Source organism: Pseudomonas sediminis (assembly GCF_002741105.1).
GTDB lineage: Bacteria > Pseudomonadota > Gammaproteobacteria > Pseudomonadales > Pseudomonadaceae > Aquipseudomonas > Aquipseudomonas sediminis.
Genome location: NZ_NIQU01000003.1, coordinates 451290 through 542043, shown reverse-complemented (window position 1 = coordinate 542043; position 90754 = coordinate 451290). Strand labels below are relative to the sequence as shown.

The 90754-nt window shown below is 61.4% G+C and carries 81 protein-coding genes, 3 tRNA genes and 1 pseudogene (1 of these 85 running past the window's edge); 42 read left to right on the top strand and 43 right to left on the bottom strand.

The genetic code is table 11. From position 1 onward, the window contains the following. Positions 1-588: 588 nt before the first annotated feature. The 3 genes from CDO35_RS10555 (at position 589) to CDO35_RS10545 (ending at position 3640) form a co-directional block, all read left to right on the top strand. Entirely contained in the window at positions 589-1962 is a 1374-nt protein-coding gene (locus CDO35_RS10555; protein ID WP_099524556.1) for a hemolysin family protein, read from the top strand. Then, a complete protein-coding gene (locus CDO35_RS10550) occupies positions 1959-2975 on the top strand; it encodes a CNNM domain-containing protein (protein ID WP_099524554.1) in 1017 nt (338 codons plus the stop codon). The genes CDO35_RS10555 and CDO35_RS10550 overlap by 4 nt, the downstream gene beginning before the upstream one ends. 182 nt (positions 2976-3157) lie before the next feature. After that, positions 3158-3640: a phosphatidylglycerophosphatase A family protein gene (locus tag CDO35_RS10545; RefSeq protein ID WP_099524553.1), complete on the top strand. Its 483-nt coding sequence runs from the start codon at positions 3158-3160 to the stop codon at positions 3638-3640. Between the two features lie 151 nt (positions 3641-3791). Here the strand turns inward: CDO35_RS10545 and tcyN are convergent, their stop codons facing one another. The 4 genes from tcyN to CDO35_RS10525 all read right to left on the bottom strand — a co-directional run bounded on the left by tcyN (position 3792) and on the right by CDO35_RS10525 (position 7085). After that, positions 3792-4547, bottom strand: coding sequence for an L-cystine ABC transporter ATP-binding protein TcyN (tcyN, locus tag CDO35_RS10540; RefSeq protein ID WP_099524551.1), 756 nt, complete (start codon positions 4545-4547; stop codon positions 3792-3794). Continuing rightward, positions 4547-5215 (bottom strand): cystine ABC transporter permease, encoded by a 669-nt coding sequence (tcyL, locus tag CDO35_RS10535; protein WP_045735909.1) that lies wholly within the window; start codon positions 5213-5215, stop codon positions 4547-4549. The genes tcyN and tcyL overlap by 1 nt, the downstream gene beginning before the upstream one ends. Beyond that, on the bottom strand, positions 5212-6009 hold the full coding sequence (tcyJ, locus tag CDO35_RS10530) for a cystine ABC transporter substrate-binding protein (RefSeq protein WP_099524549.1): 798 nt from the start codon (positions 6007-6009) through the stop codon (positions 5212-5214). Before tcyJ ends, tcyL begins: the two co-directional genes overlap by 4 nt. An 83-nt stretch (positions 6010-6092) precedes the next feature. Beyond that, positions 6093-7085 carry a D-cysteine desulfhydrase gene (locus CDO35_RS10525; RefSeq protein WP_099524547.1) on the bottom strand — a complete coding sequence of 331 codons (993 nt, stop codon included), beginning with the start codon at positions 7083-7085 and terminating at the stop codon, positions 6093-6095. A gap of 223 nt (positions 7086-7308) precedes the next feature. Here CDO35_RS10525 and CDO35_RS10520 point away from each other — a divergent pair, with 223 nt between their 5' ends. The 9 genes from CDO35_RS10520 to CDO35_RS10480 all read left to right on the top strand — a co-directional run bounded on the left by CDO35_RS10520 (position 7309) and on the right by CDO35_RS10480 (position 17177). Next, the gene (locus tag CDO35_RS10520; RefSeq protein ID WP_099524545.1) at positions 7309-8091 is read left to right on the top strand and encodes a MetQ/NlpA family ABC transporter substrate-binding protein; all 783 of its coding nucleotides are present in this window, start codon (positions 7309-7311) and stop codon (positions 8089-8091) included. A 313-nt stretch (positions 8092-8404) separates the two neighbouring features. After that, on the top strand, positions 8405-9562 hold the full coding sequence (locus CDO35_RS10515; protein ID WP_099524543.1) for a GGDEF domain-containing protein: 1158 nt from the start codon (positions 8405-8407) through the stop codon (positions 9560-9562). Between the two features lie 155 nt (positions 9563-9717). Next, positions 9718-10902: a restriction endonuclease gene (locus CDO35_RS10510; protein ID WP_099524542.1), complete on the top strand. Its 1185-nt coding sequence runs from the start codon at positions 9718-9720 to the stop codon at positions 10900-10902. Positions 10903-11134: 232 nt separating this feature from the next. Beyond that, positions 11135-11809 carry a DUF5710 domain-containing protein gene (locus CDO35_RS10505; RefSeq protein WP_099524540.1) on the top strand — a complete coding sequence of 225 codons (675 nt, stop codon included), beginning with the start codon at positions 11135-11137 and terminating at the stop codon, positions 11807-11809. A gap of 439 nt (positions 11810-12248) precedes the next feature. Further along, positions 12249-13139, top strand: coding sequence for a TauD/TfdA dioxygenase family protein (locus tag CDO35_RS10500; RefSeq protein ID WP_099524539.1), 891 nt, complete (start codon positions 12249-12251; stop codon positions 13137-13139). Positions 13140-13192: 53 nt separating this feature from the next. Continuing rightward, positions 13193-14236, top strand: a complete 1044-nt coding sequence (locus CDO35_RS10495) for an ABC transporter substrate-binding protein (RefSeq protein WP_099524537.1) — start codon at positions 13193-13195, stop codon at positions 14234-14236. A 5-nt stretch (positions 14237-14241) separates the two neighbouring features. After that, positions 14242-15117 carry an ABC transporter ATP-binding protein gene (locus tag CDO35_RS10490; RefSeq protein ID WP_099524535.1) on the top strand — a complete coding sequence of 292 codons (876 nt, stop codon included), beginning with the start codon at positions 14242-14244 and terminating at the stop codon, positions 15115-15117. A 12-nt stretch (positions 15118-15129) separates the two neighbouring features. After that, positions 15130-15996 carry an ABC transporter permease gene (locus CDO35_RS10485; RefSeq protein ID WP_099524534.1) on the top strand — a complete coding sequence of 289 codons (867 nt, stop codon included), beginning with the start codon at positions 15130-15132 and terminating at the stop codon, positions 15994-15996. 164 nt (positions 15997-16160) lie between these two features. Next, a complete protein-coding gene (locus CDO35_RS10480; protein WP_099524532.1) occupies positions 16161-17177 on the top strand; it encodes an ABC transporter substrate-binding protein in 1017 nt (338 codons plus the stop codon). A 59-nt stretch (positions 17178-17236) separates the two neighbouring features. Here the strand turns inward: CDO35_RS10480 and CDO35_RS10475 are convergent, their stop codons facing one another. The 5 genes from CDO35_RS10475 to CDO35_RS10455 form a co-directional block, all read right to left on the bottom strand. Next, positions 17237-19141 carry a patatin-like phospholipase family protein gene (locus CDO35_RS10475; RefSeq protein WP_099524530.1) on the bottom strand — a complete coding sequence of 635 codons (1905 nt, stop codon included), beginning with the start codon at positions 19139-19141 and terminating at the stop codon, positions 17237-17239. Between the two features lie 182 nt (positions 19142-19323). Further along, the gene (locus CDO35_RS10470; protein WP_099524529.1) at positions 19324-19590 is read right to left on the bottom strand and encodes a DUF2790 domain-containing protein; all 267 of its coding nucleotides are present in this window, start codon (positions 19588-19590) and stop codon (positions 19324-19326) included. A gap of 181 nt (positions 19591-19771) precedes the next feature. Further along, a complete protein-coding gene (locus tag CDO35_RS10465; RefSeq protein WP_099524527.1) occupies positions 19772-20110 on the bottom strand; it encodes an antibiotic biosynthesis monooxygenase family protein in 339 nt (112 codons plus the stop codon). 44 nt (positions 20111-20154) lie between these two features. Then, a complete protein-coding gene (locus CDO35_RS10460) occupies positions 20155-21129 on the bottom strand; it encodes a zinc-dependent alcohol dehydrogenase family protein (RefSeq protein WP_099524525.1) in 975 nt (324 codons plus the stop codon). Positions 21130-21284: 155 nt separating this feature from the next. Further along, a complete protein-coding gene (locus CDO35_RS10455; protein ID WP_017676662.1) occupies positions 21285-21587 on the bottom strand; it encodes an ArsR/SmtB family transcription factor in 303 nt (100 codons plus the stop codon). A 261-nt stretch (positions 21588-21848) separates the two neighbouring features. On the opposite strand from CDO35_RS10455, the gene pdxY reads away from it, so the two are divergent. After that, complete coding sequence (pdxY, locus tag CDO35_RS10450) at positions 21849-22721, top strand: pyridoxal kinase PdxY (protein ID WP_099524523.1); 873 nt, start codon at positions 21849-21851, stop codon at positions 22719-22721. 144 nt (positions 22722-22865) lie between these two features. Then, positions 22866-23171: a hypothetical protein gene (locus tag CDO35_RS10445; protein WP_099524521.1), complete on the top strand. Its 306-nt coding sequence runs from the start codon at positions 22866-22868 to the stop codon at positions 23169-23171. 4 nt (positions 23172-23175) lie between these two features. On the opposite strand, the gene CDO35_RS10440 is transcribed toward CDO35_RS10445, so the two are convergent. From CDO35_RS10440 to CDO35_RS10415, 6 genes are read right to left on the bottom strand one after another with little or no spacing between them, the layout of a single operon-like run. Beyond that, positions 23176-24141, bottom strand: coding sequence for a Csu type fimbrial protein (locus CDO35_RS10440; protein ID WP_099524519.1), 966 nt, complete (start codon positions 24139-24141; stop codon positions 23176-23178). Next, positions 24138-26450: a fimbria/pilus outer membrane usher protein gene (locus CDO35_RS10435; protein WP_243699067.1), complete on the bottom strand. Its 2313-nt coding sequence runs from the start codon at positions 26448-26450 to the stop codon at positions 24138-24140. The genes CDO35_RS10440 and CDO35_RS10435 overlap by 4 nt, the downstream gene beginning before the upstream one ends. 10 nt (positions 26451-26460) lie before the next feature. Next, positions 26461-27213 carry a fimbrial biogenesis chaperone gene (locus CDO35_RS10430; RefSeq protein ID WP_243699066.1) on the bottom strand — a complete coding sequence of 251 codons (753 nt, stop codon included), beginning with the start codon at positions 27211-27213 and terminating at the stop codon, positions 26461-26463. 9 nt (positions 27214-27222) lie between these two features. After that, positions 27223-27795, bottom strand: a complete 573-nt coding sequence (locus tag CDO35_RS10425; protein ID WP_099524515.1) for a Csu type fimbrial protein — start codon at positions 27793-27795, stop codon at positions 27223-27225. Beyond that, a complete protein-coding gene (locus CDO35_RS10420; protein ID WP_099524513.1) occupies positions 27795-28295 on the bottom strand; it encodes a Csu type fimbrial protein in 501 nt (166 codons plus the stop codon). The genes CDO35_RS10425 and CDO35_RS10420 overlap by 1 nt, the downstream gene beginning before the upstream one ends. Before the next feature lie 51 nt (positions 28296-28346). Continuing rightward, positions 28347-28880 carry a Csu type fimbrial protein gene (locus CDO35_RS10415; RefSeq protein ID WP_425048534.1) on the bottom strand — a complete coding sequence of 178 codons (534 nt, stop codon included), beginning with the start codon at positions 28878-28880 and terminating at the stop codon, positions 28347-28349. 550 nt (positions 28881-29430) lie between these two features. Here CDO35_RS10415 and nfsB point away from each other — a divergent pair. After that, on the top strand, positions 29431-30081 hold the full coding sequence (gene nfsB / locus CDO35_RS10405; protein ID WP_099524511.1) for an oxygen-insensitive NAD(P)H nitroreductase: 651 nt from the start codon (positions 29431-29433) through the stop codon (positions 30079-30081). 40 nt (positions 30082-30121) lie between these two features. On the opposite strand, the gene CDO35_RS10400 is transcribed toward nfsB, so the two are convergent. Together CDO35_RS10400 and CDO35_RS10395 are read right to left on the bottom strand one after the other, a co-directional pair. Continuing rightward, positions 30122-30946, bottom strand: a complete 825-nt coding sequence (locus CDO35_RS10400; protein WP_099524509.1) for an ROK family protein — start codon at positions 30944-30946, stop codon at positions 30122-30124. A 4-nt stretch (positions 30947-30950) separates the two neighbouring features. Beyond that, positions 30951-31838 (bottom strand): LysR family transcriptional regulator, encoded by an 888-nt coding sequence (locus CDO35_RS10395; RefSeq protein WP_099524507.1) that lies wholly within the window; start codon positions 31836-31838, stop codon positions 30951-30953. 106 nt (positions 31839-31944) lie between these two features. Here CDO35_RS10395 and CDO35_RS10390 point away from each other — a divergent pair, with 106 nt between their 5' ends. Both CDO35_RS10390 and CDO35_RS10385 read left to right on the top strand, forming a co-directional pair. Continuing rightward, a complete protein-coding gene (locus tag CDO35_RS10390; RefSeq protein ID WP_099524505.1) occupies positions 31945-33480 on the top strand; it encodes an NADH-quinone oxidoreductase subunit L in 1536 nt (511 codons plus the stop codon). After that, entirely contained in the window at positions 33477-35930 is a 2454-nt protein-coding gene (locus CDO35_RS10385; RefSeq protein WP_099524503.1) for a YbcC family protein, read from the top strand. The genes CDO35_RS10390 and CDO35_RS10385 overlap by 4 nt, the downstream gene beginning before the upstream one ends. Before the next feature lie 56 nt (positions 35931-35986). Here CDO35_RS10385 and CDO35_RS10380 read toward each other — a convergent pair whose 3' ends face one another. Beyond that, entirely contained in the window at positions 35987-36382 is a 396-nt protein-coding gene (locus tag CDO35_RS10380; protein WP_099524501.1) for a RidA family protein, read from the bottom strand. Positions 36383-36521: 139 nt separating this feature from the next. Between CDO35_RS10380 and CDO35_RS10375 the strand changes: the two genes are divergently transcribed. Further along, the gene (locus CDO35_RS10375) at positions 36522-37454 is read left to right on the top strand and encodes a LysR family transcriptional regulator (RefSeq protein ID WP_099524499.1); all 933 of its coding nucleotides are present in this window, start codon (positions 36522-36524) and stop codon (positions 37452-37454) included. Here the strand turns inward: CDO35_RS10375 and CDO35_RS10370 are convergent, their stop codons facing one another. From CDO35_RS10370 to CDO35_RS10360, 3 genes are all read right to left on the bottom strand, one after another. Next, on the bottom strand, positions 37455-38315 hold the full coding sequence (locus CDO35_RS10370; RefSeq protein WP_099524497.1) for an alpha/beta fold hydrolase: 861 nt from the start codon (positions 38313-38315) through the stop codon (positions 37455-37457). It lies immediately after the preceding gene. 10 nt (positions 38316-38325) lie between these two features. Continuing rightward, a complete protein-coding gene (locus tag CDO35_RS10365) occupies positions 38326-41118 on the bottom strand; it encodes an autotransporter outer membrane beta-barrel domain-containing protein (protein ID WP_143507318.1) in 2793 nt (930 codons plus the stop codon). A gap of 139 nt (positions 41119-41257) precedes the next feature. Further along, the gene (locus tag CDO35_RS10360) at positions 41258-41536 is read right to left on the bottom strand and encodes a winged helix-turn-helix transcriptional regulator (protein WP_099524580.1); all 279 of its coding nucleotides are present in this window, start codon (positions 41534-41536) and stop codon (positions 41258-41260) included. Positions 41537-41661: 125 nt separating this feature from the next. Between CDO35_RS10360 and CDO35_RS10355 the strand changes: the two genes are divergently transcribed. The 4 genes from CDO35_RS10355 (at position 41662) to CDO35_RS10340 (ending at position 44380) form a co-directional block, all read left to right on the top strand. Beyond that, positions 41662-42219 carry a carboxymuconolactone decarboxylase family protein gene (locus CDO35_RS10355; protein ID WP_099524493.1) on the top strand — a complete coding sequence of 186 codons (558 nt, stop codon included), beginning with the start codon at positions 41662-41664 and terminating at the stop codon, positions 42217-42219. A 101-nt stretch (positions 42220-42320) separates the two neighbouring features. After that, the gene (locus CDO35_RS10350) at positions 42321-42911 is read left to right on the top strand and encodes a TetR/AcrR family transcriptional regulator (RefSeq protein ID WP_099524492.1); all 591 of its coding nucleotides are present in this window, start codon (positions 42321-42323) and stop codon (positions 42909-42911) included. Positions 42912-42920: 9 nt separating this feature from the next. Beyond that, positions 42921-43400 (top strand): nuclear transport factor 2 family protein, encoded by a 480-nt coding sequence (locus CDO35_RS10345; RefSeq protein WP_099524490.1) that lies wholly within the window; start codon positions 42921-42923, stop codon positions 43398-43400. A gap of 68 nt (positions 43401-43468) precedes the next feature. Continuing rightward, the gene (locus CDO35_RS10340) at positions 43469-44380 is read left to right on the top strand and encodes a LysR family transcriptional regulator (protein ID WP_099524489.1); all 912 of its coding nucleotides are present in this window, start codon (positions 43469-43471) and stop codon (positions 44378-44380) included. Positions 44381-44387: 7 nt separating this feature from the next. Here CDO35_RS10340 and CDO35_RS10335 read toward each other — a convergent pair whose 3' ends face one another. Then, complete coding sequence (locus CDO35_RS10335; RefSeq protein ID WP_013715799.1) at positions 44388-44666, bottom strand: peptidylprolyl isomerase; 279 nt, start codon at positions 44664-44666, stop codon at positions 44388-44390. Positions 44667-44815: 149 nt separating this feature from the next. On the opposite strand from CDO35_RS10335, the gene CDO35_RS10330 reads away from it, so the two are divergent. Beyond that, positions 44816-46036: a PilT/PilU family type 4a pilus ATPase gene (locus CDO35_RS10330; protein WP_177432777.1), complete on the top strand. Its 1221-nt coding sequence runs from the start codon at positions 44816-44818 to the stop codon at positions 46034-46036. A gap of 3 nt (positions 46037-46039) precedes the next feature. On the opposite strand, the gene CDO35_RS10325 is transcribed toward CDO35_RS10330, so the two are convergent. The 10 genes and pseudogenes from CDO35_RS10325 to CDO35_RS10285 all read right to left on the bottom strand — a co-directional run bounded on the left by CDO35_RS10325 (position 46040) and on the right by CDO35_RS10285 (position 56125). Then, positions 46040-46789 (bottom strand): substrate-binding periplasmic protein, encoded by a 750-nt coding sequence (locus CDO35_RS10325; RefSeq protein ID WP_099524486.1) that lies wholly within the window; start codon positions 46787-46789, stop codon positions 46040-46042. A 70-nt stretch (positions 46790-46859) separates the two neighbouring features. Continuing rightward, complete coding sequence (locus CDO35_RS10320; protein ID WP_099524484.1) at positions 46860-47813, bottom strand: sensor domain-containing diguanylate cyclase; 954 nt, start codon at positions 47811-47813, stop codon at positions 46860-46862. Continuing rightward, positions 47800-48627, bottom strand: a complete 828-nt coding sequence (locus CDO35_RS10315; protein WP_099524482.1) for an alpha/beta fold hydrolase — start codon at positions 48625-48627, stop codon at positions 47800-47802. Before CDO35_RS10315 ends, CDO35_RS10320 begins: the two co-directional genes overlap by 14 nt. 106 nt (positions 48628-48733) lie before the next feature. Further along, positions 48734-48832: pseudogene (locus CDO35_RS23250) on the bottom strand (hypothetical protein); the annotation flags it as partial. A 97-nt stretch (positions 48833-48929) separates the two neighbouring features. Continuing rightward, positions 48930-49829: a hydroxymethylglutaryl-CoA lyase gene (locus CDO35_RS10310; protein WP_099524480.1), complete on the bottom strand. Its 900-nt coding sequence runs from the start codon at positions 49827-49829 to the stop codon at positions 48930-48932. Positions 49830-50029: 200 nt separating this feature from the next. Then, positions 50030-51958 (bottom strand): acetyl/propionyl/methylcrotonyl-CoA carboxylase subunit alpha, encoded by a 1929-nt coding sequence (locus CDO35_RS10305; protein ID WP_099524478.1) that lies wholly within the window; start codon positions 51956-51958, stop codon positions 50030-50032. A 2-nt stretch (positions 51959-51960) separates the two neighbouring features. Continuing rightward, a complete protein-coding gene (locus CDO35_RS10300; RefSeq protein WP_099524477.1) occupies positions 51961-52755 on the bottom strand; it encodes a gamma-carboxygeranoyl-CoA hydratase in 795 nt (264 codons plus the stop codon). A gap of 93 nt (positions 52756-52848) precedes the next feature. Continuing rightward, positions 52849-54456 carry a carboxyl transferase domain-containing protein gene (locus tag CDO35_RS10295; protein ID WP_099524475.1) on the bottom strand — a complete coding sequence of 536 codons (1608 nt, stop codon included), beginning with the start codon at positions 54454-54456 and terminating at the stop codon, positions 52849-52851. An 89-nt stretch (positions 54457-54545) separates the two neighbouring features. Then, entirely contained in the window at positions 54546-55709 is a 1164-nt protein-coding gene (locus tag CDO35_RS10290; protein WP_099524473.1) for an isovaleryl-CoA dehydrogenase, read from the bottom strand. A 35-nt stretch (positions 55710-55744) separates the two neighbouring features. Continuing rightward, positions 55745-56125, bottom strand: coding sequence for a MerR family transcriptional regulator (locus CDO35_RS10285; protein WP_059392556.1), 381 nt, complete (start codon positions 56123-56125; stop codon positions 55745-55747). 87 nt (positions 56126-56212) lie between these two features. Between CDO35_RS10285 and CDO35_RS10280 the strand changes: the two genes are divergently transcribed. From CDO35_RS10280 to CDO35_RS10270, 3 genes are all read left to right on the top strand, one after another. Then, positions 56213-56980, top strand: a complete 768-nt coding sequence (locus tag CDO35_RS10280) for a 3-hydroxyacyl-CoA dehydrogenase (RefSeq protein ID WP_099524471.1) — start codon at positions 56213-56215, stop codon at positions 56978-56980. Positions 56981-57128: 148 nt separating this feature from the next. Further along, positions 57129-58319, top strand: a complete 1191-nt coding sequence (locus CDO35_RS10275) for an acetyl-CoA C-acyltransferase (protein ID WP_099524469.1) — start codon at positions 57129-57131, stop codon at positions 58317-58319. Between the two features lie 98 nt (positions 58320-58417). Beyond that, complete coding sequence (locus CDO35_RS10270; protein WP_099524468.1) at positions 58418-59545, top strand: acyl-CoA dehydrogenase family protein; 1128 nt, start codon at positions 58418-58420, stop codon at positions 59543-59545. A 36-nt stretch (positions 59546-59581) separates the two neighbouring features. Here CDO35_RS10270 and blaPRC read toward each other — a convergent pair whose 3' ends face one another. Continuing rightward, a complete protein-coding gene (gene blaPRC, locus CDO35_RS10265; RefSeq protein WP_099524465.1) occupies positions 59582-60721 on the bottom strand; it encodes a PRC family class C beta-lactamase in 1140 nt (379 codons plus the stop codon). A 94-nt stretch (positions 60722-60815) separates the two neighbouring features. Continuing rightward, complete coding sequence (locus tag CDO35_RS10260; RefSeq protein WP_099524464.1) at positions 60816-62651, bottom strand: sigma-54-dependent Fis family transcriptional regulator; 1836 nt, start codon at positions 62649-62651, stop codon at positions 60816-60818. 260 nt (positions 62652-62911) lie between these two features. On the opposite strand from CDO35_RS10260, the gene CDO35_RS10255 reads away from it, so the two are divergent. Genes CDO35_RS10255 through CDO35_RS10230 form a run of 6 tightly spaced genes read left to right on the top strand, consistent with a single transcriptional unit; the run spans position 62912 to position 68851 of the window. Further along, complete coding sequence (locus CDO35_RS10255) at positions 62912-64006, top strand: ABC transporter ATP-binding protein (RefSeq protein WP_099524462.1); 1095 nt, start codon at positions 62912-62914, stop codon at positions 64004-64006. Then, positions 64006-65103, top strand: coding sequence for an ABC transporter ATP-binding protein (locus tag CDO35_RS10250; protein WP_099524461.1), 1098 nt, complete (start codon positions 64006-64008; stop codon positions 65101-65103). The genes CDO35_RS10255 and CDO35_RS10250 overlap by 1 nt, the downstream gene beginning before the upstream one ends. Further along, positions 65100-65963, top strand: a complete 864-nt coding sequence (locus CDO35_RS10245; RefSeq protein ID WP_099524459.1) for a carbohydrate ABC transporter permease — start codon at positions 65100-65102, stop codon at positions 65961-65963. Before CDO35_RS10250 ends, CDO35_RS10245 begins: the two co-directional genes overlap by 4 nt. Positions 65964-65971: 8 nt before the next feature. Then, positions 65972-66772, top strand: coding sequence for a carbohydrate ABC transporter permease (locus CDO35_RS10240; RefSeq protein ID WP_013715270.1), 801 nt, complete (start codon positions 65972-65974; stop codon positions 66770-66772). Between the two features lie 12 nt (positions 66773-66784). Next, positions 66785-67057: a DUF2160 domain-containing protein gene (locus tag CDO35_RS10235; RefSeq protein WP_013715271.1), complete on the top strand. Its 273-nt coding sequence runs from the start codon at positions 66785-66787 to the stop codon at positions 67055-67057. A gap of 51 nt (positions 67058-67108) precedes the next feature. Then, positions 67109-68851, top strand: coding sequence for an ABC transporter substrate-binding protein (locus CDO35_RS10230; RefSeq protein ID WP_017360739.1), 1743 nt, complete (start codon positions 67109-67111; stop codon positions 68849-68851). 60 nt (positions 68852-68911) lie between these two features. Here CDO35_RS10230 and folD read toward each other — a convergent pair whose 3' ends face one another. Then, positions 68912-69766 carry a bifunctional methylenetetrahydrofolate dehydrogenase/methenyltetrahydrofolate cyclohydrolase FolD gene (gene folD, locus CDO35_RS10225; RefSeq protein ID WP_003459914.1) on the bottom strand — a complete coding sequence of 285 codons (855 nt, stop codon included), beginning with the start codon at positions 69764-69766 and terminating at the stop codon, positions 68912-68914. Positions 69767-70035: 269 nt separating this feature from the next. On the opposite strand from folD, the gene CDO35_RS10220 reads away from it, so the two are divergent. From CDO35_RS10220 to CDO35_RS10180, 9 genes are all read left to right on the top strand, one after another. Beyond that, a tRNA-Arg gene (locus CDO35_RS10220) sits at positions 70036-70112 on the top strand. Between the two features lie 36 nt (positions 70113-70148). Then, positions 70149-70224 (top strand) — tRNA-His (locus tag CDO35_RS10215). A 56-nt stretch (positions 70225-70280) separates the two neighbouring features. Beyond that, positions 70281-70365 (top strand) — tRNA-Leu (locus tag CDO35_RS10210). 128 nt (positions 70366-70493) lie between these two features. Next, a complete protein-coding gene (tig, locus tag CDO35_RS10205; protein ID WP_099524457.1) occupies positions 70494-71804 on the top strand; it encodes a trigger factor in 1311 nt (436 codons plus the stop codon). Between the two features lie 94 nt (positions 71805-71898). Further along, positions 71899-72540, top strand: a complete 642-nt coding sequence (gene clpP, locus CDO35_RS10200; RefSeq protein ID WP_099524455.1) for an ATP-dependent Clp endopeptidase proteolytic subunit ClpP — start codon at positions 71899-71901, stop codon at positions 72538-72540. Between the two features lie 107 nt (positions 72541-72647). Beyond that, positions 72648-73928 (top strand): ATP-dependent Clp protease ATP-binding subunit ClpX, encoded by a 1281-nt coding sequence (gene clpX, locus CDO35_RS10195; RefSeq protein ID WP_099524454.1) that lies wholly within the window; start codon positions 72648-72650, stop codon positions 73926-73928. A gap of 149 nt (positions 73929-74077) precedes the next feature. Further along, the gene (lon, locus tag CDO35_RS10190) at positions 74078-76474 is read left to right on the top strand and encodes an endopeptidase La (RefSeq protein WP_099524452.1); all 2397 of its coding nucleotides are present in this window, start codon (positions 74078-74080) and stop codon (positions 76472-76474) included. A 135-nt stretch (positions 76475-76609) separates the two neighbouring features. Then, positions 76610-76882 carry a nucleoid-associated protein HU-beta gene (gene hupB / locus CDO35_RS10185; RefSeq protein WP_003239952.1) on the top strand — a complete coding sequence of 91 codons (273 nt, stop codon included), beginning with the start codon at positions 76610-76612 and terminating at the stop codon, positions 76880-76882. 192 nt (positions 76883-77074) lie between these two features. Further along, positions 77075-78922, top strand: coding sequence for a SurA N-terminal domain-containing protein (locus tag CDO35_RS10180; RefSeq protein WP_099524450.1), 1848 nt, complete (start codon positions 77075-77077; stop codon positions 78920-78922). Positions 78923-78976: 54 nt separating this feature from the next. Here the strand turns inward: CDO35_RS10180 and CDO35_RS10175 are convergent, their stop codons facing one another. The 7 genes from CDO35_RS10175 to CDO35_RS10145 all read right to left on the bottom strand — a co-directional run bounded on the left by CDO35_RS10175 (position 78977) and on the right by CDO35_RS10145 (position 88988). Then, on the bottom strand, positions 78977-80524 hold the full coding sequence (locus tag CDO35_RS10175) for a phospholipase D family protein (RefSeq protein WP_099524449.1): 1548 nt from the start codon (positions 80522-80524) through the stop codon (positions 78977-78979). Between the two features lie 231 nt (positions 80525-80755). Continuing rightward, positions 80756-81550, bottom strand: a complete 795-nt coding sequence (gene fabI, locus CDO35_RS10170; protein WP_099524447.1) for an enoyl-ACP reductase FabI — start codon at positions 81548-81550, stop codon at positions 80756-80758. Between the two features lie 28 nt (positions 81551-81578). Next, positions 81579-83192, bottom strand: coding sequence for an ABC transporter ATP-binding protein (locus CDO35_RS10165; protein WP_099524446.1), 1614 nt, complete (start codon positions 83190-83192; stop codon positions 81579-81581). A 1-nt stretch (position 83193) separates the two neighbouring features. Continuing rightward, a complete protein-coding gene (locus tag CDO35_RS10160) occupies positions 83194-84213 on the bottom strand; it encodes an ABC transporter permease (RefSeq protein ID WP_099524444.1) in 1020 nt (339 codons plus the stop codon). A gap of 2 nt (positions 84214-84215) precedes the next feature. Beyond that, a complete protein-coding gene (locus CDO35_RS10155) occupies positions 84216-85301 on the bottom strand; it encodes a microcin C ABC transporter permease YejB (RefSeq protein WP_003461414.1) in 1086 nt (361 codons plus the stop codon). 1 nt (position 85302) lies between these two features. Then, on the bottom strand, positions 85303-87162 hold the full coding sequence (locus CDO35_RS10150; protein ID WP_099524442.1) for an extracellular solute-binding protein: 1860 nt from the start codon (positions 87160-87162) through the stop codon (positions 85303-85305). Then, positions 87159-88988, bottom strand: a complete 1830-nt coding sequence (locus CDO35_RS10145; RefSeq protein ID WP_099524441.1) for an extracellular solute-binding protein — start codon at positions 88986-88988, stop codon at positions 87159-87161. The genes CDO35_RS10150 and CDO35_RS10145 overlap by 4 nt, the downstream gene beginning before the upstream one ends. A gap of 146 nt (positions 88989-89134) precedes the next feature. On the opposite strand from CDO35_RS10145, the gene CDO35_RS10140 reads away from it, so the two are divergent. Then, positions 89135-90577 carry an HDOD domain-containing protein gene (locus CDO35_RS10140; protein WP_166432396.1) on the top strand — a complete coding sequence of 481 codons (1443 nt, stop codon included), beginning with the start codon at positions 89135-89137 and terminating at the stop codon, positions 90575-90577. Here the strand turns inward: CDO35_RS10140 and CDO35_RS10135 are convergent, their stop codons facing one another. Then, positions 90578-90754 carry the 3' portion of a lytic transglycosylase domain-containing protein gene (locus tag CDO35_RS10135; protein WP_099524437.1) on the bottom strand. It continues 1398 nt past the right edge of the window, so only the last 177 of its 1575 coding nucleotides appear in the window; the start codon falls outside the window, past its right edge; the stop codon is at positions 90578-90580.

The window sequence follows — 90754 nt, the reverse complement described above, 5'->3', positions numbered from 1 at the left end:
TTAAGGAGCCGCGTTCCATTCGCTACCACACGATATGGAGGCGGACCGTGCAAGGGTGGTAGACCGACCCACGAAGGACGCCGGCCAGGCCGAAGCCTGCCTCACACGGCCCGCCATAAATGCGCGAGAAAACAGCAGGCACAAAAAAAAGCACCTGCTCTCGACTATGGCGCTACCGCGCCTTCGTGTGAATCGGGCTACCACACCCGGTCACGGGATTGACCGTGACAGGGCGGTCTGTAGCCTGGGGGCGGGAGTAGGGCAAGAGTTGTTAGCGGCCCAAAGCGGTCACGGCATTTCCTCATAAAATAGAGGCGTTTTGGACGGGTTAGGTACGAACAGCATGGTTGTATCGAATGCCCGATCTCGCGTTCGCATTTGTATTCAAATGTTAGAAGTTCGGCTCACAGTGCTAGAAGCCACAATCTACGGGCCTGCGTAAGCAGTTTCTGCATTGATCATCAAAGTGGCCTGGGGCCTGGGAAGGAATATAATGGCGGCCCTTTGTCACTTCGGATCCATTGTGGACACATCAAGCCCCAGCGGTTGTAGACGCTCTTCTGAAACAAAAACTGATGAGGTGATGCGGTGATCGAGCCGACCCTCACTCTCCTGTTCGGTTCCCTCGTTATCCTGGCGATCATTGCGGCAAACGGCTATTTCGTCGCCCAGGAATTCGCCTACATGGCCGTCGACCGTACGCGGCTTGCCGTACTGGCTGCCGACGGTGATGCCTCCGCCAAGCGCGCGCTTGAAGTGACGAAGCGAACCAGTTTCATGCTGTCGGGTGCCCAGTTGGGTATCACCGTGACAGGTCTGATGGTCGGTTTCGTGGCCGAACCATTGGTTGGTCAGTCGCTCGGTGTTCTGCTGGGCGGGGTCGGCATTCCGTCCGAAGTTGGCGTAACCGTCGGTACGCTGCTTGCCTTGGTGGTTGCCACGATTATCCAGATGATTTTTGGCGAGCTCTATCCGAAGAACCTGGCAATCGCCAATGCCGATCCTCTGGCCAGAGGTCTTGCCCGCTCGACTCTGATTTACCTGACGGTATTCGGTTGGTTGATCGGCTTTTTCGACAAGTCCGCCAATCTGTTCCTGCGCCTGCTACGTATCGAGCCTGTCCATGATCTGGATGTAAGCGTCTCGGCTGATGACCTGCCGCGCATCATCTCTGACTCGCGTGACAGCGGAGACCTTCCTGTAGAGCTTTCGCTGATGCTGGATCGCATTCTTGACTTCCCCCGGCAGGACGTCGAACACGCCATGATTCCGCGGTCACAGGTTGACTGGCTCACGCCTGAGACGACGTTGCTCAAACTGCGCGAACTCATGGCCAGTGGTCATACCCGTTACCCCGTCATCCACGAGGACACCCCCGTCGGCGTCGTTCACCTCACGGATGTCCTGTTGCGACTATTAGCAGGGGATACTGAAGATACTGTTGAGTCGGTGATGAGACCGGCCACGGTTATGCCTACCCTCATGGCGCTACCGGATGCCCTTGCTGAACTGATTCAGACCAACAACCAACTGGCCTGCGTCATCGATGAATACGGCAGCTTCGTAGGTGTACTGACTCTTGAGGACCTCGCCGAGGAAATCGTCGGCGAAATTACCGATGAGCATGATGAAGATAACGCCGACCCGCTCATGCCTGGCGGTGACGGCATCTGGATTATGGATGGCGATGTGCACCTGGACGAAGTCGAACGTGCGCTCGGCTATGACCTACCTCATGAAGAGGTTGAAACCATCGCAGGCCTGTTGATCGCGGAGCTGGGGGCTTTGCCCGCCGAAGGTGACACCGTGACGATAACCTTGCCTGAGGATCCCTCGGAGCTTGTTTCCGATCTGCCTGTGGTGCGTCAGCTAGTGATCGAGGTGCTGCGGGTTGAACGCTATGTACCGACGCAGGTGCGTGTCACGCTTGTCGAGACGATTAAGCAGGAGGAAGCGCAATGAATGATCCTCTGATCGTCACGTTGGTGACCATTGCCCTCATCGTGCTCAGCGCAATCTTCGTCATCATTGAGTTCGCGTTGCTCGGTGCGCGCCGTCACCGTCTCGAAGAGCTGGCGCCTACCAGCAGCTCTGCGCGCGCCGCGTTGCGCGGCATGAACGACCTGACCCTGATGCTGGCTGGTGCTCAGCTGGGCATCACGTTCTGTACCTTCGCACTGGGCGCCGTGACCAAGCCTGCTGTCGACAACTGGTTCGGCCCGCTGCTGATCGTCTGGGGCGTGCCCGAGTGGGCGGCGGGTGGTGCGTCCTTCGCGCTCGCGCTCTTCGTGGTGACCTTCCTGCACCTGGTCGTTGGCGAGATGGCACCGAAATCCTGGGCGATTGCACACCCGGAGCGTTCGGCACTTGCGGTGGGGCTCATATCACGCGCTTACATCTGGCCGTTGCGCCCCCTGATGAGGTGGGTCAACCGGATTGCGAACCGTCTAGTCAAGGCTTCCGGTGTCGAGCCTGTCGAGAGCGCTGCGGTGGGCGGGCAGGACATCGCCACCATTCGTAGACTCGTCGAGCACTCAGCTGAGGTCGGAACGCTTCAGCCTGGCCTTCAGCAGCAGATATCCAGCCTTATTGATCTCGGCACCTTACCGATCGAGGAGCTGGTAAAGAGTGACGCTGTCCCGGTGCACGTCAAATTTGATGCATCCGTAGCGGATGTACGTGCCATCGCTGCTCAGTCAGGCCATCTGCGTATCCTGATTCTCGGCGCCAGCGACAAACTGCCTCTGGTCGTTCATCTGCGTGACACGCTGCTTGAGCCTGATATGCGTCCGGCGCGGGAAATAGCCCGCCAGGTTTTCATTCTGGACGCGAAAACGCCGGTCTATGAGTCCCTAGCGCTCATGCGTAAGTCGAGTGTTCAGCTTGCGGTGGTCATGCAAGACGGACAGCTGAAAGGGGTGGTAACGCTCGCGGACATACTGGAGCGTATATTGCCTCTTGCGACCGCCTCCTAGCCGGCTTCCCTGTCAGCCAGGTGTTCATCTGATCAGGCGTGTACTGACAGAGCTTACCCTTGCTGAGGCCTGATGCATCAACACCTTCTGGCTTGTTGTTCTTCCAGCGCAGGAGGGTTAGCGACCTCTGGCTAACCCTCCTGCAGCCTGTTCCAGATGCATAAGATGGATTTGCGATTTCGATGATAGAAACCTTGGTGGTGCAGGCAGCAACAGGCTTCGGTCTTGGTCAGCTACCGTTCATGCCCGGAACCTTCGGATCGTTGCTTGGTTTGCCTCTGGCCTGGTGGTTATTGGGTCATCCCCCGAGGCGCCAGGCTCTCATCGCGGTGGTACTGCTGGCACTGGCTGTGCCGCTCTGCCATTGGGCTTCGCTGTGGTTAGGGGGCGGAGATATTCCACAGATCGTTGCAGACGAGTACCTGGTATTTCCGGTCTCGATGATAGGGCTTGCTTCAATCCGCCGCCCCTGGATGTTCCTGATAGCGTTCGCACTATTTCGCTTGTTCGATGCCCTCAAATTACCGCCGCTGAATCTTCTTGAAGCTGTCGGCGGTGGGGTGGGTATCGTGCTCGACGATCTAATGGCGGCTTTTTACACCTGGATCGTGATCGCGGTTGCTATTCGTATACGGCAGTGGTTCTGTAAAAAACAGGCCATATGAGCTCAAAGAGAGCCTATCGCATCCGCCCGTATCGTTAACAATATGACCTCCTCTGGCCTTAAACGGCCCAAGAAAAATTCGCTTGCTCCCACTCTTACCTCAGCCGGTTCCCCCACCAACTTCTGGACATATTCACCGACGCTACGACTGACTAAAGCGAGCGATCCAGCAGAAACTTGCTGAGAAACTGTCGCGTGCGTTCATGTTGGGGCGCGGTAAACAGGGTCTTGGCCGGGCCTTGTTCGACGATGTGTCCCTGGTCGATGAAGATCGCCCGATCTGCCACGTCGCGGGCGAAGGCCATCTCGTGGGTGACGATGATCATGGTGCGTTTTTCTTCGGCCAGATCACGGATGGTGGTCAGCACTTCGCCCACCAGCTCGGGGTCGAGGGCCGAGGTGGGTTCGTCGAAGAGGATCACCTGCGGGCGCATGGCCAGGGCACGGGCGATGGCCACGCGCTGTTGCTGGCCGCCGGATAGGCGCTTGGGGTAGGCGTCTTCCTTGCCGCTCAGGCCCACCTTGGCGAGCAGGGCGCGGGCATGGGCGAGGGCCGCTTCGCGCGGCTCCTTCTTCACCTGCACCGGGCCTTCGATGACGTTTTCCAGTGCCGTGCGGTGGGGGAACAGGTTGAAGTTCTGGAATACGAAGCCGGCCTGCTGGCGCAGTTGGCGGATCAGCTTCTGCTGGCCCTTGAGCGGTTTATCCGCATCGATATGGATATCGCCCACGGTGATCTGCCCGGCGCTGGGTTGCTCCAGCAGGTTGAGGCAGCGCAGCAGGGTGGTCTTGCCCGAGCCGCTGGGGCCGATAATGGCGACCACTTCGCCAGCGGCCACATCCAGGTCGATGCCCTTGAGTACTTCGTTGCTGCCGAAGGCTTTTCGCAGATTGCGCACGGAAATCATCAGTTGTCCTGCTCGTGCCGGTTGACCCTGGCTTCCAGGCGCGCCTGGAAGTGCGCGAGGATGCTGGCCAGCGCCCAGTAGATCAGCGCGGCTGCCAGGTACATGGTGAAAATCTCGAAGGTGCGCGCGGTGATCAACTGCGCCTGACGGAACAGTTCCGGCACCTGGATGGTGGCGGCCAGGGCGGTGTCCTTGACCAGGGAAATGAAGCTGTTGCCCAACGGCGGCAGGGCGGTGCGCGCGGCCTGCGGCAAGATCGCCCGATATAGCGTCTGCGTCTTGCTCATGCCGATGCTGGCGGCTGCTTCCCATTGGCCACGGTCGATGGAGGCGATGGCCGCGCGGAGAATCTCCGAGGTGTAGGCGGCCATGTTCAGCGAGAAGCCGATCAGCGCGGCCGGCAACGGATCGAGCTGAATCCCCAGTTGCGGCAGGCCGTAGTAGATCAGGAACAGCTGCACCAGCAGCGGCGTGCCACGGAAGAAGGAGACGTAAAGGCGGGTGAGCCAGCGCAGTGGCGCTGGCCCGTACAGGCGTCCGACGGCGAGGGCGAAGCCCAGCAGCAAACCGAAGAACATGCCGCCCAGGCTGAGTACGACCGTGTAGTAGGCGCCCTTGAGCAGAAAGGGCGCCGACTCCAGAGCCAGCTGCAGGGCGGACTCGATCATCGGGTGACGTCAGCCTTGAACCATTTCTCGGACAGTTGTTTGAGGGTGCCGTCGGCACTCAGCTTGGCCAGCGCCTGGTCGATGGCGGCGAGAAGCTTAGGATCACCCTTGCGCAGGGCGATGCCGGCCTCCTGACGCGAGAAGGCGTCACCGGCCACGGCCAGGCGGCCGCCGGTTTTCTCGACCATTTCGAAGGCTGCGAGGCGATCTACCAGAATCGCATCAATGCGACCGACGTTGAGATCCTGAAATTTGGTCGGATCGTCATCGTAGGTGCGGATGTCGGCTTGCGGCACGTTGTCTTTCAGCCACTGTTCGTAGTTGGTGCCAAGGCCTACGCCGACCTTCTTGCCGGCCAGGTCCTGGGCGCTCTTGATGCTGTCGCCATCGGCCTTGCGGGTCAGCGCCTGGATGCCGGAGACAGTGTAGGGGGTGGAGAAATCGTATTTCTTCTTGCGCTCGTCAGAGATGGTCACCTGGTTGATCACCACGTCCAGACGCTTGGACTCCAGCGCGGCGAGGATGCCGTCCCATTTGGTCGGCTGGAACTCGACCTTGACGCCCAGTTCCTTGGCCAGCGCTTCGGCCAACTCGACTTCGAAGCCGGTCAGCTTGCCGTTGGCGTCTTGATAGTTGAAGGGTGGGTAGGTGCCCTCCAGGCCGACCTTGATGGCACCGCGGGACTTGATGTCATCGAGCAGGTCAGCGGCAAAGCTTGCTGCGCTGAAACTGGCGCCCAGAACGAGGGCCAGACTACCGAAGAGGAAATGTCGACGCAGAGTGGAAAATGTCATGGTGACCTCGTGTCAGTGGGAAGGTGGCGCCACTCTAGGTGGAAATATTTATTCCGTTAAATAATTAAAAATTATCCATATATTCAATTTTGTTTGTAAGCGAAGAGGGCTGGTGAGCCGCCGGTGTGCAGGAACAGCAGCGGTCCGTTGCCTGGGAAGGCGCCATGCTTCAGGCCATTGAGCAGCCCGGCGAAGGCTTTGCCAGTGTAGACCGGGTCGAGCAGGATCGCTTCCAGGCGCGCCAGCAGGCTGATTGCCTCGAGGCCGGCGGCGTTGGCTTCGCCGTAACGCGGTGCGAAATAGGCGTCCCATAGCTCCAGGTTCAGCCCGCGCGGCACATCAACCTCCAACAGTTCAGCAGTGCGCTGGAGTAGACCCTCGACCTTGGGCTTTTGTGCGGCCTCGCTGCGCGAAACGGTGACACCGATCACACGTGTGCCAGGGCGCGCGCTTTCCAGTGCCAGCGCCAGCCCAGCATGTGTGCCGGCGCTGCCGGAGGCCAGCACCACGGCGGCGAAGTCCTGGCCGCTGGCAGCGATCTGCTCGGCCAGCTCCAGACCGCCACGCACGTAGCCGAGTGCGCCCAGGGCATTGGAGCCGCCGATGGGCACCAGGTATGGACAGCGCCCGGCTGCGCTGAGGCGTCGGCAAGCGGCCTCCAATAGCTGATCGGCGTTATCCAAAGTGGCGACGTTTTCCACCTCGGCACCGAACAGGTCCAGTAGCAGGCGATTGCCATTGCCCAGGTAGTCGTCGCTCTGGCTGTCGATGGGGTTTTCCAGCAGGGCCAGGCAGCCCAGGCCGAGTTGCGCAGCGACCGCTGCGGTTTGTCGTACGTGGTTGGACTGGATGGCGCCGGCGGTCACCAGTATGTCGGCACCCTTGGCCTGCGCATCGGCGGCGAGATATTCGAGCTTGCGCGCCTTGTTGCCGCCGAGCGCCAACGGGGTGAGGTCGTCGCGTTTGATCCAGATATCGCGGCCCAGGTATTGGGACAGGCGTGGCAGATGCTGCAGAGCGGTGGCCTGAAGAATCAGCTGCAGGCGGGGGAAGCGGGCGAGGGCGGCGGTGAGCATGGGAGCCTCCATGGAGCGAAGGCTTTTCACTCTAGGCGGGAGCAGGCTGGGCTCACAAGCGGAAGCGTAAGATTATTTTGAGTATAAGAAAATAATTAATAATTATTTTATGGAATAAGTCTTTCTTCGTACTGTTGCGCCCAGCCCGTCATATCCGCCGGGCGCCTGCCAAACGCGCCGGACTGCTGATCCAGCCGGTGCCTCAGACCGAGAACAAGGAACTATGAAGAAGACCCTGCTGTTGACCGCTCTGGCCGCTGCCCTGACTGCCTCCCTGGCCCACGCTGACGAAAAGCTTAGCGTCGCCGCCACGCCGGTACCGCACGCCGAAATCCTCGAACTGATCAAGCCCGAGCTGGCCAAGCAAGGCGTGGATCTGGATATCAAGTTCTTCACCGACTACGTTCAACCCAACCTGCAGGTGAGCCAGAAGAACCTGGATGCCAACTACTTCCAGACCAAGCCGTACCTGGACACCTTCAATACGCAGCGCGGTACCGAGCTGGTGATCGTGCAGGGCGTGCACGTCGAGCCTTTCGGCGCCTATTCGGCCAAGTACAAGTCCCTCGACGAATTGCCGAACGGCGCCACCATCGCCATCCCCAACGAAGTCAGCACCAGCGGCCGTGCGCTGCTCCTGCTGCAGAAGGCTGGCCTGCTGACCCTCAAGGATCCCAACAGCGCCCAGGCACTGCCGCGTGACATCGCCGATAACCCGCGCAACTTCAAGTTCCGCGAGCTGGAGGCAGCCACCGTGCCGCGCGTACTGAATCAGGTCGACCTGGCGCTGATCAACACCAACTATGCGCTGGAGGCCAAGCTCAATCCCAAGCGCGACGCGCTGGTGATCGAAGGCAGCGATTCGCCTTACGTCAACTACCTGGTAGCTCGCCCGGACAATCAGGATAGCGAGGCGATCAAGAAACTCTCCGCCGCGCTGACCAGCCCGCAAGTGAAAGCCTTCATCGAAAAACGTTATGAAGGCGCGGTACTGCCGGCTTTCTGATCGAAACTGTAAGGCGGCTCTTTTTGTGTCCTAGCTGCCCACCGTTGAACACGGTAGTAAACCTGTGCAAACGGGTTTGCGTTTACGCCGAGCCGGCTTAGCCGACTCGGCGTTCTTTTTTCGCACGGTAGGCTAGCGCCGCGAGGCTGCCTCTATAGGCGTGCATGACAAATTGCCTTCCCAGCGCCATATGCCTACGATTCGCGGGTTTGAAATGCCATGCAAACAGCCTCTGTAACGCAGAGAGGCGAGGGCGCCGCTGTGCGTCACCCAGTGCTAGGCTCCCGTTGCCATCCCTCAACTTGCGCGAACCATGGTCACTACCGTCATCCTCGGCATGCTCTGCGTGTACCTGCTGTGTTTTTCCGTGATGTTCCTGCTGATCAGCACCCGGCTGAATGGCAAGAAAATGGGCATGGAGGTCTTCGCGCTGGGCAACCTGTTGCTGGGCCTTGCATACATCCTGCAGTTGTTCGGCGGCCCACCGGATGAGGGGCTGGTGAGTGTCATCAACCACACGCTGACGCTCAGCGCTCCGGTCGTCTATGTGCTGGGTGCCATGCGCTTTTTCGAGCCGCCGACGCCGGTGCTGCGTCCGTTGCTCATGCTGGTGGCCGGCTACACGCTGTTGCAACTGCTGGTGCAATGGCTACTGGGAACTGAAGCCCGTCACGCCATGCTGGCTGCGGCCTGTGCCTCGCTGTTTCTGGCCATGACCGTGGCGGTGCTCTACGGACGGCGAACCTTCGCCCGGGATCTGCGCGTCGAGATGCTGGTGTTCGCCGTGCTGATCGGCGGCATCTGCATCCTTAACGCCATGAAGTTCGCGATGATCCTCAAGGGTGGCCTGGCGGCACTCGATATGGGCAGCGGCTTCCAGAAGGTTTTCTATCTCTACATGTCGTTTCTGGCGACGGTGCTGCCGCCCAGCGCCGTGTGGCTGGTGTTGCGCCGGCTTACCGATGAACTGCGCAACCTGGCTGCGCACGACCCGCTGACCCAGCTGCTGAACCGGCGCGGGCTGATGGACGCCCTGGACGCCCACTTCCGCTCGCGCACGGCTGGCCCGGCGTATCTGTTGATCGTGGACATCGACCACTTCAAAAGCATCAATGACACCCACGGCCACAATGTTGGTGACCTCGTCCTGACGCGTGTTGCCGAAATCCTCAAGGCCACTGCACGCCAGGGCGACCTGGTCTGCCGCTTGGGCGGCGAGGAATTCGTGGTCATCGCCCTGGATACCGATAGCGCCGGCGCCCTGCAGTTGGCAGAGCGCACCCGGGCTGCGATCGAACATAGCGAAGTGGCTGGCGCAGGCCTGAGTGATTCGATTCGCTGCACGGCGACCCTTGGCGTTTCGCATGAATTCAACAGCGCGCAGGCGTTCGATGAGTTTCTGCAGCAGGCGGATGCCGCCCTTTACCGGGGAAAGACGCAAGGGCGGAACCGGGTGGAGCGCGCGGGTTAGTGCAGATTTGCGGGCTATACGGCTGCTTTCGGCCAGGAGCGGGCGTTTACCTAGGTCCGATTTTGAGGTTTTTGAAGGCACCTACGAAACCAGGGCTATTTAGTCTTTACTTTCCCCGCAGGCGAGATTGCTACCCGCAAGCGAGATACGTTTCGATGGAATACACAGATAAACAGCTGGAAAAAAAGATTCAGGAAGCTCAGAAAGCTCTCGAGAGCTGGGCAGTTTCCCACGATCTTTGGTATGACAGTGACTTTGTGTCGTACGCCGAGCATGTAGACGGGGAGCCTGGAGATTGCTCCGTAATTTTCATTCTCCGTAGCGGGGGAGATCTCGGCCGGCTTCTGGATGAAGACTACGATCCAAAACTACGGGAGCAGTTTCAGGCGGTTGCAGAGGAATACGGCTTTTGGTTTGAAAACTGTGATGGACACTCCTTTCACTTTTTTGCCGAAACAGAGGAGCTGCAAACTGCCTATGACGCATACTTCCAATGGAAATGGGTGTGCAGCTTAATCATCGAGGACTTCGGCGACCTCTATGCTGAGCTCTATCAATATTTCTACTCCCGCCCAGAGCGACTGCAAAACTTGCACCATCGTGAGTTTGAAGTACTCCTCTATCGAATATTCCAGAACCTAGGGTATGAGGCAGAGCTAGGGCCCGGTATAGGTGATGGAGGCGTCGATGTCCGATTGCTTCAACGCGGGCCACTAGGGGACACGCTCGTTTACGTTCAGGCTAAGCGATACTCCCCATCGCGTCCTATTGGACTGGAAGCAGTAGCGGCCCTTCGAGGTGTTGTTGCGAATGATGGTGCTGACCGAGGGATGTTCGTCACTACCTCACGCTTCCTGCCCAGCGCACAGAAGTTTGCTAATCGATCCTCCGGCATACTGGAGCTGAACACTTCAATGGATGTTGCAGACTGGTGCCGCCAAGCAGAAGGCGGCGTTATTCGAGACAAGTCGGCGCTGGTATCAGATGACCATGTGGTCTCGGTGCTGCGACGGCTGGAGGGAGGCAGCAACGCGCTAGTTGTACACGCGCACCACGGGTACGGCACCATCGGAAATGTTTTCGCGCTTGTGCTTAAGGAAACCACTCACGCCGCACTGCTAATGGCCCTACCTAAGAGTATTGTGGGACAGGACGTGCATGGATTAGAGGGTCATGAAATCCCCATCCTAGATACTAGGATTCTTGCGCTGAAGAATATCGATACTGTCTTCCGTGCTAAACGATCAGTAAATGATAGAGGAGAGATATCTTATTGGGATGGCGATCACTACTTCACAGCCTGGGACTTTAATTCGAAATTTTATAGCTGGCTCGACTAGTTACAGGTACAAACCGCAATGTCTCCTCTCGCTATTCAAGCGGGGCATCCAGTCGTTCTAGTTTTTATTGGGCTGTGGCGCCATATTGAGTGGTCGTTTCTGGGCCGGATACGGACGCCGGAGACAGGCGGCTTTCGGCCTGGAGCTGCCATTTACGGCAGGCAGATGACTCTCGACAGCATCAATATCGTGGTCTGTCCCCGATTATTCCGTAAGAAAAAAGGAGTTTTATATGCCAAGGACTGACCTTAAAGTCCCGTTCTCGCAGAAAGATGAAGCCAAGTCACTTGGCGCACGATGGGATCCGACACTGAAAGTCTGGTATGTTCCAGACGGGGTCGATATAGCACCTCTTGTGCAGTGGTTGCCTGTAGCCAAAGAAGATGATCTTGAGCACGAGCCGGAATTCCTTGTTCGCTCGCCCTATTACTATGTGATCGAGTCAGCTACCAGTTGCTGGAAATGCTTCAACTCGACGCGTGTTTTTTCCTTCGTGCTTCCTGAGGAACACGAGCAGTTTGAGCTTGTAGAGGGTGAAGACGAAGGTTTCACGCTTTCAGCCAACCGTGGAGAGTGGAACTGTCGTGGATACCGCGGAACTGCCTCTAGCGTCAGCAGTTTATCCCCGCAGGTTGCAAAACAGCTTAGCCGTTTCACTGAAAACTTTAAGTCTGCATACAGTAAAGCTGGCGGCCGATACATGATGAATCACTGTGAGCACTGCGGATCGAAGCAGGGCGATTTCTTTATGCACAGTGAGCCGGGTGGGGCTTTCTTCCCCACTTCGCCAGAGCAGGCTAGCCGAATGATACTGACGAAGATCAACGAGCGGTTTGAGTCTAATTGCGGAGTCGGTTTTGCTTCTGACGACTTTCTGGACTGCATGCGTGTTCAAGAGCAGGGCTAAACATCCAAACTCAGTAAAAGTGGGGCTAGGCTGCGGCTGGGGGTGGAAAAGGGGACGGTGGAAAAGGGGACAGATTTATTTACTGGGCAACAGTCAGCTTTTGGCCGATAGCAGCCCCTATTAACGACATCTATCTGCTACTCAAGACCGGCTATTCGCGACTGATTCTCTGGTCTAGGCCCGGTCCGCTTTGCCTAACGCAAGCTACTGCCCGACCGGCGAAGCACCTGATATCGGCAGCGAGCGTGCCATCTGATGGCGCGACTCGCTGGCGGTCATATGAATATGCTTTTTAGGTATTTAAAATAATTTTCTTATACCTATAGAGTTCTCCTCCATGCGTACCTGCCGACCAATCGGCGCGCCGCACTGAACACATGGCCGAACCCTCGGCCGGTCAAAGTGATGCGCCGATTGGCGCCTTTGCATGGAGTTTTCTATGTCGGCAGTAGCCCATACCACCACCGCGGCGTCGGCACAGTCATTCGAGGTTCGCCCCTTCGATGCGCCCGTTGGCGCCGAGATCATCGGTCTGGATCTGACCCGACCGCTCAGCGATGAAGACTTCGCCCGCGTCCATCGCGCTCACCTCGATCACGCCTTGCTGGTATTCCGTGACCAGCGCATCACGCCCGAGCAGCAGATCGACTTCAGCCGCCGTTTCGGCCCGCTGCAGATCCACGTGCTCAAGCAGTTTCTGCTGGCCGATCACCCGGAGATTTTCATCATCTCCAACATCATCGAGAACGGTCAGCCGATTGGCCTGGGCGATGCCGGCAAGTTCTGGCATTCGGATCTGTCCTACAAGGAATTCCCCAGCCTGGGCTCCATGCTGTTGGCTCAGGAGCTGCCGGAGGAGGGCGGCGATACGCTGTTCGCCAGCCAGCAACTGGCTTATGAAACCCTGCCAACCGAATTGCGCCAGGCCATCGAAGGCAAGCGCGCTGCGCATTCCTATACCGCTCGTTATGCCGATGAGGTATTCGCCGGCATTCGTCGCCCGACCCTGACCGAGGCGCAACTGGCCGAGGTCAAGTCGGTGGTTCACCCGGTGGTGCGCACTCACCCGGAAACCGGGCGCAAGGGCCTGTTCGTCAACGAGAACTTCACCACCCATATTCTCGACGTTCCCGAGGACGAGAGCCGGCAGATCCTCGCTGAGCTCTACGCGCACAGCGCCAAACCCGAGTTCATCTATCGCCACCAGTGGCAGCCACACGACATGGTGTTCTGGGACAACCGCGCGCTGGTCCACCTGGCCACGGGCTGCCCGAGCCACCTGCGCCGGCGCATGCACCGCACGACGATCCAGGGCGACGTGCCGTTCTGATTGACCGCAACACCCAAATTTCCTTTTCGCTTGCATCCGAATGGAGTCACACCATGTCTCTAGGCAAACGTTTTCCTTTCATTCCACGTTTTGGCCGGCTGGCCAGTGGTATCGGTCTGTCACTGAGCTTGCTGGCAGGCTCGCTGGCGGCGCCTCAGGCAGCGCATGCCGAGGGGCAGATCCGCATCGCCGAGCAGTTCGGCATCGTTTATCTGTTGCTCAACGTGGTGCGTGACCAGCAGTTGATCGAGAAGCACGGCAAGGCCGATGGCCTGGACATCAAGGTCGATTGGCAACAACTCTCTGGCGGCGCGGCGATCAACGATGCACTGCTGTCCGGCGCCATCGATATCGCCGGTGCCGGCATTGGCCCGTTGCTCACCGTCTGGGATCGCACCCACGGCAAGCAGAACGTCAAGGGCGTGGCTTCGCTGGGCAACTTCCCGTACTACCTGCTGAGCAATAATCCCAAGGTCAAGGCCATCGCCGATTTCACCGAGAAGGATCGCATCGCCGTGCCGGCGGTGGGCGTCTCGGTGCAGTCGCGTTTCCTCCAGTACGCCGCCGCCAAGCAGTGGGGCGACAAGGAGTTCGACCGCCTCGACAAGTACACCGTGGCGCTGCCGCACCCGGATGCCACTGCTTCGCTGCTGTCCGGCGGCACCGAGCTGACCGGGCATTTCTCCAACCCGCCGTTCCAGAACCAGGCGCTGGAGAACCCCAACGTGCATGTGGTGCTCGACACCTACAAGCTGCTCGGCCCGAACTCGCCGACCGTGCTCTATGCCACCGAGAAATTCCGCAACGACAACCCCAAGACCTACAAGGCCTTCGTCGCTGCACTGGCCGAGGCTGCCGACTTTGCCCAGAACGACAAGGGCGCGGCCGCCGACACCTACATCCGTGTGACCGGCGCCAAGATCAGCCGTGAGGATCTACTGAATATCATCGATAACGAGCAATTCCAGTTCAGCGTGACACCGACCAACACCTACCCGCTGGCCGAGTTCCTTCAGCGCGTCGGCGCGATCAAGAACAAGCCCACCTCCTGGCAGGACTACTTCTTCGAAGACGCCGCCATCGGCCAAGGAAGCTGAACCCCATGAATGCCCCCTTGCAAGGCCACACGGCCAGCAACCCACAGTCAACCGCCGCGGCCTTCGACACCGTTTTGCAGGTAGACAAGGTCAGCCTCGAATACCGCACTCCGCAGCGCGTGGTGCGCGCCACCCACGAAGTCAGCTTCGAGGTGGATCGCGCCGATCGTTTCGTGCTGCTTGGCCCTTCGGGCTGCGGTAAGTCCACGCTGCTCAAGGCCGTCGCCGGTTTCATCGAGCCGATTGGCGGCAGCATCCGCCTCGATGGCGCCGAGGTGCGCGAGCCTGGCCCTGACCGCATCGTGGTGTTTCAGGAGTTCGACCAGTTGCCAGCGTGGAAGACGGTGAAGCAGAACGTCATGTTTCCGCTGTTGGCGTCGCGCACCCTGGGCCGTCGCGAGGCCGAAGAACGCGCCTTGCATTACCTGGAGAAGGTCGGCCTGGCGGCCTTCGCCGATGCCTACCCGCACACCCTGTCCGGCGGCATGAAGGCGCGCGTGGCGATTGCCCGAGCGCTGGCCATGCAGCCGAAGATCCTGCTGATGGACGAGCCCTTCGCCGCGCTCGACGCGTTGACCCGCCGCAAGATGCAGGAGGAGCTGCTGCAACTGTGGGAGGAGGTGCGCTTCACCTTGCTGTTCGTAACCCATTCGATCGAAGAGGCGCTGATTGTCGGCAACCGCATTCTACTGCTGTCGCCACATCCGGGACGGGTGCGGGCGGAGGTGGGCTGCCATCAGTTCGACCTGCACAGCCTGGGTGGTACAGCGTTCCAGCAGACCGCGCAACGCATCCATCACCTGTTGTTCGAGGAGGACAGCGAGGAGGGCGCACGCGCCGCTGCCGAGCTGGGCTTCCATGACATCCGCATTGCCTACTGAGGAGCGTGCACCATGAGTCTTTCCCCCGCACGCCGAGACGATTACGAAATTGCTCTGCAGCCTCTGCCGGATCTCAAGCTGGAACGTGAGCTGCCCTTGCTGCAGCGCCTGTGGCAACAGGGCTGGCTGCGCAAGACGCTGATCCTGCTGTTGTTGGCGCTGATCTGGGAGCTGGCGGCACGTTATCAGGGTAATGACCTGCTGTTGCCCAGCTTCGTGCAGACGGCCAAGGCTTTCGCCGAAGGCATCGGCAGTGGCGAGCTGCTGGAGAAGGTGGCGATCTCGCTGTCGGTGCTGATCAAGGGCTACCTGCTCGGCATCGGTCTGGCCTTCCTGCTTACCACCCTGGCGGTGTCGACCCAACTTGGGCGCGACCTGCTGTCGACCCTGACCTCGATGTTCAACCCGCTGCCGGCCATCGCGCTGCTGCCGCTGTCGCTGCTGTGGTTCGGCCTGGGCGAGAACAGCCTGATCTTCGTGCTGGTGCATTCGGTGCTCTGGGCGCTGGCGCTGAATACCTACGCCGGTTTTCTCGGCGTCTCCGAGACCCAGCGCATGGCCGGGCGCAACTACGGCCTCAGGGGCCTGCGCTTCGTGCTGTTCATCCTGATCCCGGCGGCGCTGCCGTCGATCCTCTCGGGCCTGAAGATCGGCTGGGCCTTCGCCTGGCGCACGCTGATCGCTGCCGAGCTGGTGTTCGGCGCCTCCAGCGGCAAGGGCGGCCTGGGTTGGTACATCTTCCAGAACCGCAACGAGCTTTACACCGACAAGGTCTTCGCCGGCCTGGCTGCGGTGATTCTGATCGGCCTGCTGGTGGAGAACCTGGTGTTCGCCACGGTCGAGCGGGTGACCGTGAAACGTTGGGGGATGCAGCGCTGAATCTTACGACGCAAACCGTAGGGTGGGCCGGGCGGCGATCCGTTTTAGCCCACCAACTGGACGCACCGCCGGTGGGCTGAAGCCCACCCTACATACGGGGTCGGATCACCGCACGGCCTACCTACACACGAATAATTCACTGATCACACAACGAGAACTACACGATGACCAACACATTCACATTCGGCCGTCTGGCCGCCGCCTTGGGCCTGCTCGGCGCATTGGCAACTCCGCTGGCTGCGCAGGCCGAAGGCACGATCAGCATCGCTCAGCAGTTCGGCATCGGTTACTTGGTGCTGCACGTGGTCAAGGACCAGCAACTGATCGAGAAGCACGCCAAGGCCCAGGGCCTGGACAAGATCGAAGTCGAATGGCGCACCATTTCCGGTGCCACCGCGATGAACGAGGCGCTGCTGGCCGGTGCCATCGACGTGGTCTCGGCGGGTGTGCCGCCGATGCTTACCGTGTGGGATCGCACCCACGGGCGGCAGAACGTAAAAGCGGTGGCGGCGCTGGGCTCATTGCCGGGCTATGTGTTGAGCAACCGTGAAGACGTCAAGTCGCTGGACGATCTGTCCGAGAAGGATCGTCTTGCCGTGCCGGCAGCCGGTGTTGGCTTCCAATCGCGCACCCTGCAGCTCGAGGCCGCCAAGCGCTATGGCAAGGATGACTTCCAGCGCTTCGACAATATTTCCGTCAGTCTGCCGCATCCGGACGCCACTGCGGCGCTGATCAAGGGCGGTTCGGAAATCACCGCGCATTTCTCCAGCCCGCCGTTCCAGTACCAGGCGCTGGAGAACCCCAAGGTGCACAAGCTGATCAGCAGCTACGACATCCTCGGCGGCCAGGCCACGTTCAACGTGCTCTACGCCACCGAGAAATTCCACGACGAGAACCCCAAGACCTACAAGGCCTTCTATGACGCGCTGGTGGAAGCCGAGCAGATCATCAAGGCAGACAAGGCCGCAGCCGCCGAGACGTACATTCGCGTGGAGAACTCCAAGCTGCCGCTGGACTTCGTGAAGAAGATCATCGAGGACCTGGAGAACGACTTCACCATCTCGCCGCAGCGCACTTTCATCTATGCCGAGAAGCTGCATGAGCTGGGTGTGCTGAAGAACAAGGCGGCGTCCTGGAAGGATTATTTCTTCGAAGAGGCCTATGCCCATCCGGGTAGCTGATCACCCCAGTCGTGTGCAAACAAGGCTCCCATTTGGGAGCCTTGTCGTTTGCTGGCGCCCTACAGACGCGGCCGCAGCTTGAGTTCAGGCGTGGGTTTGGGGGCGTCGATCGCCGGGTGACTGTCAGGGTGCTGTTCGATCATCTGGGCGATCTCCCGCAGCTTGCCCAACATGGCCTGCGCCAGGCCGGCCTGGGTGCGGTAAAGGCCGGTATCCGGGTCCTGCTCCAGGTCATGCAGGCCTTTAAAGGGGTAGCTGTAGCGCCTGGCATCGGCGCTGAAGAAGCGCTGGTAGTCCTGCTCGGTGCCGTGCAGTTCACGGCAGGCTCTTTCTAGGCTCTGTAGTTGTTCAGCGACGCTGGCCAGTTGCAGGCGCAGGCGGATGATCTGGTGGTTCTCCCAGTTCATCGGCGATGCCTGGGCGCCGGGCTGCCAGTGCTGCGGGTCGCCGAAGCGCAGGACGAACTGCTGGCCGGCTTCACGTCCGTAACGGGTCAGCCGTTCGATGCGCTCGGTGGGCATGGTCAGGTTGAGGCCGCCTTCTTCGCGGGTCAGCTGGATCAGGCCGATACGGTCGCGAAAGCCGGGCATCAGCGACAGGGTTTCGTGGTTCCAGTCCTTGGCAACGTTGCTGAGCAGGGCGAGGAAGCCGCGCAGGGCGGGCAGGCCCTTCTGCGGGAAGCGGCGCCAGTAGGCCAGCCGCGCATCGCCATTGTTGCGCGGGAAGCGCACGCGTTGTTCGTCGGCGCCATCGGTTGGACCCAGGTCGAGGCCGAAGGTGGGGCGCCTGGGCAGCGCGGCATCGAAGAAGTGGATGGGAAAGTTGGAGCTGATGCCGCCATCGGTGAACCAGCAGCGCTCCAGCTTTTTCGCACTCTTGCGATAGTCCACGGCATGCAGCGGCACGGCGCTGAGCAGCAGAGGGAAACTCAGGCTCATGCGCACGGCGACGATCACCGGCAGATCATCAGGCAGCGGCAGGCGCAGGTAGCCGTCGCCACGGTCAGTGCCGGGGCGCTGGTGAGCGCGCATCCAGGCCACCACACGCTGAGGGAATAGCCGTGAGAATTCCTCCTGGCGGAAGTGGAACTGGTTGTTCTCGCGCACCTTGTCATCGTCACGAAAGGGCAGGCGGAACGGTCGCGCCATGCTCAGGCAGGTGGTCATCACCTGCAGGTCGATGCCATGGCGACGCAGATCGCCGAAGGTCAGGGGGCGCTCGCATTCGATAGCGTTGGCCTGGCCGGCGCAGTAGTCGGGTTGGCCGCTGAGCTGGTCGAAGTACTGGGCCAGCCAGGTGGTCAGGGCTTCATCCGGGGCATCGTCATCGGCCGTTGGCATACCGCTGCACAGGCCGAAACCGCTCGCCGGCAATTCGCGCAATGCCACCATGGCCATGCGTCCGAGCACGGCTGCGACGCCACCCAGTGCGGTGAACAGCAGCACCCAGAGCCAGACCAGGGCGCTGGCGCTATTGATGGCGCTCCACCACAGCGGCCCGCCTGCCAGCAGGGCGCCGACCAGGGCAGCGAGCTTGTGGCGCAGGAGCATGACTTTCAATGGCGCGAACAACCGCGCCCAGGGGCCTTTTCCCTTGGCTTCGAGAATGGCGATGAAGGTATCGAACAGGGGGCGTACTGCCGGGGCCGGCTTGAACAGCGCCAGCAGCTTGGTGCCATGGCCATTGGCGGCGGGCACGCAGAGGTGTTGGGGCAGTCGTTCGATTGTCGCGAAGCCGGCCGGGTCGTTGCTCAACTCACCCTGCTGATAGCGCTGGCGGCCCAGCTCGGCCGCAGCTGCTGCCGCTGCCGCGATGGCGCCGGCACTAGTGCCGCCGATGCTGCGCAAACGAAACGCCTTGGCGATCTCGGTAATAGCCAGCGGGTAGACGATGCCACTGGTGATGCCGCCTTTCATGATCAGGTCGCATTCCCGGGCAAACGCCGCCTGGCGCGAATCGCTCATCTACTGCTCCTTGTGCTCATGCCGAACGCTGGCGCGGGCATGATAACGCGGCTCGTGCGGCTATATGCCAGTATTGCGAGCGATTGCCAAGAATGAGCGGCTACATAGGCGTTGATCGCTAAGTTGTACGCAGTTGCTCATTTTTACGGCTGCTTGCCATCCCTGGCACAACTGGCGTTATGTCAGTGCCCTTTGCTGCATGCATCAGAGAGAGCCCTGAATTTCAGGGTCTGGATGGTTCCAGCCGAGTCGATGTATTTCATCAGATGATCGACCGGCTTGCAGGTATGGGTTTTGGGTTTCGAGATGGATAGAACCTTGGCTATATCAAGTTTCAATCCATACTTGTAAGTGGTGGCGTGACTTTCAGCGAGTGCATTACTGGATAGAAGTATGGCAAGGCTGGTAATTGAAATGGTTGCCAGGTTTTTTGCATGTTTGATGATCATTTTAAACTCCGGAAAGCGAAACTAATGTCGAATGCCTCCGCGAGAGTTGAGCTTGGTTGCCAACTCACTGTTGGAGCAAACGATGGAATGGTATTTAGGAAAGTTGATCTGACAGCCTTGTATTACAAAGCTGTCAGATCAGATTGCGGCCAGAAGCAGTGCCCACGTCCGGGCTGCAGAGTTAAGCTTTTGGCGCAGCAATATCGAAGGCCTGATTGTTTCTATGGGTAAAAGCGGCCTCCTGAATGTGGTAGACAGTCGGCTCTTGCGAGAAGAATTCTTCCAGGCCCTGCATGAAGGTCTGATGGTCGTCACTCGCTTCGAAACCCGGTGAGTGGTCCTCAAGTGAGGCCCAGCGCACGATCAGGTTGAAAGTCTCGGGACTTTCGACGCCCTGCGCGAACAGATGGCCGTGATAGCCCTTGGCGCGTTCTAGCAAATGAACTACGTCGGCAAATGCCTGTTTGAACTGTTCAATCTGCGCACTGTGAACAGGCAGTACTGCGATTTCATAAATCATTACGGTATTCCTCTAGAGTCTGTTTGGTAGTTGAGCCTGTGTACTTACGGGACGAGTGATGGCTCGACGGCAATTGCGACTTTGCCGCGAAGACCGTTGTTGGGCGTTTCCAGCAGTGCATGCGCGCTTGCAATGTCAGCGAGCGAATAGACCGCGCCAATATGGGGGCGCAGTTGACCGCGCTCGACCAATGCCTTCAGCTCATCGAGCTTGCCGCGGTTCTGGCGGGTGAAGACGAAGTGGTAGCTGGCGTTCTTGCCCCAGGCCTGGATCAGGTTCTGCGGCTTGGCGATGTCGACGATCGAAACCACACGGCCCAGCTGGGCGAGTGCGTCGGGGCTGCGGGTCAAGGTGTCGCCGCCGATGGTGTCGAAGATCACATCCACGCCTTGGCCATCGGTTTCCCGCAGGATGGCGTCCACGTAATCCTCTTGTTCGTAGTCGATGACCACGTCGGCACCCAGGCCCCGGGCGAATTCGAAGTTCTCTTCACGCACGGTGGTGAATACTCGGGCGCCAATGGCTTTTGCCACCTGGATCGCGACATGGCCGACGCCACCCGCACCGCCGTGGATCAGAATGCTCTCCCCGACCCGCAGCGATACACGCCCGATCAGTGCTTCCCAGACCGTCCCGCCTACCAGCGTCAGGCTTGCTGCCTCGAGGTGGCTCAGCGATGCCGGCTTCTTGCCGATGATGCTTTCGGACGCAACGTGGTACTCGGCGTAACTGCCGCCACCTTCGAAAATCTGCGTGGTGTACCAGACCTCATCGCCTGGCACGAAGCTCGTCACACCTGGGCCGACCGCTTCGACCACGCCGGAGACGTCATGCCCGGTAATGGCGGGGAGGGGGACGTAATCGACGTAGTCGCCACGGCGTACCTGGTAGTCCAGCGGGTTGATGGAGGTAGCGTGAACCCGCACCAGAACTTGCCCTGCCTGCGGTACGGGTTTGGCCACTTCGCTCAGTTCGAACGCGTTCGGGCCGCCAAAGGATTTGAGAATTTGCGCTTTCATTGTGTTGTTCCTTGTTTCTGGAAAAAGGGATATAGGGAATTTTCGATATATTGATGCAAAAAAATTTACGCGACTGTGCCTAGGGTCTCTCCATTGTCAGTCCTCGTTTCGGTTAAAAGGGATATCGAGAAATATCGATATGTTGGGTCAAAAAATTACAACTCCTTGCCAATGAGCTCGGCCAGGGCACGGATATTGGCTTCATTGCGTTTGTAGTAGGTCCACTGACCAACCCGGCGGACTTCGACCAGACCGACCCGTTGCAACGTCGCGAGGTAATCGGACACCGTTGACTGCGACAGACCGACACCTTCCTGAATACTGCTGACGCACACGCCCACGGTATGAACGTCCCCTTCATCTTGCGGAGGAAAGTTCTTCACCGGATCCTTCAACCCCTTAAGGATGCCAAGGCGGGTGGGATTCGAGAGGGCTTTGAATACATTGATCAGGTCCATGGGTGGCGATAATATCGAGATTTACCGATATGTCAATTCACATATCTGCCGTTCGTCGCGCACCCGGCTCGAGTGGCGTTTTCAGCGAGTCTTGGTAGTGCACCTCAAATCTCTGGCTTGCCTGAGGCGTGCAAGCTGTTGCGATATAACTCAGCCTCCAGGCACCGTCTCCAACAGCTCGGCGCTTGAAGAGGCAGTGGTGCGCCCAGGCAGCTTGGCGAATAATCTGCGCCTTGTCATACGCAGCCAGCAGAGACCGTCATGAGCGCCACGTTACCGCCCCTCGTCTTGTCCATTCAGTCGCACGTGGCCTGGGGCCATGTCGGCAATGCTGCTGCGGTTTTCCCACTGCAGCGGCTGGGCTTCGAGGTGCTGCCGATCCACACCGTGCAGTTCTCCAATCACACCGGCTACGGCCAGTTTCGCGGTCAGGTGTTCGGCGCGGAGCATGTGCGCGAGGTGCTGCTCGGGCTGCGTGAACGCGGTGTTCTGCCGCGGCTGTCGGCGGTGCTTTCCGGTTATCTGGGCGATGCTGATACCGGGCGGGTGATTCTCGAGGCGGTAGGTGAGATTCGCCAACACAACCCGGCGGTTCGCTACCTGTGCGACCCGGTGATGGGCGATGTCGGGCGTGGTGTGTTCGTCAACCCGGCGATTCCCGATTTCCTGCGTGACCAGGCGATTCCCTTCGCCAATATCATCACGCCTAACCAGTTCGAGTTCGAGCTGCTTACCGGCTCCAAACCGGCCAATCTGCAGGAGGCGGTGAAGATCGCTCGGCAGTTGCGCGGCCGTGGCCCGGATGTGGTGATCGTCACCAGCCTGGCCACGCCGGATATTCCTGACAGCGAGCTGGGTACGCTGGCGGTCAACGGCGAGGGCGCCTGGCTGGTGACCACCCCACGCCTGGCGCTGCACCCATTGCCCAATGGCATGGGCGATGTGTTCTCGGCCACGCTGCTGGGCCGGCTGTTGGCCGGACAGGCGCTGCCGCAGGCATTGGAATTGGCCACGGCGACGCTCTTCGCGTTGGTCGAGCAGACCGCCGAAGGCGCGCGTGATCTGCCGCTGGTGACTGCGCAGGAGCAGATCGTGGCGCCGGGTAAGCGTTTCGTCGCGCAGCCCTTGGCCTGAGCCACGTTCGTCGGAATGACGATGATTTCAATGTGATATCACCGTATTCTCCCGCCTGCGGTCGACATTCTGATGTCGCGACCGTTTCTACGGATGGATTTTGACCTTCACCGCAGCAGGCCAGCCTTACCGTAGACCGTCATCATGCCGTTTCATCGACTCCTTGCCTGGTTCGTGGCCACCGCGCTGTGCGTCACTGTCAATCTGTCGCTTGCCGAGCAAATCAGCGGGCAATTGCAGATCAGCCTGACCATTCTCAAGCGTTGCGAGGTTGCTGCTCGAAGCGATGCGGCTGGCGTGTACCTGTCCGCACATGACTGTGAGCACGCGGCCTATCGTCTGCAGGATCCGAACGGACGCGCCTTGCCATTGGTGTCGAATGCGCAGGCACCCTCGGTAACGGCGCAATCCGTCGAGAATGCCGGCTCGACGCTGGTGATCTACTGGTAAGGCTTCAGTAACTGATGATCAGCAGCACGTTGTCGGTGTAAACGCCGACCGGTGCGTTGCTCTGCGTGGGATCGAGGATCGCCTGGTAGTTGAAGCTCTGCGAGTTGCCCGTGCCGCTGGCCGTGAGTGGCGAGGCGGCGTTCCAGATCAGGCTGCTGCCGCTGTGATAGAGGTTGTAGCGGATGTACTGGCTGCCATTTCTCAGGCGCCGCCAGGGCGCCTGGTAGTTCTGCCCATTGTCGAAGCTAAGCGTATAGCCCTCTGTATTGGTGCAGGTGACGGAGAAGGTGCGCTGCTGTGCAGTGAACTGGCTTATCAGGGCGTTGGCGCCGAAGTCGACGTTGGGCAAGGTATCGATGCGGCAGGCCTTGCTGACCACCAGGGTGATGGTCAGGGTGGCGAGTGAACCCGTCCCCCAGTTGGTGGGAGCACCGCAGATCACCGCGCAGTTCTGCGTCAGGCCTGGGCTACGGTTCCAGGCGCAGATATTGAGCGCGCCGACGGTGCAGATCGCCCAGTCCCAGCGCAGGGTGACGGTGGCGGTGTAGGTGCCGGCGGGCACGTTGGGGCCGGGATTGGTCCGGAAATACAGGCCGATGGCGGTGGAGCTCCCCCCTAGGGCCAGCAGGTTGATTGCACCGAGTTGTTGCGGTTGGCCGGCCACCAGCGCCTGGTTGTAGCCGGCGTCCTGAAAAACCTGAAAAGGAATCTGATTGCCCTGGCCGTCCTGCAAGGTCAGGGTGCCGGCGTTTTGCAGGGTGACACGCACGTATGCCCCCGCCAGTACCTGAAGCAACCCCGGACAAGCCAGACCCGCGCCGGCTGCAGCTTGTTGCTGGGTGGTGCGCAGACTCAGAGAGTTGGTATTGCCCAGGTTGACCGCGCCTCCCGCATAGGTGCTGCAGGCATGGGCCGACACGCTTACCAGAGTGGTGCAGAGCAGGAATACGTATATCAGCCAGCGGATCATGGCTGGCCGTCCCGTTGCAGGCAGAAGAGGGGGCCGACTACGGCCATTTCCACGGCGCTGTCGTCCAGTGAAAAGCGGCTGGTGCAACGGCTTCCATCGGTCAGGTGCACCTCCAACTGGTTGTCCTTCGCCAGTCCTTCGAAATACAACTGGCCGTCCCAGCCGATATAGGTACGTTGGCCGCTAGGACGGTGCAACACCTGGGTGCCACGTGGCAGTGGCTGTCCCAGGCTGTCGACCAGTTGGATGCTGGCTGACAGGCTCATCACCATCGGGAAGGCTAGCAATGCGCCGCTGCCCTGATGCACGGCGATGCGCTTCTGGGTTTCCGACAACTGCAGATTGCTCGGCAGGTCCAGCAGGTCGACTTCGTACTGGCCGGGGTAGTAAGACGGCACCCATGGGACCAGCAGGTAGCCTGCCGAGTCGGTGCGACCCAGCAGTTGATGTTCGTAGCGCACCGGTACATCCGAGTAACCCTCGGTGCTGACCAGCACGAAGGCGTCGTCGATTCGGTTGCTGGCGAACATCTGGCCCTGCATGGCCACCAGCGAGCCGCTGACACCACCCCACTGCGTGGTAACTCCGTCGTTCTCGTAAACGCCTGCCTGCACCTGGGCATGCTGGGTGCGCCAGGTCAGGTCGGCCTGGCGGTATTCATTGTCGCCGCCGGCATAGCCGAGGTTCCAGCCCAGGCCGCCGTCGCTGGGTGGGTTGCGACTGTAATTGGCGCGTACGCGCTGGTTGCCGTTGCTGTCTCGCTCCACACCCGTGCTCAGGGTGGAGTGCAGGTCGAAGGGGATGACCAGTTGCGCCTGAATGGCGTGCGAACCGTCGTCCAACTGACGGTTGAGGGAGAGAAAGAAGCTGGTGTTGCCCCACAGGCTGCGCGACCAGGACAGGTTGAGCAGACGTGTGCGCCGCCCGCTGTGCTCTTCGCTGGCGAAATAGCCGACGCCGAATGAGCCGAGCCCCTCCGGGCTGAAACTGAAGGTCAGTTGGTCGAGGATCTTGCTCAGCGGGCCACCGGCCAAGTCGTTGTCCAGTGCGTGCGCGACGCTGAGGTCGGCATAGTCCGAGGTGCGCTGGACGCGCTGCGCGGTGATGCCGAAGCGACGCGCGTAGTAGCTGTAGCCGAGGCTGTACTGCTGGCCGTTACCGATGCCGCTGCTCTGGCTCACCGAGCTGGTCAGGGTACCCATGAGCCCCAGGCCGACGGTCGCGCCGACACCGGCCTGCCTGAGACCGGCACCTGCTTCGGCATGGCTTTCCAGTGTGAGACTGTCGGTCAGGCCATAGCGCAGGCTGCCGCTGCTCACCAGACTGCCGTAGGAAAAGTTATCCACGCCATAGTTGCGGCGCAGTTTGCCCAGCGACAGGGAGAAGTCCGAAAGACCCTGACGCAGCAGGGTATCGGTGACATAGAACGGCACGGTGGTGGAGACCTGGCGCCCCAGTACATCGGTGGTCACCAGCGTCGCCGTGCCGGCGCCGCTGATGTATGGCACGGTGTTGAGCGTAAAGGGGCCGGGGCGCAGATCCTGCTGGCCGATGCGCGCGTTGTCGATGAACAGGTCCAGGGTGCTGGGCACTGCGGCATCGCCATCGAAGCGGGGTAGAGGGTAGGTGATCAGATCTGGTCGCAGCGAGAAGTTACGCGAAATCTGCAGGCCGCCCACGCGCACCGCGCTGTTCCAGGTCAGTGCGCCGGTGATCAGGTCGCCGCCGCTGAAACTGAGCATGCGTTGCTGGTCATTGAAGCGCCAGGTGCTGTCGTAGCGGGTGTAGCCGTCGCGATAGCCCGGCCCGGAAAAGCTGTAACGATGGACGCCGGTGTTGGAAATCATGCCGAAGCCATCGAACACTCGTTGTTCAAGCCAGGTATTGGCGTAGTGGCCGGCATTCTCGGTGTGGTTGTAGTAGAGGTCATAGTTGAACAGCACACCGAACGCGCTCTGTGCCTGCATCGGCTCGCTCAGGCTGCTGGGGCCGAAACGCTGGTGCGGTAGCCATTCGCTGGGCAGGGTGAGCAGCAGACGTTGACTGTCCTGCTGATACTCGCTGCGCAGGGCGTCGACCTGGTCCAGTGCGACCCAGGGCGTCGTCTCCGAGGGCAGGTGGACACCCGCGGCGAGCAGATCGTCGCGTTGGGCGAACAGCCTGCCCTGATGCTCTCTCACTTCCACCACCTTGCCGCTGGGCAGTTCATTGACGATCAACTCCAGGTAAAGCAACTGGGCCTCGGCGAACTGCTGCGCATCATCGCCATGGGCTGAGCGGCCTGACAGCAACGCTGCCAGGAACAGCAACGCCAGTGACCTACTCAGAGGCCAGCGTCTGCGTTTGTCGGCTTTCGTTGATGCGCGCCTGCACCCGACCGCTGCGCACGCCTGCTGGCAATGGCCAGCGCATCTGCGCGCCGGGCAGCACATAACCGAGAAGCCCTTCGGCCAGTGGCTGCTTGCTGTTGTCACGCAACAGATCGACCTGGGACAACCGGGCCGGGGCAGGGCCGAGGTTGCGCAGATTGAGGAAGACGCCATCGCTGACTTCGACGACGCGGTAGCGTAGATCGGGAGCCAGTGGCTGGCCCTGGCCTGGCGCTTCTCGCGCGCCGTCATCCAGATAGGCTCCAGGCCCGACCACGAACAAGGGTACCGAGTAGCGCATCTGGAACTGCACACCCAGTTGAGACGGGCGCGGTTGCGGTGGCAGTACCTCGTCGACCAGAACACGGTAGGTGCGCAGCGTACCGGCGCTCGGCGGTTCTAGATTGACCAGCCTGACCAGCTGCCGCTTGCCCGGCTGCAGCGTTGCCATCGGCGGGCTGCCCACCACTTGCTTCTGTGGCGTCAGGCGATCTTCGAAGCCCTCCTGGTCCCAGGCCAGCACGCGAACCTGCAAATCCACCGGCTCCTGCCCACGGTTTTCCAACCACAGTGCGGCGGATTTCTGTCGATCCGCTTCGATCAGCGGGTTGATCGGCCAGATCAGGATGGAACTGGCGGCCTGCGTGGTCAGGCTGGCCAGCGCTGTGGCCAGGCTCAGGCAGCAGGCGAAGAGGGTATGCATCCTCATGGCTCAATAACTCACGGTGACGGTGATGGTGTCGGTGTAGATGCCGGCCGACGGCAGCGGGCTGACACTGAACAGGCGGGCATAGACCGTATAGGTCTGCGTGGCGCCGCCAACGGGAAAGTTGATGCTCATGCGCGTGCCGCCGTTGCTGCCATCGCCCCAGATGATGCTGCGCGCGGCGTCCTGGTACAGCTGGTAGCGCAGGCGCTCCGCACCGCGCGCGAGGTAGCGCCCGCCACCGACGCTGCTGGCATTGAGGCCGGCATTGAATGCAATCGTGACGGCGGTGCCGGGGGAACATTGCAGCACGATGGAGCCATTGCCCGGTGCGCTGGCGGTGTCCAGGTTGCTTGGCAGGGTACTGATCTGGCCGAACGAAATGCTGCCGAACGAGGTGGCGTCGCTGCCACCGGCACCGAGCAGACACCCGGGTACGATTTCCGCGCGTATCTGGAAGCTCTGGCTGATAACCAGGTCGTTGATGCCGGTGTCGCCTTGGGCTGGCAAGGCGTGCATGGCCAGTACGATCAGGCTGAACAGGCTGGAAACCCCGAGTGACTGGCGCCGGCACGGCATCACCAACTCACCGTGACGGTCAACGTATCGCTGTAGCTACCGGGCGGTGGGGCGCTCTGCGCCGGCACACGGGCATAGATCGGTAGCCATTGATCCTGGCCGTTGCCGACCGCGCTGACCCCCGTGCTGTTGTCCCAGACGGTGGCGTAGTCCGCACCGGTGTAAAGGTTGTAGGTGAGCACGGCCGAGCTGGGGCCGACCATCTGCCGGTTGTTGGTGCTACCGCTGTGGCCCGCGTTGATCAGTACGCGGTAGGGAATGCTCTGCTGGCAATTGACGCGTAGGGCGCCAGCTCCTGGCTGGCCGACGCGGGTGATCAGGTTGTCGATTCTGAGGTGGGTACCGAAATCCAGCGTACCGAAGCTGACGCCTGAACCGCTGGTGCTACCTGCCTGGCAGGCCGGCAACACCTCGACGTTCAGGGCGATGGTGGCGGTCTTGTCGACCGCCGGCAAAGCTGCCGGAGTCAGCAGGAATAGAAGGGCGATCAGGCGTGGCATGACGATTCTTCCCTGGCGAGTTCGAGATCCTCTTGGTGGCGCGGGCGGTGATTACCAGGCGATGGTGACCTGGACGGTATCGGTGTAGGTGCCAGGGCTAGGGGTGGTTTGTGCTGGTACTCGGCCGTAGACGATCACTTCTTCATTGTTGCCAGTGCCGGTGCCTGACAGCACCGTGCCCGTGGCACCACCATCGCCCCAGGCTTGGCTACGGCCGCTGTCCTGGTAAAGGTTGTAAGCGACGTAGGCACCTGAGTTGATCATTCTGCGTTGTCCGCCGGTAGCGTTTTGCCCGGAGTTGAGTGCGATGCTGTAGGCCGTGCCGAGGCTGCATTGCAAACCGAATGAGCTACCGCCGGCACTGCCGAAGGAGCGGCCGTCGATCAGGTTGGCGAGGTCGTTATAGTTACCGAAGGACAGTGAGCCGAATGTGTTGCTACTACCGCTGGCGGCGCCATTGGTCACCGTACAACCGGTACCAATGGTGATCTGGACGTTCAGCTGACCCTGCAACTGGCCTGCCGAAAAAGCCGGTGCGGCAAAGAGAGAAAGGGCTAGAGCGGCGGTTCTCATGACAGGCTTCATCAGTCGAATCCCTTCGAAATGGGTATGTCTGGACCATAGTCCAGCCATTTCGGATGCTCAAAAAATGCTCAGCTGCCGCTTCGCTTGAATGAGAATTGAACTTGATAAATAAGTAACTGAATGGTCAGGAAAAAAATGTTCGCGTAAGAAATGACTGAAAACCGGGTGAGGTTATTTCTTACATGATTTTAAGAAAATCCCTTTTCTGGTCTGAGTGATGTCTTGCCAAGCCCATGTCAGCGTTGGCTCATTTCGGCAAGAATCGCTGATTCGCTTCTATACCGCTGCCCGGGAGCGTGCGCGCCATCACACTCCGCCAGGCGCCAATTCATCGCGAGATCGGTGCGCTGTATCCCAAGATCAGCCGCTCGGCGGCCGTCGCGGGTCTTATCGAATGCTTGCAGAGCGCTGGCGTGGCCCGCTAGAGAGCTGATGCCTGCATTTTCATCTTTGCTTTGAAACTCCTAGCGGTATTGCCTGCTTTTTTCATGCACAGACATGCTGCAGACTGGCGTCCATTTTGCGTCATCCATCGATCAGGAGTGTGTTCATGAGCCCCGTTTCTTTCGCGCGTCAGCGTTACACCACCAAGGCTTACGATGCGAGCCGCCAGGTGGATCAGGCGACCATCGATGAGCTGCTGGAGTTACTGCGTCTGTCGCCGTCTTCGGTCAATTCGCAGCCCTGGCACTTCGTCGTGGCGAGCACCGCCGAGGGCAAAGCGCGCCTGGCCAAGGGGGCTCAGGGCGGCTTCGCCTACAACCAGCCGAAGATCCTCAACGCCTCGCATGTGATCCTGATCTGCGCCCGCCGCGACCTCGACGATGCCCATCTGGCCGATGTGCTGCAGCAGGAAGCCGATGATGGCCGTTTCCGCGATGACGCGGCGCGCACCACTCAGCACAACACTCGCAGCAGCTATGTCGAGCTGCACCGCGGCCTGGGCGATATCCCACACTGGGCGGAGAAACAGGCTTATCTGGCGCTCGGCACCTTGCTCCTGGGCGCTGCGGCCAAAGGTGTGGACGCCACGCCGATGGAGGGCATCGACCGCGAGGCGCTGGATGAGGAACTGGGACTGGCCGCTCAGGGGCTGAGCAGCATGGTCGCGGTGGCGCTGGGGTATCACAGCGACAGCGATTTCAATGCCGCGCTGCCGAAGTCGCGTCTGCCAGCCGAGCGCGTCTTCACGCATCTCTAAGCATAAAGTGCATGGCGCTGGATACCGGCTCCAGCGCCGCTCAAACGCTTGCAGCGCGCGCTGCTCCGAGGGCCACTACCTTGTGGCCGGTACGCACCATGCGAATTTCGCAGGCCTGCCAGAGCGTTGTAATCGAGGCCTTTTGCGCGCTTGCAAGGGCCGCATCCAGATAGCCAGGCAATGCCAGCGTACCTCCACCCAGAGCGATTACCGAAGGGTTAATCAGGTTGATGACTGTGGCCAGGCCCAAGCCAAAGGCCTGACCGGCATCGGCGATACTCGCCAGTACCCGCGCGTCGCCAGCCTGCGCCAGCCGAGCCAACTCGTCAGCGGGCATGTTGCAGTATGTGGTGATTGCTGCGCCTCCCGCCCGTTCATCGAGGCGCCGTAACTGGCCGTCAGCGTCCAGCACTGGGATGTATCCCAATTCTCCAGCCCAACCACTGCAACCGCGCAGTGGACGCCCATCAGCAAGGATGCCTGCACCGATTGCCGTACCGACCATGATCATGACGGCAGTCAGACTGGCGGGGGCGTCGTGGAACTCTTCGCCCAGAGCTGCCTTGACATCATTGAGTACCGTGACCTGTTGAGCAACAGCAGCCAACTCGGTCTGCGGCCGCCATCCGGTGAAATGGGGCAGTACGTCGCAAGCTACCAGGCGTTGACTGGCATCGACCAGCCCAGGGACGGCAATGCCGATGTTGGCGCGTTCAATGCCATGATGCGTCATGAACTCCACAAGGTGCTGGTGTAGCTGCTGGGGGGTGAAGTGAGGCCCGGTTACCACACGTGATTCCTGATCGGCGGCGACCATCAACAGCTTGGTACCACCCAGGTCTATGCCGAGCGTTGGGGGTTGCATGGCTTCAATCTCCGGTTGAAGGGGGTTGGGGCTGACCGAGCAGTTCGTCCAGTACATCCAGCGTAAACTGGCGTTGCAGGGTGATGGCGAAGAACTGCTCGGCGATCTCGGGAATCTCGGCGTACAGCTGCAGCACCCCCGATTGCAGTTCGTCCTGCACCACCACCGCCGGTAGCAGCGCCATGTCGCCGGAGTCTCTTGCCAGCAGGCGCAGCATGGCCATGTCGTCGACCTCGGCGCAAATGTCCGGCTGCAGACCCTGGCTGTCGCAGAACAGTTCGAACTGACTGCGAATATCGCTGCTGCTTCCCGGAACGATCAGACGCGCCCCTTGCAGATCGCGTCGTAGATCGAAACTGCCTGCGCGCGGCGGACCCACCAGGCACACGCTCTGCCTGTCCAGCAGGCGGCAGCGCCACGGGCGTTGGGCATCGCTGCTGACCGCCTGATTGGTCAGCACCACGTCGAGATTGTGCAACGCAAGGCGCTCCAGCAACTCACCTAGGCTGCCGGATTCCAGGATCATGCGCAGCTCAGCGCGGCCGAGAAAGGGCCGTAGCAGATTCTCCTGAAAATTACGCGACAGCGTGGCCACGGCGCCGATGCGCAGTTGCCGGTTGGCCTGCAGCACGCCCTGAAGGGTCATCTGCAGTTCGCTGCCGAGGGCGAAGATGCTGTCGGCGTAATCCAGCACCAGCTGTCCTGCTTCGGTGAGCAGCAGATTGCGCCCGGAGCGGATGAACAAGGCATGACCAAGTTGCTCTTCGAGCGCGCGAATCTGCGTCGAGAGCGCCGACTGGGCGACGTGCAGCGACTGGGCTGCGCGGGTCAAATTGCCTTCCTTGGCCACAGCCCAGAAGTAGTGCAGGTGATGGAAGTTGAGCCGTCGCATGCTTGGTTCTCAAAAGAAGAATGTTTGATTCTTATCAATCTATTTTAAATAAATATAGCGCTCCAGGAGACTAGTGCCATCACGCGCCTATCTCTGGAGATCGTTCATGCTGCCTCTGTCTTCTCAATTGGCCACCTGGCTGCCCTGGCTGTACGCCCTGGCACTGCTGCCGGTGGCCTGGTGGCCGACCCGCATGGCGGCCAGCCTCTGGTGGCCAGGGCGCCTGGCTGGAATCGGCGGTTTGGCTCTGGTGCTGGCCGCGCTGGCGCAGGCTGGCCTCGACGATCAGCCGGCCGACCGCCTGGGGCTGGCCATGGCCACCCTGATCAGCCTGCTTGCTCTGGTAATCGTCGAGTTTTCCGCGCGTTACCTGCAGGGTGAGCCCGGTCAGCGTCGTTATCTGCTGGCGTTGCTCGGCACCCTGGCGGCGGTAGCCATGGTGGTGACCAGTCGCGATTTGTACGGGCTGGTGGCTGCCTGGATCGTCTCCAGCCTGTGCCTGCACCAGCTGCTGACCTTCTATCGCGACCGCCCCATGGCACTGGTGGTGGCGCACAAGAAATTTCTCGCCAGCCGCCTGGCCGATGTCTGTCTGCTGCTGGCCAGCGTGCTGCTGGTGCGAGCGGGTGGCAGCAGCGAACTTGCGCAGATTCTCGATCAGGTGGCGGTGCGCCTCGACGGCGGCGCCCTTGGCTGGGATCTGCACCTGGCGGCGGTGCTGCTGGTGTTGGCGGTAATCCTCAAGTCCGCGCAGTTGCCGGTACATGGCTGGCTGATCCAGGTGATGGAGGCGCCGACGCCGGTGTCGGCGCTGCTGCATGCCGGGCTGGTCAACCTGGGCGGTTTCGTCCTGCTGCGTTTCGCGCCCTTGCTGTCGGCCGCCCCAGTTGCCCAGACGCTGCTGGTGGTGGTGGGCGGCCTGACTGCCGTGCTCGCGGCGCTGGTGATGATGACGCGTATCAGCATCAAGGTGCGCCTGGCCTGGTCGACCTGCGCGCAGATGGGTTTCATGCTGCTCGAATGCGGCCTGGGCCTCTATGAATTGGCACTGGTGCACCTGTTGGCCCACTCGCTGTACAAGGCACATGCCTTTCTCACCTCCGGGGAGAGGCTGTTGCAGGTGCGTCATCAGGCGTTGCAACCGCAGCGGCCGGCACCGGGATTGCTCTCGCTGTTGCTGGGGCTGGCGCTTGCGGGGCTGGCCGTGGCGCTGCTCGATCAGCTCTGGCGGCACCAGGTACCGATGCATCCGCTGCCGCTGGAGGCCCTGGTCATTCTTGCGGTGGGGCTTGCGCCCTGGTGCCTGCGGCGCAGTCAGCCGGTTTACGCTGCGCTGATGCTGGCTGCGTTGCTGGGGCTGTATCTGCTGTGGCACCTGGCAGCCAGCTGGATTCTTGCATCCGGCGCGGCGTTCGCCTCGGCGCCACTGTATCTGAGCTTGCTGGCCCTGGCGCTGTTCCTTGGGCTCTATCTGTTGCAGGCGTGGATCGTCGCGCGGCCTCAGGGCCTGCTGGCGCGGCGCCTGTATCCGGCGGCATTCGCTGGTTTCTTCCTCGATGAACATTTCACTCGTCTGACCTTCCGCCTGTGGCCGGTACGCCCACTGCCCGCCAACCAAGCCATCACCGGAGAGCGCCTATGACCGCCATCGAACATTTCGTCACTATCGACCGTGACGTCCTCCACGCCGCCGCGGCGCGAGCTTGTGAGCGTATCGCGCCGACCTGGCCATTGGATCGCATGATCGCCGTCAGCCCGCTGTGGGAGCGGCGCCAGCAGCCTTGGGCTGAAGTGGCCGAGCAGCTCTGGCTGCGTGTCGGCAGCCGATTGACGCTAGCGGCTGACGACTACCGCCAGGCCTGGGCCGACGGGCAGATCGGCGAGCGCCACTTGCAGCATGTCTTGAAGGGCAATGCGCACGGCTGGACGGTACCTGATCTGCTGCAGGCTCTGCCGGCTGCACAACAGGAGGTATCCGGTCTGTCGTTGCTGGAGGATATGGCCGATGCCGAGATCGCCTTGCCGGGCTGGCCGACCTTGATCACCCAGCAGGTCGGCCAGTGCTGCGCTGCCTGGTTCGACGAGTGCCAGGCCGACTGGCATGCCGATCGCCAGGGCGGGCTGTATCAGGCCTGGCGCCAGGCCATGCAGGACGATCGTGGCCTCAGCGTGCTTAGCGCCTGTCGCGAGTTGGGCGCACGTATCGCCGAGTTGCCGTTGCAGCCGCGGGCGGCGCTTGAAGCTGCCGTACAACGCCTGGGGCTGAAAGCCGACGAGCTGGAAGAATGGTTCGATTGTCTGCTGTTGCGCAGCCTGGGCTGGGCCTCCTGGTGCGCCTATCGGCGCTGGCTGGCGCGTCAGGCGGGCAGCGACGATGACACGCTGCTGGATTTGTTGGCCATTCGCGCGGCCTGGGAGTGGCTGGTGGATGATCGCCGGCGTGGTTCAGGCAGTCGCTGGAGTGCCTGGCGCGAGGCCTGGCAGGCGGGGCGCAGCAGTCGGCCGTCGCATGCCTGGCAGGCGCTGCAACTGTGGCAGCGCGCCGAAGAGCTGGCCTGGCAAGAGCACCTGCAGCAGCTTCTGCAGTCTGCCCAGGCACAGAGCGTTACAGCGCAGCCAACGCTGGCCAAGGTGTACTTCTGCATCGACGTGCGCTCCGAGCCGCTGCGCCGCGCCCTTGAAGCAGTCTGCCCGCAGGTGCAGACCGGTGGTTTTGCCGGCTTCTTCGGTCTGCCGATCACTTATATGCCGCTCGGCACGACAGCCAGCCGTCCGCAGTTGCCGGGACTCCTGGCGCCGCAACTGAGCGCCGGCGACAGCTGCGGTGACGAGGCCTGCGACGCTCGGCTGGCCGGGCGGCGCCAGGCACGGTTGGCGCGGCAGGGGCGCTGGCGCCTGTTCGAGCGTTTGCCGGCATCGGGCTTTGCCCTGGTCGAGTCGCTTGGCCTGGGTTACGCCGGTTCATTGCTCGGGCGCACGGGGGGGTGGCTACGTGGCCTGGCGCCGGCCGAGCGCGCGGGACTGAAAGCCGGTGAGTGGCAACGTCTCAGCCCGGTTCTGAAGCCACTTGGCAATGATCAGCGGGTACAACTGGCGGCTCGTATTCTGCGGGCTATGGGTCTGACGCGGGACTTTCCGCCGTTGCTCCTGCTGCTTGGCCATGGCAGTCAGAGCGCCAACAACCCACAGGCTGCCGGGCTGGATTGCGGGGCCTGTTGCGGCCAGAGCGGCGAGGTCAACGCCCGCGTGTTGGCCCAGCTACTCAACGATTCGGCGGTGCGCCGGGGCCTGGTCGAGCAGGGGATCGAACTGCCGATGAACTGCCACGTGCTGTCGGGCCTGCACAACACCACCACCGACGAAGTCCGCGTCTTCGCCAGTGACGCCTTGCCACCTGATCTCGTGCCAAGCTGGCAGCGGCTGCGCCAGGCGCTGGACGCCGCAGCCGTGCGGGTGCGTGAGGAACGTGCGGCGCGACTGGGGCTGGGGGCCATTCGTCAAAAACCGGAGCGTCTCCTGGCTACCCTGCGCCGGCGTGCCGATGACTGGGCGCAGACACGGCCGGAGTGGGGGCTGGCTGGCAATGCCGCTTTCATCGCGGCGCCCCGCGCGCGTAGCCGCGGCCTCGACCTGCAGGGGCGTGCCTTCCTGCATGACTATGACTGGCGTCTGGACGAGGGCGGTAAGGTGCTGGAACTGATCATGACTGCGCCCATGGTGGTGGCGCACTGGATCAACCTGCAGTACCTGATCTCGACCACCGACAATCAGCGCTTCGGCAGTGGCAACAAGGTGCTGCACAACGTGGTGGGTGGCAACATCGGGGTATTCGAGGGCAACGGTGGCGACCTGCGCATCGGCCTGGCGCGCCAGTCGCTGCATGATGGTCAGCGCTGGTTGCATCGGCCGCTGCGTCTGAGCGTGATCATCACTGCGCCGCGCTCGATGATCGATCAGGTGCTCATCAGCCATCAGGTGGTGCGCGAGCTGGTCGAAAATGGCTGGCTGTATCTGCTTAGGCTGGACGATCATCCCGGCACGCCATTGCAGATTCGCGACGGCGATGGCTGGCGGCCGTTGCTCGCGCCTTGAGCCGGATCTGCGCCCACCGGGCTGTGCCGCTCTGCACAGAGCGGTACGGCCAGCATTCACTGCGGCAGTTTGGCGATCACCTTGATCTCGAAGTCGAAGCCGGACAGCCAGGTGACACCGATAGCGGTCACCGTCGGGTAGGGTGCTTCGCCCCAATAATCGGCAGCCACTTCCCAGATGGTTTCGAATTCGGCGTGCGGGTTGACCATGAAAATGGTGGTGTCGACCACGTCTTCGAAGCTGCTGCCAGCCTCCGCGAGGATCGCATTGAGGTTGGCGAAGGCCAGGCGCACCTGTTCCTTCAGATCAGGCTCTGGCGAGCCGTCCTTGCGGCTGCCGACCTGGCCGGATACGAACAGAAAACCGTTGGAACGAATCGCTGGCGAGTAGCGATGAAGTTCGTACAGGTCATGGCGGTCGGCCGGGAAAACCACATCACGTTTGTTACTCATGGTTGACTCCATTGGGGCCACTGCGGCCCGTTGTGAACGATGAAGCCACTTTAAAAACACCACCGGGCTGGATAAACCAGCAACTCTGGTCATGACTGTTTGTAAAATCCAAACAATCAATGGCTGAGAGAGACGTGAGATGGATCGTTTCGATGCGATGCAGGCCTTCGCCCGGGTGGTGGAAACCGGCAGTTTCACCAAGGCGGCTGCCACCCTGCACATGAGCAAGACCAGCGTGACCCAGCTCGTGCAGCAACTGGAGGCGCGGCTGCGCGTGCGCCTGCTCAACCGCACTACGCGCAAGGTTAACGTTACCGCTGACGGGGCTGCCTACTACGAGCGTGTGGTGCGTCTGCTGGCTGATGTCGACGACGCCGAGACCAGTTTGTCCAGTGCGGCGCTGGCGCCACGGGGTCGTTTACGAGTGGATGTGTCCAGCCCGTTCGCACGTATGCTGCTGATCCCGGCCCTGCCGGCGTTCTATGCGCGTTATCCGGAAATCCAGCTGACCCTGGGCGTGAGCGACCGAATAATCGACATCATCGGCGAGAACGTCGACTGCGTGGTGCGCGGCGGCGAGATTACCGATCAGTCGCTGATCGCGCGGCATGTCGGCGATCTACAGCTCGGTATCTACGCCACGCCGGGCTGCCTGCAACGCGCCGGCACGCCGACACATCCGCGTGAGCTGGAGGCCGCTGGTCATCATACGGTGGGCTTTCTCTGGTCACGGACTGGCAAGGCCTTGCCCTATGCCATGTGGCGCGACGAGGAGCGAATCGAAGCCCAGGGTCGTCCGCTGTTGATCGTAGACGATGGTAATGCCTACCTGGCCGCAGGGTTGGCAGGTTTGGGGATGCTCTGGTTACCGCACTACATGGCCAAACCACACCTGGCCAGCGGCGAGCTGGTGCGCCTGTTCGAGGACTGGCAGATGAAACCGATGCCAATGTACCTGGCCTTTCCACCGAACCGGCACGTCAGCGCCAAGCTGCGGGTGTTCATCGATTGGGTGGTGGAGTTGATGGCTGAGCATGCACCGGTGTTGGGGCCGCTCACGCTGCGCGGTTGATCACCGCTGATCTCGCATGCTTGCCTGCGCATCCTGCCGCAGCTTAAGCCAGAGGCTCGGCCAATCGCGCGCCCAGCAGCAGGCGTGGTCATGCTCGGGCAGCAGGTAAACGCGCGAGGGCGTGTCAGGCGGGTAAGCGTCATTGAAGGCGCTGGCCAGGACGGCAGGCACGATGCGGTCGCGACCACCGACCAGATGCTGCTGGCGCTTGCCGGCTAATGCCAGGCGCTGGTCTGCTGGATTCAGCGAACGCTTCAGCGGTTGCAGGCGGTGATGCGTCGTCCAGGCCTGTGGATCGAGATTCCCGGCCACGGTGACGACACGCGCCACATCGTCACGTCGAGCCGCCAAAAGTAGGGCGAGGGCACCCCCCCCGGAGTAGCCCACCAGGATCAGTTGCTGCGCACCGACGCGTGTCTTCAACTGATCTGCGGCCTGATCGAGGCTGCTCACCACCTCTGGTGCGAAGCGCGCGTCCGTCCAGTAGTCCCGCGAGCAGGCCGGCTGAGTCGCGATGAACTGGCAGGGCCGGGCAAGGTAGGCCGCCGCGCCACTCGGTTGGGCCAGTGCCAGTTGCAAGGCGACAGGCGTCAGGGGCGTGGGATCGGTCGAGGGGCGGGTCGAGGTGAGCCAGGCGAAGCCGTCACCTTCCAGATAGATCACCAGGGTGTCGGCAGCAGCCGCCTTTGGCAGGTAGGCACGCAGTTGAAACGGCGCCACTTCGAGAGTTTGCGCCGCCCAACCACGCTCCGCTGCCAGCCTGTCGGCGTTGTGCGCGCGATCCTCGGGGGTTGGCAGCGTGGCGCAACCCACCAGCAGGGTGAGCAGCGCCATGCCTGCCAGACGGACGGGACGAGTCATGACGCGCTCGTTAGAACATCCAGCGCAGTTGCACCGAGGCAGTCTGGCTGAGGAAACCCTCGCGGTGCTGGGCGTCATAACGGCCAGTGATCTCGGTGCCGTTGGCAGTGGTGTAGATCAGCCCGGCGCCGGCATGCTGCGACCAGGCCGACTGATTGCTGCCTTCGGTGACGAAGGCAGCATCCGGAGCGCCGGCATAGGCCGCGATGATCGAGGCGTCACGGTTGTAGAAGTCGTAGCCGGCGCCGAGGTTGGCGGTGGCGGTGAGCTGCTCGGTGAGGTCGTGGGTCAGCAGGCCGTCTAGGCCCAGCACCAGCGCATCGGTGCTGCGCGACTTCACCTGCAGGCTGAGGCCGCCGGCACCTTTCTCGCGATAGGCCTCGTCTTCGACCCAGGTGTAGTCGAGGCGCAGCGTTGGTTTGAAGGTGGTGCGCTCGCTGAGCTGAAAGCGGCGATCTACGCCGATTCCGGCATGGGCGGTCTTGCTGTCGTAGCTGGACTCGGCGTTCAGACCGACGAGATCGATCTGGCGCTTGCCATCGCTGCGCATCTTGCCTGTATCGAGTTGGAACAGCAGGTCGCTGCTGGCGTCCAGGGCATGACGGCCGTAGAAGATGAGCTGATAGGTGTCGATGTCCGCACTCTGTTTCGGCCCGGCTGAGTTGCTCGAGACGTCGGTCTTGGCATAGGCGAGCGCCAGGCCCAGATCGGTATCGGGAGAGACGCTGGCATCGGCGCCGATCACGAAGCCATGGGTCTCGGCGCTGTAGCCCACCACGCCATTGCGGTTGTCCTGGCGCGAGCGGGTAGTGAAGGGTTTCATCCACAGATGACGGTCACCCAGGAAAGCATCGCCCGATGACAGGCCGCGTGTTGCGTCGACACGCGACTGGATCACCGAGTTGACGCTGCCCAGGGTGTTGTTGGCCAGGTTGATCGAGTTGCCCGTCAGCAGTGGCAGGGTTTGCTGCACCTTGCTGGTGACCTCGCCGGCATCCTCGCTGGCGACGATTTCTTGCAGCGCCTGGTTGAGTTCGGCGGAGCCGGTGCCATTGGCCAGCAGGTCGTCCCACACGGCGGCGGCCCCCAATGCGCCGGGCGCTTGGGGTGAAACGGCGCTGCTGATGGTGCTCATGCCGGTATCGCGCACCACCAGATCCATGCCGTTGGCACGGAACAGCGTGGAGAAGGCATAGCGCAGGGAGTTGTCGGTCACGCGCAGGCCACTATCGGTCAGGCCGCCGGTAGCGGTGATCACATCGGTCAGGTCGCCTCCCGTGTAGCTGGACTTGACGTCGACCTTGAGGGTGCCGCCCAGGTTCGCCGTACCGCCGACCGCCAGGGTGCTGTAACTGGCCACGCTGGCCGCTGCGATGTTCAACGAGCCGCTGGCGCTTTGGGTGAAGTTGCCGCCGACGCTGCTGCTTACCACCGATCCGCCCGTGGTGTAATTGCTCAGGCTGGCGCCCTGTTTCAACACTAGGTCGCCGCTGTTGAGGAAATTGGCCAGGTTACCCAGTTGCAGGTTGCCGATGGCCAACCCTCCAGCGCTGTTTTCGACATCCACGGCTACGCCGTAACCCACCAGGAACGCTGTACTGGCTGAGACGAGCGTGCCGCTGTTGACGACCTCGCCCGAACTGGCCGAATTGACCTGGATACCGGTGCCGCTGGTATTCAGCGTACCCGTGTTGGTGACACTGACCATTCCGCTGTCAGATTCGGCGAGCAGGCCGGTGAGGGCGTTGATCCGCCCGGCGTTGAGCATGCTGATCGTGCCCTGGGCGCTGGCGCCCGCCATGCCTGCGTCCCACGCCGCATTGATGACACCGCTGGCGGTGTTGGTAGTGGTGACGTTGCCGGTACCGTCGGTATAGGCGCTGATGCCGTGAAAGTCCGGGCTGACCTGGGCGAGGTTAAGGTTGCGGTTGGCGGTGATGCTGCCGCTGTTGGTGACCGTCACGTTGCCGCCAGTACCGGCCGCCACAACCGCATCGTAATGGTCGGCAACCACGGTGCCGCTGTTGCTGATCTGGGCGCCGCCATTGGCGGACCAGGCGATCAGACCCTGGCGAGTGGTCGAACGGACACTGCCACGGTTATCGATCACCGCTGTGCCGTTATAGTCGATCGCACGTGCACCGGCCTGATAAGCATGAACCGAGCCCAGGTTGGTGATGCTGACGCTGACCGGCGTCAGACTGGCCGAGCCACCGTCGGCGTACAGGCCACGTCCGCCGGCTACGGTTACGCTGCTACGGTTGGTCACCGAGACGGCGCCATTGTTGGAGGTGGCGGTGATGCCGTCGGAACTGGCGCCGAAGCTCGATATGCTGGCGGCGCTGTCCACCACGATGGTGTTGCTGGTGCTCGTGTCGTTGCTTTCCGAGCGTAGCCAGACCGCGCCGAACGGGCCTGCGGAGGTGATGCTAACCCCCGAGCCGATCTGCAGATTGGCATCCCAGCCGGGCTGACTGGAATACATGTACACCGCTGGATAATCACTGCGGTTCAGCACCGTGGTGCCGTCGATGGTCAGGTTCTGGGTGAACGGGCCACTGTCGTAGGGCGAACTCAACACCGCGACCGAGTTCGCCGTGGTATCCGTCACGGTGAGCGACGAGCTACCCGTGCCCCCCACCATCTGGATGTCGGTGGCGGTGCATTGTATCGAGGAGACATTGCCCGACGTGCTGCAGTTGGTTGCCGCCATTGCCGCGCCGGTGCTCAGCAGAAGCGATGCCTGGGCGATCTGGAGGGAAAGACGACGGAGCGGGAAGTGGCGACGGCCGGGGCGCTGCATGATGGCGTCCATTAGCTGTTGTTATGGTGTTGGAGGCAAATTGCCAGCGGATAGTGAAGGAGGCCACGCCTTTTGTCATCAATGTTCGCTCCAGCCTGGTCGTTGACTCGCATCGCCGTAACGAACTTGCGCTCTACCGTTACGGAATCTCATGCAGCTGATTTGCCCACTTATCGGCGAAGCGATAGAGCGGCAGGAAGGTTTTCGTCAGTTCCGTCCCCAGAGGTGTGAGTGCATAGCCCTTATCGCCTGACTCGATCAGACCTGCGGCGCGTAACTCGTTGATTCGACTCTGCAGTACCGTTGGCGATATATCCCCCGATGCACTTCGCAGCGCCCTGGAGCTGAGTGCGCCATCGCGTAGTTCCCAGAGAATGCGCAGCGCCCATTTCTGCCCGAGCAGATCGAGCAGCGCCATGATCGGGCGGCGCCCGCTGAGAATCGATGAAGTCATGCTGCGCTTATCACCCCTATTTATTGCTCTTGTTTGCTACATATTCTGTAGCGATACTCTTGCTACATATTCGATAGCGGAGAATGAGCATGACCAGAATTGCAGCACTGAACAAGCCTTATACCGAGGAAATCCGGTCTTCTTTCGACAGAGTCATGGGTGCAGGTGTGCCGCCACTGCTGCTATTCACAACCCTGGCGAGGAGTAGACGCGCATGGAACAAGTTCACTGCGGGCGCTCTGTTGGACGGCAAGCTGCTGACGCTACGTCAGCGTGAGCTGGTCATCGACAGATGCTGCGCATTGACCGGGTGCGAGTACGAGTGGGGTGTGCATGTAACGACCTTCGGCAAAGCGGCTGGCTTGAGCCGGGAGGAGGTGAGCGCCACGCTGGACAGGCCCCTGCGCCCTGAAATGTGGTCGCTTGAAGAGGCCGCACTACTGGCCACCGTCGATGCGCTGCACGAGCGAGCGACTTTGAGCGATGAGGAGTTCGCCCGCATCCGGGGTTACTTCGATGACGAGCAGGTTCTGGAGATATTGATGCTGGCAGGCTTTTATCGGACGGTCGCCTACCTTGCCAACGGACTTGATCTGCCAATGGAGCGGGGGGCGGCGAGATTCAGTGAATACCGCCTTCGTCGCTAACGTTTCGTCGGGCGACTCAGCCTGAGGTCCATGCATTTGCTTGACCTTTGAGAATGATCGTTCTATTTTGCTGAGAACGATCATTCTCTTTGGTTTGAACCATGCTCGAAGACGTCTCAATCCAGCAGCGCTTGCTGCAAACCACCGAAAGCCTGGTCTATACCGGCGGTATCAATGCCACCGGGATGGATGCCATCGTCAAGGCATCCGGAGTGGCGCGCAAAAGCATCTACCGCCTCTATTCGACCAAGGAAGCATTGGTTGCCGCTGCGCTGCGCGCGCGTGATGAGCGCTGGATGCAGTGGTTCATCGCGGGTACTTCCGCCGGCTCGCCAAGCGAGCGGCTACTGGCGGTATTTCCCCTGCTGCGTAGCTGGTTTTCGGCAGCCGACTTTCACGGCTGCGCCTTTATCAATGCGGCGGGTGAGATCGGTGATCTCGACAGTGAGATCCGCGCTGTGGCGCTGCTGCACAAACAGCGCCTGTTGGCCTATCTGAACGAGCTGACTACGGCTGGCGGCTTTGCCGAACCTGAGGAAATGGCCAGGCAGTTTCTCCTGCTGATCGATGGCGCTACCGCCGTCGCCATGGTTACCGGCCAGGCGGATGCTGCCGACAGCGCCGGCCGTACTGCGAAATTGCTTCTGCAATCCCTGTCGCCCAGCGATGGGCCCAACCCCCCGCAAGCCTGAGGTGCCGTCATGTCGTCAAATACTGAGGTTCGTCCGCCGCTGCCGCCGTTCACTCGCGAGAGCGCCATCGAGAAGGTCCGCCTGGCCGAGGACGGCTGGAACAGCCGTGATGCCGCCAAGGTCGCGCTGGTCTATAGCCTTGATACGCGCTGGCGCAACCGCGTGGAGTTCGCCAATGGCCGCGATCAGGCGCGGGCGTTTCTCGAGCGCAAATGGGCCAAGGAGCTGGAGTACCGTCTGATCAAGGAACTCTGGGCATTCACCGACAATCGCATCGCCGTGCGCTATGCCTACGAATGGCGTGATGACTCGGGCAACTGGTTTCGCTCCTACGGCAACGAGAACTGGGAGTTTGGTGCTGACGGGCTGATGATCAACCGCTATGCCTGCATCAACGACTTGCCGATCCTGGAGTCCGAGCGCAAGTTCCGCTGGCCTCAGGGGCGTCGCCCTGACGATCATCCAGGCCTCTCCGAACTGGGGCTCTGATCGGGCTATGTGGGCACGGGAGTTGCTGCTTTAATGCGCCAATAAACCTGTGCCCCGAGGCCCTCTGGATGAATCGCAACGACCTGCGCCGCGTCGACCTGAATCTGCTGGTGATCTTCGAAACCCTGATGTTCGAAAAGAACCTGACCCGGGCGGCCGAGAAGCTGTTTCTCGGCCAGCCGGCAGTCAGTGCGGCGCTGGCCCGTTTGCGTGACCTGTTCGACGACCCGTTGCTAGTACGCAATGGTCGTGGCTTCGAGCCAACGGCGCGGGCACTGGCGATTCTCAAGGAGTTGCAGCCGGCGATGGACACCATCTCGGGCGCGGTCAGCCGTGCCCGTGAGTTCAACCCGGCGACCAACCGCGACACCTTCCGCATCGGCCTGTCCGATGACGCCGAGTTCGGCCTGTTCCCGGCTTTGCTCAACCAGATCCGTGAAGAGGCACCGGAGGTGGTGATCGTGGTGCGGAGGGTCAACTTCCTGCTGATGTCGTCGATGCTGGCCTCGGGGGAAATCTCCGTTGGCGTCAGCTACACCACCGAACTGCCGGCCAACGCCAAGCGGCGCAAGTTGCGCGAAATGAAGGTCAAGGTGCTGCGTGGCGATGACCGCCCGGGCTCACTGACGCTGGATGAGTACTGCTCGCGGCCGCATGCGCTGGTGTCGTTCTCGGGCGATCTGTGCGGCAACATCGACAACGACCTGGCGCGCCTGGATCGCTCACGCCGCGTAGTACTGGCTGTGCCGCAGTTCAGTGGCTTGCGCTCGATCATCGTGGGTACGGAAATGCTCGCGACCGTACCTGATTTCGCTGCTGCGGCGCTGATCGACGGGACCAGTCTGCGCGCTGATGACCCGCCCTTCGAACTGGTCAACTCGGATCTGTCCATGGTCTGGAGCGGGGTGACCGACAACGACCCGGCCGAGCGCTGGCTCAGGAGCAAGATCGTCGAATTCATGGGCGAGCCAGGCGCCTGAGCACGACTCAGTCGCGGTAGAACACCTGGATCAGGTGATAGCCGAACTGGGTCTTCACCGGGCCGTGCACTTCACGCAGCGGCTTCTTGAAGATCACCTGATCGACCGCCCGCACCATCTGCCCGGGACGCACTTCACCAAGATCGCCGCCTTTCTTGCCGGAGGGGCAGGTTGAATGCTTGCGCGCCAGCACATCGAAGGCCTCGCCGGCAGCGATGCGCTTTTTCAGCGCGGCGGCTTCCGCTTCGGTCTTGACCAGGATGTGGCGGGCCATTGCCTTTGCCATTGATGGGTTCCTCAAATCTGTCAGGGCGCTATTGTGCCAGCATTCATTGCGCCAGCAGAATGGCGTCAATTTTGTGGGCTATGCCTCATCCGCAATGCGGGCGAATCATGGCCTATGGTATTTCAATCGTGCCCACGGAAAACGCCGCCATGGATCTCCACGCAATGCTGAAAATCCTGTCCAGTCAGGATGGCTCCGATCTGTATCTGTCCACCGGTGCGCCGCCTTGCGCCAAGTTCAACGGCGTGCTCAAGGCGCTGAGCCAGGAGCCAATGAAGGCGGGCGATGTGGCGGCCATTGCCGATTCGATCATGGATAGCGCGCAGCGCGAGGAGTTCGAGCGAGAACTGGAGATGAACCTGGCGATTTCCCTGGCAGGCGTCGGGCGTTTTCGCATCAACATCTTCAAGCAACGCAACGAGGTGTCCATCGTCGCGCGCAACATCAAGCTGGATATTCCTCGCTTCGAAGACCTGAAACTGCCCGAAGTGCTGCTCAGTACCGTAATGGAAAAGCGCGGCCTGGTGCTGTTCGTTGGCGGTACCGGCTCAGGCAAGTCGACCTCCCTGGCGGCGTTGATCGACTACCGCAACCGCAACAGCGGCGGCCACATCATCACCATCGAAGACCCGGTGGAGTACGTGCACAGGCACAAGAAGTCGATCATCAATCAGCGTGAGGTGGGGGTGGACACCCGCAGCTTCCATGCGGCATTGAAGAACACCCTGCGTCAGGCACCGGACGTGATTCTGATCGGTGAGATCCGCGACCGCGAAACCATGGAGCATGCCCTGGCCTTTGCCGACACCGGGCACCTGGCGATCTCCACGTTGCACGCCAACAACGCCAATCAGGCGCTGGACCGCATTATCAACTTCTTCCCGGAAGACCGCCGCCCGCAGCTGCTCAACGACCTGGGTAACAACCTCAAGGCATTCGTTTCCCAGCGCCTGGTCAAGACCGTCGATGGCAAGCGCCGCGCAGCGGTGGAGGTGATGCTGGGCACGCCGACGGTGCGCGACCTGATCAAGCGCAACGAATTCTCCGAGCTCAAGGAAATCATGGAGAAATCCAAGAACCTCGGCATGCAGACCTTCGATCAGGCGCTGATCGACCTGGTGCACGAAGGCGCAATCGATGAGGAGGAGGCGGTGAAGAATGCCGACTCGGCGAACAACGTTCGTTTGAAGCTCAAACTGCATCGAGACAACCCTGCCAATGCCAGGCCTGCGCCTGCTGCCGCTGCGTCGGTGGCGGCGCCCGTTGCGCCAGCCAAAGTCACCCCACCAGGCGATTGGGGGCTGGAATTGACGCTCGAGGATATCGAAGAGGAGCAGCCGCCAGAGGACCCGGGGCGGCAGGGGATCTAGGCACTATGGGTCGGGCTGCAGAGGGAGATAGGCCTGGCGCAAGAGAATGCTGACGCCTTCATGCTCCAGTTGGTTGATGGCGATGCGCAACTGCTCGACCAGTTGTGCATCGCAGTCCCTCGAGCAGGCCAGATACAGACCGGTGCTGGCCAGGGTTGGGCTTTGGCGCAGATTCTGCTCGCGATAAGCCGAGGCTTCCCAGATATACAGCGCCTCCGGTATCCCGGTGAACCAGGCGTCGATACGTCCAAGGCTGAGCAGATGGGCCGGGTTTTCACCCAGCTTCAGTTGCACGATCTGCTCGTTGCTGAAACCTTCGCGTTGCAGGATGCCTACCTGCGCCGTTCCCATTCCAACACCGATGCGGCGGTAGCGCTGACGCGCCTGAGCGAAGCTGGTGACGGGCTCATCGAGGCTGAAGAAGGCGCGCTCCAACTCCATGATCGGGGCAATCCAGGTATAGATACTCTCGCGTTCGGGTGTGCGCGACAGCGGGATGATCAACATGTCCTTGCCCTTGGCGACCCGTATTTGAGCGCGTGGCCAGGGCTCGGCGACGATATGGGTGAGCTTGCCGATTCTGGCCAGTGCAGTCAGCACCACATCTCCCACCATGCCATGGCCACCCACGTAGTGATGCAGGGTTAGCGGCGGCGCGTCCGGCATGTACAGCTTGATAGGCTCGTTGGCTGATGTTGTTCCGACGATCAGCAAGGCCGCGAGCAGGCGCAAGGGTTTGGGCACGACGAACATCCTGTTGTCACTGTGGCAGAAGTATAGAGGGCATTTCTGACTGGGCATTCCGGCCCGCCCTGTGTCTCAGTTACTCATGCCGAATACTGCGATTTCTTCCCTGTGCTTTCGCGGTGTAGAGAGCTTTGTCGGCTGCCGCCAGCAGGTTCTCAAGATAATGTTCACATGGTTTGAGGCTGGCGATGCCGATGCTTACCGTGACCGACTCGTTGGCAACCTCAACCGCCTTGATCTGATCATGCACGCGCCCGGCGATGTCGCTGGCTTCATCGAGATCGGCGTTGGGCAGCCATATTGCGAACTCTTCGCCGCCGTAGCGCACCACGCTGTCGCCACTGCGCACGCTGACCAGAAGATGTTGCGCCATGTCCACCAGGACTCGATCTCCCTCGGCGTGGCCGAAGCGATCGTTGATCTGTTTGAAGTGGTCGATATCGATCAACAGGAGGCTGCCCCAGGTAAGCTCGCTGACGCTGCCGATCCACTGCTCGACGTGCACAGACAGTGCTCTGCGATTGCTCAGCGCGGTGAGTGGGTCGGTATGACTCAGTTGTGCAAGCTGCTCGGCTTCGCTCTGAATTTCAACCGCGTAGTTGGCCAACTGGGCATAGGCGCTCTGCAGCGCCAGGTTGGCCCTGGCCAATTGTGCCGCGCTTTCCTGCGCCTGTTCACGAGCCTTGAGCAGCTCTGCTTCGAAACGTTGGCGATCCTTGGCTACGAAGAACAGCCAGATGACCTCCGGCGCGCCATCGACTTCGCTGATGCGCGCGTTGGTCATGACGGGTATCGACTGGCCGTTTTCTGATCGCAGTTGCAGGTAAAGCTCACTGAACTCGCCGTTGCGCAGCAGCAGGGGCCAGGCGTGTGTTTGCAGGAAGATGCGACTGGGCGGCGGAAAGAACTGGTCCATGCCTTCGGCCGCGCCCGCACCTGCCAGGCGCTTGAAATCGCAATTGGAGTGCTTGACTCGGCCGTTGCAGTCGGTGACCAGTACCGGGCCGGGTAGACGGTCAAGATAGAACACGTGTGCGTGCTCCCTGCAGGTAGCGATGCATGGCGGCGCTCACCAGCTCTGGATGGCTCATGTGCGCGCAATGGCCACTGATGTCCAGCGTTTCCAGGGTGCTGTCTGCAAGTGCGTTTTGCAGATAGTCGGCCACTGATGTGGGAACCAGTGCGTCATGCTGGTGATGCAGGATCAGGCAGGGCGACGGGCACGACTGTAGCGCCGGACGGATATCTGAGAAGAAGGTGGCCTGAGCGAAAGCATGGGCCATGACTGGGTCGGTCGAGCAGAAGCTGTCAGAGAGCTGTTGGGTGACTGCAGGAGTCTCGTCGGCTGATACCAGTGGTGCAAATTGCTGGGTCCAGCCCAGATAGTTACGAGCCATCAGATCCAGCAGCCCCTCCAGGTCACTGCGTTTGAACCCACCGCGATAATCGGGCGGATCGTTGAGAAAACAGGGGGAAGGGCCGAGAAGAATCAGCCGGGAGAACAGCGTGGGGCGCCTGATGGCAGCAAGAATGCCGATGCTGCAACTGATCGAGTGGCCAACGAAGGTCAGATCACCCGAGAGTTCCAGCGCGTCGCACACTTCCAGAAGGTCGTCCACGTATCCTTCAAGCTGGGCATAGCGGGCGGGGTGAAAGGCGTTGGCATCGGAGCGACCGCTGCCGACATAGTCAAACAGTACCTGGTGCCAGTGCTGGCGGAAGGCTGGCGTGACCTTGCTCCACATATCCTGATTGCAACCGAAGCCGTGGCCGTAGATGAGCGTCGGGGCATCGGCTGTTTCCGTTCTCAAGCGTTGAACGTTGTTACGCTGGATGATGTTCATGCCGCCACCTTGCCATTTGCCGAGTCGGCCTTGGCCAGGACTCAGCTGCTGTGAAGACGAAAAAATGGCGCCAGTATAGTGATTTTTTCTGGCTGGTGGCTTATGGCTACAGCTCGTTTCGCAGCTCTGCCAGGCTGCGATACATCTCTAGAGTTTTTGGATTTGCAAGGATATCGGTGTTCTTCACCGGTTGATCGTGGGCGATCTTCGCCGGCCTGTTTGGCCGCGTGGTGTTGGCGCATGGCACCCGGCCAATCCCCTCGCAACGGTGGACGAAAAAATCATCATCCACTCTACGGCGCCTATCGGCTTAGGCGTGCCCGCGCTACCCGCGAGCCATTGGCCTTGCCCAGTACCTCGCAGATGCGATGGCCGGCAGCGATCAGCTTGTCCATGTTCACGCCGGTTTCGATGCCCAGGCCCTGCAGCAGGTAGAGCACGTCTTCGCTGGCGACGTTGCCGGTGGCGCCCTTGGCATAGGGGCAGCCGCCTAAACCTGCGACCGAGCTGTCGAACACGCTGATGCCTTCGAGCAGGCTGGCGTAGATATTGGGCAGGGCCTGCCCGTAGGTGTCATGGAAGTGCCCGGCGAGCTTGTCGCGCGGGATGTCGCGACCGACCACCTCGAGCATCGAACGCGTCTTGCCGGCGGTGCCGGTGCCGATGGTGTCGCCGAGCGACACCTCATAGCAGCCCATTGCGTACAGTTCGCGGGCGACGCGGGCGACCTGTTCCGGCGCGATATCGCCATCGTAGGGGCAACCCAGTACGCAGGAAACGTAGCCGCGTACACGCACATTGGCGGCTTTGGCCGCCTCCATCAGCGGTACGAAGCGCTGCAGGCTTTCGGCGATGGAGCAGTTGATGTTCTTCTGCGAGAAGGCCTCGCTGGCGGCGGCGAACACGGCCACTTCCTCGACCTTGGCTCCCAGTGCAGCCTCGAAGCCTTTCAGATTGGGCGTCAGGGCGGCGTAGGTAACGCCCGGTTTACGCTGGATGCCGGCGAACACTTCGGCGGAGCCAGCCATTTGCGGAACCCATTTGGGCGAGACGAAGCTGCCCACTTCCACATAGCTCAGGCCGGCGGCAGTTAGGTCGTCGACCAGATGTACCTTGTCGGCGACGCTGATCGGTTGCTTCTCGTTCTGCAGACCATCGCGTGGGCCGACTTCGACTAGGCGTACGGATGTGGGCAGGTTCATCGGATGTCCTCGTTTTCTTCGTAGGGTGCGCCGTGCGCACCTTCTACGGCAAGGCTGAGCTAAAACGGTGGGCTGAAGCCCACCCTACAAGGTGGAATAGATCGCCGCCCGGCCCACCCTAAGAAGATCTGCTGCGTAGGGTGGGCTTCAGCCCACCTTGTCCAAGGCGAATGCGGTGGATCGGTGAAGCGTGATCCACCCTACGGCTCCAGCTCCACCAGCACCGCCCCTTCACCGACCATTTCGCCTTCACGGCAATACAACGCCTTGACCGTGCCGGCCTCGGGCGCGCGGATGCTGTGTTCCATCTTCATCGCCTCCAGCACCACCAGGGCGGTGCCAGCCTCGACCGCCTGGCCGGGTTCGACCAGCACACGGACGATGCTGCCGTTCATGGGGGCGCTCAAGCCACCATGCTGGGCGTGGCTGGCTTCGGCGGCGGCAATTGGGTCGAAGCGGGTGATTGCGTGCAGCTCGCCTTGCCATTGCAGGTAGAGGGTTTCGCCTTTACGAATGGCGCGCAGACGCTGGCGCGTGCCGTCGATGTCGGCCAGCAGCTCTTCGCCTTGCAAGCACGCCCGGGTGCTTGCGCGCACCTTGCGGCTCTCGCCCTGGCAACTCAGGTGCAATTCGATTTCCGCTGCACCGCCGGCACGCCAACCATTGCGGGCTGCCCAGGGCGAGTGGCTGTCGTCCGCGCGCTGTACAGGGCTTTCGCTCTGTACCCAGGCGTCGGCCGCCAGTTGCCAGAAGGTCTCCGGCAATTCAGCGGGTGTCGGTAGCAACAATTGCTGATGGCGCGGGATAAAACCGGTGTCCAGTTCAGCGGCAGCGAACGCCGGGTGGGCGAGGATACGGCGCAGAAACGCCAGGTTGGTCTTCACGCCGCCGACCAGAGTGTCGTCGAGCATGGCGAGCAGGCGCAGGCGCGCCTGTTCGCGGTTCTCGCCCCAGGCGATCAGCTTGCCCAGCATCGGGTCGTAGAAGGGCGAAACGCTGTCGCCCTCGGCCACGCCACTGTCGATACGCCGGCCGTCGCTATTGGCGGCCTCGCGGTAAAGCGCCAGAGTGCCGGTGGCCGGGAGAAAATCGTGATCCGGGTCTTCGGCGTACAGCCGCACTTCGATGGCATGGCCGTTCAGCGGTACTTGCTGCTGGCTGATCGGCAGCGGCTCGCCACGGGCGACGCGAATCTGCCAGGCGACCAGATCGAGCCCGGTGATGGCTTCGGTGACCGGGTGCTCGACCTGCAGGCGGGTGTTCATCTCCATGAAGAAGAAGTCGCCGCGCTCATCCAGCAGAAATTCCACGGTGCCGGCACCGACATAGCCGATGGCCTGCGCCGCCTTGACAGCCGCTTCGCCCATGGCGCGGCGCAGCTCGGGGCTCAGGCCCGGTGCCGGTGCTTCTTCCACCACCTTCTGATGGCGACGCTGGATCGAGCAATCGCGTTCGTTGAGGTACAGGCAGTTGCCGTGCTGGTCGGCGAATACCTGGATCTCCACGTGACGCGGCTTGAGTACATATTTTTCCACCAGCATGCGCGAGTCGCCGAAGGCGGATTGCGCTTCGCGCTGCGCCGATTCCAGCGTTTCCGCGAGCTGCGCCTCCGATTCGGCGACCTTCATGCCCTTGCCACCGCCGCCAGCGGCAGCCTTGAGCAGCACCGGGTAGCCGATGCGCGCGGCGGCTTCGCGGAAGGTGTCGAGATCCTGCGCTTCGCCGTGGTAACCGGGCACCAGCGGCACGCCAGCAGCTTCCATCAGCGACTTGGCAGCCGACTTGCTGCCCATGGCGTCGATGGCCAAGGCGGGCGGACCGAGGAAGATCAATCCGGCCTGCTCGATGGCGCGGGCGAAACCGGCGTTTTCCGAGAGAAAACCGTAGCCGGGATGGATGGCCTGCGCGCCGCTGGCCTTGGCGGCGGCGATGATCTTGTCGATCAGCAGGTAGCTTTCGCCAGGCTTGGCGCCGCCGAGATTCACCGCCATGTCGGCTTCACGCACATGCCGTGCATTGGCATCGATGGCGCTGTGCACGGCCACGGTACGAATGCCCATGGCCTTGGCCGTGCGCATCACGCGGCAGGCGATCTCGCCACGGTTGGCGACCAGCAGGGTGTCGATCATGGTCATTGCTCCTGCCAGGACGGTTGGCGTTTTTCCAAGAATGCGCGCAGGCCTTCCTGACCCTCGGCGCTGACGCGCAGGCGGGCGATGGCGTTCTCGGTGTAGCGGCGCAGGGCGGGGGTCAGCTCGCCGCTGCCGACTTCGCGCAGCAGATCCTTGCTGGCGCGCATGGCTTGCGGGCTGTTGTGCAGCAGATTGGCCACCCAGGCCTCGACCTGAGCATCCAGCTCAGCGACCGGGAAGCACTCGGCAAGCAGGCCCAGTTCGCGGGCACGTTTGCCGTCGAAGCGTTCGGCGGTGAGTGCGTAGCGCTTGGCCGCGCGTTCGCCAATGGCCTGCACGACAAAGGGGCTGATCACCGCCGGGGCCAGGCCGATGCGCACTTCGGATAGGGAAAACAGCGCGTCCTCGGCGCCGATGGCCATGTCGCAGCAACTGGCCAGGCCCACCGCACCGCCGAAGGCCGCGCCCTGGATAACGGCCAGGGTTGGGATCTTCAGGCCGTGCAGGTTGTACATCAGCTCGGCCAGTTCGCGGGCGTCGTTCAGGTTGGCGTTGTAATCCAGAGTGGCGGCGTGCTGCATCCAGGCCAGGTCGGCGCCGGCGGAGAAGTGCTTGCCACGGCCACGTAGCAGGAGGAAACGCAGGCTCTTGTCTTCACCGACAGCGTCGAGGGCGAGGATCAGCTCGCGGATCATCTCGGCGTTGAAGGCGTTGTTCTTCTCCGCGCGGTTCAGCCACAAGGTGGCGAAGCCGCGTGGATCTTTCTCAAGCTGTACGGTGGTGAAGTCGGTCATGGTGTCAGGCTCGAAATATGCGCTGGCTCTGGTGGGAGGGGCTTTAGCCGCGAGCTTTGCTGTGGCTGTCGCGGCTAAAGCCCCTCCCACGGATTACATACGGAACACGCCGAAACGGGTCGGCTCGATGGGGGCGTTGAGGCTGGCCGACAGGGCCAGGGCCAGTACCTCGCGGGTCTGCGCCGGGTCGATCACCCCGTCGTCCCACAGCCGGGCGCTGGAATAGAAGGCATGCGCCTGCTGCTCGTACTGCTCGACGATGGGCTGCTTGAGGCGTTGTTCCTCGTCGTCGCTGAAAGGCTGGCCGGCGCGAGCGGCCTGTTCGCGCTTGACCTGCACCAGTACGCCGGCAGCCTGCTGCGCACCCATCACGCCGATGCGCGCGTTGGGCCACATCCACAGAAAGCGCGGATCGTAGGCGCGGCCGCACATGCCGTAGTTGCCGGCGCCGAAGCTGCCGCCGATGATCACGGTGAGCTTGGGTACCTGGGCGCAGGCCACGGCGGTGACCAGCTTGGCGCCGTGCTTGGCGATGCCGCCTTCCTCGTACTTCTTGCCGACCATGAAGCCGGTGATGTTCTGCAGAAACAGCAGCGGAATTCCGCGTTGGCAGGCCAGTTCGACGAAGTGCGCGCCTTTCTGCGCGGCTTCAGCAAACAAGATGCCGTTGTTGGCCAGGATCGCCACCGGGTAGCCATTGATGCGAGCGAAACCACACACCAGGGTGGTGCCGAACAGTGCCTTGAATTCATCCAGTTGCGAGTCGTCGACGATACGCGCGATCACCTCGCGTACATCGAAGGGCTGTTTGGCATCGGCCGGGATCACCCCGTACAACTCCTCGGCCGGGTAGCGCGGGGCGATGGGCGCGCGGCTGTCGAGCTGGCCAAGCTTGCGCCAATTGAGGTTGGCAATGCAGCGCCGGGCCATGGCCAGAGCGTGTTCGTCGTCCTCGGCGTAGTGGTCGGCCACGCCGCTGGTCTTGCAGTGCACGTCGGCGCCCCCCAATTCTTCGGCTGTCACCACTTCGCCGGTAGCGGCCTTCACCAGCGGCGGGCCGGCGAGGAAGATGGTGGCCTGCTCGCGTACCATAATGGTCTCGTCGCTCATCGCCGGCACGTAGGCGCCTCCGGCGGTACAGGAACCCATCACCACGGCGATCTGCGGAATGCCCAGCGCGCTCATGTTGGCCTGGTTGAAGAAGATGCGACCGAAGTGTTCGCGATCCGGGAACACCTCGTCCTGACGCGGCAGGTTGGCGCCACCGGAGTCCACCAGGTATATGCACGGCAGGCGGTTCTCGCGGGCGATGGCCTGGGCACGCAGGTGCTTCTTCACTGTCAGCGGGTAGTAGCTGCCGCCCTTCACCGTGGCGTCGTTGGCCACGATCATGCACTCCACGCCTTCGACGCGGCCGATACCGGCGATCACCCCTGCGGCCGGTACATCCTCGCCGTAGACCTCATGGGCGGCTAGCTGGCCGATCTCGAGGAAGGGCGAGCCGGCATCGAGCAAGCGGTTGATGCGCTCACGTGGCAGCAGCTTGCCACGCGAGGTGTGGCGCTCCTGCGCCTTGGCGCCGCCACCTTCGTGGACGCGGGCGAGCAGGGCGCGCAGTTCGTCCACCTGGGCGAGCATGGCCGCCTGGTTGGTGGCGAACTCGGGGGAGCGGGTGTTGATCTGGGTATGCAGGATGGCCATCTGGGGCGCTCCGTTTCTGGCTACCGTCTGTAGGGTGCGCCGTGCGCACCGTGCCGTTGTCTGCGGTGCGCACGGCGCACCCTACGGTGTCATTTGGTCTCGTTGAACAGCTCGCGGCCGATCAGCATGCGTCGGATTTCACTGGTGCCGGCGCCGATCTCGTAGAGCTTGGCGTCACGTAGCAGGCGCCCGGCCGGGTACTCGTTGGTGTAACCGTTGCCGCCGAGCAACTGGATGGTGTCCAGGGCCATCCTGGTGGCCATCTCGGCGGTGTAGAGGATCACCGCAGCGGCGTCCTTGCGCGATTCTTCGCCGCGATCACAGGCCTTGGCGACGTTGTACAGGTAGGACTTGGAGGCGTTCATGCCGGCGTACATATCGGCCAGCTTGCCCTGCACCAGCTGGAATTCGCCGATCGACTGCTTGAACTGTTGGCGCTCGTGCACGTAGGGCAGCACCACGTCCGTGCAGGCGCTCATGATTCCGGTGGGGCCGCCGGAGAGCACGGTGCGCTCGTAGTCCAGTCCACTCATCAGCACGCGTACGCCACCGCCTTCGACGCCGAGGATATTCTCTTCCGGCACCTCACAATCCTCGAACACCAGTTCGCAGGTGTTGGAGCCGCGCATGCCGAGCTTGTCCAGCTTCTGGTGACGGGAGAAACCCTTGAAGTCGCGCTCGACGATGAACGCGGTCATGCCACGCGAGCCGGCGTTTATGTCGGTCTTGGCGTAGATCACGTAGGTGTGGGCGTCCGGGCCGTTGGTGATCCACATCTTGTTGCCGTTGAGCACGTAGTGGTCGCCGCGTTTTTCCGCGCGCAGCTTCATCGACACCACGTCGGAGCCGGCGTTGGGCTCGCTCATGGCCAGGGCGCCGATGTGCTCCCCGGAGCACAGCTTGGGCAAGTATTTGTGCTTCTGCGCCTCGCTGCCGTTCTTGTGTATCTGGTTGACGCACAGGTTCGAATGCGCGCCGTAGGACAGGCCGACCGAGGCCGAGGCGCGGCTGATTTCTTCCATGGCCAGCACATGCGCCAGGTAGCCCATGTCGGTGCCGCCGTACTCTTCCTTGACTGTCATGCCGAGCAGGCCCATGTCACCGAACTTGCGCCACATGTCCATGGGGAATTCGTTGTCACGGTCGATCTGTGCGGCGCGCGGCGCCAGCTCGTTCTGGGCGAACTGATGGACTGTGTCGCGCAGCATGTCGAGGGTTTCGCCGAGGCCGAAGTTGAGGGTGGGGTAGCTCATAGGGTCACCTGCGATTGTTCTTATAGTGGGGGCGGTTACGCGGTCGTTTCGGCCAAGGCAGCGAGACAGCGTTCCTCGGCGGTATCCAGTTCCAGCTGCATCTGCTGGATATCCAGCAACTGCTGTTCAAGCTGCAGGCGTCGCTCGGCGATCTTGCCCATGAAGGTCTCCAGCTGCTTGCGGCTGCCGGTTTCCGGGTCGTACAGCTCGATCAGCTCGCGGCATTCTGCCAGCGAGAAGCCGATGCGCTTGCCGCGCAGGATGAGTTTCAGTGTCACCTTGTCCTTGGCGCTGTAGATGCGCTCCTGGCCGCGCCGCTCCGGGGCGAGCATGCCTTGCTCCTCATAGAACCGGATGGCGCGTGTGGTGATGTCGAGCTCGCGAGCCAGATCGGAGATGGAGTAGGTGGTTGCCATGGTCATTGCTCGTTTACCTTTACGTTAACGTAAACCTGTGCAAATCTGCCTGTCAATCTCACTCCACAACAATCACAGAGGTTGAGCATGCGTATCGACGAATCCGTATTCCTGATCAGCGGCGGCGCCTCTGGTCTTGGCCTGGCCACCGCCCGCGAACTGGTCGGGCAGGGCGGCAAGGTGGTGCTGCTGGATATCAACGCAGAAGCAGGCCAGCAGGCCCTTGCAGAACTGGGCGCCAACGCCCGTTTCGTGCGTGCCGATATCACTCGCGAAAAGGATGGTCGCGCTGCAGTGGCGCAGGTTCCGGAGGCTTTCGGTGCTCTGCACGGGTTGGTCAATTGCGCCGGCGTGGCGCCAGCCGAGAAGGTACTGGGCCGCAACGGTGCTCATGGCCTGGACAGTTTCCGCCGTACCGTCGAGATCAATCTTATCGGCAGCTTCAATCTGTTGCGCCTGGCTGCCGAGGTTATGGCGCAGAACGCGCCGAACGCCGGTGGCGAGCGCGGGATCATCATCAATACCGCCTCGGTGGCGGCGTTCGATGGGCAGATGGGCCAAGCTGCCTATGCCGCGTCCAAGGGGGGCGTCGCGGCACTGACGCTGCCGGCGGCGCGTGATTTGGCGCGCTCCGGCATCCGCGTGATGTGCATTGCGCCGGGTGTGTTCGAGACCCCGATGATGGCCGGCATGCCACAGGCGGTGCGTGACTCGCTGGCGGCCAACGTGCCGTTCCCGCCGCGCTTGGGGCGGCCCGACGAATACGCCGCACTGGTGCGGCATATCGTCGAGAACACGATGCTCAACGGCGAGGTGATCCGCCTCGATGGCGCGCTGCGTATGGCAGCGAAATAGCGCGTTTTAGCTTTTGTAGGAGCGGTTGGGCGGCATTCCGCTTTAGCCGCGAAATAAATGATGCAGCCTTCGCGGCTGAAGCCGCTCCTACTGCCAGAACATGGCCCGGACGCGATCCGGGAATAACGCAGATCAGAAGGTGAAACTCATGAAGCAGCAACTCGACCCCGTCGTCATCGTCAGTGCAGTGCGCACGCCCATGGGCGGCTTCCTTGGTGATCTGGCCGGCCTTACGGCGGCCGAGCTGGGCGCCGCTGCCATCCGCTCGACCCTCGAGCGTGCCGGGCTCGCGGCTGAGGCAGTGGACACGGTACTGATGGGCTGCGTGTTGCAGGCTGGCCAGGGTCAGGCACCCGCGCGCCAGGCGGCGTTGGGCGCAGGGCTGAGCCAGGCCGCTCAATGCACCACGCTGAACAAGATGTGTGGCTCCGGTATGCAGGCACTGAGGCTTGGTCATGACCAGTTGCTCGCCGGCAGCGCCGATGTGCTGGTGGCCGGCGGCATGGAGAGCATGTCCAACGCGCCCTACCTCCTGGCGCGTGCCCGCAGTGGCTATCGCATGGGGCATGGCCAGGTGCTCGACCATATGTTCCTCGACGGTCTGGAGGACGCCTACGAGCGTGGTCGGTTGATGGGCACCTTCGCCGAGGATTGTGCGCAGCAGTATCGCTTCAGTCGTGAGGAGCAGGATGCCTATGCCCTGGAGTCGCTGCGTCGCGCCCAGCAGGCGATAACGGATGGCAGTTTCGCCAGCGAGATCGTCGCTGTGGAGGCGCCGCAGGGGCGTGAACGGCGTCAGGTCGGCACCGATGAGCAGCCGCCCAAGGCTCGCCCGGACAAGATTCCCGGCCTGAAGCCGGCGTTTCGCGAGGGGGGTACGGTGACGGCGGCCAATGCCAGTTCCATTTCCGATGGCGCCGCCGCGCTGCTGTTGATGCGCCTGTCCGAGGCTCAGGAACGCGGACTGAAACCACTGGCGCGCATCGTCGGCCATGCTGGCCACGCGCAGGCGCCGAATCTGTTCACCACCGCGCCAGTAGCTGCGATCCAGCGTCTGCTGGCGCGTATCGAATGGCCACTGGAGACGGTCGATCTGTTCGAAATCAACGAGGCGTTCGCCGTGGTGCCCATGGTGGCCATGCGTGAATTGGGCATCGACCACGCCAAGCTCAATGTAAACGGCGGCGCGTGCGCCCTGGGCCATCCCATTGGCGCCTCCGGCGCGCGCATCCTGGTGACCCTGTTGGCAGCGTTGCAGCAGCGTGGCCTAAAGCGCGGCCTGGCCTCCGTGTGCATTGGCGGCGGTGAGGCCACCGCTGTAGCCATCGAGTTGTATTGACTACCTATGTACTTGACTTGTGGGAGGGGCTTTAGCCGCGACAGTCGCCGCTGAAGCGCCTCCCACGGACTGATTGAATCGCACTACCGGAGCCAGCCATGCTGCCCAACGAAGAAGACATCCTTATCCGTGACATGGCCCGCCAGTTCGCTCAGGAGCGACTGAAACCCCTCGCCGCCGACTGGGACCGCGAGCATCGCTTTCCTGCCGAGGCCATCGCCGAAATGGGCCAGCTGGGTTTTATGGGCATGCTGGTGCCGCAGCAGTGGGGCGGCGCCGAAACCGGTCACCTGGCTTACGCCATGGCCCTGGAGGAGGTGGCAGCTGGCGATGGCGCCTGCTCCACCATCATGAGCGTGCACAACTCAGTGGGCTGCATGCCGATCCTGAAATACGGCAGTGATGCGCAGAAGCAGCGCTTTCTCCGCCCGCTGGCCGAGGGCAGCATGCTCGGTGCCTTCGCCCTGACCGAGCCGCAAGCCGGCTCCGATGCCAGCGACCTGCGCACCCGCGCGCGGCGCGATGGCGATCACTATGTGCTCAATGGTGCCAAACAGTTCATCACCTCCGGCAGCCACGCCGGCATGGTGATCGTCTTCGCCGTTACCGACCCGCAGGCGGGCAAGAAAGGCATCAGCGCCTTTATCGTGCCGACCGATACACCTGGATTCTCGGTAGTGCGCGTGGAGGACAAGCTCGGCCAGCATGCCTCCGACACCTGCCAGATCCAGTTCGACGAGGTGCGCATTCCGGCCGATCTACGCCTCGGTGAGGAGGGCGAGGGCTATCGCATCGCCCTGGCCAACCTCGAAGGTGGACGCATCGGCATTGCCGCGCAATCAGTGGGCATGGCGCGAGCCGCCTTCGAGGCCGCGCGTGACTACGCCCACGAGCGAGTGACCTTCGGCAAGCCGATCATCGAACACCAGGCAGTGGCCTTTCGCCTCGCTGATATGGCCACCCAGATCGCCGTGGCGCGGCAGATGGTGCATCACGCTGCCAGCCTGCGCGAAGCTGGGCAGCCGTGCCTGACCGAGGCGTCGATGGCCAAGCTATTCGCTTCGGAGATGGCCGAGCGCGTGTGCTCGGCAGCGATCCAGACGCTAGGCGGTTATGGCTACCTGACAGATTTTCCGGTCGAACGCATCTACCGCGACGTGCGCGTTTGCCAGATCTACGAAGGCACTAGCGATGTGCAGCGGATGGTGATCGCGCGTAGTTTCTGAGCGCAAGGTGCGCTTCCAAGCGCACCTATATCTTGTCTAGGGCTCGATGCTTTCGAGCAACTGCAGCGCTAGGCGCACGCGCTCGGCATTGGGGTAGTTGCGGTTGGCGAGTATCACCAGGCCGGTATCGCGTGCTGGAAGCAGCAGGATGTAAGCGCCGAAGCCATTGGTCGAGCCGGTCTTGTTCAGCAGCAGGTCGCCTTCGGCTGGCTTGGGCACACTGAAACGCGCCACGGTCTGCGGTTGCAGCGCCATTTCGGCGGAGTTGCCGGCCTGCAGTTTCTTCAGACTGATGGGGTATGCGTAGCGCTCCCAGCCCAGGGCCTGAGTCATGTCGCCGACCTGGTAGTAGCCGCGATGGGTCAAGCTGATCGCCTGGCGCAGTGGTGCGGGTAATTGATCCGGGTGCAGGTTGGCGTCGATGAAGCGCAGCATATCGGTGGCGCTGGATTTCAGCCCGTAGGCTTCGGCATCCAGCGCGCCGGGAGTCACGCGCACAGCCTTGTCGTCGCGGTAGCCCCAGGCATAGTGCTCCATCTGGTCGGTCGGTATACGGACGTAGCTTTCCTGCATGCCCAGTTGCGGCAGCAGATCCTTCTCCATCAACTGCTGAAACGGCTCGGCCAGGCTGGCGGCCGCCAGGTGGCCGAACAGGCCGATGCTGGGGTTGGAATAAAGCCGTTGCGTACCCGGCGGATACACCGCCTGCCAGTTGCGGTAGTAATCGAGCATCTGTCGTTCGTTGCTGACCGCGTCCGGGAATTGCAGCGGTAGGCCACCCGGGGTGTAGGTGGCCAGATCCAGCAGGCTGATGTGTTCGAACGCGGTGCCGCGCAGTTCGGGCAGATATTGGCTCGCGTTGTCGCTGAGATTCAGCGTGCCGCGGGCTTCGGCGTAGGCGCCGAGGGTGGCGGTGAAGAGTTTGCTTATCGAGCCCAGCTCGAACAGGGTGTGGCGATCCACCGCCTGGCCGCTTTCACGGGATGCCACGCCGTATTCGAAGAAATGCGACTGCCCCTTGTGGCTGATGGCAATGGCCATGCCGGGAATGGCATAGGTCTGCATCATCGACTTCGCCGCGGCGTCCACCTGTGTTTCCAGTGAAGGCGCTGCCTGCGTGTGGCTGGCGGCCAGCAGCGCCAAGGCGGCGAACAGGGGGCGGTACAGGTGGCGCATGCTGAGATCCTTTCGTGGCGGGACGACGCCAGCGCTACTCGAGGGCGAGTGCGGTGGCAAATGTATGGCTTGGGCCGATTCTTCGAGCAAAGGTTCAGGGCCGCACGCCTTGTTCGCGCAGGCGCTTGTACAGGGTATTGCGGCTCAGGCCAAGGTGGCGGGCCAGGTAGGAGATATTACCGCCGCACGCTTGGTACTGGCTGGCCAGGTCACCATCATCCGGCTCGCGATACGCGGGCAGGGGCGCCTCTGTCGGCAGATCGAGGAAGAAGTCATCCGGCAGGTGTTCGGCGCGGATGGGCTGGTCGTCGGCCATGGCCAGCGCCACGCGTAGCACGCTACTGAGCTGGCGCAGGTTGCCTGGCCATGGATGGTGCTGAAACAGCTCCAGCACCTCGCGGCTGATACCCGCACGTTGGCCAGGTTCACGGTGCTGCTCCCAGAGTTTCTGGAACAGCGCCTGCTTGTCACTGCGCTCACGCAGTGGCGGTAGTTCCAGATTCAGGCCGCTGATGCGGTAGTACAGGTCGGCGCGGAACTGGCCGCTGTCGACGTCCTGGCGCAGTGGGCGGTTGGTGGCCGATACCAGGCGCACGTCGACTGGATGCAGCTCACTGCTGCCCAATGGCTGTACGCAGCGCTCCTGCAACACGCGCAGCAGCCGCGCCTGCACACGCAGCGGCATGTCACCGATCTCATCGAGAAACAGGGTGCCCTTGTGCGCCTTGCGGATCAGCCCGACATGGCCTTTCTGGTTGGCGCCGGTAAAGGCGCCTTTCTCGTAGCCGAACAGTTCCGACTCCACCAGCTCCGCTGGAAGGGCCGCGCAGTTGACCGCGATGAAGGGTTGATCGGCGCGTGAGCTGGCGCGATGTAGCGCCCTGACGAAAACCTCCTTGCCGGCGCCGGTTTCGCCCTGCACCAGGATCGGAATGTCCTTTTCCAGCAGTCGCTCGGCCTGGCGGATGGCCTTGTCCATGTGTGCGTCACCCATGCTCAGTGCATGCAGATGAGGCTCTTGTGGCGTGCTCTGCGCAACCTGCGGTCGGAAGTCACGAGGCTGAATGGGGGCCGGTCGGGCAGGGCGGCGTACCCGTGCGTGAAAGCGAAAGTGGGTGCTAGTGCGCAGGCCGAATGGCTGGCCATCCGGCTGATTGAGCAACTGCTGTAGAGGCACGTCGAACAGTTGCTCGATGGCGCCGTAGGTCAGCGGCTGGCCGAGTAGGTTGTCGGCGCGGCGGTTGGCGGACACCACGTGGCCCTGTTCGTCGAACACCACCAGGCCGGCCCAGGGGCTGTCGAGGTTATCGAGGCTGGTATTGAAGCTGAGCAGGTGGTACTGGTCGGCGAACAGCTTGAGGATCAGGCGGTTCTCCACCGACTGGCTCATCATCTTGACCATGCCCAGGGTATGCGCGGGCGGCAGGTAGCTGTCGCTGGACACATCGAGCACGGCGATCATGCGCCGCTGTTCGTCGAAGATCGGCGAGGCCGAGCCGGTCATGAAACGGTTGGCCTTGAGGAAGTGTTCATCGTGCTGGATGTGCACGGCCTGGCCGCAACTGAGTGCGGTGCCGATGGCGTTGGTGCCGGTGTAACGCTCCAGCCAGCTGGCACCGGCGATGAATCCGGCGGCCTGGCGTGGTTCGATGAAGCGCTGGTCGCCCCAGGATTGCAGCAGTCGGCCCTGGTCGTCGGCGAGCATGATCAGGCAATTGGAGTTGGACAGGATGGTGCCGTAGTAGGGCAGCACTTCCTGGTGAGTGGTCTGCACCAGGGCCTGGCGGCTTTCCAGCAGCGCCGAAAGATCGCCTGGCGCCGGAGGATCGAAGCGGGGCACGCTCTGATGGGTCAGGCCGTAGTCACGGCAGCGCGACCAGGACTCCTGAATGATGGCGTCATGCGCCGGTGCGCGGGCAGCTTCTGTCATGGTGCGATCTCTTCTTGTTGGTTCGCGATCTGCGCCGCGATCGATCCAGTTTCGTTCAAGCCTGTTCAAAGTCAACGAACGAATTGTTCAGTTGTTCACATTCGACTGTTCAAAAGTGTTCAGTAGAAAACCTTCGCTGCACCGTTCTTTGGCGGCTTTTTCGATTCTGATCAACGAGATGCGTTGTTTTTTGTGGGGCTGGCACGCTTGTCGCTATCGATGTTCGCAATCGAATGGCACGACAAGAAAAAGGACAGGCCATGTCGCTCAAGCTCGAACACGTCACCCGTATCGTCGACGGCCAGGTGCATATCGACGATGCCTGCCTCAGTTTCGAACCCGGCTCCTTCAACGTTCTGCTCGGCCGTACGCTGGCCGGCAAGACCAGCCTGATGCGCCTGATGGCCGGGCTGGATCGGCCCAATAGCGGCCGCGTGCTGATGAACGGCGCCGATGTCACCGGCGTGCCGGTGCGCCAGCGCAACGTGTCGATGGTCTATCAGCAGTTCATCAACTACCCGACTTTGACGGTGTTCGAGAACATCGCCTCGCCACTGCGTCAGGCCGGCGTGGACAAGGAGCAGATCATCGAGAAGGTCGAGGCCACGGCGCGCATGCTGCGCATCGAGAAACTGCTGTCGCGTTATCCGCTGGAGCTGTCCGGCGGCCAGCAGCAGCGCACGGCCATGGCGCGGGCGCTGGTCAAGGATGCTTCGCTGATCCTCTTCGATGAGCCGCTGGTCAACCTCGACTACAAGCTGCGTGAGGAGCTGCGCCAGGAGATGCGCGAGCTGTTCCAGGCGCGCCATACCATCGCCATCTACGCCACTACCGAGCCCAACGAGGCACTGGCCCTGGGTGGCACCACCACCATCCTGCATGAGGGGCGGGTGGTGCAGAGCGGCAAGACCGCCGAGGTCTACCACCGTCCGCAGCAGGTGCTGGCTGCCGAGCTGTTCTCGGAGCCCGCGATCAACCTGATGCCGGGGCGTATCAGCGGCTCCGAGGTAAGCTTCGCCGACTGCGTGCATTTTCCGCTCAATCCCGATCTGCGCGGCATCGCCGAGGGCGAGTACCGTTTTGGCGTACGCCCCAGCCATATCGGTTTGGTGCCGTCCAACGACGATGATCTGGAGCTGGCGGTAACCGTGGAACTGGCCGAGATCAGCGGTTCGGAAACCTTCCTGCATGTGCGCAACGAGCAGTTCGTGCTGGTGCTGCACCTGCCGGGCGTGCATGAGTATGCGGTGGACACGCCGATCCTGATCTACATCCCGACCCACAAGCTGTTCGTCTTCGCTGCCGATGGGCAGTTGGTGCAGGCGCCCAGTCGTCGTCAGGGGAGGGCCGCCTGATGGCCGAGATTCGCTTGCACAACCTCGCGCATAGCTACAGCGGCACGCCGAAAGCGCCGGAAGATTACGCAATCCGCGAGATGAATCATATCTGGCAGCAGGGCGGCGCCTATGCGCTGCTGGGGCCGTCGGGCTGCGGCAAGTCCACCTTGCTCAACATCATCTCCGGCCTGCTCAGCCCGTCCCAGGGCGAGGTGCAGTTCGACGGCAAGGCGGTCAACAGGCTGTCGCCGCAGGAGCGAAACATCGCCCAGGTTTTCCAGTTCCCGGTGGTCTACGACACCATGACGGTGTTCGACAACCTGGCCTTTCCGCTGCGCAACCAGGGCATGGACGAGGCGCGGGTGATGAGCAAAGTGCATGAGATTGCCGAGGTGCTGGAGCTGCATCCGCTGCTGCACAAGAAGGCGCGCAACCTCACCGCCGACGAGAAGCAGAAGGTGTCCATGGGCCGTGGCCTGGTGCGCGACGACGTGTCGGCAATTCTCTTCGACGAGCCGCTGACGGTGATCGACCCACACCTGAAGTGGAAGCTGCGGCGCAAGCTCAAGCAGATCCACGAACAGTTCAACATCACCATGGTCTACGTCACCCACGACCAGTTGGAGGCTTCCACCTTCGCCGACAAGATCGCAGTGATGTACGGCGGGCAGATCGTCCAGTTCGGCACCCCGCGCGAGTTGTTCGAGCGCCCCGGCCATACCTTCGTCGGCTATTTCATCGGCAGCCCGGGCATGAACCTGATTGACGTGCAGCGCTGCGAGGGCGGGGTGCGCTTCGCTGATACGGTGCTGCCGCTTCCTGACGCGCTCAACCAGCGCCTGGCCGAACTGGATGGCAAGCGTCTGCAGGTGGGCATTCGTCCCGAGTTCGTCCACGTCTGGGACGGCGCCTATGAAGATGCGCTATGCGCCCGCGTGCTGCACGTCGAGGATCTCGGCACTTACAAGATCCTCACCTTCGACCTTGATGGCCAGGTGCTCAAGGCGCGTTTGCAGGAGGATCAGCTCGTGCCGCGCGAGCAGGTCTACCTGAGCTTTCCGGCGCAGTGGCTGATGCTCTACGCCGACGACTACCTTGTGGAGGTGGCGCCATGAAGGTGCAGAACAACAAGGCCTGGTGGCTGGTGCTGCCGGTATTTCTGCTGGTGGCGTTCAGCGCCATCGTGCCGATGATGACGGTGGTCAACTACTCGGTGCAGGACATCTTCGACCCGGCCACGCGCTACTTCGTCGGCGTCGACTGGTACCGCCAGGTGCTGCAGGACCCGCGCCTGCATGACTCGCTGCTGCGCCAGTTCATCTTCTCCGCCTGCGTGTTGCTGATCGAGATTCCGCTGGGCATCGCCATCGCACTGTGCATGCCGACGCGTGGACGCTGGGCTTCGCTGTGCCTGATCCTGATGGCCATTCCGTTGCTGATCCCATGGAACGTGGTGGGCACCATCTGGCAGATCTTCGGTCGCGCCGATATCGGCCTGATGGGCTGGGCGCTGAACAGTCTGGGGATCAGCTACAACTATGCGGCCAACACCATGGATGCCTGGGTGACCGTGCTGATCATGGACGTCTGGCACTGGACCTCGCTGGTGGCGCTGCTGTGCTACTCGGGGCTGCGTGCCATTCCCGACGTCTATTACCAGGCCGCGCGCATCGACCGCGCCTCTAACTGGGCGGTGTTTCGCCATATCCAGTTGCCCAAGCTCAAGAGCGTGCTGCTGATCGCGGTGATGCTGCGCTTCATGGACAGCTTCATGATCTACACCGAGCCCTTCGTGCTCACCGGTGGCGGGCCGGGCAACGCCACTACCTTCCTCAGCCAGACCCTGACGCAAATGGCTGTCGGCCAGTTCGACCTGGGCCCGGCGGCGGCGTTCTCGCTGGTGTACTTCCTGATCATCCTGCTGGTGTCCTGGCTGTTCTATACCGCCATGACCCACGACGACAAAAACCGCTGAGGCCGACCATGACGCTGCGCAAACGCCTGGTACTGCTGATCTACTTTCTGTTCCTGCTGGTGCCGATCTACTGGCTGCTGAACATGTCGTTCAAGAGCAATACCGAAATTCTCGGCGGGCTCAGCCTTTGGCCGCAGAATTTCACCCTGGACAACTATCGGGTGATCTTCACCGACCGCAGCTGGTACGAGGGCTATCTCAACTCGCTGTACTACGTCAGCCTCAATACCCTGATTTCGCTGAGCGTGGCGCTGCCAGCGGCATACGCTTTCTCGCGCTATCGCTTTCTCGGTGACAAGCACCTGTTCTTCTGGCTGCTGACCAACCGCATGGCGCCGCCCGCGGTGTTCCTGCTGCCGTTCTTTCAGCTGTATTCGTCCATCGGACTGTTCGACACCCATATCGCCGTGGCGCTGGCGCACTGCCTGTTCAACGTGCCGCTGGCGGTGTGGATCCTCGAAGGCTTCATGTCCAGCGTGCCCAAGGAAATCGACGAGACGGCCTATATCGACGGCTACAGCTTCCCGAAATTCTTCGTGAAGATCTTCATTCCGCTGATCCGCTCCGGTATCGGCGTCACCGCCTTCTTCTGCTTCATGTTTTCCTGGGTCGAGCTTCTGCTGGCGCGCACCCTGACCTCGGTGGACGCCAAACCCATCGCGGCGGTGATGACCCGTACCGTGTCGGCCTCGGGTATCGACTGGGGCGTGCTCGCCGCTGCCGGGGTGCTGACCATCATCCCCGGGATGCTGGTGATCTGGTTCGTTCGCAACCACGTGGCCAAGGGCTTCGCCCTCGGTCGCGTGTAAGGGAGGTTCATCATGAGCTGGATGGCCTGGACTCTGCCGACCGCGCTGTTCTTCGGCTGCATCGCCGTGCTGCTGGCCGGCATGACGCTGGTCGAGCTGCGCTGGCCGTGCGTCGAGCGCAAGGGTTTTCTGCCGATCACCACCACCCGGGGTGATCGGCTGTTTATCGGTCTGCTCGGCAGCGCCTACCTGCATCTGCTGGTAATCGGCGTGACCGACTGGAGCGTGTGGATAGCGTCGCTGCTATCACTGTTGTGGTTGTGCGCAGTCATGCGCTGGGGCTAAGCCGGGCTGCCGCCGGTATGCCTCTCCCCATATCCTGAGATGGAGGTCTCTATGTTCGACAATAACAACAAGACCCGACATAGCATGGCGTTGGCCGCCTTGCTGGCGTTGTCCGGTTTGAGCGGTGCGGCCTGGGCGGATGCCTATGAAGAGGCCGCGAAGAAATGGATAGCCGATGAGTTCAACCCCTCGACCCTGACCCCGGAGCAGCAGCTCGAGGAGCTGAAATGGTTCATCAAGGCTGCCGAGCCGTTTCGTGGCATGAACATCAATGTCGCCTCGGAAACCCTGACCACCCATGAATACGAGTCCAAGGTCCTAGCGAAGGCCTTCAGTGAAATCACCGGCATCAAACTCAAGCACGACCTTATGCAGGAAGGCGATGTGGTCGAGAAACTGCAGACGCAGATGCAGTCCGGCAAGAATATCTACGACGGCTGGGTCAACGACTCGGACCTGATCGGTACCCACTTCCGCTATGGCAAGGCGGTCTCGATCACCGACATGATGGCTAACGAGGGTAAGGATTTCACCTCGCCGACTCTCGATCTTGACGACTTCATCGGCCTGTCCTTCACCACCGGGCCAGACGGCAAGGTTTATCAGTTACCCGATCAACAGTTTGCCAACCTCTACTGGTTCCGCGCCGACTGGTTCGAGCGTCCGGAGCTGAAGGCCAAGTTCAAGGAAATCTACGGCTACGAGCTGGGCGTGCCGGTGAACTGGTCAGCCTATGAGGATATTGCTGAATTCTTCTCGGTACACGTCAAGGAAATCGATGGTAAGCGCGTCTATGGCCATATGGACTACGGCAAGAAAGATCCGTCGCTGGGCTGGCGTTTCACCGACGCCTGGTTCTCCATGGCTGGCGGTGGCGACAAGGGGCTGCCCAACGGCCTGCCGGTGGACGAGTGGGGCATTCGCGTCGACGGCTGCCGCCCGGTAGGTTCCAGTGTCGCCCGCGGTGGTGATACCAACGGGCCGGCGGCGGTGTTCGCCACGCAGAAGTACGTCGATTGGATGCGCCAGTACGCGCCGCCGGAAGCGCAGGGCATGACCTTCTCCGAATCCGGCCCGGTGCCGGCGCAGGGTGCCATCGCTCAGCAGATCTTCTGGTACACCGCCTTTACCGCCGATATGACCAAGCCAGGCCTGCCGGTGGTCAACGACGATGGCACGCCGAAATGGCGTATGGCGCCGTCGCCCAAGGGCCCGTATTGGGAGGAGGGCATGAAGCTCGGTTATCAGGACACCGGCTCCTGGACCTTCCTCAACTCCACGCCGGAGAAGCAGCGCCTGGCCGCCTGGCTCTATGCGCAGTTCGTCACCTCCAAAACCGTCTCGCTGAAAAAGACCCTGGTCGGCCTGACGCCGATTCGTGAGTCGGACATCAACTCGCAGGCGATGACGGACGTTGCGCCCAAGCTGGGTGGTCTGGTGGAGTTCTACCGCAGTCCGGCACGTGTGCAATGGACGCCGACCGGCACCAATGTGCCGGACTATCCGCGTCTGGCTCAGCTCTGGTGGCAGTTCATCGCCGAGGCCGCCAGCGGTGACAAAACGCCGCAACAGGCGCTCGATGGCCTGGCGGCTGCGCAAGACACCATGCTCGGTCGTCTGGAGCGCTCCGGTGTGCTGGGCGAGTGCGGGCCGAAGCTGAACGAGCCGCGTGATCCGCAGTACTGGTTCGACCAGCCGGGTGCACCGAAGCCCAAGCTGGCCAACGAGAAGCCCAAAGGTGAAACCATCGCCTACGACGAGTTGCTCAAGTCCTGGGAGCAGGCGCGTAACTGATCCAAGTGGCAGAAACGACAACGGCACCCTCGGGTGCCGTTGTTCGTTATGCAGCGCTACTTATTTATGCAGGTGTTCGGCTGCGTGCAGGGTGTTCTCCAACAGTCCGGCGCGAGTCATCGGGCCAACGCCGCCCGGAACCGGAGTGATCCAGCCAGCGCGGGGAAGGGCGGCATCAAAGGTCACGTCGCCGACCAGCTTGCCGTCTTCCTGGCGGTTGATGCCGACGTCGATGACGATGGCGCCTGGCTTGATCCACTCACCCTTGACCAGTCCCGGCTTGCCGGCAGCGACCACGACGATGTCGGCCTGGCCTACATGGCCGGCCAGATCCTTGGTGAAACGGTGAGTGACGGTGACGGTGCAACCGGCCAGCAACAGCTCCATGGCCATAGGGCGGCCAACAATATTGGAAGCGCCGACTACCACCGCATGCATGCCGTACAGATCGGCCCCGGTGCTTTCCAGCAGGGTCATGATGCCTTTGGGGGTGCAGGGGCGCAGCAGCGGCATGCGCTGTGCCAAACGGCCAATGTTGTAGGGATGGAAGCCGTCCACATCCTTGTCCGGACGAATGCGTTCGAGCAGCAGGGAAGAGTCGAGATTCTCCGGCAGCGGCAGCTGTACCAGGATGCCGTCGATGGTCGGGTCTTCATTGAGCTCGTCGATCAGCGCGAGCAGATCGGCCTGGCTGGTCTCTGCCGGCAGGTCATAGGCACGGGATAAGAAACCGACTTCTTCGCAATCCTTGCGTTTATGTGACACATAGACCTGGGAGGCAGGATCGGTGCCGACCAGGATCACGGCCAGGCCTGGCGCACGAAGGCCTTGCTGGCGGCGTTCGGCGACACGTTGGGCAATCTGCTGGCGGAGGCTGGCGGCGATCGCCTTGCCGTCGATCAGTTGTGCGGTCATTGCGCTGGTTAACCATTAATAAGGATGAAAAAAGGACGCGCATTCTCGCATGGGCGCTCACCCGGGCAAAGGCGCCTGCCGTCGTTTTCGCGTAACTCCTTTAAATCGCTGAATTTTTTTGAAAATTTCTGTTGACGAGGTTGGGGCGCGTCTATAACATTCGCCCCGCTTCTCAGGAACAGCCACTCGCTGGGTGAGGCGGCAAGAGCCAAACCCTGGTGGTGAGGTTGGAGCCAAAAGCTTGTAAGTCTGCGCTAGCGGATGGATAAGTGCCCGTAGCTCAGCTGGATAGAGCATCCGCCTTCTAAGCGGATGGTCGCAGGTTCGAGTCCTGCCGGGTGCGCCATTTGGCGGTCAGGCAAGAGTAAGCAAATGCAATATGGTGGGCGTAGCTCAGTTGGTAGAGCACAGGATTGTGGCTCCTGGTGTCGTGGGTTCGATTCCCATCGTCCACCCCATATTCCAAAGCGCCAGGCCGAAAGCCTGGCGTTTTTGTTTTAAGCTGCAAAGCCACGCGGACGTGGTGGAATTGGTAGACACACCAGATTTAGGTTCTGGCGCCGCAAGGTGTGAGAGTTCGAGTCTCTCCGTCCGCACCATCTTTATATAGCCCCTCCCGACTGCCGCCTGCTTCTAGGGTGACTTCTGCACATTGACCCTCTAGAATGCTTGGCCTTGATTCGGGGCCGGTTCGAGCCGGCTTATGTCTGTGCAACGAGGAATATCCATGCAAGTTTCTGTTGAAAGCACTTCTGCTCTTGAGCGCCGCATGACTGTCGGCGTACCCGTCGAGCGCATCGAGACCGAAGTCAACAAGCGTCTGCAGCAGACTGCCCGTCGTGCCAAGGTTCCTGGCTTCCGTCCTGGCAAGGTGCCGATGAGCGTGATCCGTCAGCGTTATGAAGACGCTGCTCGTCAGGAAGCTCTGGGCGACCTGATCCAGGCTACCTTCTACGAAGCCGTGGTTGAGCAGAAGCTGAATCCGGCCGGTGCTCCGGCTGTTGAGCCCAAGTCCTTCGAGAAGGGCAAGGATCTGGAATACGTCGCTACTTTTGAAGTATTCCCCGAGTTTCAGGTTTCCGGTTTCGATTCCATCGCCATCGAGCGCCTCGAAGCTGATGTGGCTGACAGCGACGTCGACAACATGCTCGACATCCTGCGCAAGCAGAACACCCGCTTCGAAGCTGTTGAGCGTGCTGCCGAGAATGGCGACCAGCTGAACATCGACTTCGTTGGCAAGATCGACGGCGAAGCCTTCGCTGGTGGTAGCGCCAAGGGCACTCAACTGGTGCTGGGCTCCGGCCGCATGATCCCGGGCTTCGAAGACGCCCTGGTCGGCGCCAAGGCTGGTGAAGAGCGCGTGATCAACCCGACCTTCCCCGAGGACTACCAGAACCTCGATCTGGCCGGCAAAACCGCCGAGTTCACCGTTACCGTGAACAGCGTTTCCGCTCCGCAACTGCCTGAGCTGAACGACGAATTCTTCGCTCTGTTCGGTATCAAGGAAGGCGGTCTGGAAGGTTTCCGTGCCGAAGTCCGCAAGAACATGGAGCGCGAGCTGCGTCAGGCCATCAAGTCCAAGGTCAAGAACCAGGTAATGGACGGCCTGCTGGCTGCCAACCCGGTTGAAGTGCCGAAGGCGCTGATCGGTAACGAAGTAAACCGTCTGCGCGTGCAGGCCGTTCAGCAGTTCGGTGGCAACATCCAGCCTGACCAGCTGCCGGCCGAGCTGTTCGAAGAGCAAGCCAAGCGCCGTGTGGTGCTGGGTCTGATCGTCGCTGAAGTGGTCAAGCAGTTCGACCTGAAGCCTGACGAAGCCCGCGTACGCGAACTGATCGAAGAAATGGCCTCGGCTTACCAAGAGCCTGAGCAGGTCGTTGCCTGGTACTACAAGAACGACCAGCAAATGAACGAAGTGCGTTCGGTTGTACTGGAAGAGCAAGTTGTAGATACTGTTCTGCAGAAGGCCAACGTGACCGATAAAGCGGTTTCCTACGAAGACGCAGTCAAGCCGGCGGAAGCTCCTAAAGCCGACTGATCTGGTAACCTCGTTCGAGTACACCACCATAAGCCAGCCTCCGTGCTGGCTTATGCGTATTTGAGACATGACTATTAGGGAGTGAGCGCAAGACATGTCCCGCAATCCTTTTATGCAAAACATGCCTGAAATCAAGGCCGCTGGCGGCCTGGTGCCGATGGTCATCGAGCAGTCCGCTCGTGGCGAGCGTGCCTACGACATCTATTCGCGTCTGCTCAAGGAGCGCGTGATTTTTCTGGTTGGTCAGGTCGAGGACTACATGGCCAACCTGATCTGTGCCCAGCTGCTGTTTCTGGAAGCAGAGAATCCGGACAAGGACATTCACCTGTACATCAACTCGCCGGGTGGCTCGGTGACTGCAGGTATGGCGATCTATGACACCATGCAGTTCATCAAGGCGGACGTGTCCACCACCTGCATCGGTCAGGCCTGCAGCATGGGTGCATTCCTGCTGGCTGGCGGCGCCAAGGGCAAGCGTTTCTGCCTGCCGAACTCGCGCGTGATGATTCACCAGCCGCTGGGTGGCTTCCAGGGGCAGGCCTCGGACATCGAGATCCATGCCAAGGAAATTCTCTTTATCCGTGAGCGCTTGAACGAGCTGCTGGCGCATCACACTGGTCAGAGTCTGGAAATCATCGAGCGTGATACCAACCGCGACAACTTCATGAGCGCTTCGCGTGCCATGGAATACGGTCTTGTAGATGCCGTACACGAAAAGCGTCAAATGCCGGTCTAGATAAGGCTCCGTCTGCGGGCACCCTTCAATGACGCGACCTGCGCCCTTGAAAATGCCCGCATTTGCCTTCATCTTGTGTTTCAAGCCTACCGTATTGGATTGATCGAATGACTGATACCCGTAACGGTGAGGACAACGGCAAACTGCTTTACTGCTCCTTCTGCGGCAAAAGCCAGCATGAAGTGCGCAAGTTGATCGCCGGTCCTTCCGTCTTCATCTGCGACGAATGCGTCGACCTGTGCAATGACATCATCCGTGAGGAGGTGCAGGAAGCACAGGCCGAGAGCAGCGCGCACAAACTCCCGGCACCCAAGGAAATCAGCGGCATCCTCGATCAGTATGTGATTGGTCAGGAGCGCGCCAAGAAAGTGCTGTCGGTAGCGGTATACAACCACTACAAGCGTCTTAATCAGCGCGACAAGAAAGATGATGTCGAGCTGGGCAAGAGCAACATTCTGCTGATCGGTCCGACCGGTTCCGGCAAGACGCTGCTGGCGGAAACGCTGGCGCGTCTGCTCAATGTGCCGTTCACCATCGCTGACGCCACCACCCTGACCGAAGCCGGTTATGTCGGTGAGGACGTCGAGAACATCATTCAGAAGCTGCTGCAGAAGTGCGATTACGATGTCGAAAAGGCCCAGATGGGCATCGTCTACATCGACGAAATCGACAAGATCTCGCGCAAGTCCGATAACCCGTCGATCACCCGCGACGTGTCGGGTGAGGGCGTGCAGCAGGCGCTGCTGAAACTGATCGAGGGCACTGTTGCCTCGGTTCCGCCGCAAGGCGGGCGCAAGCATCCGCAGCAGGAATTCCTGCAGGTCGACACGCGCAACATCCTGTTCATCTGCGGCGGTGCATTCGCCGGTCTGGAGAAGGTCATCCAGGCGCGCTCCACCAAGGGCGGCATCGGTTTCGGTGCGGAAGTGCGCAGCAAGCAGGAAGGCAAGAAGATCGGCGAGTCGCTGCGCGAAGTCGAGCCGGACGATCTGGTCAAGTTCGGCCTGATTCCCGAGTTCGTCGGTCGCCTGCCGGTGATCGCGACCCTGGAGGAGCTGGATGAAGCTGCTCTGGTACAGATCCTCACCGAGCCGAAGAACGCGCTGACCAAGCAGTACGCCAAGCTGTTCGAGATGGAAGGCGTGGACCTGGAGTTCCGCTCCGATGCGCTGAAATCCGTGGCGCAGAAGGCGCTGGAGCGCAAGACCGGTGCACGTGGTCTGCGTTCTATCCTCGAGGGCATTCTGCTCGATACCATGTACGAGATCCCGTCCCAGCAGGACGTGAGCAAGGTGGTGATCGACGAGAGCGTCATCGAAGGCACCTCCAAGCCGCTGTTGATCTACGAGAACAGCGAGCCGCCGGCGAAGGCCGCGCCAGACGCCTGACGGCTGTCACACGATGCAAAGAAGGGGCCCCTCGGGCCCCTTCGCTTTTCTGGACATTGCGCTTGTTTTTTATGGGAGCTACCCCCATCTTAAAAGCCAAGGGTAATCCCGCCTGTTTACGGCCTTATGGCCGCCGCTGAGCCGAAATCATGAAGACAACCATCGAATTGCCTCTCCTGCCATTGCGCGATGTAGTGGTCTATCCGCACATGGTCATCCCGCTTTTCGTCGGGCGTGAGAAATCCATCGAGGCCCTCGAGGCAGCGATGACGGGCGACAAGCAGATTCTTCTGGTGGCCCAGAAGAATCCGGCCGTCGATGATCCGGATGATCAGGATCTGTATCGCGTAGGCACCGTTGCCACCGTCCTGCAACTGCTCAAGTTGCCCGACGGCACCGTCAAGGTGTTAGTCGAGGGTGAGCAGCGTGGTTCCATCGAGCGGTTCATCGAGCTCGATGATCATTGCCGCGCCGAAGTGCAACTGATCGAGGAGGGCGAGACCGCCGAGCGCGAGTCCGAGGTTTTTACTCGCAGTCTGCTCAGTCAGTTCGAGCAATACGTGCAGCTGGGCAAGAAGGTCCCGGCCGAAGTGCTGTCCTCGCTCAACAGCATCGATGAGCCCAGCCGCCTGGTCGATACCATGGCCGCGCACATGGCGCTGAAGATCGAGCAGAAGCAGGAAATCCTCGAGATCACCTCGCTGTCCGCACGCGTCGAGCATGTGCTGGCGCTGCTGGATGCCGAGATCGACCTGCTGCAGGTCGAGAAGCGCATCCGTGGCCGCGTGAAGAAGCAGATGGAGCGCAGCCAGCGCGAGTACTACCTGAATGAGCAGATGAAGGCCATTCAGAAGGAACTGGGCGACATCGATGAAGGCCACAACGAGATCGATGAGCTGAAGAAACGCATCGACAATGCCGGCCTGACCAAGGAAGCGCTGGCCAAGGCCAATGCCGAGTTGAACAAGCTCAAGCAGATGTCGCCGATGTCTGCCGAAGCCACTGTGGTGCGTTCCTACATCGACTGGTTGGTAAACGTGCCGTGGAAGGCCGAGAGCAAGGTACGTCTCGACCTGGCGCGTGCAGAGAGCATCCTAGATGCCGACCATTACGGTCTGGAAGAGGTCAAGGAACGCATCCTTGAGTATCTCGCCGTGCAGAAGCGGGTGAAGAAGCTCAAGGGTCCGGTACTGTGTCTGGTTGGCCCGCCCGGCGTGGGCAAGACCTCATTGGCCGAGTCCATCGCCACTGCCACCAACCGCAAGTTCGTGCGCATGGCCTTGGGCGGCGTACGTGACGAGGCCGAGATTCGTGGCCACCGTCGCACCTATATCGGCTCGATGCCGGGGCGTCTGATTCAGAAGATGACCAAGGTCGGCGTGCGCAACCCGCTGTTCCTGCTCGATGAAATCGACAAGATGGGCCAGGACATGCGCGGCGATCCTGCCTCTGCGCTGCTGGAGGTGCTCGATCCGGAGCAGAACCACAATTTCAACGATCATTATCTGGAGGTCGATTACGACCTGTCGGACGTGATGTTCCTCTGCACCGCCAACTCGATGAATATCCCTGGGCCGTTGCTGGACCGGATGGAAGTCATTCGGCTGCCGGGTTACACCGAGGACGAGAAGGTCAACATTGCCATCAAATACCTGGCGCCCAAGCAGATACAGGCCAATGGTCTGAAGAAGGGCGAGCTGGAAATTGAAGAATCGGCGATTCGCGACATCATTCGTTACTACACGCGTGAAGCTGGTGTGCGCAGTCTGGAACGGCAGATTGCCAAGGTCTGCCGCAAAGTTGTCAAAGAACATGTGCGCGAGAAGCGTTTTCAGGTCACGGTCAGTGCTGACTCCCTGGAGCACTTCCTGGGGGTACGCAAGCATCGTTACGGCCTCGCCGAACAGCAGGATCAGATTGGCCAGGTAACGGGTCTGGCGTGGACGCAGGTGGGCGGCGAGCTGCTCACCATCGAGACGGCGGTAGTGCCTGGTAAGGGCGTTTTGATCAAGACCGGCTCGTTGGGCGATGTCATGGCAGAGTCCATGACGGCGGCCATGACGGTGGTTCGCAGTCGTGCGAAAAGCCTGGGGATCGCAGCTGATTTCAACGAGAAGCGCGACGTTCACATCCATATGCCGGAAGGTGCGACACCCAAGGATGGCCCGAGTGCGGGCATTGGTCTGTGCACGGCGCTGGTCTCGGCACTGACGCAGATTCCGGTGCGGGCGGACGTGGCCATGACCGGAGAAATCACCTTGCGTGGTCAGGTGTTGGCCATCGGTGGTCTCAAGGAAAAACTTCTGGCAGCTCATCGGGGTGGGATCAAGACGGTGATCATTCCCGAAGAAAATGTGCGTGATCTGAAGGAAATCCCGGAAAATATTAAGCAAGACCTGCAGATTAAACCGGTTAAATGGATTGACGAGGTCCTGCAAATTGCGCTGCAATACGCCCCGGAGCCCTTGCCCGATGCGGCTCCCGAGATGGTTGCAACGGATGACAAGCGCGAGTCTGATTCCAAGGAGCGAATCAGCACGCATTAGCCGGGGGGCTTCCTTGACACAATTTTTGAGCCCTTGTTATAAAGCGGCTCTTATTGTGTCAGCAGGCCATCCAGCACCCGCTTTGCTTACACTAAAAATCAAGAAACAAACTAAACAGAAATAAGGGGACTTAGAGTGAACAAGTCGGAACTGATCGATGCCATCGCTGCATCTGCTGATATCCCGAAAGCTGTTGCTGGCCGCGCGCTGGATGCAGTGATTGAATCCGTCACTGGCGCTCTGAAGGCTGGTGACTCCGTTGTGCTGGTTGGCTTCGGCACCTTCGCTGTCAAAGAGCGCGCTGCTCGCACTGGTCGCAACCCGCAGACCGGCAAGCCGATCAGCATCGCTGCTGCCAAGATCCCAGGCTTCAAAGCTGGCAAGGCTCTGAAAGACGCCGTCAACTAAGCGTCTTCCGGGTTTGCCTCGCCGTCAGGATTCATCTGGCGGCTGTTAGGGGGCAGCGCAGGTAGTCCCATACTCTTGCTCTGACTGCTTAACGCGTTACGAGAAGGCGCATCCAAGGATGCGCCTTTCTTCTATCTGGACATTACCCACACTGCGCGGCTGGTGACTCTGTACAGTCGTTCTGGGGGAAGCATGCTGCAAAACATCAGGGACAATTCACGCGGTTGGATTGCCAAAATCATCATCGGCCTCATTGTGATGCTGATGGCGTTTACCGGTTTCGAAGCCATCGTCACGGGAGCCAGCAATCGCAACAATGCGGCTGACGTGAACGGAGACACCATTACCCTCAGCGAGCTCAACCAGGCCGTTGAAATGCAGCGTCGCCAACTGCTGCAGCAATTGGGTCGCGATTTCGATGCCTCGCTGCTCGATGACAAATTGCTGCGTGAGGCTTCGCTCAAGGGTTTGATCGAGCGCAAGCTGCTGTTGCAAGCAGCGGACGATTCCCACTTCGCCTTCTCGCAGGGGGCGCTGGATCAGGTCATTCTGCAAACTCCCGAATTTCAGGTAGATGGCCGCTTCGATGCTGCGCGCTTCGATCAGGTCATTCGCCAGATGGGCTACACCCGTCTGCAGTTCCGTCAGATGCTGGAAGAGGAAATGCTGATTGGGCAACTGCGTGCCGGTCTCGGCGCCAGTAGCTTCGTCACTGAGCAGGAGGCGCGTGCGTTCGCCAATCTTGAGCGCCAGACCCGCGACTTCGCCAGCCTCGCCATCAAAGCCGACAGTGCTGCGATCAAACTGAGCGATGACGACGTCAACGCCTATTACGACGAGCATGCCAGCGAGTTCATGAGCCCCGAGCAAGTGGTGCTGGAGTACGTCGAACTGCACAAGGACAGCTTCTTCGATCAGGTCGAAGTCAGCGATGAAGATCTGCAGCCGCTGTACGAGAGCGAGATCGCCAACCTGGCTGAGCAGCGTCAGGCTGCGCACATCCTTATCGAGGGCGATGACCAGGCAGCGCGCACCAAGATCGAAGAGATCAAGGCGCGTGTAGACGCTGGCGAAGATTTCGCTGCCCTGGCCAAGGAGTTCTCGCAAGATCCAGGATCGGCTGCCGATGGCGGTGATCTGGGGTACGCCGGTCCTGGCGTTTACGACCCTGCCTTCGAAGAGGCGCTCTATGCACTGCAGCAAGGGCAGGTCTCCGAGCCGGTCAAGAGCGAGTTCGGCTGGCATCTGATCAAGCTGCTGGGTGTTCAGGCGCCTGAAGTGCCGAGCTTCGACAGCCTCAAGGACAAGCTGGCGCGAGACTTCAAGGCGCAACAGGTCGAGCAGCGCTTCGTCGAGGCGACCAAGCAGCTGGAAGATGCCGCGTTCGAAGCGTCGGATCTGGTACAGCCGGCTCAGGAGCTGGGGCTCGAGGTCAAGACCAGCGAAGCCTTCGGCCGTGAGGGTGGTGCAACTGGCATCACTGCCAACCGTCAGGTACTGCAGGCTGCATTCAGCCCTGAAGTTCTGGAAGATGGCACCAACAGCTCGACCATCGAGCTGGACCCGAGCACCGTGGTTGTCGTGCGCGTCAAAGAGCACAACAAGCCCGAACAGTTGCCGCTTGAGCAGGTCGCAGAGAGCATTCGCACTCATCTGCAGCAGGAGCGTGCCGCCGCTGCCGCCAAGGCTGAGGGCGAGAAGCAACTGGCCGCTGCCGAGGCAGGTGAAGCTGCCGATGCTGGCTGGCAGGTTCAGGAAGCCGCCACGCGCAGCCAGGACGGCGTTGAGCCGAAGGTGCTGCAAGCTCTGTTCCGTATGCCCAAGCCAGCCAAGGCGGGCGAGCCGACCTTCGCCGGCGTGACACTGAACAATGGCGACTATGTTGTGCTGCGTCTCGATGGCGTGAATGTGCCGGAAGAGGCGCTGGCTGACGAAGAGCTTGCCATGTACCGCAACTTCCTCGCATCGCGTGCAGGTCAGCAGGACTTCGCCGCACTGCGTAAGCAGCTGGAAGCCAAGGCCGACATCGAGCGTTTCTGATCGTTGTTTGCTAAGACGGAGCCCCGCCAAGTGCGGGGCTCTTTCATTTTGAGGTCATAACAACCATTCGATGGGCAGCCAGGAAAGCAGGCGTACGCCCAGGTTTTTCAGCAGCCCCGTACCGGGCTCGCTGTCGAGTCGACGTTGCTCGCCATTCTGGCGCTCAAGCCAGTAGAGTCCGCCGTTCTCGCTTAGCCCCAGCTCATAAGCATTTGCCGGAATATCGGTTTCGAATGCCTGGCCAATGGCGGCAGCCAGTGCCGGGCTTTCGATGATGAAGCCCATCTCCGTGTTGAGGCGGGCGGAGCGTGGATCGAAGTTGAACGAGCCGATGAAGATGCGCTGGCCATCCAGAGCGAAGGTCTTCGCGTGCAGGCTCGAGCCGGAGCTGCCAAACGGCCCGGCTTTTTCCCGGGGGGCCTCATCGTCGGCACCCAGGCGCATTTCATAGAGTTTGACGCCACCTTCCAGCAGGGTGCGACGGCGCTTGGCGTAGCCGGCGTGCACGGGCGTCACGTCGGTTGCTTCCAGCGCATTGGTGAGAATACGCACCTCTATGCCGCGTCGTACCATGCCGGTGAAGAGGTCGACGCCGGCTTGCGTGGGGACGAAGTAGGGTGAGACGAGATCGACCCGAGATGTGGGAGTGTCGAGCATGTCTTTCAGGTCGCTGATCAATAGTTCGCTATCACTGGCTGTGCCAAGGCCTTTGGCGGGGTCGTCACTGACCAGCGTGGTCTCGCTCCATTCAAAGTTCAGATCCTTGTCCAGCAGGCGTGCAATGAAGTCGCTTTCCTGCAGGGCTTTCACGTAGCCGCTGGCTGCAGGTGTATTGGAAAGATCCGCAGCGATATCGTGTAGGCGCAATGGGGCGTTCTGGCTGCGCGGCACGATCAGCTCCAGCGGATAGCTCGAATCACTGGCCCAGTAACGATCAAAATCGTCCGAGGTATCGGCCACCACTGGGCCGATTGCCAGCACGTCGAGATCGGCGAAAAGTACGCCCTCACTGGCATCGAAGTACTCGTCGCCAATATTGCGCCCGCCAATGATGGTGGCCTGGTTGTCGACGGTAAGAGACTTGTTGTGCATGCGCCGGTTGGCGCGGGAGAAATGCGTCAGATAACCCAGCATCTTGGCTTTGCGCAGGGAGAAGGGGTTGAACAGACGTACTTCGATGTTGGGGTGCTGATCGAGTGTGCTGAGTGTCTGGTCGAGGCCGGCAATGCCGTTGTCGTCCAGCAGCAGGCGGACGCGCACGCCGCGCTCTGCCGCTCTGAGCAGGGCGTCAAGTAACAGGGTGCCGGTGACGTCGTTACGCCAGATGTAGTACTGCACGTCGAGACTGCGTTCGGCCGCTTCGACCATCAGCATACGCGCGGCGAAGGCGTCCCTGGCCGCTGCCAGCGTAAGGATGCCGGACAAGCCGGGATGAGCGTCTCGCTCGCTACCCAGAGCTTGCCCCAGTGTGGTGTCGGCCGTTTCGGCCTGGGTGAAGGCCAGGCTTTCACTGCGTCCATCCAGTGGCGGTAATGCGCAGCCAGCCGCGACGCTGCATAGCGCGGTAATCAGGCAGGCTCGCCAGGTGTTTGTCTGGATCATTTACCTTTCTCGGTTCCAGGCCTCCCATCTAGGACCGCGTCAGTGTTGATGCGTGCCGGGCTTTAATGAAATGTGACATCAGAACGCGGCTCGGCGTACTCAGCCTCTGCAAGGTTTGCTGGCGTCCTGACGAAAAAACGCCGCAGTCCCAAGGGGATCTGCGGCGTTTTCGTGCCGTTCAGCAGGGGGCATCGATGCTGGAGTTCCAGTCGATGCCCGGTCGACTGCCGATCAGTCTTCCATGGCGCCCATGGCGGTGGTGTTGAAGCCGCCGTCGACGTACATGATTTCACCGCTGACGCCCGAGGCCAGGTCGGAGCAGAGGAAGGCACCGGCGTTACCGACTTCCTCGATGGTCACGTTGCGACGCAGCGGGGTCTGCTTCTCGTTGGCGGCCAGCATCTTGCGGAAGCTGGCGATACCGCTGGCGGCCAGGGTACGGATCGGGCCGGCAGAGATGGCGTTGACGCGGGTGCCTTCCGGGCCGAGGCTACCGGCCAGGTAGCGTACACCGGCTTCCAGGCTGGCCTTGGCCATGCCCATGACGTTGTAGTTGGGCATGGTGCGCTCGGCGCCCAGGTAGGAGAGGGTGAGCAGGCTGCCGTTGCGGCCTTTCATCATCTCGCGACCGGCCTTGGCCAGGGCGACGAAGCTGTAGGCGCTGATGTCGTGGGCGATCTTGAAACCTTCACGGGTGGTGACGTCGGTGAAGTCGCCATTGAGTTGGTCGCCCGGGGCGAAGCCAACCGAGTGGACGATGCAGTCCAGGCCATCCCACTTCTTGCTCAGCGCTTCGAATACCGAGGCGATTTCCTCGTCGTTGGCCACATCGCAAGGGAAGCACAGGTCAGCGCTGGAGCCCCAGCCGGCAGCGAAGTCCTCTACGCGGCCCTTGAGCTTCTCGTTCTGGTAGGTGAAGGCCAGCTCGGCACCTTCGCGGTGCATGGCAGCAGCGATACCCGAGGCGATGGACAGTTTGCTGGCGACGCCAACGATGAGTACGCGCTTACCGGTTAGAAAACCCATTGTGCTATTCCTCTTCCTGTTTCAAGGATCAGTGAGCCGTTGCCGGGGCCAGAAAAGCGGCTTCCAGCAACTGCTGCGTATAAGGGTGTTGCGGTGCACTGAAGATCGACTCTGCAGACCCTTGTTCGACCACCTGGCCCTGCTTGACCACCATCAACTGGTGGCTCAGCGCTCTGACTACCGCCAGGTCATGGCTGATAAACAGATAGGTCAGGTTGTACTTGGCCTGCAAGCCGCGCAACAACTCCACCACCTGACGCTGCACCGTACGGTCGAGCGCCGAAGTGGGCTCGTCCAGCAGGATCAGCGCCGGTTTCAACACCAGTGCCCGGGCAATGGCAATCCGCTGCCGTTGCCCGCCAGAAAACTCATGGGGGTAGCGATGCCGCGTCTGCGGGTCCAGCCCTACCTCCAAAAGCGCGTCGATGATGGCTTGTTCCTGTTCCGCCTCGTTGCCCATACCGTGAATGCGCAGACCTTCACCGACGATCTGGCTCACCGACATGCGTGGACTCAGGCTGCCGAAGGGATCCTGAAACACCACTTGCATCTGCCGGCGCAGCGGACGTACTTCCTGCTGGCTGAGGCCCTGCAACTGCTGGCCCTGGAAGCGGATATCACCGCGACTGGCGAGCAGCCGCAGAATGGCCATGCCCAGCGTGGATTTACCGGAACCACTTTCGCCGACAATGCCCAGGGTCTGGCCCTGAGGCAGGCTGAAGTTGATGCCGTCCACCGCTTTGACATGATCCACCGTCCGGCGCAGCAGGCCCTTCTTGATCGGGAACCATACGCGCAGGTCGTCCACTTCCAGCAGCGGCTGGCCTGCAGGGTTGGCTGCAGGATCGCCGCTGGGCTCGGCACCGAGCAGTTCCTGGGTGTAGGGATGCTGCGGAGCCTGGAACAATTCTTCACACGACGCCTGTTCGACGATGCGACCGCGCTGCATGACACATACGCGATGGGCAATTCTGCGAACCAGGTTGAGATCATGGCTGATCAGCAGCAGTGACATGCCCAGGCGCGCCTGCAAATCCTTGAGCAGTTCGAGGATTTTCAGCTGCACGGTGACGTCCAGCGCGGTGGTCGGTTCGTCGGCGATCAGCAGTTGCGGCTCGTTAGCCAGGGCCATGGCAATCATCACGCGCTGCCGCTGGCCACCGGATAGCTCGTGCGGGTAAGCCTTCAGACGCTTCTTCGGTTCGGGGATGCCGACCAACTCGAGCAGTTCCAGCGTGCGTGCACTGGCGGCCTTACCGCGCAGGCCCTTGTGCAGCGCAAGCACTTCGTTGATCTGCTTCTCGATGCAATGCAACGGGTTGAGCGAGGTCATGGGCTCCTGGAAAACCATGGCGATGCGGTTGCCGCGAATGCCGCGCAAGCGGCCTTCGCCAAGCTTGAGCAGGTCCTCGCCAGCGTATTCGATGCTGCCATGCGGATGGCGTGCGAGCGGGTAGGGCAGTAGACGCAGGATCGAGTGTGCCGTCACTGATTTGCCCGAGCCGCTCTCGCCAACCAGGGCCAGGGTTTCGCCCTTGTGAATATCGAAACTGACGTTCTCGACCACGCGCTGGCATTGATCACCCATGACGAACTCGACGGCCAGATCGCGCACTTGCAGCAGGGTTTCGTTCTGGCTCATGTCATTTCCTCGGGTCGAAGGCATCGCGGGCGGCTTCGCCGATGAAGACCAGCAGGCTCAGCATGATCGCCAGCACGGCGAAGGCACTGATGCCGAGCCACGGGGCCTGCAGGTTGCTCTTGCCCTGGGCGACCAGCTCGCCGAGCGACGGTGCACCGGGCGGCAGGCCGAAGCCCAGGAAGTCCAGGGCGGTAAGCGTGCCGATCGCACCGGTGAGAATGAACGGCATGAAGGTCATGGTCGAAACCATCGCATTGGGCAGGATGTGGCGGAACATGATGGCGCCGTTCTCCATGCCCAGTGCCCGCGCCGCGCGCACGTACTCGAGGTTGCGGCCACGCAGGAATTCGGCGCGCACCACGTCTACCAGGCTCATCCAGGAGAACAGCAGCATGATGCCCAGCAGCCACCAGAAGTTCGGCTGCACGAAGCTGGCGAGGATGATCAGCAGATAGAGCACCGGCAGGCCCGACCAGATTTCCAGAAAGCGTTGGCCAAGCAGGTCGACCCAGCCGCCATAGAAGCCCTGCAGCGCACCGGCGATCACGCCGATCACCGAGCTGGCCAAGGTCAGGATCAGGGCGAACAGTACCGAGATGCGGAAGCCGTAAATCACCCGCGCCAGCACGTCACGGCCCTGATCGTCGGTGCCCAGCCAGTTCTGTGCCGAGGGTGGTGCGGGGGCTGGTACTTCCAGCTCGTAGTTGATGCTCGAATAGCTGAAGGGGATCGGCGGCCAGATCATCTTGCCGTCCTTTTCCGCGATCAGGTCCTGAATGTACGGGCTCTTGTAATTGGCCTGCAGCGGGAATTCGCCGCCGAACACGGTTTCCGGGTAACGCTTGAGTACCGGGAAATACCACTCCCCGTCGTAGCGCACGGCCAGTGGCTTGTCGTTGGCGATCAGTTCGGCACCGAGGCTCAGGCCAAACAGGATGAGGAACAGCCACAGCGACCACCAGCCGCGCTTGTGCGCCTTGAAACGGTCGAAGCGGCGCTGATTGAGAGGGGATAGTTTCATGCTCAACCCTCCCGACTTTCGAAGTCGATGCGTGGATCGACCAGGGTGTAGGTGATGTCACCGATCAATTTCACGATCAGCCCCAGCAAGGTGAAGATGAACAGGGTCCCGAACACCACCGGATAGTCGCGGTTGATCGCCGCCTCGAAGCTCATCAGGCCCAGGCCGTCGAGCGAGAAGATCACCTCGATCAGCAGGGAGCCGGTGAAGAAGATGCCGATGAAAGCGGCGGGGAAGCCGGCGATGATCAGCAGCATGGCGTTACGGAACACGTGCCCGTAGAGCACGCGGTGGTTGGTCAGGCCCTTGGCGCGGGCGGTCACCACGTACTGTTTGTTGATCTCGTCGAGGAAGCTGTTCTTGGTCAGTAAGGTCAGGGTGGCGAAGTTGCCGATGACCAGGGCTGTGACCGGCAGTACCAGGTGCCAGAGGTAATCGAGAATCTTGCCGCCGAGGCTGAGCTGCTCGAAGTTGTTCGAGGTCAGGCCGCGTAGCGGGAACCAGTCCCAGTAGCTGCCGCCGGCGAACAGCACGATCAGCAGGATGGCGAAGAGGAACGCCGGGATGGCGTAGCCGACGATGATCGCTGAACTGGTCCAGACGTCGAAGGCGCTGCCGTGGCGGGTGGCCTTGGCGATGCCCAGCGGGATGGAGACCAGATACATGATCAGGGTGCTCCAGAGACCGAGTGAAATCGACACCGGCATCTTCTCGATGATCAGATCGATGACCTGGGCGTCGCGGAAGAAGCTGGAGCCGAAGTCCAGCTGCGCGTAGTTCTTGAGCATGATCCAGAAACGTTCCGGTGCCGACTTGTCGAAACCGTACATTTTCTCGATCTCGGCGATCAGCTGTGGGTCGAGGCCCTGGGCGCCGCGGTAGTTGGAGCCGGCCACCGACACTTCGGCGCCACCGCCGCCGATACGTCCCGTGGCGCCGCCGGCAGCCGCATCGAAACCTTCCAGCTTGGCGATCATCTGCTCGACCGGGCCGCCGGGGGCGGCCTGGATGATGATGAAGTTGATGACCAGAATGCCGAACAGGGTAGGGATGATCAGCAGCAGGCGGCGAAAGATATAGGCCAGCATGTTATTGCTTCGCCTCTTCGGTCGCTTGTTCGGCGGCTTGCTGCTGGGCCTCGCTTGGCTGCTCCAGGCCTGGGCGTACCCACCAGGTGTGCAGGCCGATATCGTAGAGCGGCGTCACTTTCGGATGCTCGAAGCGATTCCAGTAGGCGACGCGCCAGGTCTTGATGTGCCAGTTGGGGATCACGTAATAGCCCCACAGCAGCACGCGGTCGAGGGCGCGGGTGTGTGCGATCAGATGTTGCCGCGAGTCGGCGTTGATCAGCCCTTCGACGATCTGGTCGATGGCCGGGTCCTTGAGGCCAATGAAGTTGCGGCTGCCAGGGTTGTCGGCGCTGGAAGAATGCCAGTATTCACGCTGTTCGTTGCCCGGCGAGTTGGACTGGCCGAAACCACCGACGATCATGTCGAAATCACGCGAACGCAGGCGGTTGATGTACTGCGAAACGTCAACGCGGCGGATCACCAGCTCAATGCCGAGGTCGGCCAGGTTGCGTTTGAAGGGCAGCAGCACACGTTCAAATTCGGTCTGCGCGAGCAGAAACTCGAAACTTACCGGCTGGCCGCTGGCGTCGAGCATGCGATCACCATCGATACGCCAGCCAGCCTGTTGCAGCAGTTGGTAGGCGCGGCGCTGTTGCTCGCGGATGATGCCGCTGCCGTCGGTGACCGGTACACGGAATTCCTCGCTGAACACTTCGGCTGGAATCTTACCGCGCAGCGGCTCGAGGATCTTCAGTTCGTCTTCACCGGGCAGCCCTTGCGAACCCAGCTCGGAGTTGTCGAAGTAGCTGCGGGTGCGGAAATAGGCGCCGTTGAACAGGCGTTTGTTGGCCCATTCGAAGTCGTACAGCAGGCCCAGTGCTTCACGTACGCGGCGATCCTGGAACTGCGGACGGCGGGTGTTGAAGATGAAACCCTGCATCCCTGTGGGGTTGCGGTTCTGGATTTCTTCCTTGATCAGCTGGCCGTTGGCAACCGCCGGGGTGTTGTAGGCGGTGGCCCAGTTCTTCGCACTGGTTTCCAGCCAGTAGTCGAACTGGCCGGCCTTCAGCGCTTCCAGGGCCACGGTGTTGTCGCGGTAGTAGTCGATCTGGATGCTGTCGAAATTGTAGAAGCCGCGGCTCACGGGCAGGTCCTTGGCCCACCAGTCGTCGACCCGCTCGTAGCGGATGCTGCGCCCAGCCTGAACACGACCGACCTTGTATGGGCCGCTGCCCAGCGGTACCTCGAGATTGCTCTTGGCGAAGTCGCGCTCGGCCCACCAGTGCTTGGGTAGCACCGGCAGTTGGCCGACGATCAGCGGCAGCTCGCGGTTGCCGGCGTGCTTGAACACGAAACGCACGCTGTGCGGCGATTCCACTTCCACCTCTTCGACATCGGCGTAGTAGCCGCGGTACATCGGTGCGCCTTTTTCCATCAGCGTATCGAAGGTGAACTTGACGTCCTCGGCGGTGATCGGCGTGCCGTCGTGGAAGCGCGCTTCCTTGCGTATCAGGAAGCGTACCCAGGCGTTGTCAGGCGCTTTCTCGATCTTTTCTGCCACCAGGCCATAGGCGGTGAACGGCTCGTCCATGCTCTGCACGGCAAGGGTGTCGTAGATCAGATTGATCTCGTCGGCTGCCACGCCCTTGCTGATGAAGGGGTTGAGGCTATCAAAGCCACCGAAACCCGCTTCGCGAAAGGTACCGCCCTTGGGCGCGTCGGGGTTGGTGTATTCGAAGTGCGTGAAGTTGGCGGGATATTTGGGCGGCTCGTCGTAGAGGGTGACGGCATGCTTGGGGGCGGCGAAGGTTAGGCCGGCCAGGCCGAGCAGAATGAGGCTGCTACCGTGGAGCAGGAAACTGCGCAGCGGGTGGGTCATCGAGCGTTCTCCGTAGGCTTCAGCCACCAGGTGCGCAGGCCCAGGGTGTAGGGCGGCGTGGTGACGAAGGCGAACCGGTTGCGGTACGCCAGGCGGTGATAATTGATGTACCAGTTGGGAATGCTGTAGTGCTGCCAGAGCAGGACCCGATCAAGGGCCCGTGCGGCTGCTACCTGTTCGTCCCGCGTCTGCGCCGAGAGCAGTTTGTCGATCATCTCGTCGACCACCGGATCATTGACGCCTGCATAGTTCTTGCCGCCCCTGATGTTCACTTGGCTGGAATGGAAATACAGCGATTGTTCCAGGCCTGGGCTGAGGGTTTGCGGCAGGGTCAGCAGGATCATGTCGTAGTCGAACTGGTCAAGGCGTTGCTTGTATTGGGCGCGGTCGACAGTGCGCAGGTTGGCGCGTATGCCGATACTGGCGAGGTTGGCGATATAGGGTTGGAGAATGCGTTCGAGGCTGGGGTTGACCAGCATGATCTCGAACTCGAGGCGTTGACCGCGAGCATTACGCAACTCCTGGCCGGAGGGCTTCCAGCCGGCGTCGGCCAATAGACCGAGGGCGCGGCGCAAGGTTTCCCGGGGGATACCGCGACCATCGGTTACCGGTTGTGTCAGTGGTTCGGTGAGCAGGCGCGCGGGCAGCTTGTCGCGGTGAGGCGACAGCAGCAGCCACTCTGCGCCTTCGGGTTTGCCGGTGGCTGAGAATTCGCTGTTGGGGTAGTAACTGGCGGCGCGTACGTAGGCATTGTTGAACAGCGTGCGATTGGTCCACTCGAAATCGAACATCAGCCCCAACGCTTCGCGCACCCTGCGGTCGCTGAACAGCTCGCGGCGCGTGTTCAGGAACAGTGCCTGGGTCTGCGTCGGGATCTGATGCGGTATCTCGGCGCGAATCACGTCGCCGCGGATCACGGCCGGGAAGCGGTAGCCGTTGCTCCAGTTCTTTGCCTGGTTCTCGATGTAGAAGTCGAATTCGCCAGCCTTGAACGCCTCGAAGGCGACATGGTTGTCGCGGTAGAACTCCACTTCGACGCGGTCGAAGTTGTACTTGCCACGATTGACCGGCAGATCCTTGCCCCACCAGTCCTTCACCCGTTCGAACACCAGGCGCCGGCCAGGCACGACCTGGACGATGCGATATGGGCCGCTGCCCAGCGGGGCTTCGAATGTTGTGCTTTTGAAGTCGCGATCTTTCCAGTAGTGCTGCGGCAGCACCGGCAGTTCGCCCAGACGCAGGATCAGCAGCGGATTGCCGGCGCGCTTGAAGACGAAGCGGATGCGGTGACGACCGAGGATATCGACGCGCTTCACCTCCTGCAGGTTGGTGCGGTACTGCGGATGGCCGTCATTGCGCAGTAGGCGATAGGAGAAGGCTACGTCGTAGGCGGTGATCGGCTTGCCATCGTGAAAGCGCGCTTCGGGGCGCAGATTGAACACCACCCAGCTGCGATCTTCGCTGTACTCGACGCTTTTGGCGATCAGGCCGTAACTGGAGGCTGGCTCATCGCCGGAAGGATCGTAAGCGCCCGTGCCGACCATCAAGGGTTCATTCAGCTCATTGGCGCCGTACTGCAGGAAATGCGCGGTCGAGATCGGGCTGCTGCCCTTGAGGGTGTAGGGGTTGAGCGTATCGAAAGTACCGGACGCCATGATGCGCAACGTGCCACCTTTGGGCGCATCGGGGTTGACCCAGTCAAAATGACTGAAGCTGGCAGGGTACTTGAGTGTCCCGAACTGGGCGTAGCCGTGGCTCTCGCTGATAGTCGCAGAGGCGGGAAAGCTCAAGGCCAGGCTGAGGAACAGCAGGAGGAGGGGACGCATCGGGCGTGAGATCCGATCCATGGCGGCGTTTGGGCTCTGGGGCGGTACAGTAACAGCTTGTATGGACAGGAAAAAGAGTGCAGCGGTGGGCGGGCGGTTACCACGCGATGACATACACTTCAGGGACACGCCATGAGGGTACGAATTTGTCGGAACGAAGCCATGGTTTGCAGTCATGGATCGATCGCCTGAACCAAGCCGAACTGCCCGCGCTGGCTGCCGTCGTGCAGGATCTGCAACGCCTTGCGCAGCAGGATTCTGCCTCAGTGCAGCAGTTGGCCGATGTGTTGCTACGTGATGCGGCGCTGACCAGCAAGGTGCTGCGGGTCGGCAACAGCGTTTACTACAACCCGTCCCAGGAAACCATCAAGACCATCTCGCGAGCCATTGTGCTGATCGGCTTCGACAATGTGCGCCTGATCAGCCTCTCTGTGAGCCTGATCGACGGGCTGCTCACTCGTGCGCCGCGCGAGCAGTTGCAGACATTGCTCGCGCGTTCTTTCCATGCCGCGGTGCAGGCGCGCAACCTTGCTGGCTATGTCATTTCCGGGCACACCGAAGAGGTATTCATCGCTGCACTGCTCCATCACCTGGGCGAGCTGGCGTTCTGGGGCTGTGGTGGGGCGCAGGCTGATGAACTGGCCGATGCCCTTGAGCGCCCTGGTGTCGATGTCGATGAAACGGTGCGTGAGGTGCTCGGGGCCAGCTTTCGTCAACTTACCCAGGCGTTGCTGAAAAGCTGGAACCTGGGCGAAACCGCCATCCTCGCCCAGGCAGGCGCCAGCCAGCATGATCCAGCTGCCTACGCCGTACAGTTGGGCGTGCGAATCAGCGAGGCGGCGCTGGGTGGCTGGGATTGTGCGGAAATGGAGGGCGTGCTGGGTAAGGTGGCGGCGTTTATCGAGCTGACTCCGGAGGAAACCCTGCAGCAGGTGCTGGCCAGTGCGGATGAGGCGGTCAAGGTCGCCTCGACCTTCGGTGCCAGCAAGTTGTGCCGGCTGATTCCCAATACCGATCCCGAGCAGATTCTTCAGCAGCAGGAAGAGCGTCGTGCGCGTTTGCTGCAGCCGGATCTGCTGGTGATGCAGCAGGCATTGCAGGACCTCGGTCTGATGGTCAATGCCAGGGCCGATCTCGGGCTGGTGCTCGATACCTTGCTCAAAGGCCTGCATCGAGGCGCTGGCCTGGAGCGGGTGATGCTTACGGTGCTGGCCGACGGACAGAGCCGCTTCCGCGCCAAGCGGGTGATCGGTGAAAAGTCGCAGCAATGGCTGGAAGAGTTCGTACTGCCAGCCGAGCAGGTAGAGCAGCCGCATATCTTCAGTTATGCGCTGCGCCATCGTGAGGCGATCTGGATGGGGGTGCCCGCCAGCTACAACCTGGCCGAGCTGGTGACCCAGCCGATTCGGCGCAGCCTTGGCGCTGGCATGTTCTTCATCGCGCCGATTATCGCGGGTACGCGGGAAATCGGCGTGCTATATGCCGACAGTCGGCTGTCCGGGCGGGCGCTGCGGCATGAGCAGTTCGTGGCGTTTCAGCGCTTCATGCAATTGGCGGGGCGTTGCCTGGAGGCGATCAGCAAGCGCTGATCACGGTAGATAGAGGGTCAGCATTTCCCCTGGCTGCAGCTTGCTGCTGCGAGGGTTCCAGGCTTGCAGGCGCTTGAGGTCGATCTTGAAGCGCTTGGCGATCACGTACAGCGAATCACCGTGCTGCACGCGGTAGTAGGTGGCCTTGTCGCGCGAGGTGGAGGTGCTGCGAGCGGT

Bases quoted from the DNA above. Each gene is read 5' to 3' on its own strand.
- CDO35_RS10380 (WP_099524501.1), bottom strand. From the start codon at position 36,382: ATGAGTAACAAACGTGATGTGGTTTTCCCGGCCGACCGCCATGACCTG.
- CDO35_RS10495 (WP_099524537.1), top strand. From the start codon at position 13,193: ATGTCTCTAGGCAAACGTTTTCCTTTCATTCCACGTTTTGGCCGGCTG.
- CDO35_RS10150 (WP_099524442.1), bottom strand. From the start codon at position 87,162: ATGACCCACCCGCTGCGCAGTTTCCTGCTCCACGGTAGCAGCCTCATT.
- folD (WP_003459914.1), bottom strand. From the start codon at position 69,766: ATGACCGCACAACTGATCGACGGCAAGGCGATCGCCGCCAGCCTCCGC.
- CDO35_RS10490 (WP_099524535.1), top strand. From the start codon at position 14,242: ATGAATGCCCCCTTGCAAGGCCACACGGCCAGCAACCCACAGTCAACC.
- CDO35_RS10250 (WP_099524461.1), top strand. From the start codon at position 64,006: ATGGCCGAGATTCGCTTGCACAACCTCGCGCATAGCTACAGCGGCACG.
- blaPRC (WP_099524465.1), bottom strand. From the start codon at position 60,721: ATGCGCCACCTGTACCGCCCCCTGTTCGCCGCCTTGGCGCTGCTGGCC.
- CDO35_RS10400 (WP_099524509.1), bottom strand. From the start codon at position 30,946: ATGCAACCCCCAACGCTCGGCATAGACCTGGGTGGTACCAAGCTGTTG.
- nfsB (WP_099524511.1), top strand. From the start codon at position 29,431: ATGAGCCCCGTTTCTTTCGCGCGTCAGCGTTACACCACCAAGGCTTAC.
- clpP (WP_099524455.1), top strand. From the start codon at position 71,899: ATGTCCCGCAATCCTTTTATGCAAAACATGCCTGAAATCAAGGCCGCT.
- CDO35_RS10290 (WP_099524473.1), bottom strand. From the start codon at position 55,709: ATGAGCTACCCCACCCTCAACTTCGGCCTCGGCGAAACCCTCGACATG.
- CDO35_RS10240 (WP_013715270.1), top strand. From the start codon at position 65,972: ATGACGCTGCGCAAACGCCTGGTACTGCTGATCTACTTTCTGTTCCTG.
- CDO35_RS10295 (WP_099524475.1), bottom strand. From the start codon at position 54,456: ATGGCCATCCTGCATACCCAGATCAACACCCGCTCCCCCGAGTTCGCC.
- CDO35_RS10270 (WP_099524468.1), top strand. From the start codon at position 58,418: ATGCTGCCCAACGAAGAAGACATCCTTATCCGTGACATGGCCCGCCAG.
- CDO35_RS10510 (WP_099524542.1), top strand. From the start codon at position 9,718: ATGGAATACACAGATAAACAGCTGGAAAAAAAGATTCAGGAAGCTCAG.
- CDO35_RS10515 (WP_099524543.1), top strand. From the start codon at position 8,405: ATGGTCACTACCGTCATCCTCGGCATGCTCTGCGTGTACCTGCTGTGT.
- CDO35_RS10370 (WP_099524497.1), bottom strand. From the start codon at position 38,315: ATGACTCGTCCCGTCCGTCTGGCAGGCATGGCGCTGCTCACCCTGCTG.
- CDO35_RS10160 (WP_099524444.1), bottom strand. From the start codon at position 84,213: ATGAAACTATCCCCTCTCAATCAGCGCCGCTTCGACCGTTTCAAGGCG.
- CDO35_RS10340 (WP_099524489.1), top strand. From the start codon at position 43,469: ATGAATCGCAACGACCTGCGCCGCGTCGACCTGAATCTGCTGGTGATC.
- CDO35_RS10520 (WP_099524545.1), top strand. From the start codon at position 7,309: ATGAAGAAGACCCTGCTGTTGACCGCTCTGGCCGCTGCCCTGACTGCC.
- CDO35_RS10445 (WP_099524521.1), top strand. From the start codon at position 22,866: ATGCCGTTTCATCGACTCCTTGCCTGGTTCGTGGCCACCGCGCTGTGC.
- CDO35_RS10545 (WP_099524553.1), top strand. From the start codon at position 3,158: ATGATAGAAACCTTGGTGGTGCAGGCAGCAACAGGCTTCGGTCTTGGT.
- CDO35_RS10505 (WP_099524540.1), top strand. From the start codon at position 11,135: ATGCCAAGGACTGACCTTAAAGTCCCGTTCTCGCAGAAAGATGAAGCC.
- CDO35_RS10235 (WP_013715271.1), top strand. From the start codon at position 66,785: ATGAGCTGGATGGCCTGGACTCTGCCGACCGCGCTGTTCTTCGGCTGC.
- CDO35_RS10390 (WP_099524505.1), top strand. From the start codon at position 31,945: ATGCTGCCTCTGTCTTCTCAATTGGCCACCTGGCTGCCCTGGCTGTAC.
- CDO35_RS10345 (WP_099524490.1), top strand. From the start codon at position 42,921: ATGTCGTCAAATACTGAGGTTCGTCCGCCGCTGCCGCCGTTCACTCGC.
- CDO35_RS10375 (WP_099524499.1), top strand. From the start codon at position 36,522: ATGGATCGTTTCGATGCGATGCAGGCCTTCGCCCGGGTGGTGGAAACC.
- pdxY (WP_099524523.1), top strand. From the start codon at position 21,849: ATGAGCGCCACGTTACCGCCCCTCGTCTTGTCCATTCAGTCGCACGTG.
- CDO35_RS10430 (WP_243699066.1), bottom strand. From the start codon at position 27,213: ATGCATACCCTCTTCGCCTGCTGCCTGAGCCTGGCCACAGCGCTGGCC.
- CDO35_RS10475 (WP_099524530.1), bottom strand. From the start codon at position 19,141: ATGAGCGATTCGCGCCAGGCGGCGTTTGCCCGGGAATGCGACCTGATC.
- CDO35_RS10415 (WP_425048534.1), bottom strand. From the start codon at position 28,880: ATGAAGCCTGTCATGAGAACCGCCGCTCTAGCCCTTTCTCTCTTTGCC.
- CDO35_RS10425 (WP_099524515.1), bottom strand. From the start codon at position 27,795: ATGCCGTGCCGGCGCCAGTCACTCGGGGTTTCCAGCCTGTTCAGCCTG.
- CDO35_RS10395 (WP_099524507.1), bottom strand. From the start codon at position 31,838: ATGCGACGGCTCAACTTCCATCACCTGCACTACTTCTGGGCTGTGGCC.
- CDO35_RS10310 (WP_099524480.1), bottom strand. From the start codon at position 49,829: ATGAACCTGCCCACATCCGTACGCCTAGTCGAAGTCGGCCCACGCGAT.
- lon (WP_099524452.1), top strand. From the start codon at position 74,078: ATGAAGACAACCATCGAATTGCCTCTCCTGCCATTGCGCGATGTAGTG.
- CDO35_RS10455 (WP_017676662.1), bottom strand. From the start codon at position 21,587: ATGGACCTGATCAATGTATTCAAAGCCCTCTCGAATCCCACCCGCCTT.
- CDO35_RS10360 (WP_099524580.1), bottom strand. From the start codon at position 41,536: ATGGCGCTGCTCGATCTGCTCGGGCAGAAATGGGCGCTGCGCATTCTC.
- CDO35_RS10165 (WP_099524446.1), bottom strand. From the start codon at position 83,192: ATGAGCCAGAACGAAACCCTGCTGCAAGTGCGCGATCTGGCCGTCGAG.
- CDO35_RS10470 (WP_099524529.1), bottom strand. From the start codon at position 19,590: ATGATCATCAAACATGCAAAAAACCTGGCAACCATTTCAATTACCAGC.
- CDO35_RS10330 (WP_177432777.1), top strand. From the start codon at position 44,816: ATGGATCTCCACGCAATGCTGAAAATCCTGTCCAGTCAGGATGGCTCC.
- CDO35_RS10175 (WP_099524449.1), bottom strand. From the start codon at position 80,524: ATGATCCAGACAAACACCTGGCGAGCCTGCCTGATTACCGCGCTATGC.
- CDO35_RS10525 (WP_099524547.1), bottom strand. From the start codon at position 7,085: ATGCTCACCGCCGCCCTCGCCCGCTTCCCCCGCCTGCAGCTGATTCTT.
- CDO35_RS10145 (WP_099524441.1), bottom strand. From the start codon at position 88,988: ATGCGTCCCCTCCTCCTGCTGTTCCTCAGCCTGGCCTTGAGCTTTCCC.
- CDO35_RS10480 (WP_099524532.1), top strand. From the start codon at position 16,161: ATGACCAACACATTCACATTCGGCCGTCTGGCCGCCGCCTTGGGCCTG.
- tcyJ (WP_099524549.1), bottom strand. From the start codon at position 6,009: ATGACATTTTCCACTCTGCGTCGACATTTCCTCTTCGGTAGTCTGGCC.
- CDO35_RS10420 (WP_099524513.1), bottom strand. From the start codon at position 28,295: ATGCCACGCCTGATCGCCCTTCTATTCCTGCTGACTCCGGCAGCTTTG.
- tcyN (WP_099524551.1), bottom strand. From the start codon at position 4,547: ATGATTTCCGTGCGCAATCTGCGAAAAGCCTTCGGCAGCAACGAAGTA.
- CDO35_RS10285 (WP_059392556.1), bottom strand. From the start codon at position 56,125: ATGGCAACCACCTACTCCATCTCCGATCTGGCTCGCGAGCTCGACATC.
- tcyL (WP_045735909.1), bottom strand. From the start codon at position 5,215: ATGATCGAGTCCGCCCTGCAGCTGGCTCTGGAGTCGGCGCCCTTTCTG.
- CDO35_RS10335 (WP_013715799.1), bottom strand. From the start codon at position 44,666: ATGGCAAAGGCAATGGCCCGCCACATCCTGGTCAAGACCGAAGCGGAA.
- CDO35_RS10275 (WP_099524469.1), top strand. From the start codon at position 57,129: ATGAAGCAGCAACTCGACCCCGTCGTCATCGTCAGTGCAGTGCGCACG.
- CDO35_RS10485 (WP_099524534.1), top strand. From the start codon at position 15,130: ATGAGTCTTTCCCCCGCACGCCGAGACGATTACGAAATTGCTCTGCAG.
- CDO35_RS10550 (WP_099524554.1), top strand. From the start codon at position 1,959: ATGAATGATCCTCTGATCGTCACGTTGGTGACCATTGCCCTCATCGTG.
- CDO35_RS10325 (WP_099524486.1), bottom strand. From the start codon at position 46,789: ATGTTCGTCGTGCCCAAACCCTTGCGCCTGCTCGCGGCCTTGCTGATC.
- CDO35_RS10350 (WP_099524492.1), top strand. From the start codon at position 42,321: ATGCTCGAAGACGTCTCAATCCAGCAGCGCTTGCTGCAAACCACCGAA.
- CDO35_RS10315 (WP_099524482.1), bottom strand. From the start codon at position 48,627: ATGAACATCATCCAGCGTAACAACGTTCAACGCTTGAGAACGGAAACA.
- CDO35_RS10255 (WP_099524462.1), top strand. From the start codon at position 62,912: ATGTCGCTCAAGCTCGAACACGTCACCCGTATCGTCGACGGCCAGGTG.
- CDO35_RS10500 (WP_099524539.1), top strand. From the start codon at position 12,249: ATGTCGGCAGTAGCCCATACCACCACCGCGGCGTCGGCACAGTCATTC.
- CDO35_RS10260 (WP_099524464.1), bottom strand. From the start codon at position 62,651: ATGACAGAAGCTGCCCGCGCACCGGCGCATGACGCCATCATTCAGGAG.
- CDO35_RS10460 (WP_099524525.1), bottom strand. From the start codon at position 21,129: ATGAAAGCGCAAATTCTCAAATCCTTTGGCGGCCCGAACGCGTTCGAA.
- CDO35_RS10440 (WP_099524519.1), bottom strand. From the start codon at position 24,141: ATGATCCGCTGGCTGATATACGTATTCCTGCTCTGCACCACTCTGGTA.
- CDO35_RS10385 (WP_099524503.1), top strand. From the start codon at position 33,477: ATGACCGCCATCGAACATTTCGTCACTATCGACCGTGACGTCCTCCAC.
- tig (WP_099524457.1), top strand. From the start codon at position 70,494: ATGCAAGTTTCTGTTGAAAGCACTTCTGCTCTTGAGCGCCGCATGACT.
- fabI (WP_099524447.1), bottom strand. From the start codon at position 81,550: ATGGGTTTTCTAACCGGTAAGCGCGTACTCATCGTTGGCGTCGCCAGC.
- CDO35_RS10365 (WP_143507318.1), bottom strand. From the start codon at position 41,118: ATGCAGCGCCCCGGCCGTCGCCACTTCCCGCTCCGTCGTCTTTCCCTC.
- CDO35_RS10230 (WP_017360739.1), top strand. From the start codon at position 67,109: ATGTTCGACAATAACAACAAGACCCGACATAGCATGGCGTTGGCCGCC.
- clpX (WP_099524454.1), top strand. From the start codon at position 72,648: ATGACTGATACCCGTAACGGTGAGGACAACGGCAAACTGCTTTACTGC.
- CDO35_RS10180 (WP_099524450.1), top strand. From the start codon at position 77,075: ATGCTGCAAAACATCAGGGACAATTCACGCGGTTGGATTGCCAAAATC.
- CDO35_RS10245 (WP_099524459.1), top strand. From the start codon at position 65,100: ATGAAGGTGCAGAACAACAAGGCCTGGTGGCTGGTGCTGCCGGTATTT.
- CDO35_RS10305 (WP_099524478.1), bottom strand. From the start codon at position 51,958: ATGATCGACACCCTGCTGGTCGCCAACCGTGGCGAGATCGCCTGCCGC.
- CDO35_RS10300 (WP_099524477.1), bottom strand. From the start codon at position 52,755: ATGACCGACTTCACCACCGTACAGCTTGAGAAAGATCCACGCGGCTTC.
- CDO35_RS10155 (WP_003461414.1), bottom strand. From the start codon at position 85,301: ATGCTGGCCTATATCTTTCGCCGCCTGCTGCTGATCATCCCTACCCTG.
- CDO35_RS10465 (WP_099524527.1), bottom strand. From the start codon at position 20,110: ATGATTTATGAAATCGCAGTACTGCCTGTTCACAGTGCGCAGATTGAA.
- CDO35_RS10355 (WP_099524493.1), top strand. From the start codon at position 41,662: ATGACCAGAATTGCAGCACTGAACAAGCCTTATACCGAGGAAATCCGG.
- CDO35_RS10280 (WP_099524471.1), top strand. From the start codon at position 56,213: ATGCGTATCGACGAATCCGTATTCCTGATCAGCGGCGGCGCCTCTGGT.